This window comes from Agrobacterium radiobacter, assembly GCF_040801995.1.
Taxonomy (GTDB): Bacteria; Pseudomonadota; Alphaproteobacteria; order Rhizobiales; family Rhizobiaceae; genus Agrobacterium; species Agrobacterium radiobacter.
In genome coordinates, this window is record NZ_JBEGHX010000001.1 from 772846 (window position 1) to 882305 (window position 109460).

114 protein-coding genes, 2 tRNA genes and 1 other annotated feature (2 of these 117 only partly in view) are annotated in these 109460 nt (G+C 59.4%); of the genes, 60 read left to right on the top strand and 56 right to left on the bottom strand.

The window, feature by feature from the left end; all coding sequences use genetic code 11:
- From MRBLRC7O_RS03835 to MRBLRC7O_RS03850, 4 genes are all read left to right on the top strand, one after another.
- Positions 1-654, top strand: the 3' end of a protein-coding gene (locus tag MRBLRC7O_RS03835) for an EAL domain-containing protein (protein ID WP_031234577.1). The gene continues 1287 nt to the left of window position 1, outside the view; the window shows 654 of its 1941 coding nt (coding positions 1288-1941); the start codon falls outside the window, past its left edge; the stop codon is at positions 652-654.
- A gap of 119 nt (positions 655-773) precedes the next feature.
- Entirely contained in the window at positions 774-2480 is a 1707-nt protein-coding gene (locus MRBLRC7O_RS03840) for a sensor histidine kinase (protein ID WP_003502107.1), read from the top strand.
- Entirely contained in the window at positions 2477-3085 is a 609-nt protein-coding gene (locus MRBLRC7O_RS03845) for a response regulator transcription factor (protein ID WP_003502108.1), read from the top strand. The genes MRBLRC7O_RS03840 and MRBLRC7O_RS03845 overlap by 4 nt, the downstream gene beginning before the upstream one ends.
- Before the next feature lie 88 nt (positions 3086-3173).
- Positions 3174-3656 (top strand): GlcG/HbpS family heme-binding protein, encoded by a 483-nt coding sequence (locus MRBLRC7O_RS03850; protein WP_003502109.1) that lies wholly within the window; start codon positions 3174-3176, stop codon positions 3654-3656.
- Between the two features lie 59 nt (positions 3657-3715).
- On the opposite strand, the gene MRBLRC7O_RS03855 is transcribed toward MRBLRC7O_RS03850, so the two are convergent.
- Complete coding sequence (locus MRBLRC7O_RS03855; RefSeq protein WP_003502110.1) at positions 3716-5599, bottom strand: ABC-F family ATP-binding cassette domain-containing protein; 1884 nt, start codon at positions 5597-5599, stop codon at positions 3716-3718.
- A gap of 69 nt (positions 5600-5668) precedes the next feature.
- Positions 5669-6715: a GGDEF domain-containing protein gene (locus tag MRBLRC7O_RS03860; protein WP_003502111.1), complete on the bottom strand. Its 1047-nt coding sequence runs from the start codon at positions 6713-6715 to the stop codon at positions 5669-5671.
- Between the two features lie 237 nt (positions 6716-6952).
- Between MRBLRC7O_RS03860 and MRBLRC7O_RS03865 the strand changes: the two genes are divergently transcribed.
- Both MRBLRC7O_RS03865 and ndk read left to right on the top strand, forming a co-directional pair.
- Positions 6953-7648, top strand: coding sequence for a glutathione S-transferase family protein (locus MRBLRC7O_RS03865; RefSeq protein WP_026363455.1), 696 nt, complete (start codon positions 6953-6955; stop codon positions 7646-7648).
- Positions 7649-7751: 103 nt separating this feature from the next.
- On the top strand, positions 7752-8174 hold the full coding sequence (gene ndk / locus MRBLRC7O_RS03870; protein ID WP_003502118.1) for a nucleoside-diphosphate kinase: 423 nt from the start codon (positions 7752-7754) through the stop codon (positions 8172-8174).
- Between the two features lie 206 nt (positions 8175-8380).
- Here the strand turns inward: ndk and MRBLRC7O_RS03875 are convergent, their stop codons facing one another.
- Positions 8381-8893 (bottom strand): hypothetical protein, encoded by a 513-nt coding sequence (locus MRBLRC7O_RS03875; RefSeq protein ID WP_003502119.1) that lies wholly within the window; start codon positions 8891-8893, stop codon positions 8381-8383.
- A complete protein-coding gene (locus tag MRBLRC7O_RS03880; RefSeq protein ID WP_003502120.1) occupies positions 8890-9450 on the bottom strand; it encodes a CGNR zinc finger domain-containing protein in 561 nt (186 codons plus the stop codon). Before MRBLRC7O_RS03880 ends, MRBLRC7O_RS03875 begins: the two co-directional genes overlap by 4 nt.
- Before the next feature lie 52 nt (positions 9451-9502).
- Between MRBLRC7O_RS03880 and MRBLRC7O_RS03885 the strand changes: the two genes are divergently transcribed.
- Positions 9503-10399, top strand: coding sequence for a branched-chain amino acid ABC transporter permease (locus MRBLRC7O_RS03885; RefSeq protein WP_111820534.1), 897 nt, complete (start codon positions 9503-9505; stop codon positions 10397-10399).
- A 60-nt stretch (positions 10400-10459) separates the two neighbouring features.
- On the opposite strand, the gene MRBLRC7O_RS03890 is transcribed toward MRBLRC7O_RS03885, so the two are convergent.
- The 5 genes from MRBLRC7O_RS03890 to MRBLRC7O_RS03910 all read right to left on the bottom strand — a co-directional run bounded on the left by MRBLRC7O_RS03890 (position 10460) and on the right by MRBLRC7O_RS03910 (position 14695).
- The gene (locus MRBLRC7O_RS03890) at positions 10460-10915 is read right to left on the bottom strand and encodes a molybdenum cofactor biosynthesis protein MoaE (RefSeq protein WP_003502122.1); all 456 of its coding nucleotides are present in this window, start codon (positions 10913-10915) and stop codon (positions 10460-10462) included.
- Between the two features lie 4 nt (positions 10916-10919).
- A complete protein-coding gene (gene moaD, locus MRBLRC7O_RS03895; RefSeq protein WP_003502123.1) occupies positions 10920-11174 on the bottom strand; it encodes a molybdopterin converting factor subunit 1 in 255 nt (84 codons plus the stop codon).
- Positions 11174-11761: a CDP-diacylglycerol--glycerol-3-phosphate 3-phosphatidyltransferase gene (gene pgsA / locus MRBLRC7O_RS03900; protein ID WP_003502124.1), complete on the bottom strand. Its 588-nt coding sequence runs from the start codon at positions 11759-11761 to the stop codon at positions 11174-11176. Before pgsA ends, moaD begins: the two co-directional genes overlap by 1 nt.
- Before the next feature lie 103 nt (positions 11762-11864).
- Entirely contained in the window at positions 11865-13910 is a 2046-nt protein-coding gene (gene uvrC, locus MRBLRC7O_RS03905; RefSeq protein WP_003502125.1) for an excinuclease ABC subunit UvrC, read from the bottom strand.
- Positions 13907-14695, bottom strand: a complete 789-nt coding sequence (locus MRBLRC7O_RS03910; protein WP_112540135.1) for an SDR family oxidoreductase — start codon at positions 14693-14695, stop codon at positions 13907-13909. Before MRBLRC7O_RS03910 ends, uvrC begins: the two co-directional genes overlap by 4 nt.
- 348 nt (positions 14696-15043) lie before the next feature.
- Here MRBLRC7O_RS03910 and MRBLRC7O_RS03915 point away from each other — a divergent pair, with 348 nt between their 5' ends.
- Entirely contained in the window at positions 15044-15700 is a 657-nt protein-coding gene (locus MRBLRC7O_RS03915) for an outer membrane protein (protein WP_003502127.1), read from the top strand.
- 115 nt (positions 15701-15815) lie between these two features.
- Here the strand turns inward: MRBLRC7O_RS03915 and MRBLRC7O_RS03920 are convergent, their stop codons facing one another.
- Together MRBLRC7O_RS03920 and MRBLRC7O_RS03925 are read right to left on the bottom strand one after the other, a co-directional pair.
- Positions 15816-16412 (bottom strand): glutathione S-transferase, encoded by a 597-nt coding sequence (locus tag MRBLRC7O_RS03920; protein ID WP_003502128.1) that lies wholly within the window; start codon positions 16410-16412, stop codon positions 15816-15818.
- 112 nt (positions 16413-16524) lie between these two features.
- Positions 16525-17283 carry a ribonuclease T2 family protein gene (locus tag MRBLRC7O_RS03925; RefSeq protein WP_003502129.1) on the bottom strand — a complete coding sequence of 253 codons (759 nt, stop codon included), beginning with the start codon at positions 17281-17283 and terminating at the stop codon, positions 16525-16527.
- A 187-nt stretch (positions 17284-17470) separates the two neighbouring features.
- Here MRBLRC7O_RS03925 and MRBLRC7O_RS03930 point away from each other — a divergent pair, with 187 nt between their 5' ends.
- Positions 17471-18418 carry a lysylphosphatidylglycerol synthase domain-containing protein gene (locus tag MRBLRC7O_RS03930; RefSeq protein ID WP_080866056.1) on the top strand — a complete coding sequence of 316 codons (948 nt, stop codon included), beginning with the start codon at positions 17471-17473 and terminating at the stop codon, positions 18416-18418.
- Positions 18419-18421: 3 nt separating this feature from the next.
- On the opposite strand, the gene MRBLRC7O_RS03935 is transcribed toward MRBLRC7O_RS03930, so the two are convergent.
- The gene (locus tag MRBLRC7O_RS03935; RefSeq protein WP_003502135.1) at positions 18422-19285 is read right to left on the bottom strand and encodes a 23S rRNA (adenine(2030)-N(6))-methyltransferase RlmJ; all 864 of its coding nucleotides are present in this window, start codon (positions 19283-19285) and stop codon (positions 18422-18424) included.
- A gap of 41 nt (positions 19286-19326) precedes the next feature.
- On the opposite strand from MRBLRC7O_RS03935, the gene MRBLRC7O_RS03940 reads away from it, so the two are divergent.
- Together MRBLRC7O_RS03940 and MRBLRC7O_RS03945 are read left to right on the top strand one after the other, a co-directional pair.
- On the top strand, positions 19327-21549 hold the full coding sequence (locus MRBLRC7O_RS03940) for a molybdopterin-containing oxidoreductase family protein (RefSeq protein WP_161974056.1): 2223 nt from the start codon (positions 19327-19329) through the stop codon (positions 21547-21549).
- A gap of 55 nt (positions 21550-21604) precedes the next feature.
- On the top strand, positions 21605-22222 hold the full coding sequence (locus MRBLRC7O_RS03945) for an NUDIX domain-containing protein (protein ID WP_003502139.1): 618 nt from the start codon (positions 21605-21607) through the stop codon (positions 22220-22222).
- Positions 22223-22229: 7 nt separating this feature from the next.
- On the opposite strand, the gene MRBLRC7O_RS03950 is transcribed toward MRBLRC7O_RS03945, so the two are convergent.
- The 6 genes from MRBLRC7O_RS03950 to MRBLRC7O_RS03975 form a co-directional block, all read right to left on the bottom strand.
- Positions 22230-22628 carry a type II toxin-antitoxin system VapC family toxin gene (locus MRBLRC7O_RS03950; RefSeq protein WP_020809926.1) on the bottom strand — a complete coding sequence of 133 codons (399 nt, stop codon included), beginning with the start codon at positions 22626-22628 and terminating at the stop codon, positions 22230-22232.
- Positions 22628-22867 carry a type II toxin-antitoxin system Phd/YefM family antitoxin gene (locus MRBLRC7O_RS03955; protein WP_031233798.1) on the bottom strand — a complete coding sequence of 80 codons (240 nt, stop codon included), beginning with the start codon at positions 22865-22867 and terminating at the stop codon, positions 22628-22630. Before MRBLRC7O_RS03955 ends, MRBLRC7O_RS03950 begins: the two co-directional genes overlap by 1 nt.
- Positions 22868-22979: 112 nt before the next feature.
- A complete protein-coding gene (locus MRBLRC7O_RS03960) occupies positions 22980-23915 on the bottom strand; it encodes an omptin family outer membrane protease (protein WP_060724049.1) in 936 nt (311 codons plus the stop codon).
- A gap of 131 nt (positions 23916-24046) precedes the next feature.
- A complete protein-coding gene (purN, locus tag MRBLRC7O_RS03965; protein ID WP_020809928.1) occupies positions 24047-24721 on the bottom strand; it encodes a phosphoribosylglycinamide formyltransferase in 675 nt (224 codons plus the stop codon).
- On the bottom strand, positions 24718-25791 hold the full coding sequence (gene purM, locus MRBLRC7O_RS03970) for a phosphoribosylformylglycinamidine cyclo-ligase (RefSeq protein ID WP_003502155.1): 1074 nt from the start codon (positions 25789-25791) through the stop codon (positions 24718-24720). Before purM ends, purN begins: the two co-directional genes overlap by 4 nt.
- A gap of 123 nt (positions 25792-25914) precedes the next feature.
- A complete protein-coding gene (locus MRBLRC7O_RS03975) occupies positions 25915-26709 on the bottom strand; it encodes a class I SAM-dependent DNA methyltransferase (RefSeq protein ID WP_060726135.1) in 795 nt (264 codons plus the stop codon).
- Positions 26710-26951: 242 nt separating this feature from the next.
- Between MRBLRC7O_RS03975 and MRBLRC7O_RS03980 the strand changes: the two genes are divergently transcribed.
- Genes MRBLRC7O_RS03980 through ppx form a run of 4 tightly spaced genes read left to right on the top strand, consistent with a single transcriptional unit; the run spans position 26952 to position 32660 of the window.
- The gene (locus MRBLRC7O_RS03980) at positions 26952-28109 is read left to right on the top strand and encodes an AI-2E family transporter (RefSeq protein ID WP_035212361.1); all 1158 of its coding nucleotides are present in this window, start codon (positions 26952-26954) and stop codon (positions 28107-28109) included.
- 2 nt (positions 28110-28111) lie between these two features.
- Positions 28112-28840, top strand: coding sequence for a DnaA regulatory inactivator HdaA (hdaA, locus tag MRBLRC7O_RS03985; protein WP_003502161.1), 729 nt, complete (start codon positions 28112-28114; stop codon positions 28838-28840).
- On the top strand, positions 28837-31140 hold the full coding sequence (locus tag MRBLRC7O_RS03990; RefSeq protein WP_371412705.1) for an RNA degradosome polyphosphate kinase: 2304 nt from the start codon (positions 28837-28839) through the stop codon (positions 31138-31140). Before hdaA ends, MRBLRC7O_RS03990 begins: the two co-directional genes overlap by 4 nt.
- A complete protein-coding gene (gene ppx, locus MRBLRC7O_RS03995; protein WP_003502164.1) occupies positions 31137-32660 on the top strand; it encodes an exopolyphosphatase in 1524 nt (507 codons plus the stop codon). The genes MRBLRC7O_RS03990 and ppx overlap by 4 nt, the downstream gene beginning before the upstream one ends.
- Before the next feature lie 31 nt (positions 32661-32691).
- On the opposite strand, the gene MRBLRC7O_RS04000 is transcribed toward ppx, so the two are convergent.
- The 8 genes from MRBLRC7O_RS04000 to MRBLRC7O_RS04035 form a co-directional block, all read right to left on the bottom strand.
- Positions 32692-33324, bottom strand: coding sequence for a DapH/DapD/GlmU-related protein (locus MRBLRC7O_RS04000; RefSeq protein WP_020810434.1), 633 nt, complete (start codon positions 33322-33324; stop codon positions 32692-32694).
- 153 nt (positions 33325-33477) lie between these two features.
- Entirely contained in the window at positions 33478-33825 is a 348-nt protein-coding gene (locus tag MRBLRC7O_RS04005) for a hypothetical protein (RefSeq protein ID WP_003502168.1), read from the bottom strand.
- A gap of 171 nt (positions 33826-33996) precedes the next feature.
- Positions 33997-34344, bottom strand: coding sequence for a YunG family protein (locus tag MRBLRC7O_RS04010; protein WP_003502169.1), 348 nt, complete (start codon positions 34342-34344; stop codon positions 33997-33999).
- Between the two features lie 138 nt (positions 34345-34482).
- The gene (locus MRBLRC7O_RS04015; RefSeq protein ID WP_080864281.1) at positions 34483-35841 is read right to left on the bottom strand and encodes an esterase-like activity of phytase family protein; all 1359 of its coding nucleotides are present in this window, start codon (positions 35839-35841) and stop codon (positions 34483-34485) included.
- 154 nt (positions 35842-35995) lie between these two features.
- Positions 35996-37024, bottom strand: a complete 1029-nt coding sequence (locus MRBLRC7O_RS04020) for an adenylate/guanylate cyclase domain-containing protein (protein WP_003502174.1) — start codon at positions 37022-37024, stop codon at positions 35996-35998.
- A gap of 184 nt (positions 37025-37208) precedes the next feature.
- The gene (locus MRBLRC7O_RS04025; RefSeq protein WP_003502175.1) at positions 37209-37814 is read right to left on the bottom strand and encodes a hypothetical protein; all 606 of its coding nucleotides are present in this window, start codon (positions 37812-37814) and stop codon (positions 37209-37211) included.
- A gap of 81 nt (positions 37815-37895) precedes the next feature.
- Complete coding sequence (gene rnd / locus MRBLRC7O_RS04030; protein WP_080866057.1) at positions 37896-39056, bottom strand: ribonuclease D; 1161 nt, start codon at positions 39054-39056, stop codon at positions 37896-37898.
- An 82-nt stretch (positions 39057-39138) separates the two neighbouring features.
- Positions 39139-40410 (bottom strand): MFS transporter, encoded by a 1272-nt coding sequence (locus MRBLRC7O_RS04035; protein ID WP_020810429.1) that lies wholly within the window; start codon positions 40408-40410, stop codon positions 39139-39141.
- Positions 40411-40600: 190 nt separating this feature from the next.
- Here MRBLRC7O_RS04035 and aspS point away from each other — a divergent pair, with 190 nt between their 5' ends.
- The 4 genes from aspS to MRBLRC7O_RS04055 all read left to right on the top strand — a co-directional run bounded on the left by aspS (position 40601) and on the right by MRBLRC7O_RS04055 (position 46764).
- On the top strand, positions 40601-42388 hold the full coding sequence (gene aspS / locus MRBLRC7O_RS04040) for an aspartate--tRNA ligase (protein ID WP_111820535.1): 1788 nt from the start codon (positions 40601-40603) through the stop codon (positions 42386-42388).
- 1 nt (position 42389) lies between these two features.
- Positions 42390-42866 (top strand): FUSC family protein, encoded by a 477-nt coding sequence (locus MRBLRC7O_RS04045; RefSeq protein WP_003502188.1) that lies wholly within the window; start codon positions 42390-42392, stop codon positions 42864-42866.
- 103 nt (positions 42867-42969) lie between these two features.
- Positions 42970-45075 carry a methyl-accepting chemotaxis protein gene (locus tag MRBLRC7O_RS04050; RefSeq protein WP_080866060.1) on the top strand — a complete coding sequence of 702 codons (2106 nt, stop codon included), beginning with the start codon at positions 42970-42972 and terminating at the stop codon, positions 45073-45075.
- A gap of 77 nt (positions 45076-45152) precedes the next feature.
- Positions 45153-45208, top strand: a sequence feature (sul1 is cis-regulatory element that is thought to sense ions involved in sulfur or methionine metabolism; They are found in Alphaproteobacteria).
- A gap of 74 nt (positions 45209-45282) precedes the next feature.
- Complete coding sequence (locus MRBLRC7O_RS04055) at positions 45283-46764, top strand: SulP family inorganic anion transporter (protein WP_080866061.1); 1482 nt, start codon at positions 45283-45285, stop codon at positions 46762-46764.
- Between the two features lie 41 nt (positions 46765-46805).
- Here the strand turns inward: MRBLRC7O_RS04055 and MRBLRC7O_RS04060 are convergent, their stop codons facing one another.
- Positions 46806-47996 (bottom strand): aq_1923 C-terminal domain, encoded by a 1191-nt coding sequence (locus MRBLRC7O_RS04060; protein ID WP_060724060.1) that lies wholly within the window; start codon positions 47994-47996, stop codon positions 46806-46808.
- A 229-nt stretch (positions 47997-48225) separates the two neighbouring features.
- Here MRBLRC7O_RS04060 and parC point away from each other — a divergent pair, with 229 nt between their 5' ends.
- Positions 48226-50478, top strand: a complete 2253-nt coding sequence (gene parC, locus MRBLRC7O_RS04065; protein ID WP_111820536.1) for a DNA topoisomerase IV subunit A — start codon at positions 48226-48228, stop codon at positions 50476-50478.
- Positions 50479-50575: 97 nt separating this feature from the next.
- Here the strand turns inward: parC and MRBLRC7O_RS04070 are convergent, their stop codons facing one another.
- The 3 genes from MRBLRC7O_RS04070 to hemB all read right to left on the bottom strand — a co-directional run bounded on the left by MRBLRC7O_RS04070 (position 50576) and on the right by hemB (position 53081).
- The gene (locus MRBLRC7O_RS04070) at positions 50576-51334 is read right to left on the bottom strand and encodes an arginyltransferase (protein WP_003502198.1); all 759 of its coding nucleotides are present in this window, start codon (positions 51332-51334) and stop codon (positions 50576-50578) included.
- A gap of 177 nt (positions 51335-51511) precedes the next feature.
- Positions 51512-51970, bottom strand: a complete 459-nt coding sequence (locus MRBLRC7O_RS04075) for an RDD family protein (protein WP_003502200.1) — start codon at positions 51968-51970, stop codon at positions 51512-51514.
- 97 nt (positions 51971-52067) lie between these two features.
- Positions 52068-53081, bottom strand: a complete 1014-nt coding sequence (gene hemB, locus MRBLRC7O_RS04080; protein WP_080866063.1) for a porphobilinogen synthase — start codon at positions 53079-53081, stop codon at positions 52068-52070.
- Between the two features lie 174 nt (positions 53082-53255).
- On the opposite strand from hemB, the gene MRBLRC7O_RS04085 reads away from it, so the two are divergent.
- The 12 genes from MRBLRC7O_RS04085 to MRBLRC7O_RS04140 all read left to right on the top strand — a co-directional run bounded on the left by MRBLRC7O_RS04085 (position 53256) and on the right by MRBLRC7O_RS04140 (position 65557).
- Positions 53256-53693 carry a DUF6163 family protein gene (locus MRBLRC7O_RS04085; protein WP_003502204.1) on the top strand — a complete coding sequence of 146 codons (438 nt, stop codon included), beginning with the start codon at positions 53256-53258 and terminating at the stop codon, positions 53691-53693.
- 234 nt (positions 53694-53927) lie between these two features.
- Positions 53928-54437 carry a transcriptional regulator LdtR gene (gene ldtR / locus MRBLRC7O_RS04090; RefSeq protein ID WP_026363448.1) on the top strand — a complete coding sequence of 170 codons (510 nt, stop codon included), beginning with the start codon at positions 53928-53930 and terminating at the stop codon, positions 54435-54437.
- Between the two features lie 374 nt (positions 54438-54811).
- Complete coding sequence (locus tag MRBLRC7O_RS04095) at positions 54812-56143, top strand: L,D-transpeptidase family protein (RefSeq protein WP_003502206.1); 1332 nt, start codon at positions 54812-54814, stop codon at positions 56141-56143.
- A gap of 210 nt (positions 56144-56353) precedes the next feature.
- Entirely contained in the window at positions 56354-57643 is a 1290-nt protein-coding gene (glyA, locus tag MRBLRC7O_RS04100) for a serine hydroxymethyltransferase (RefSeq protein ID WP_003512506.1), read from the top strand.
- Positions 57644-57655: 12 nt separating this feature from the next.
- Positions 57656-58135: a transcriptional regulator NrdR gene (nrdR, locus tag MRBLRC7O_RS04105; protein ID WP_003502218.1), complete on the top strand. Its 480-nt coding sequence runs from the start codon at positions 57656-57658 to the stop codon at positions 58133-58135.
- 2 nt (positions 58136-58137) lie between these two features.
- Positions 58138-59382 (top strand): bifunctional diaminohydroxyphosphoribosylaminopyrimidine deaminase/5-amino-6-(5-phosphoribosylamino)uracil reductase RibD, encoded by a 1245-nt coding sequence (gene ribD, locus MRBLRC7O_RS04110; RefSeq protein ID WP_060724064.1) that lies wholly within the window; start codon positions 58138-58140, stop codon positions 59380-59382.
- Positions 59382-59993, top strand: a complete 612-nt coding sequence (locus MRBLRC7O_RS04115; protein WP_003502222.1) for a riboflavin synthase — start codon at positions 59382-59384, stop codon at positions 59991-59993. Before ribD ends, MRBLRC7O_RS04115 begins: the two co-directional genes overlap by 1 nt.
- A 203-nt stretch (positions 59994-60196) precedes the next feature.
- Complete coding sequence (locus MRBLRC7O_RS04120; RefSeq protein ID WP_080866064.1) at positions 60197-60829, top strand: LysE family translocator; 633 nt, start codon at positions 60197-60199, stop codon at positions 60827-60829.
- Between the two features lie 177 nt (positions 60830-61006).
- On the top strand, positions 61007-61453 hold the full coding sequence (gene ribH, locus MRBLRC7O_RS04125; protein WP_020009433.1) for a 6,7-dimethyl-8-ribityllumazine synthase: 447 nt from the start codon (positions 61007-61009) through the stop codon (positions 61451-61453).
- Between the two features lie 4 nt (positions 61454-61457).
- The gene (nusB, locus tag MRBLRC7O_RS04130; protein WP_031233928.1) at positions 61458-61955 is read left to right on the top strand and encodes a transcription antitermination factor NusB; all 498 of its coding nucleotides are present in this window, start codon (positions 61458-61460) and stop codon (positions 61953-61955) included.
- A 21-nt stretch (positions 61956-61976) separates the two neighbouring features.
- Entirely contained in the window at positions 61977-63200 is a 1224-nt protein-coding gene (locus MRBLRC7O_RS04135) for an MFS transporter (RefSeq protein WP_080866065.1), read from the top strand.
- 218 nt (positions 63201-63418) lie between these two features.
- Entirely contained in the window at positions 63419-65557 is a 2139-nt protein-coding gene (locus tag MRBLRC7O_RS04140; protein WP_080866066.1) for a sodium-translocating pyrophosphatase, read from the top strand.
- Between the two features lie 75 nt (positions 65558-65632).
- Here MRBLRC7O_RS04140 and MRBLRC7O_RS04145 read toward each other — a convergent pair whose 3' ends face one another.
- Positions 65633-66163 (bottom strand): outer membrane protein assembly factor BamE, encoded by a 531-nt coding sequence (locus MRBLRC7O_RS04145; protein ID WP_080866067.1) that lies wholly within the window; start codon positions 66161-66163, stop codon positions 65633-65635.
- A 270-nt stretch (positions 66164-66433) separates the two neighbouring features.
- Between MRBLRC7O_RS04145 and MRBLRC7O_RS04150 the strand changes: the two genes are divergently transcribed.
- From MRBLRC7O_RS04150 to MRBLRC7O_RS04225, 16 genes are all read left to right on the top strand, one after another.
- Entirely contained in the window at positions 66434-66973 is a 540-nt protein-coding gene (locus MRBLRC7O_RS04150; protein WP_060724066.1) for a ubiquinol-cytochrome C chaperone family protein, read from the top strand.
- Positions 66974-66981: 8 nt separating this feature from the next.
- Positions 66982-67545 carry a YceD family protein gene (locus MRBLRC7O_RS04155; RefSeq protein ID WP_003502233.1) on the top strand — a complete coding sequence of 188 codons (564 nt, stop codon included), beginning with the start codon at positions 66982-66984 and terminating at the stop codon, positions 67543-67545.
- A gap of 101 nt (positions 67546-67646) precedes the next feature.
- Complete coding sequence (gene plsX, locus MRBLRC7O_RS04160) at positions 67647-68708, top strand: phosphate acyltransferase PlsX (RefSeq protein WP_026363445.1); 1062 nt, start codon at positions 67647-67649, stop codon at positions 68706-68708.
- 4 nt (positions 68709-68712) lie between these two features.
- On the top strand, positions 68713-69684 hold the full coding sequence (locus tag MRBLRC7O_RS04165) for a beta-ketoacyl-ACP synthase III (protein ID WP_080866068.1): 972 nt from the start codon (positions 68713-68715) through the stop codon (positions 69682-69684).
- Between the two features lie 244 nt (positions 69685-69928).
- Positions 69929-70267 (top strand): integration host factor subunit alpha, encoded by a 339-nt coding sequence (locus MRBLRC7O_RS04170; protein WP_003502236.1) that lies wholly within the window; start codon positions 69929-69931, stop codon positions 70265-70267.
- A 274-nt stretch (positions 70268-70541) separates the two neighbouring features.
- Positions 70542-71075, top strand: coding sequence for a MerR family transcriptional regulator (locus MRBLRC7O_RS04175; RefSeq protein WP_003502237.1), 534 nt, complete (start codon positions 70542-70544; stop codon positions 71073-71075).
- Positions 71076-71238: 163 nt separating this feature from the next.
- On the top strand, positions 71239-71967 hold the full coding sequence (locus MRBLRC7O_RS04180) for a thermonuclease family protein (RefSeq protein WP_020810782.1): 729 nt from the start codon (positions 71239-71241) through the stop codon (positions 71965-71967).
- Positions 71968-72102: 135 nt separating this feature from the next.
- Positions 72103-72188 (top strand) — tRNA-Leu (locus MRBLRC7O_RS04185).
- 233 nt (positions 72189-72421) lie between these two features.
- The gene (locus tag MRBLRC7O_RS04190; protein WP_080866069.1) at positions 72422-74926 is read left to right on the top strand and encodes a heavy metal translocating P-type ATPase; all 2505 of its coding nucleotides are present in this window, start codon (positions 72422-72424) and stop codon (positions 74924-74926) included.
- Positions 74927-74938: 12 nt separating this feature from the next.
- Positions 74939-75949, top strand: coding sequence for a 2Fe-2S iron-sulfur cluster-binding protein (locus MRBLRC7O_RS04195; protein WP_080866070.1), 1011 nt, complete (start codon positions 74939-74941; stop codon positions 75947-75949).
- Between the two features lie 11 nt (positions 75950-75960).
- Positions 75961-76449 (top strand): Cu(I)-responsive transcriptional regulator, encoded by a 489-nt coding sequence (cueR, locus tag MRBLRC7O_RS04200; RefSeq protein WP_003502249.1) that lies wholly within the window; start codon positions 75961-75963, stop codon positions 76447-76449.
- Between the two features lie 70 nt (positions 76450-76519).
- Positions 76520-77464: an ABC transporter permease gene (locus MRBLRC7O_RS04205; RefSeq protein ID WP_367727305.1), complete on the top strand. Its 945-nt coding sequence runs from the start codon at positions 76520-76522 to the stop codon at positions 77462-77464.
- Positions 77454-78359 (top strand): ABC transporter permease, encoded by a 906-nt coding sequence (locus tag MRBLRC7O_RS04210; protein ID WP_080866071.1) that lies wholly within the window; start codon positions 77454-77456, stop codon positions 78357-78359. Before MRBLRC7O_RS04205 ends, MRBLRC7O_RS04210 begins: the two co-directional genes overlap by 11 nt.
- Positions 78360-78498: 139 nt before the next feature.
- Positions 78499-79566 (top strand): ABC transporter ATP-binding protein, encoded by a 1068-nt coding sequence (locus tag MRBLRC7O_RS04215; protein WP_020810786.1) that lies wholly within the window; start codon positions 78499-78501, stop codon positions 79564-79566.
- Positions 79567-79578: 12 nt separating this feature from the next.
- Positions 79579-80589 carry an ABC transporter ATP-binding protein gene (locus MRBLRC7O_RS04220; RefSeq protein ID WP_035212373.1) on the top strand — a complete coding sequence of 337 codons (1011 nt, stop codon included), beginning with the start codon at positions 79579-79581 and terminating at the stop codon, positions 80587-80589.
- 230 nt (positions 80590-80819) lie between these two features.
- Complete coding sequence (locus tag MRBLRC7O_RS04225; protein ID WP_080866072.1) at positions 80820-82313, top strand: ABC transporter substrate-binding protein; 1494 nt, start codon at positions 80820-80822, stop codon at positions 82311-82313.
- Positions 82314-82693: 380 nt separating this feature from the next.
- Here MRBLRC7O_RS04225 and MRBLRC7O_RS04230 read toward each other — a convergent pair whose 3' ends face one another.
- Positions 82694-82948, bottom strand: a complete 255-nt coding sequence (locus MRBLRC7O_RS04230) for a heavy-metal-associated domain-containing protein (RefSeq protein WP_003502257.1) — start codon at positions 82946-82948, stop codon at positions 82694-82696.
- 106 nt (positions 82949-83054) lie between these two features.
- A complete protein-coding gene (locus MRBLRC7O_RS04235) occupies positions 83055-84512 on the bottom strand; it encodes a TrkH family potassium uptake protein (protein ID WP_162690813.1) in 1458 nt (485 codons plus the stop codon).
- An 80-nt stretch (positions 84513-84592) separates the two neighbouring features.
- Here MRBLRC7O_RS04235 and ilvA point away from each other — a divergent pair, with 80 nt between their 5' ends.
- From ilvA to MRBLRC7O_RS04250, 3 genes are all read left to right on the top strand, one after another.
- The gene (gene ilvA, locus MRBLRC7O_RS04240; RefSeq protein ID WP_020810789.1) at positions 84593-85867 is read left to right on the top strand and encodes a threonine ammonia-lyase; all 1275 of its coding nucleotides are present in this window, start codon (positions 84593-84595) and stop codon (positions 85865-85867) included.
- A gap of 75 nt (positions 85868-85942) precedes the next feature.
- Positions 85943-86254: an HlyU family transcriptional regulator gene (locus tag MRBLRC7O_RS04245; RefSeq protein WP_080866073.1), complete on the top strand. Its 312-nt coding sequence runs from the start codon at positions 85943-85945 to the stop codon at positions 86252-86254.
- 117 nt (positions 86255-86371) lie between these two features.
- On the top strand, positions 86372-87637 hold the full coding sequence (locus MRBLRC7O_RS04250) for a GGDEF domain-containing protein (protein WP_080866074.1): 1266 nt from the start codon (positions 86372-86374) through the stop codon (positions 87635-87637).
- A 33-nt stretch (positions 87638-87670) separates the two neighbouring features.
- Here MRBLRC7O_RS04250 and MRBLRC7O_RS04255 read toward each other — a convergent pair whose 3' ends face one another.
- Positions 87671-88288, bottom strand: a complete 618-nt coding sequence (locus MRBLRC7O_RS04255) for an FMN-dependent NADH-azoreductase (protein ID WP_026363437.1) — start codon at positions 88286-88288, stop codon at positions 87671-87673.
- Between the two features lie 149 nt (positions 88289-88437).
- Here MRBLRC7O_RS04255 and MRBLRC7O_RS04260 point away from each other — a divergent pair, with 149 nt between their 5' ends.
- Entirely contained in the window at positions 88438-89406 is a 969-nt protein-coding gene (locus MRBLRC7O_RS04260) for a LysR family transcriptional regulator (protein ID WP_080866075.1), read from the top strand.
- A 44-nt stretch (positions 89407-89450) separates the two neighbouring features.
- Here MRBLRC7O_RS04260 and MRBLRC7O_RS04265 read toward each other — a convergent pair whose 3' ends face one another.
- From MRBLRC7O_RS04265 to MRBLRC7O_RS04275, 3 genes are all read right to left on the bottom strand, one after another.
- Positions 89451-91439 (bottom strand): bifunctional 2',3'-cyclic-nucleotide 2'-phosphodiesterase/3'-nucleotidase, encoded by a 1989-nt coding sequence (locus MRBLRC7O_RS04265; protein ID WP_060724196.1) that lies wholly within the window; start codon positions 91437-91439, stop codon positions 89451-89453.
- 215 nt (positions 91440-91654) lie between these two features.
- Positions 91655-91990 carry a PilZ domain-containing protein gene (locus MRBLRC7O_RS04270; RefSeq protein WP_004441225.1) on the bottom strand — a complete coding sequence of 112 codons (336 nt, stop codon included), beginning with the start codon at positions 91988-91990 and terminating at the stop codon, positions 91655-91657.
- Between the two features lie 98 nt (positions 91991-92088).
- Positions 92089-92556, bottom strand: coding sequence for a DUF1203 domain-containing protein (locus tag MRBLRC7O_RS04275; protein ID WP_080866076.1), 468 nt, complete (start codon positions 92554-92556; stop codon positions 92089-92091).
- 163 nt (positions 92557-92719) lie between these two features.
- Here MRBLRC7O_RS04275 and MRBLRC7O_RS04280 point away from each other — a divergent pair, with 163 nt between their 5' ends.
- Positions 92720-93604 carry a DUF4344 domain-containing metallopeptidase gene (locus tag MRBLRC7O_RS04280; protein ID WP_111784511.1) on the top strand — a complete coding sequence of 295 codons (885 nt, stop codon included), beginning with the start codon at positions 92720-92722 and terminating at the stop codon, positions 93602-93604.
- A 59-nt stretch (positions 93605-93663) separates the two neighbouring features.
- Here the strand turns inward: MRBLRC7O_RS04280 and sseA are convergent, their stop codons facing one another.
- From sseA to MRBLRC7O_RS04300, 4 genes are all read right to left on the bottom strand, one after another.
- Complete coding sequence (gene sseA / locus MRBLRC7O_RS04285; RefSeq protein ID WP_020810798.1) at positions 93664-95085, bottom strand: 3-mercaptopyruvate sulfurtransferase; 1422 nt, start codon at positions 95083-95085, stop codon at positions 93664-93666.
- A 16-nt stretch (positions 95086-95101) separates the two neighbouring features.
- Positions 95102-95839 (bottom strand): alanyl-tRNA editing protein, encoded by a 738-nt coding sequence (locus MRBLRC7O_RS04290; protein WP_020810799.1) that lies wholly within the window; start codon positions 95837-95839, stop codon positions 95102-95104.
- A 12-nt stretch (positions 95840-95851) separates the two neighbouring features.
- Positions 95852-96889, bottom strand: coding sequence for a cysteine synthase A (locus MRBLRC7O_RS04295; protein WP_003502282.1), 1038 nt, complete (start codon positions 96887-96889; stop codon positions 95852-95854).
- A gap of 122 nt (positions 96890-97011) precedes the next feature.
- Complete coding sequence (locus MRBLRC7O_RS04300; protein ID WP_080866077.1) at positions 97012-98451, bottom strand: cryptochrome/photolyase family protein; 1440 nt, start codon at positions 98449-98451, stop codon at positions 97012-97014.
- A gap of 189 nt (positions 98452-98640) precedes the next feature.
- On the opposite strand from MRBLRC7O_RS04300, the gene MRBLRC7O_RS04305 reads away from it, so the two are divergent.
- From MRBLRC7O_RS04305 to MRBLRC7O_RS04315, 3 genes are all read left to right on the top strand, one after another.
- Positions 98641-98910 carry a DUF982 domain-containing protein gene (locus tag MRBLRC7O_RS04305; protein WP_003502285.1) on the top strand — a complete coding sequence of 90 codons (270 nt, stop codon included), beginning with the start codon at positions 98641-98643 and terminating at the stop codon, positions 98908-98910.
- A 135-nt stretch (positions 98911-99045) separates the two neighbouring features.
- A complete protein-coding gene (locus MRBLRC7O_RS04310) occupies positions 99046-99603 on the top strand; it encodes a methylated-DNA--[protein]-cysteine S-methyltransferase (RefSeq protein WP_003502287.1) in 558 nt (185 codons plus the stop codon).
- A 113-nt stretch (positions 99604-99716) separates the two neighbouring features.
- Positions 99717-100160, top strand: a complete 444-nt coding sequence (locus MRBLRC7O_RS04315; RefSeq protein WP_020810805.1) for a TIGR02594 family protein — start codon at positions 99717-99719, stop codon at positions 100158-100160.
- A gap of 58 nt (positions 100161-100218) precedes the next feature.
- Here MRBLRC7O_RS04315 and MRBLRC7O_RS04320 read toward each other — a convergent pair whose 3' ends face one another.
- A complete protein-coding gene (locus MRBLRC7O_RS04320) occupies positions 100219-100458 on the bottom strand; it encodes a hypothetical protein (RefSeq protein WP_003502291.1) in 240 nt (79 codons plus the stop codon).
- 170 nt (positions 100459-100628) lie between these two features.
- On the opposite strand from MRBLRC7O_RS04320, the gene MRBLRC7O_RS04325 reads away from it, so the two are divergent.
- Complete coding sequence (locus MRBLRC7O_RS04325) at positions 100629-101033, top strand: DUF2934 domain-containing protein (protein WP_080866078.1); 405 nt, start codon at positions 100629-100631, stop codon at positions 101031-101033.
- 101 nt (positions 101034-101134) lie between these two features.
- Here MRBLRC7O_RS04325 and MRBLRC7O_RS04330 read toward each other — a convergent pair.
- A tRNA-Asn gene (locus tag MRBLRC7O_RS04330) sits at positions 101135-101209 on the bottom strand.
- 176 nt (positions 101210-101385) lie between these two features.
- On the opposite strand from MRBLRC7O_RS04330, the gene MRBLRC7O_RS04335 reads away from it, so the two are divergent.
- Positions 101386-101664, top strand: a complete 279-nt coding sequence (locus tag MRBLRC7O_RS04335; protein ID WP_020810808.1) for a hypothetical protein — start codon at positions 101386-101388, stop codon at positions 101662-101664.
- Between the two features lie 3 nt (positions 101665-101667).
- Here the strand turns inward: MRBLRC7O_RS04335 and MRBLRC7O_RS04340 are convergent, their stop codons facing one another.
- Positions 101668-102312 (bottom strand): exopolysaccharide biosynthesis protein, encoded by a 645-nt coding sequence (locus MRBLRC7O_RS04340; protein ID WP_080866079.1) that lies wholly within the window; start codon positions 102310-102312, stop codon positions 101668-101670.
- Between the two features lie 513 nt (positions 102313-102825).
- Here MRBLRC7O_RS04340 and MRBLRC7O_RS04345 point away from each other — a divergent pair.
- On the top strand, positions 102826-103413 hold the full coding sequence (locus tag MRBLRC7O_RS04345) for a YqaA family protein (protein WP_080866080.1): 588 nt from the start codon (positions 102826-102828) through the stop codon (positions 103411-103413).
- Positions 103414-103551: 138 nt separating this feature from the next.
- The gene (locus tag MRBLRC7O_RS04350) at positions 103552-104106 is read left to right on the top strand and encodes a dual specificity protein phosphatase family protein (RefSeq protein WP_020810810.1); all 555 of its coding nucleotides are present in this window, start codon (positions 103552-103554) and stop codon (positions 104104-104106) included.
- A gap of 218 nt (positions 104107-104324) precedes the next feature.
- On the opposite strand, the gene MRBLRC7O_RS04355 is transcribed toward MRBLRC7O_RS04350, so the two are convergent.
- The 12 genes from MRBLRC7O_RS04355 to MRBLRC7O_RS04410 all read right to left on the bottom strand — a co-directional run.
- On the bottom strand, positions 104325-104528 hold the full coding sequence (locus MRBLRC7O_RS04355; RefSeq protein ID WP_080866081.1) for a hypothetical protein: 204 nt from the start codon (positions 104526-104528) through the stop codon (positions 104325-104327).
- A 224-nt stretch (positions 104529-104752) separates the two neighbouring features.
- Positions 104753-105013, bottom strand: a complete 261-nt coding sequence (locus tag MRBLRC7O_RS04360; RefSeq protein ID WP_003502300.1) for a hypothetical protein — start codon at positions 105011-105013, stop codon at positions 104753-104755.
- A gap of 276 nt (positions 105014-105289) precedes the next feature.
- Positions 105290-106279 (bottom strand): tyrosine-type recombinase/integrase, encoded by a 990-nt coding sequence (locus MRBLRC7O_RS04365; protein WP_174068226.1) that lies wholly within the window; start codon positions 106277-106279, stop codon positions 105290-105292.
- Between the two features lie 46 nt (positions 106280-106325).
- On the bottom strand, positions 106326-106577 hold the full coding sequence (locus tag MRBLRC7O_RS04370; RefSeq protein ID WP_367727306.1) for a hypothetical protein: 252 nt from the start codon (positions 106575-106577) through the stop codon (positions 106326-106328).
- A 28-nt stretch (positions 106578-106605) separates the two neighbouring features.
- On the bottom strand, positions 106606-107133 hold the full coding sequence (locus MRBLRC7O_RS04375) for an MmcB family DNA repair protein (protein WP_367727307.1): 528 nt from the start codon (positions 107131-107133) through the stop codon (positions 106606-106608).
- A gap of 3 nt (positions 107134-107136) precedes the next feature.
- Positions 107137-107664, bottom strand: coding sequence for a hypothetical protein (locus MRBLRC7O_RS04380; protein ID WP_367727308.1), 528 nt, complete (start codon positions 107662-107664; stop codon positions 107137-107139).
- Entirely contained in the window at positions 107654-108160 is a 507-nt protein-coding gene (locus MRBLRC7O_RS04385; protein WP_367727309.1) for a hypothetical protein, read from the bottom strand. The genes MRBLRC7O_RS04380 and MRBLRC7O_RS04385 overlap by 11 nt, the downstream gene beginning before the upstream one ends.
- The gene (locus MRBLRC7O_RS04390; RefSeq protein WP_367727310.1) at positions 108157-108336 is read right to left on the bottom strand and encodes a hypothetical protein; all 180 of its coding nucleotides are present in this window, start codon (positions 108334-108336) and stop codon (positions 108157-108159) included. The genes MRBLRC7O_RS04385 and MRBLRC7O_RS04390 overlap by 4 nt, the downstream gene beginning before the upstream one ends.
- Positions 108333-108731, bottom strand: coding sequence for an HNH endonuclease (locus MRBLRC7O_RS04395; RefSeq protein WP_367727311.1), 399 nt, complete (start codon positions 108729-108731; stop codon positions 108333-108335). Before MRBLRC7O_RS04395 ends, MRBLRC7O_RS04390 begins: the two co-directional genes overlap by 4 nt.
- Positions 108715-108975: a hypothetical protein gene (locus tag MRBLRC7O_RS04400; RefSeq protein ID WP_367727312.1), complete on the bottom strand. Its 261-nt coding sequence runs from the start codon at positions 108973-108975 to the stop codon at positions 108715-108717. Before MRBLRC7O_RS04400 ends, MRBLRC7O_RS04395 begins: the two co-directional genes overlap by 17 nt.
- 172 nt (positions 108976-109147) lie before the next feature.
- Positions 109148-109288: a hypothetical protein gene (locus MRBLRC7O_RS04405; protein WP_364652593.1), complete on the bottom strand. Its 141-nt coding sequence runs from the start codon at positions 109286-109288 to the stop codon at positions 109148-109150.
- Positions 109285-109460, bottom strand: partial view of a recombination protein NinB gene (locus MRBLRC7O_RS04410; protein WP_367727313.1) — the 3' end only. Its footprint extends 268 nt past the window's final position; the window shows 176 of its 444 coding nt (coding positions 269-444); the start codon falls outside the window, past its right edge; the stop codon is at positions 109285-109287. The genes MRBLRC7O_RS04405 and MRBLRC7O_RS04410 overlap by 4 nt, the downstream gene beginning before the upstream one ends.

Below are 109460 nucleotides of genomic sequence, written 5' to 3' on the forward strand. Positions count from 1 at the left end.
GAAGCGCTGCTGCGCGCGGTCGATGCACACGGACAGGCGCTTTCGCCTTATTATGTACTGGAGATCGCCGAACGCCATCGGCTGCTGGTGGAATTCGAATGGTCGACGATCGAAGCCGTCGTGCGCGACCTTCGTGACCTGCACGGCCTTGACGCGGATTTTCATCTGGCCGTGAATATTTCCGCGTCGTCTTTTGCGACTGCGCGTTTCGGAGACCGGGTCGTGACGCTTCTACGCGAAATGGCAGTGCCGACGCATCGCCTCTCGATCGAAGTGACGGAGATGAGCAGGATACCGACCACTGATGTCGTGCAGCAGAATTTCGATGCGCTGGTCGCCGCAGGCGTCCGGCTGGCGCTCGATGATTTCGGCACCGGTTATGCCGCGCTTACTTTGCTGGCGCGGTTCCCTTTCGAAGAGGTCAAGATCGATCACTGGATGACGTCGAGGCTCGACCAATCGCGGTTCAGGGAGGCCATCGCACTCGCTTTCGAGAGCGCCGAGCGCTACGGCGCAAAGCTGGTAACGGAAGGCATCGAAACGGAGGAGCAGAGCCGGCTTCTCATGCAGATGGGCATACGCTTCGGACAGGGTTATCTTTACTCCCCCGCCGTGCCGCTCGCCCGGCTGCAGCCTCGCAGGGCGTGCGCCTGACGCGTGGAGACCGATCGGGGCCCTTGCTGCGGCCAATGGCCATCAAAGGGAATTCGGCGACTGCTGCATTGAATGTTTTCCCGGTCTGTGCTGAGAAACTCCTTTGATGAACGAATGTCATGATCCTTTTTAAAGGTCATGCGGGCGAGCCGATGCTTGAAAACAATGACGCATGGAACGACATGCCCGGAAAGCCGGCTCAGCACTTGCCGAATGAATCGGCCAAGGGCGAGGGTGGCGCCGGCCGCTCGCTTCGCGCGGCCGCCCATGCCGTATCAGGCGACCGGCCTACGGCGGACAATCCGCAGCCGCTTTTAGGATGGCCTTTTCTCAGGTTGTTTCTGGTCTGGGCACTGTTCATGGCGGCCGTTATTTCCGCTTTGGCGGCTTATCAATATGTCAGCCTGCTCGGCGAGCTGGGGCGAGAGAGCGACGCGTTGCAGGCAGAGGCATCCCGCCGGGCCGATCAGCATGATGCCCATGTGACGGCGCTTTCGGCGGTGGCGCAGGCGGAGCAGGGGGCGGATTACGGCCTGCTGCTCGATGTCGCCGCGCCCATTCTGCAATTTTACCCGCGCATCGATGAGGTTCAGCTGGTTTCCCTCAGTGAGGCGGGGCCTGTCATAGGCACCCGATCGCTGGAAAACGAGCTGGCAGCGGCGATCCGCAAGGCGGCATCGGTCTTTACCGGCCGGCCCGCCCTGGTGGCGAGCGGTCTCAGGCCCGGCCATTACATGATCGTCAAGCGCAGCCCCAATAACGAGACCGCCTCGAAAGCGCTGGTGCTTGCCGTCGATGCCGCGCGGCTGCTGGCGTCCGATGCTCCGTTCTGGTCGGCGAAACAGGCGGTGATCCGCCTCAAAATGCCTGACGGTACAGTCCTGTTCGGCCCGCCCTCGCTACCGGAAGCACCGCAATATGTCCGGCAACTGAGCAGCGCTACCCAGCCGCTTATGCTCGAAGTCGCGCTCTCGATCACCTGGCGCGATCTTTTACCCGGCCGCGCCCTGTTGGCGGGCATGGCCGGCGCGAGCATCGTTTTCCTGCTCGGCACTGTCATGGCAAGACAGAGGACGCGCATGCGCGCCGCCGAAAGACGGGCCGAACTGAGCGGCATGGAGGCGAGGCTCACCCATGCTTCGCGGGTCAATGCACTCGGAGAAATGGCAAGCGGTCTTGCCCATGAGCTGACCCAGCCTCTGACGGCGATATTGGCACAGGCGCAGGCCGGACGGCGGCTGCTTGCCCGTCAGGATGTCACGGCCCTTTCCGGTGCTCTCGACGATATGATCGATCAGGCGCGATGCGCCGCCAATATGCTCGACCGGTTTCGCAACTGGTCGCTGCCGCACCGCAAGCCGGTGGCGGCGCATGATCTGCGCGCGGCTCTGCGCAATGTCGATGCGCTGCTTGCCGGCGAAGCGGCCCGCCATGAGGCCAGCATCGACATCGCGATGCCCGATGCTCCGCTTTTGGTGCGGGTCGATCCCGTTGAAATAGAACAGGTCATGTTCAATCTGCTGCGCAACGCGCTTGATGCGCTCACTGCCATTGAAGGCAGGCGCGCCATCACCGCCAGATTGAGCCGGAGCGGTGATTTCGCCGTTCTCGAGGTTGCCGATAACGGCCCCGGCGTCGCACCGGGCCTGCGCGACCGGCTGTTTACGCCTTTCGCCACCACGAAAACGAACGGCATGGGTCTGGGACTTGCTCTCAGCCAGCGGCTGGTGGAGCGCGCCGGCGGTGAAATCCTTTATGTCGAGAGTGAGAATGGCGCGCTTTTCCGCGTTGTCCTCCCGGTCACAGCGGAGGCACAGAACCCATGACGCTGCCCGTCTATCTCGTCGATGACGATGACGCCGTGCGCAAGGCGCTGATATTGCTCCTGTCCACCGTCGGCATCAAGGCGAAGGGCTTTGCCGATCCGGTGGTATTTCTCGGCCAGCTATCCGGGCTCGAACCGGGCTGCCTCATCTTCGATATCCGCATGCCTGCTATCACCGGATTGAAGCTGCAGGAGAAGCTGACGGAAGAGGGGATCGACTGGCCTGTCATCATCATTTCCGGTCACGGCAATATCGAAGCCTGCCGCCGGGCCTTTCACAACGGCGCGGTGGATTTTCTCTCCAAGCCCGTGGATGAGCAGGATCTCATCGACGCGATCCAGAAGGCGCATCGGATATTGACCCGCACGCTCGATGCAAAGGCACTGCAGGCGGAGAATATGGCGCTTTTATCGCTGCTGACCGCGCGGGAGCGGGAAATACTCGAACGCATCGCACTTGGGTTTACCACACGCCAGATCGCCGACGGGCTTGGCCTGTCGCCGCGCACGGTGGACAGCCATCGTGCCGCCATCGGCCTCAAGCTCGGCACCACCTCGCAGGCGGAAATGACAAGGCTCTGGCTGGAAGCCGGTGCGGATCGGTAGAACTACCGAGCAGCCGGCAAGTCTTACGGATTCGCGGCCGAGCGCCATCCGCTTAAGCTGCAGTCCTCATCAAGCAAGAGGACTTTCCATGATCCGCACCCTTCTCATCGCTTCCGCCCTGATCGCTCCTTCGGCCGCATTGGCGCAGACGCTGCCGACCGCGCCCTATCTGCCGCTCGAAATGGCGGAAAAGGCAGCCAAGGCAGCGCTTCAGGCTTGCTCCGCCAAGGGCAGCGCCGTCACCGTTGCCATCGTCGCCCGCGATGGTGCTACCAAGATTGTGCTGAAGGCGGATGGCTCCGGTCCACACACGGTCTCCAGCGCAACCGGCAAGGCCTTTGCCGCCGCATCGCTCGGCCGTGATATTGGCGAGATCGCGGAATTCATCGCCTCCAAGCCCGCCAATGATGGCCTTCGCAACATGGATGAGCGCATGGTCATCCAGGCCGGCGGCCTGCCGATCAAGATCGGCGACGCCCTGGTCGGCGGTATCGGTGTCGGCGGCGCGCCATCGGGCGCGATCGATGCCGAATGCGCCCGTGAAGGTCTCAACACGATCGGCGCGAAGTAAACTGCGTCAATGCGATACGGCGGCTTCGCAAGAGGCCGCCGGCTCTGCGCTGTCGCGCATCAACCCGCCATCGCATCCTCGTATTCACTGGAAAGCATCAGCCATTGCTCCTCCGCATCCGAAAGCCTGGAAGCGGCTTCGCCACGCTCTTTGACTTTCTGCGCGGCCTTGGCAGGGGCTTTTTCGTATAGCGCCGGGTCAGCCAGTTCGGTGTCGAGCGACTGAATCAGTTTCTCAAGCTTTGCCGTCAGGGACTCGATTTCGTTAATCTTTTTCTTGAGCGGCGCAAGCTGGGCGCGCTTTTCTGCGTTGGCCTTGCGCTGATCCGCCTTCGACGCCTGATCGGCAGCGGCCTCGGTCTTGTCTTCCTTCTTCCTGCCGGAGGAAACGACGAGATCGCGATATTCCTCCATGTCGCCTTCGAAGGTCTTGACCGTGCCGTCGGCGACCAGCCACAGCCTGTCCACCGTCGCCTCGATGAGGTGGCGGTCGTGCGAAATGAGGATGACCGCACCGCTATAATCATTCAGCGCCTCGATCAGCGCGCGGCGGCTGTCGATGTCGAGGTGGTTGGTCGGTTCGTCGAGGATCAGCAGGTTCGGCGCATGGAAGGCCGCAAGCCCCATCAGCAGGCGAGCTTTCTCGCCACCGGACAGATCCTTCGCCGCCGTCGCCATCTTTTCCGTCGCAAGTCCCATCTGGGCCACGCGGGAGCGCACCTGCGCTTCGGGCGCCAGCGGCATCAACTTGCGCACATGCTCGACCGGGGTTTCATCCGGCACGAGGTCATCGAGCTGGTGCTGCGCGAAGAAGCCGATCTTCATGCCGGGCGCGACACGAAGATCGCCCGCCTGCGGCGCAAGACGGCCGGAGATGAATTTCGCAAAGGTCGATTTGCCGTTGCCGTTCGAGCCGAGCAGCGCGATGCGATCGTCATTGTCGATCCGCAGATTGAGCTGCTTCAGGATGGATTTTCCCGGCTCGTAACCCACAGCACCACCATTGATGGCGACGATGGGCGAGGCCGGCTGCTTTTCCGGCTCGGGGAAGGTGATCGGCTGGACGTGATCCTCGATCACGGCGGCGACGGTGCCCATGCGCTCCAGCGCCTTGATGCGGCTCTGCGCCTGCCGTGCTTTTGTCGCCTTGGCGCGGAAACGGTCGATGAAGCTTTGCAGGTGCTTGCGTGCGGCGTCGTTCTTTACCTTCGCCTTCATCTGCAATTCGTCGGCCTCGGCCTTCTGCCGCTCGAACTGGTCGTAACCGCCGCGATAGAAGGTCAGCTTCTTCTGGTCCAGATGCACGATGGAATTGACGGCATTGTTCAGGAGATCGCGGTCATGGCTGATGATGATGACGGTATGCGGATAACGCCTGATGTAATCTTCCAGCCAGAGCGTGCCTTCGAGGTCGAGATAGTTGGTCGGCTCGTCGAGCAGCAGCAGGTCGGGTTCGGCAAACAGTACCGACGCAAGCGCCACGCGCATGCGCCAGCCGCCGGAGAAGGAGGAGGCGGGGCGAAGCTGCGCCTCGTGATCGAAACCGAGACCGGCAAGAATGCTGGAGGCGCGCGCTTCCGCCGAATGGGCGTCGATGTCGACAAGCCGCATCTGGATTTCCGCGATACGATGCGGATCGGTTGCGGTTTCCGCCTCGGCCAGAAGTGCGCTGCGTTCCTTGTCGGCGGAAAGCACGATGGAAATCAGCGATTCTTCCGTTCCCGGCGCTTCCTGCGCGACCTGGCCGATGCGCGCCATCTTCGGGATCGTCACCGAACCGCTTTCCGCGGAGAAATCGCCGGTGATGACCCGAAACAGGGTGGATTTGCCGGCGCCGTTGCGGCCAACAAGGCCCGCCTTCACGCCGGCGGGAAGCGTCACGCTGGCGTGGTCAAGAAGCAGACGCCCGGCGATGCGGGCGGAAAGATCGGTAATCGTAATCATGGCGCCGTTTTGGCCGAACTGTCTGGCCAAGGCAAGAGCGCCCGCGCCACACAATGGGAGAATGCTGTCTCAAGAGCCGAGTTGCGCCAGATAGCTGCTGCGGCTGTGCTGCGACACCTCCCGCGAATAGCCGACGACGCAGTTGCGCGCGCCGCAGCGGGCCGAGAGAAGGGCGAGTTCCGCATGGCCGAAAAACTCGGCCGGCGTGGCGGTGCCATCCACTTCCGCGACGCCGATCGAAACCGTCAGATGTTCGCCGTCGCCGCCAGTGGTCGCGAAGCGCAATGCCTCCACGCTCTGCCGCAGCCGCTCGGCAATGGCCTCGGCCGTGTTCTGCGGCACGCCGGCAAACAGAAAGGCAAATTCATCGCCACCAATACGGGCGACGAAATCGTCCTTCTTGATGGTCTTGCGAAACAGGGCGGCGAGACGTCGCAACGCCTTGTTGCCGGCGGCGGAGCCATATTTTCCGTTGATTTCCCGGAAATGGTCGATATCCAGCAGCACCAGCGAGGTGGCGGATGCAGCCCGGTCCTTCGCGAAAAGAGCGCCAAGCTTTTCGAGAAAGGCGGCTCGGTTTGGCAATGCCGTCAGCGCATCGCGCAGCGAGGCGGCCTGAAGCTCTGCGCGGTTCCTTTCAACCTCGCGGATTTTCACCAGCCCCATGGCGATGAAATGCCGAAGGCTCGTCTGTTCCTCGCGAATATCACCCAGCAACTCGACGAAACGCTCCATTGCGGGCGGCTCGCCATCCTCGTCCTGCTCAAGGCTGCTCATGAAGGTTTCAGTGCGGTGAAGGCTCGCATCCAGTCGCACGGAAATCTGCGTCAGTGTCTCGAAGGCTTCGCTTGCCATCTGTTCCGCCTCGATCCGCGAAAAACCGGGCAGATTGTGCCGCTGGCCGATGAGGTCGATTTCATGCTGCTGCGGCGCGTTGCCGAGCGCGAGAATGTCGCGGCCCATGGCCGGGTTGTGTCCAGACAATATTTCATAGATCAATTCGTAATTGCGCGGCAAAGGCGCAATGTTCATCTTGGCGATGAACTGCGTGATTTTGGTAACGACAAGTGCACTTCTTGCATGCTCGCGTTTTTTATCGCCCGCCGATGTCGTCACTGACAGCCCCAATACCAATGGATTATTATGAGTAGACCGGCGATAACCGATTGTTGAACGGCGCTATTCTTACAAGCAACGGTTTAAAATAGAATAAATCCAGAAGGGAATTTTGCCGTCACGAGGTATGATTCCGCGTTGGCGCGCCTTGATCGATAATATGACAAATCCTGATTTGATTTCGGGCAGAGACCGTTTTTATATCGCTTCATCGATGTTGCAGAAGAGGGGCAGCCCATGACGACTTCCAGAACGCTCTATTCGCTATGCGGAAGCGACACTTCCCGGCCATTTTCTCCCCATTGCTGGAAAACCGTGCTTTCGCTGGCGCATAAGGGTCTGGATTTCGAGGAGCGGCCTTTACCCTTCACGGTGATCCCCACGGTAGAGGATGGTTTTTCGAAGACCGTGCCCATCCTGCGCGATGGTGACGAACTGGTGAGCGACAGTTTCGAAATTGCCCTTTACCTTGACGAGACTTACCCGGAGCGCCCGTCGCTGTTTAACGGCGAGGGTGGCAAGGCCATGGCCCGTTTCGTCGAAAGCTGGTCGCAGACGGTGCTTCACCCCGCCATCGTCCGCATTGCCGTGCTCGATATCCACAATATGCTGGATGAGCCGGATCGCCATTATTTCCGCGATAGCCGCACGAAAGCGCTCGGCCGTCCGCTCGAGGACGTGGTGGCGAACCGCGAGGCGGAGATCGCAGCATTTCCGGCATTGCTCGCACCGATCCGGCGTATGCTGAGCTTCCAGCCTTTCATCGGCGGTACGTCGCCGCTCTTTGCGGATTACATCGTGTTCGGCGCGCTGCAATGGGCGCGGATCACCACTGGGCTGGATCTGTTTGCCGATAACGATCCGGTGCGGGACTGGTTCGAAGGCTGCCTCGATCTCTATGATGCGAGAGGCCGCAGTGTGACAGCGGCGTGAAATGTCTGCGGTGACAGTCGCAATCTCGTTGATCCCCCTTGTTTTCGGGCCTTTGGGCGGGTAAAGACCGCCCACTTTCTCTGAAGGAAAAGGAAACGGACACATGGCGATTGAACGCACATTTTCGATGATCAAGCCGGACGCAACCAAGCGTAACCTCACGGGCGCGATCACCAAGGTATTTGAAGACAACGGTCTGCGCATCGTCGCCTCCAAGCGCGTCTGGATGAGCAAGCGCGAAGCCGAAGGCTTCTACGCCGTTCACAAAGAGCGTCCCTTCTTCGGCGAACTCGTTGAAGGCATGACCTCCGGCCCGACCATCGTTCAGGTTCTGGAAGGCGAAAACGCCATCCTCAAGAACCGCGAAATCATGGGCGCCACCAACCCGGCCCAGGCTGCGGAAGGCACCATCCGCAAGAGCTTCGCGCTCTCCATCGGTGAAAACTCCGTTCACGGTTCCGATGCTCCGGAAACCGCTGCACAGGAAATCGCCTACTGGTTCGCCGAAACCGAAATCGTCGGCTGATTCAAAATCTCAACGGCTTGAATCGCTGTTGCAGGCGATTGCGTGAAGCTGCTGAAAAGACTCGAGGAAACGGAGCCGAAAGGCTCCGTTTTTTTGTTTTGATAGGGGTAAAGGGTTAGGCTGCAGCCATTCCCACCTTCCTCATTCCTGTGACGAGCACAGGAATGAGGGATGGGACGCCTTCACGTCATTCATTCCGTCAGTCCCTACGACGCCGGACAATCCTGAACCGGCCGCATATCCGTCGTGCCATCCGGTTTGAACACCTCGGGATTGGGCGTATAAAGCGGGCCGACCACCAGCGGCTTGGCGGGCAGAAGTGACTGGTCGGTGTCGGAACGGATCGTGGTTTCGATGCTCTGGAGAATGTCGCCTTCCGGCCCTTTGATATGGATGGTGACCTTATAGGGCCGGTCCTGCTTCACGCACTCCACCGGTGGGCTCTGAACCGTGATCTTTTCGTCTTTCGGAAAAATCTTCTCGCGGCTGGTGAGGTCTGGACCACCGCGAGGGTTTTCGAACGTCGCCTCGATGGTGCTGCCGTCACGAATGGGGGCGATACGCTGAAGGGTCACCAGATAGGTGGCGATGGCCACGCGGTAGTTAAACACAAACATCCGGCCGGAGATCTTCGCCACCTCACGCGGTTCGTCCCGCTGGCAGCCGGAAAGGGCGAGCATCCCTGCAATCGCCAGCAATGGAAGGGCGATTCCTTTCATGTCTGCGCCTCCTTTTTCCGGTGATAGTGCCGGCTGGCTTTCTGCCGGTTGCCGCACACAGCCATATCGCACCAGATGCGGCTTCTGTTCTTGCTGCGGTCGATAAACAGCCAGCCGCAATTGCCGCAGATGCGCAGCCGTTCCTGTGTCTCGTCCGCAAGTAGCGAGAGGGCGGAATGGGCGGTGGCATTGCCGAGGCTTTCGGCAAGCGGAAACGTCCGCAGCGCCGTGCCGCAGGCGAAGAGAAGCCCGGCCAGTTTGCCGTCGCCATCATCGCCGCCAGTGACGAACGTGCGGAAGTAATCATCGGCAGCTTCACGAAGCTCGAGAAAAATCGGCCGCCTTTCCGCTTCGGGCGCGATGAGCGTGGGAAACCTGTGGCGCTCCGCACCGAGCCTTGTCGCCGCTTCGGCAAAGGCAGCGATCTGCGCCGGCACAGCAAAACGGTCGACTGATTTTGCCGCCTCCGAGCGCAGGATCACGCTATTGGCGACATCCAGTGCCAATGCGCCGCCTGCGAAACGATGTTCTGTCCAGCGAAAGGTCATATCGCACATTATAACTGTCAAAACAGGTTTTAACAGTTATAATAATGGCGGGAGGACGCGCTTGGCCTATTTCCTGCAACAATTGCTGAATGCCGTGCCGGTCGCCTCGCTTTATGCGGTTCTGGCCTTTGGCTATGCCATCGCCTTTTCGGTCACCAGACGCGCCGATGTCACCTATGGCGCCATATTCGCCTTTGCCGGTCAGACCTGCCTGCTGTTTGCCGATTTCGGCTGGAACCGGCTGTGGCTGGTTCTGCCGGCAACACTTGCGCTCGGGGCAGGCGCGGGTCTGTTCGGTGGGTTATGGGCGGCGGGTTTTGTCGGCAGGGCGGTGATGCGGCCGCTGGCGAAAGCCTCTCCCAATGCGGTGACCGTCGCCTCAGTCGGTGTGTTGATAGCGTTGACCGAAAGCGCGAGGCTGGTCGCCGACACAAGGCAATTATGGCTGCCGCCGCTTCTGTCTGAACCGGTGCGTTTCTGGGCCGACGGGGGATTTGCCGTAACCCTGACACCGATGCAGATGCTGAACACGGCGGCGTTCTGCCTGCTCATTCTCGCGGGGTCGTTTTATCTCAGCCTTTCCGCTTTCGGCAGGCGTTGGAAGGCGGTGTCGGACGATGCTTTTGCCGCCGCTTTATGCGGGGTGAATGCGGGCAGGATATTTCTGCTGTCCTATTGCGCGGCGGGCCTCGTCGCCGCCATCGCCGGTGTGCTGGCCACTTTTTATTACGGCACTATGGATTTCGGGGCCGGTCTGGTCTTTGGACTGAAGGTGGTGCTGATTTCAGCGGCGGGCGGTTATGCCAGCCCGCTCATCTGCGGCCTTGGGGCCGCCGCCGTTGGTTTTGCGGAAACTTTCTGGGTCGGTTACGGCCCGGCCGCCTGGCGCGATGCAGCGGTTCTGGCGATGCTGGTCGGCTGGCTGATCATCATGCGCAGCAGGGTTGAAGCGCCCTAGAGCATCTCCGGAAAAGTGGACGTCGGTTGTCCATCCGGAAATGCGAGAAAAGAACAAGCACTATCGCCACTTGTCCTTGGCCGTATCGTCGGTTGTCTTTGCTGCAACCCAGTCGCCCGTCGAGCCATCCTTGCCATGTTCCTTTTTCCAGAACGGAGCGGATGTCTTGAGATAGTCCATCACGAAATTGGCGCCGTCGAAGGCCGCCTGTCGATGAGACGAGGTTGCAATGACGAGGACGATATTTTCGCCGGTGGCGATCTTGCCGTGGCGATGGATGGCGGTGAGGCCAAGCAGGCCGAAACGCTCCATGGCAAGTTTGGCAATGCGGGTTATTTCCGCTTCCGCCATGCCGGGATAATGTTCTAGCTCCAGCGCCGCGAGTGTGCCGCCATCATCCCGGCAGAGCCCGGTGAAGGCCACCACCGCGCCGATGCTCCTGTCACTTTCCGTCAGCCGGCGGGTTTCTTCCGCAGCATCGAAATCCTGTGCCTGGACGCGGACTGTCGGCTGCATCCGCTCATCCCCCCGTCATCGGTGGGAAAATGCCGATCTCGCGTGCGCCGACAATGCTTTCGTCATGCTCGACATGTTCCTGATTGACGGCAACACGGATCACATTGAGAAACTCGAAGGCGGCTTCGTAATTTTCGCCGCGTGTCGCAAGCCAGGCGATCAGCTCGCCGGCCGTGGTGACGGAGGAGGGGATATCCAGCTCTTCTTCATCCGTGCCGATCTTCTCGCGCACCCAGGCGAAATAAACGATCCGTGCCATCATTCTTCGTCCACGATGTGCTTGAGGCCGGCCTTGAAATAATCATAACCGGTATACATGGTGAGTGCCGCGGCGAGCCAGAGAAGCGTAATTCCCATCTCGGTCGTGTAGGGCAGAACCTTGTCGCCCGCAGGACCCGCAAGCAGAAAGGCGATGGCCACCATCTGGATGGTGGTCTTCCATTTGGCGATGCGGGTAACGGGAACACTGACCTTCAGCGCTGCCAGATATTCGCGCAGGCCGGAGACCAGAATTTCACGGCAGAGAATGGTGATGGCCGCCCAGAGCGACCAGCCGGCAATGGTGCCATCAGCCGCCATCAGGAGCAGCACGGAGGCGACCAGCAGCTTGTCGGCAATCGGATCCAGCATGCGGCCGATATTCGACGTCTGGTTCCAGATACGCGCCAGATAACCATCGAGGAAATCGGTCAGCGAGGCGATGATGAACAGCCACAGAGCCGTCCAGCGCGCGAAATCCGAGCTTTCCAGCTTTCCTTCGATGAAAAAGCAAAGAACAATGACAGGAACCGCGAGGATGCGGCCATAGGTGAGAAGGTTGGGAATGCTGTATGCGCGCGAAGCCATGGGAAACCTGTCAGTCTAAGATCAGCTGCCTTGATGCCGCCGCTAGGGCATAGCGTCAACATGTGATTATGTTTTTTTAGCAGTTCGCCACGACGTCGCGGTATCAATCACTGCCGCTCTCGTGGAAGTGATTATAGATTTGTCGCGCCACCGTCTCGGAAATACCACTGACAGCCATCAAATCGTTGAGACCGGCGCGGGAAACGGCCTTGGCCGTGCCGAAATGCTGCAGCAGGGAGCGTTTGCGGCCCGGCCCGATTCCCGAAATTTCATCCAGCGGATTGCGCACCATTTCCTTCTTGCGCCGCGCCCGGTGCGAGCCGATGGCAAAACGGTGCGCCTCGTCGCGCATGCGCTGGATGAAATAAAGCACGGGATCGCGCGGCGGCAGCGAGAAGTCGCTGCGCCCGTCCGCGAAGAAGCGTTCGCGGCCCGCTTCGCGATCGACACCCTTGGCGACGCCGATGGCCGCCACACAGTCGCGAATGCCGAGTTCGTCGAGAATGGCGCGCACCGCCGTCATCTGGCCTTGGCCGCCGTCGATCAGGATCACATCCGGCCAGGCGGGAAAGGGCATGTCGGCCGCTTCCTCCGGTGTCGGTGTCCGTTCGCGGTCAGGCTTGCCTTCTTCCTTCAGGAGACGGGAAAAACGGCGGGTCATCACCTCGCGCATCATGCCGAAGTCATCGCCGGGGGTGATGTCGGTCGATTTGATGTTGAACTTGCGGTACTGGTTCTTCACGAAACCTTCCGGCCCCGCCACCACCATGCCGCCCACGGCATTGGTGCCCATGATATGCGAGTTGTCGTAAATCTCGATCCGTCGCGGCACATAGGAAAGGCCGAAGGTTTCCGCAAAACCCTTCAGCAGCCGCGCCTGGGACGAGGTTTCCGCCAGCTTGCGGCCATGCGCCTCGCGGGCATTGGCAAGCACGTGGTCGGTAATGTCCTTCTTCTCACCGCGTTGCGGCACGCTGATCGTGACCTTGTGTCCCGCCTTTTCACCGAGAGCGGCGGCCAGCAGTTCCTGCTCCTCCACCGTTTCGGAAAGCAGGATCTGTTTCGGCACGGGCTTGTCGTCGTAAAACTGCGCCAGAAACGCGTTGAGAATTTCCGAGCCGGGCAGGGAAGGATCGGCCTTCGGGAAATAGGCGCGGTTGCCCCAGTTCTGCCCGGTGCGGAAAAAGAATACCTGAATGCAGGAGATGCCGCCCTCATGGTGGATGGCGAAAACATCTGCTTCCTCGATGCCAGCCGGGTTGATGCCCTGATGGCTCTGGACATGGGAAAGTGCGGCCAGCCGGTCGCGATAGACGGCGGCGCGTTCGAAATCGAGATCCTCGGCCGCCTCGTTCATCTGCCGCGCAATCGCGGTCTTGACGCTCTGGCTCTTGCCGGACAGGAAATCCTTGGCTTCCTTGACGAGTTCCGCATAGCCCTGATCGCTCACCTCATGTGTGCAGGGCCCGGAACAGCGTTTGATCTGGTAAAGAAGACAGGGGCGCGTGCGGGTTTCGAACACGCTGTCGGTGCAGGTGCGGATCAAAAAGGCGCGCTGCAGCGAATTGATCGTGCGGCCGACCGCGCCAGCCGACGCAAAGGGGCCGAAATAGTCGCCCTTGCGCGCCCGGGCGCCACGGTGTTTGAAAATCGCCGGTGCGCGGTTGTCGGCAGTGATGAGAATATAGGGAAACGATTTGTCGTCGCGCAAAAGCACATTAAAGCGCGGCCGCAAGCGCTTGATCAGATTCGCTTCGAGCAGAAGCGCTTCCGTCTCCGTGCGGGTGGTGACGAACTCCATATGGGTGGTGAAACGCACCATCTGGGCGATGCGGTTGGAATGCACGCGGCCCTGCGCGTAATTGCCGACGCGCTTCTTCAGCGAGCGCGCCTTGCCGACGTAAAGCACGTCGCCCGCATCGTTGAACATGCGATAGACACCCGGCGAGTTCGGCAGGTGTTTGACGAATTCGCCGATCAGATCCATGCCCTTCAGGCCGGATTCGTTTTTCCAGCCTGCGTTCCAGTCCATGCCGGCAACGTCGCGCGGAGCCTCTGTCGCTTCGGTTGCGGCAAGGCTTGCATCGTCGTCTTCGTCGTCGGTTTCATCGAAGAGAATACCGCCATCAGGCAGCTTCTTTCCGTTCATTCATTTATCTCCGCCACGTCAGGGGTTTCCCAGCCGAGGTGCTGGCCGCCGTCGAGCGCGATCATTTGTCCGGTGACCGACGGCGTGTCGAAAAGAAAGCGAATCGTCCGCCCGAACTCATCCGGTGCGGGACCTCGCTTTAATATAAGGCCGTCGATCTGCGCCTGAAAGTCCTCCGGCGTCTGTCTTTCGCTTTTGAAGGTAGGACCCGGCCCGATGGCATTGACCCGCACGCGCTGTGCGAAGCTCTGCGCCATCGTCCGCGTGGCCGTCCACAGCGCGGATTTAGAAAGTGTGTAGGAATAAAAACGCGGTGTGAGGGCAAGCACGCGCTGGTCGATGATATTGACGATCAGCCCGGAATTGTCGGCAGGCAATTGTTCGACAAAGGCGGCGGCGATGAGAGAAGGGGCCCGCACATGCACGGCGAAATGCGCGTCGAAGATCGCGGGATCGGGTTTATCCGCCGAGTCGTCCAGAAAAACCGATGCATTATTGATAACGACGCCGATAGGTCCCAGCGCCGAAGAAGCCTGTTCGATGAGCCCAGAAGTGGGCCCGGATTGTGTCAGATCCGCCTGGACGGCAACGGCTTTGCCGCCTTTTTGCCTTATTTCGTTAGCGAATTCCTCGGCCTGCGCCATCGATTCATTGGCATGGACGGCGATCGCGAAGCCATGGGCGGCCAGATCGGTGGCGATTGCCCGCCCGAGCCGGCGGGCGGCCCCCGTTATCAAGACTGTCTTCGGTATATTTTCTTTCACGGCGGACCTGCATTTGCTCATCTCAGCCCTATTTGCTGGATATAAATGCAAATCGCAAGCTGTCCGTCAGCCCCAAAAGAATTGGGCGATTTTTTATTCACAATGCAATTTCGGTTTAATTTGAATATAACTAAGTTTAAAGGCGATCTATTGCTGGTTAGGCTTCTGTTAGGGTTAATAAAACCCTTGTGGCAATTAGGCAACGTCTAATTCTAGTCACGCCTCTGCCCCAAACAATTCACATTTTGGCTCTTTGATCTCCGCATTCTCCCATCAAGTTCAGTTTCCAGAGGGGCGATTAACCCGACGAATTATGCCGCGTCTGAAAACAATGTTTTGAGTGCAGAGCGGTCCTGAAAGGAGAATAGCATGCGTATTTTCGTAGCAACCCTTATGGCTTCGACCATGGCAGCCGCCGGCTTTTCGGCTGCTCACGCCGCTGACGCCGTAAATGAAGTGCCGCAGGCACCGGTGTCCTACGACCAGCCCGCACCGGTCAAGGATTGGTCCGGCGCTTACCTCGGTGGTACGGTCAACTATGACTGGGGCCGTTTCAGCTCCAGCAATGACGGCCGTGACGCCAAGGGCTTCGGCGGCGGTCTGTACGGTGGTTACAACATGCAGAGCGGCCAGATCGTTTACGGCGCCGAAGCAGACGTCAACCTCGGCGACGAGAAGGGTTCTGCCGGTACGGTTGCCGGCAACGCCATCGAAGGCAAGCAGGGCGTCAACGGCTCGCTGCGCGGCCGCGTTGGTTACGACATGAACCCGTTCCTGCTTTACGGTACGGCTGGTCTTGCTGTCTCCGACAACAAGGTACGTGACGCGACCTCCAAGGACAGCGCCACCGCCCTCGGTTACACTGTCGGTGCCGGTGTAGAAGCCATGGTGACCGATAACATCACCGCCCGTCTGGAATATCGCTACAGCGACTACCAGAAGAAGGACTACGGTCTCGACTCCGGCGCGTTCTCGCGTGGTTTCGACGATCACTCGGTCAAGGCCGGTATCGGCGTCAAGTTCTGATCCTTTTCGGATCGGTTAAAGAAAAGCCGGGGTTTATGCCCCGGCTTTTTGTTTTGTGGCATACCGCCGAAATAAATGCCCGGCGATCAGGCCGGGCATTGTTCTTTCGCTAACCTCAGGCGGCGGCCTTCATTTCCGTGTAGGCTTCGAAACGCTTGCCGAAGGTTTCAGGCCAAGCGGCCAGCGCATCGCGCCCTTCGGCCCATTCGCCGGCAAAACGCAGGTCGAGATAACCGATCATCGCCGCAAGGGCGAAATGGCCGCCATGCAGCTTCTTGCCGGTTTTGGGCAGGTTGGCGTTGAGGTAATCAAGTCCACGGGCCACCTTGCTCCACTGCTTGTCGATCCAGGGCTGATGGATCTTGTCTTCCGGGCGAAAACGGCGCTCGTAAACGATGGCAAGCAGGCAATCCATGATGCCGTCGCACAGCGCCTCCAGAATTTCCACATCCGTGCGCTTGCCGTTCTTTTTCGGGTAGAGCTTGCCGCCTGAAAGACGGTCGAGATAGTGCATGATCGCCACGCTGTCATAGACCGAGCCGCCTCCATCCAGAAGCAGGACGGGAATCTTGCCGAGCGGATTGTTGTCCATCAGCGTTGCGGGCTCGGCATTGGTGTCGACGCGTACCGAGGTAATGTCGATGCCGAGATGGCGGGCGGCCATGCGCACCTTGGCGGAGTAGGGGGAGGCGGGCGAGTAAAGCAGTTCCATGGTCAGGTCCTATGGGTTGTCGTCTGGGGACTGGAGTATTCAGTAAAACTGGATAGCGGTTTTATGTCTGGAAAATGTGTACAGACGAGAAATAGAGCGCATTCGATGCGCTCTAGCGAATGGGGATGATTTCTGCGGCGTTGGCGCGGCAGCCCTTGCGGTCAAGCTCGGGGCAATCGCGGAACGTCATGTCCCGGTTGAGGCAGATGCGCACTTCCTCAAGGCGTTTGCCGTCGCAGCTGATGGAGATGCCACGTTTCGACAGGCCCGGATTGGCGTCGGTGAAAGCGTTTTCTATGGCGTCGGCGGACAGTGTGGAGGCCGCGGCGCCCGAGGCGATCTTTTCCGGCAGCCGGACGGCCTCGAAGGCGGCCCGCGTTGCCGAGAAATAATCCCTCTGCGACAGGCCGGAGCAGGAGCCGTGCTTGCGCCACTGGTGGCCGATCAGGCCCATGGACGGCATGATATCGAACATACTGCGGCCGATCGCGTCAGGAACACGCTCAGGCTCGCTGCTTTGGCAGAATTCGGGATAGCCGTTTTCGTTCTGCGGCCAAAGCCCGTGCACGACGAAACCGTAACGCCTGTCGCTGCCGCATTGCTGACGGTTACCCGAGCCTTCGGAACTGGCGCAGAAGGCCGGAGACCAGGACAAGGAAAGCACGTAGAAATCGAAACCCGTTCCGCGAGGTGCCGGATTATTGCCCGTATTTCTCCGTGGTGTCTCTTGCTGCGGGCGTCCCGCGGATTGCGGTGAGGCTTGCGCCTGCTGATCGTTCACGGGTCCTTTCGGGGCGGGTTTTTCCTGTGCAAACCACAGCGCCGCAAGCGATAGAAGACCCAAGGCGATGAAACCTGCGTAACGTTTCATTCCGTGCACGTTCCCCGGAAACTGGACCAGTTCATACCGCCGTCGGGCGACGATCCGGTCTTACATAAATTTGTGAACGAGGCAAACGGGCAAAAAGGTTGAAAGCTTCGCCGCATAACGAATAGAGTCGAACGAATCTTCCGCAAAAGACGGAAACAGGGCTGGGGGTAATAGGCGGCATGACCGCATGAAATTCAAGAAATACATCTGGCCCGTCGTTGGTTTTGCGACGATCGGTTTTTCCGCCTGGTTGCTCTTTCACGAATTGCGTGGCCTGTCGCTCGATGATCTCTGGGACAGCCTGAAAGCCATTCGCGTGCGGGACTGGCTGTGTTCGGGTCTTGCAACCCTGCTGGCCTATGCCGCGCTTGCCGGTTACGACCGCATCGCCCTGCAGCATCTTGGCCGCAAGGTGAACTGGTTCTTCATCACGCTCACCTCTTTCACCACCTATGCGTTGTCCCACAATGTAGGGGCCTCGGTGTTTTCGGGAGCGGTGGTGCGATACAGGGCTTATACGTCCAAGGGACTGAGTGTCGCGGAAGTGGGCGTCCTCGTGGGGCTCTGCTCCTTCACCTTCCTCATCGGCACGATCATGCTCATCGGCATGGTGCTGCTTTACGAGCCCGACATCACCGAACGGTTTACCGGAATCCTGCCCGTCGAAGCCTCCACGACCACGGGCGTCCTGCTGCTCCTCGTTGTCGGGCTTTATGTTCTCGGCAGCCTGCTCAGGCTGAAGCCCCTGAAAATCGGCTCTTTCGTGCTGCCTTACCCCGCGCCGAAGCTTGTTGCGCAACAACTCGTCATCGGCCCAATCGAGCTGATCGGCGCGGCGGGCATCATCTATTTCGCGCTGCCGGAAGCCGGAAATCCCGGTTATATGGTTATTCTCGGCATATTTCTGGTTTCCTTCTCGGCGGCGCTCATCTCGCACGCGCCGGGCGGACTGGGGGTGCTGGAGCTGGTCTTCGTCACCGGCCTGCCGGATATGAACCCGGCGGATGTGATCGCGGCGCTGCTGGTCTTCCGGCTGTTCTATCTCATCATCCCCTTCATCATGGCGCTGTTCGTGATCCTGTTCTTCGAACGATCACAGCTTGCGGCGGCGCAGAAAAGGGAAGGGTTGAGATAGCCCTCAGCTTTCTTCCGGCTTTTCCTCGCCGCGCAGCCAGAACGCGCGCTGCGAGGCGAACCTGTCCTGCGCCAGCGTTGTCTTCAGGTAAGGCAGCAGCGTGTGCAACTCGTCCTTCAGCGTATAGGGCGGATTGACGATGATGAGGCCGGAGCCGCTCAGGCCGTCCAGCCGGTCGCTTCTGACTGACAGTTCCGCGCACAGCATCTTCGGAATGTCGAAGGATTGCAGCCGCTCATGGAAGTCCTTGATCGGCGCGCCTTTCTTCAGGGGATACCACAGGCAATAGGTGCCGGTGGAAAAACGCCGATAGGCCTTGTTCAGGCCATCGGCCAGACGCTGATATTCATTCTCAAGCTCGAACGGCGGATCAACGAGGATGAGGCCGCGCTTTTCCTTCGGCGGCAGATGCGCGCCGAGCGACAGCCAGCCATCCAGCTCGGTGACGCGAACCTGATAATCGCCCTCGAAGAGCCGTGCCAGAGCGCGGCTGTCATCCGGGTGCAGTTCCATTGCCGAAAGCCGGTCCTGCGGGCGAAACAGCATGCGTGCGAGTTTCGGCGAACCGGGATAGAATTTCACGCCGCCTTCCGGGTTGAGTTCCTTCACGGCGTCAAGATAGGGCTCCAGCAATTCGGCAATGGGGGCGGGCAGATCACCCTCCATCAGCTTGCCGATGCCGGTCTGCCATTCGCCGGTCTTCTGCGCTTCTTCCGAGGTCAGGTCGTAAAGACCGATGCCGGCATGAGTGTCCAGCACCCGAAATGCCTTGTCCTTGTTCTGCAGGTAGCGCACGAGGCGGGCAAGAACGGCATGTTTGAGGACATCCGCGAAATTGCCGGCGTGATAGATGTGGCGGTAGTTCATGGATATGTCTCGCTTGCGGCTTATCGGGGTGAATGGTCAGGATGAATATTCTTGATGGACGTCACTTCGGCCTTTTTGCCGCATCGTTGATGCAATATACAAAAGACATGAACGTTGCGACCCCGATTTCCGCTGAAAAAGCCGCCCCGAAGCCCGAAGTCCGTATCGGACACACGGTCTGCCCGCATGACTGTCCGAGCGCCTGCGCGCTGGAGGTCGACATCAATGCCGATGGCCGGATCGGCCGCGTGCGCGGGGCCAACGCCAATACTTACACCGCCGGCGTGATCTGCGCCAAGGTGGCGCGTTATTCCGAGCGCATCTATCATCCCGGCCGATTGCTGACCCCGAAGCGCCGCAAGGGCGCGAAGGGGGCGGGCGACTGGCAGGAAATTTCCTGGGAAGCTGCTCTGGACGAGGTGGCGGATGCTTTCGTCAAGGCTGAGGCGCGGCACGGCGCCGAAGCCATCTGGCCTTATTTCTACGCCGGCACCATGGGGCAGGTGCAGCGCGATTCCATCGAACGGCTGCGCCACGCCAAGAAATATTCCGGCTTCTTCGGATCGATCTGCACCAACATGGCCTGGACCGGCTACGTGATGGGCACGGGCGCACTGCGTGGCCCCGATCCACGCGAAATCGCCAAGGCCGATGTCGTCGTCATCTGGGGCACCAACGCGGTCGCCACGCAGGTTAATGTCATGACCCATGCGGTGAAAGCCCGCAAGGAGCGCGGCGCGAAGATCGTCGTGGTCGATATCTACGACAATCCGACCATGAAACAGGCGGATATGCGCCTCGTTGTCCGCCCCGGCACCGACGCTGCGCTCGCCTGCGCCGTGATGCACATCGCCTTCCGTGACGGGTATGCGGATCGTGATTACATGGCGCGCTTCGCCGATGATCCGGCCGGGCTTGAGGCGCATCTGAAGACGAAGACGCCGCAATGGGCCTCGGAAATCACCGGTCTTTCCGTCGACGAGATCGAGGATTTCGCCCGGCTGGTCGGCACCACGAAAAAGACCTTCTTCCGGCTTGGATATGGTTTTGCCCGCCAGCGCAACGGCGCTGTCGCCATGCATGCGGCCCTTTCCATCGCCACCGTCCTCGGCTCCTGGCAATATGAGGGCGGCGGCGCTTTCCACAATAATGGCGATATCTTCCGGCTCAACAAGTCGGAGCTGATGGGCAGCTCTTACGCCGACCCCGAGGTACGCCAGCTCGACCAGTCACAGATCGGCCGCGTGCTGACCGGAGACGCTGAAGCGCTGCGCCACGGCGGCCCGGTGACGGCGCTGCTGATCCAGAATACCAATCCCGTCAATGTCGCGCCCGAACAGCGGCTGGTGAAACAGGGTTTCCTGCGCGACGATCTCTTCGTCGCCGTGCATGAGCAATTCATGACCGAAACGGCTGAGGTGGCCGATATCGTGCTGCCTGCCACCATGTTCCTTGAACATGACGACATCTACCGCGCCGGCGGCCAGAACCACATTCTGCTTGGTCCGAAACTGGTGGAGCCGCCCGAAACGGTGCGCACCAACCTCTTCGTCATCGAAGAACTGGCGAAACGTCTCGGTGTCGACCATATGCCGGGCTTTGGCCTTTCGGCCCGTGATCATGTCGACCGTATGCTCAAAGTCAGCGGCTGGGGCGATTTCGACACGCTAGCGGAAGAAAAATGGATCGATGCGCAGCCCTCCTTCGAGGTGGCGCACTATCTCGAAGGTTTCGGTTACGGTGACGGCAAATTCCGTTTTAGCCCCGAATGGGCGACCGGGCCATCTCCGAACAAGCCGCCGAAAAACATCGGCGTCATGGGGCCGGTCTCGCAATTCCCGAAATTCCCGGATCAGGTCGACGTCATCGAAACCGTGGATGGCGATCATCCGTTCCGGCTGGCGACATCGCCGGCGCGGAATTTCCTGAACTCCACCTTCGCGGAAACGAAGACCTCCGTGCAGAAGGAAGGCCGCCCGGAATTGATGATCTGTCCCGAGGATGCCGCCGGTAACGGTATCGCCGATGGCGACGTCGTCCGCATCGGCAATGGCCGTGGTGAAGTGCGGCTCCACGCGAAAATCGTGGAGGGAGCAAGACCGGGCGTGCTGATTGCCGAAGGGCTGTGGCCCAACAAGGCGCATCTGGATGGCGAGGGCATCAATGTGCTGACCGGCGCCGATGCCGTTGCGCCTTATGGCGGCGCGGCATTCCACGACAACAAGGTGTGGCTCCGCCGCGACGATGAGAGCCGCGAGGCTTGATATCGCGCCGCAACACGGGCAGGCTGAAATCCCACGACAGGCAAGGACATATCCGGTGACACAGACGCAGGCGAAAAACGTTCCGGCCGACACGGACGCGGGCAGAATCCGGCTGGTGGAAAAGGAAACGGTGTGGAAGGGCTTCGTGCATATGCAGAAGCTCGTTTTCGACCAGCGCATGCCTGATGGTAAAACGATCCGCATTGTCCGGGAAGTCCACGACCACGGCAGCGCGGCCGCCATTCTCCTTTACGACCCGAAGCGCGACAGCGTGGTGCTGGTGCGCCAGTTTCGCCCCGCCGCCTTCGTGAACGGCGATCCAAGCTTCATGGTCGAAGTGCCGGCAGGGCTTCTCGATGATGACGATGCGGCGCATGCCATCCGCCGTGAGGCAATGGAAGAATCCGGCTACGCGGTCGAAAAGGTCGATTACCTCTTCGATATGTATGCCAGCCCCGGCACGCTGACGGAAAAGGTCAGCCTCTTCGTTGCCCGCATCGATCTCGACGTGCAGGCCGGCAGCGGCGGCGGGCTGGAGGACGAAGGCGAGGATCTGGAGGTTCTGACCTACGGACTGGACGAGGCCTTCGCGATGATCGCATCGGGTGAAATTACCGATTCCAAGACGATCATTCTCCTGCAATGGGCGATGTTAAATCGCGCCCGGCTTTGACCAAATCCTAGAAGAACTCGACGTTTTCCAGCTTTGCGGCAGCCGCGAGCTTCCTGTCCTGAGTTGCCAAAGGCGCGTTGCGCGAAATCGCGAGCGACAGATAGGCGGCGTCATAAGCGGAAAGGGCGTGTTTCTGCGCCAGGCGAATGATCGACACATGATCGGCGCTTGATGAAAGCGTAATCGGCAGGCTGGCAAAACGCATTAGAATTGCAAAGATGTCATCCGCTGAAATACGCTTTCGGCGTTCGGCCGAAAGTAGTATGTTGCGCAGCTCGTGCGATAGAAGATCGGGTGCGAAAGCGTCCTGTGTTTCCAGCCGCGCAAGAGCCTCTTCGGCAACTGCGCCGTCCTCGTCAGGCAGGAACCACGCCGCTACAACCGAGGCGTCCACAACGACGGCCATTACCTGCGGCCTTCCTCTTTCCACGTTCTGATTTCATCTGCCGTTGTCTTGGTTCTTTGCGACCGCTCTGCGCGTATCGCGGCGATGAGCCTTTGGCGGGATTGGGTATCTATCGCCTTGACGAGGCGCGCCACAGGCTCATTTCCACGCGCAATAACGACCTCTTCTCCCGCCTCGACCTTGGCCAGAAGCTCCGAAAGGTGTGTTTTTGCTTCACCGACTTTGATCGTAATCGTCATGGCAGCCATGGCCTCGCTCATATCCCTGATCATATTAAGAGCGCCACGGAAGTTGGTCAAGTGGTTGGCCAAGAGCGTCGGATCGATCTCTTTTCGACGGTCGCCCTCGAAATCAGAAGCGCCCTTTGACGCCCATCCCCACGAAAATCGACTGCAAGTCACCGCCGCCGGCATTCTTTTCCGATGACAGGTTGCCAGCGCCCGCACCGCTATAGTGGGTGTCTCCGCGTCCGAGGCTGGTATAGTCATACGCGCCGTCGAGATAGATCGAGGCGTTCTCGGTCAGGTCATAGGCGACGCCCGCCTTCACCCCGAACATGCCGGCAACGTCGAATTTGTCGGTGAAGCGCATGTCGCGCAGCCAGTGATCGTCCGTCGCCTTGCCGTAGACCATGGCGCCACCTTCGAGGCCCAGATTGAGCGACCAGTTGCCGAACCTCTGGCCGCCCGTCAGGTTGCCGTAGAAGACAGGGATTTGCTGGCGATAGGTGATTCCCTTGAGGCCATCCTTGAATTTGCCCGAGAGATCACGGGGGGAGAAAACGCTGTAAACGGCGTTGCCGCCATAGGCCGACCATTGCACATCCGTATAACGAAAGCCGACGCCGGCGCTGAGATATTGCTGCGGATCGTCCAGCAACATGCGATTGAGTTCGAGGTTTCCCGAAAAATAATGGTCGAGCCGCGTGTCGTCATGCTGAGAACGGTGGCTCCAATTGTCCTTGGAGCTGTCTCTGGAAAAAGGCCAGACCCAGTCATAGTCGGTCATGTAGCCATCGCCTTCAAAGCCGACGCGGCCTTCCGCCTTGACGCGCCAGCCGGGCGCAAGTTCAAGCCCGAGCGAGCCGCGCAATGCCACGGCGTTTTTGGTTTCCCATTCGAGTTCGCTCAGCTTGCGGCCACCGATATGGACGGTTTCGGTCGCTCGAAGATTGAGAACGCCGGCATCCACCGAGGCCGTAATGCCGCTTTGCTCAGCCGCAACAGGCAGGCTGGCGCCCGCCAGCAGAACAACCGAAAGCGGCAGGGAAAATCTCGAAAATGGCATAATCGCTCCTGAATGGCCGGAGAGCCCGAAATAAGGGCCGTTGCGGGCATTAAAGGTGATTATGGTAAATGATCGGTTTATTTTTCCAAAAATACCATTTCAGGTATTTTTGTACTTTAGGAATAACTCTATCAGGAAGCGGAAATGAGGTTGGAATACTCGGCTTTACTTTCTCTTTCCGTGAAGACGGCCTTACCGTCTTCCATTCGTACCTTGCCTTCGGCAAGCCGCTTCAGGGTCAGCGGATAGAGCTGGTGCTCTACGGTCAGTATCCGTGCCGCGAGGGTGTCGGCCGTATCGCCGGAAATGACCGGCACCGCGCCCTGCGCGATGGTCGGGCCTTCATCCATGCCTTCGGTGACGAAATGCACGGTGCAGCCGGAAATCTTCATGCCGCTGTCGATGGCGCGCTGATGAGTGTGCAGGCCGGGGAAAAGCGGCAGCAGGGAAGGGTGGATATTGATGATGCGGCCTTCATAGGGGGCAATGAAATCCCCCGATATCAGTCGCATGTAACCGGCAAGGCAGATGATATCAGGCGCAATCTCGCCAAGTGCGGCCAGTATGGCGCCCTCATGCTCCGCCTTGCTGGGATAAGTCTTGCGTTCGAAAACGAGCGTCGGAATACCGAGATCCCGTGCCTTTTCCAGTCCGCCCGCAGATGCCTTGTCCGAAATCACGCAGACGATTTCCGCCGGAAAATCCACCGCCTGGCAGGCCTTGGCCAGCGACACCATGTTGGAGCCGCTGCCGGAAATGAAAACGACGACGCGTTTGCGGCCGGACGAGAAGGCGGCGCTCATCATAGGCCGAGAGTGCCCTTGTAGATCGTACCGTGTGCACCTTCTTCACGGGCGACCATGCGGCCGAGCGGGAAGACGGTTTCACCTTCCGCCGTCAGGGCGTCGGTGACCTTCTCGGCATTTTCAGCCGAAACGACCACAATCATGCCGACGCCGCAATTGAAGGTACGCAACATTTCCTTCGCTTCAACGCCGCCGGTTTTTGCGAGCCACGAGAAGACGGCCGGAACCTTGATCGCGTCGAGATCAATCTCGGCGGCGAGATGCTTGGGCAGAACGCGCGGAATGTTTTCGGGGAAACCGCCGCCGGTGATGTGCGCCAGCGCCTTCAGTGCGCCGGTCTCGCGGATCGCCTTCAAAAGCGGCTTCACATAGATGCGGGTCGGCGTCAGCAGCGCTTCGCCAAGCTTCTTGCCATCCGCGAAGGGGGCAGGGGCGTCCCAGCCAAGACCGGAAACCGATACGATCTTGCGTACCAGCGAAAAGCCGTTCGAATGAACACCGGAGGAAGAGAGCCCGAGAATGACGTCGCCTTCGGAAATATCGCCAGCGGGCAGAAGCTGTCCGCGTTCGGCAGCACCTACGGCAAAACCCGCGAGATCGTAGTCGCCATCGGAATACATGCCCGGCATTTCAGCGGTTTCTCCGCCGATCAGCGCGCAGCCGGATTCGCGGCAACCGGCGGCAATGCCGGAAACGATGGCGGCGCCCTGATCCGGGTCCAGCTTGCCGGTTGCGAAATAATCGAGGAAGAACAGCGGTTCTGCGCCCTGGACAACGAGATCGTTGACGCACATGGCGACGAGATCAATGCCGACGGTGTCGTGGTAGTCAGCGTCGATGGCGATCTTCAGCTTGGTGCCGACGCCGTCATTGGCGGCCACCAGAACCGGATCGGTGAAGCCTGCGGCCTTCAGATCGAACAGGCCGCCGAAGCCGCCGATTTCGCCATCCGCGCCGGGACGCCGCGTCGAACGCACCGCCGGTTTGATCTTTTCGACCATCAGGTTGCCGGCGTCGATATCCACACCTGCATCACTATAGGTAAGACCGTTCTTGCCCGACTGGCTCATGGCTCTCGTCTCCGCTGGTTCCTTTGGCGTCGCCATTCGCACGGGACGGGGCCTGATGCAAGGGTTTGAGTGGCAAAAGCTCCGGTTTTTAACGGCTTTGGCGGGGCTTGCCGGATTGAGTGCTCACGATGGCTGCGGAGCGGCGCGACAGACGAGATTGAGCAGGCCGTCATTGGAGGTATCGGAATTTTCCTCTATCGGCCGACCGTTTTCGCCGTAACGCGCGACGATCTCAAAGCCTGCCGCTTCCAGTTGCCGGGTCTGGGCGGCAAGGTCGATGAAATAAAACAGGCCGCTCCAGCGGTGCGCCTGATCCGCGAGAATTGCATATTCCGGCGTCCGCCTTGTCTGAGGCTGCAGGCGCAGATAGTTGATCCAGCTTTGCGGATGCAGCGAATTCACCACCTCGCGCGGGTGCCAGGAACGCCGATGCAGCGGCATGCCGCCAGCCCGCTTCCATTGCCGGTTATGAAACGAAAAGATGAAGTAACCGCCCGGTGACAGAATGCTTCGGACGGCATTGATGATGGCAAGCCGGTCCTCATGGCCGAAGGCGCTTAAGATGGCGAGCGCGCCGAGCACGCAATCGAAACGCTCCGCGCCGAATTGGTCGATCGCCCGCACATCCATGTCCAGAAACGTGGCAGCGGGAAAATTGCGCCGCGCAAGCGCAAGCATGGGCTGCGAGCGGTCGATACCGATATATTCACCCACCAGCGGCAGAAGCGGCTTCGTCGTTCGGCCGGTGCCGACGCCGAGATCCAGCAGCCGCTTGCCCGCATAGGCATGGCGGAACTGATCGAGAATGATGCGTTCGGCGGGGTAAAGCTGCTGGTTGTCGTACCATTCGGCAACTTCGGGATTATCGAAGAGACCGGCATTATAGTCCGCGATGCCATTTTCACTGGTACTCTGCATCGTGCCTCCGGCCACCGGGCGTGAAGGGGCGACGCTGGCCCGCCCGGCAATATTTGATAGTTGTCTAATATTTTCCGCCGGTCAACCTGCCGTTGCGAGGGGTTGACCGGAAATGAGGGATTTTATCGCTGTGCGGGCAGTCTCCTTCTGCGGTCGCGCCAAAGCGCCGGTCTTGACCATGTGCACATGCCCATCCTATCTCCATCATGGGCAGTGACGGTACGGCGACAAAGGATGAACGGATGCAACCCCATGTGAGTGGTATGAACCTGCGTCGGCAGGTGTTTTTCTGGATCGGCGTGCTTGCCGTCTTTATCCTTTTCCTGATGGTCTTCAGCTCCATTCTCCTGCCTTTCGTGGCGGGCATGGCGCTTGCCTATTTTCTCGATCCGGTGGCCGACTGGCTGGAGCGGCGCGGTTTGAGCCGGTTGATGGCGACCGTCGTCATCCTCGTCTCCTTCGTGCTGATCTTCGCGCTGTCGCTCATCATCATCATTCCGCTGATTGCCGCTCAGGCCTCGGAATTCATCACGCGCATTCCGCAATATATTTCGTCGCTGCAGCAGCTGATCGCCGGCGCGGATACCAACCTCCTGCCGGATTGGGTGAGCAGCCAGATCAACTCGGTAAAGGAGAACTTTTCAAAGCTCCTGACAGAGGGCGCAGGCTTCATCGGCACGCTTTTGACGCAGATATGGAATTCCGGCAAATCGCTGGTCGATGTCATGTCGCTGCTGGTCGTCACGCCCGTCGTCGCCTTCTACCTCCTGCTCGACTGGGACCGGATGATCGACAAGGTCGACAGCTGGATACCGCGCGACTATGTCCATACCGTCCGCCAGATCGCCCGCGACATGGACAAGACCATTGCCGGTTTCGTGCGCGGTCAGGGGTCGCTCTGCATCATTCTGGGGGTTTATTACGCCGTCGGCCTGTCGCTGGTGGGCTTGAATTTCGGTCTGCTGATCGGCCTTTTTTCGGGTCTCATCAGCTTCGTTCCCTATATCGGATCCATGGTCGGCCTCATCCTCGCCGTCGGCGTCGCCATCGTGCAATTCTGGCCGGACTATATTTATGTCTTTCTGACGCTCGTCGTGTTCTTTTCCGGCCAGTTCATCGAAGGCAACATCCTGCAGCCGAAGCTTGTCGGCAAAAGCGTCGGCCTGCATCCGGTCTGGCTGATGTTCGCCCTCTTCGCTTTCGGTGCGCTTTTCGGTTTCGTCGGGCTTCTCGTGGCGGTGCCGGCTGCGGCGGCGGTCGGCGTGCTTGTCCGCTTCGCCTTGTCGCGGTATCTTGAAAGCGATCTTTACCATGGGCATGCCGCCAACCTTCCCTGGGACACAAATACTGCCCCGGAAGAAGGGGAAACATCCTCCGGCAAGGTTGACTCTCAGAGCTGACGATGACTGACCAAATCAAAACCGACAATGCCCGGTCGAAGGCCGAGCAGCTGCCGCTCGCATTCTCGCACCAGTCCGCTTCCGGCAGGGACGATCTCCTCGTCTCCGCCTCGCTTGCGGCTGCCGTCAGCCTCATCGATGAGTGGCCGAACTGGCGCTCGCCCGTCGTCGTGCTCGCCGGGCCGCCGGGCTCGGGAAAATCGCATCTCGCCAATATCTGGAAAAATATCAGCGACGCGCGAGACATTCACCCCGAAGCCGGCGCGGATGCCGCGCGCGCGGCCGAAACGGGACCGGTTCTTTTCGAAGATGCCGACCGGCGCGGTTTCGACGAGACCGAGCTCTTCCATGTCATCAACAGCGTGCGCCAGCATGGCACGACGCTTTTGATGACCAGCCGGCAATGGCCGGCGGCATGGCCGGTGACGCTGCCGGACCTGCGCTCTCGCCTGAAAGCCGTGACGGTGGTGGAAACCGGTGAACCGGACGAAGGGCTGCTCGCGCAGGTGCTGGTGAAACTCTTCGCCGACCGGCAGCTTTACATGGATGACAAACTCATAGGTTACATCGTCAATAGAATGGAGCGTTCGCTCGATACGGCGCAGACGATCGTGGACCGGATCGACCGGCTGGCGCTTGCGCGTGGAACGAGAATTACACGTCCGCTGGTAGCTGAGGTCCTCAATGCGATGGACAATGCGAGAGCGGATAGCGGACTGGACGTCGATTGACTGTCACAGTTCCGTCGTCAAACTGTTATACGGGCAAGAAGGACGATCGCGCGATGCAGCAGGATCACGGGACGGAAATAGGTCAGGGGATGGAACAGGGAATGGACGCTATCGCGCAGGACGACTTCAACAAGGTTCAGCCGGTGACTGAGGGCGAGAGCCTTTGGGACAGCCCGGCGCGTTTCATCAACCGCGAATTTTCCTGGCTCCAGTTCAATCGCCGCGTTCTCGAGGAAACGCTGAACACGGATCACCCGCTTCTGGAGCGTCTGCGTTTCCTTTCCATCTCGGCCGCCAATCTCGATGAATTCTTCATGGTCCGCGTCGCCGGTCTTGAAGGCCAGGTACGTCAGAAGATCACCGTCAAGACGCCCGACGGCAAGACGCCGGCCGAGCAGCTCGAAGATATTCTGAAGGAAATCGATAATCTGCAGATGGAGCAGCAGGCTTCGCTTGCCGTTCTGCAGCAATATCTCGCCAAGGAAGAAATCTTCATCGTCCGGCCTGCCGCACTCTCCGAAGCGGATCGGACCTGGCTGGGCACGGAATTCGAAGAACGTATCTTCCCGGTGCTGACGCCGCTGTCCATCGACCCTGCGCACCCATTCCCCTTCATTCCGAACCTCGGCTTCTCGATGGGCCTGCAGCTCGACAGCGTCAACGGCCGTGAGCCGATGACGGCGTTGTTGCGTCTTCCGACCGCGCTCGACCGCTTCGTTCGTTTGCCTGATGAGAAAAACGCCATCCGCTACATCACGCTTGAAGATGTGGTCGGCCTGTTCATTCACCGGCTTTATCCGGGCTATACCGTCCGGGGATTCGGCACGTTCCGCATTATCCGTGACAGCGATATCGAGGTGGAGGAAGAGGCGGAAGATCTGGTCCGTTTCTTCGAAAGCGCGCTGAAGCGCCGCCGCCGTGGTTCGGTGATCCGTATCGAGACCGACAGCGAAATGCCGCAGTCGCTGCGCCAGTTCGTGGTGCACGAACTTGGCGTGCCTGATAATCGCGTCGCCGTTCTGCCCGGCCTTCTCGCGCTCAACACCATTTCGGAAATCGTCCGCGCGCCGCGCGACGACCTGAAATTCGAGCCTTACAACGCCCGTTTCCCCGAGCGCGTGCGTGAACATGCCGGCGATTGCCTTGCCGCGATCCGCGAAAAGGACATGGTGGTTCACCACCCCTATGAAAGCTTCGACGTGGTCGTGCAGTTCCTGCTGCAGGCCGCGCGCGATCCCGAAGTGCTCGCCATCAAGCAGACGCTTTACCGCACCTCCAATGACAGCCCGATCGTTCGCGCGCTGATCGATGCGGCGGAAGCCGGTAAATCCGTCACCGCGCTGGTGGAGTTGAAGGCGCGTTTCGACGAAGAGGCGAACATCCGCTGGGCGCGCGACCTCGAACGCGCCGGCGTGCAGGTCGTCTTCGGCTTCATCGAACTCAAGACCCATGCCAAGATGTCGATGGTGGTGCGTCGCGAGGACGGCAAGCTCAGAACCTATTGCCACCTCGGCACCGGCAACTATCACCCGATCACGGCCAAGATTTACACCGATCTGTCCTTCTTCACCTGCAACCCGAAGATCGCCCACGACATGGCGAATATCTTTAACTTCATCACGGGTTACGGTGAGCCGGAAGAGGGCATGAAGCTGGCGATTTCGCCCTATACGCTGCGCGCACGTATCGTAAAGCACATCAATGAAGAGATCGAGCACGCCAAGCGCGGTGCGCCGGCGGCGATCTGGATGAAGATGAATTCGCTGGTCGACCCTGAAATCATCGATTCCCTTTACCGCGCAAGTGCTGCGGGCGTGGAGGTCGATCTCGTTGTACGCGGCATCTGCTGCCTGCGCCCGCAGGTGCCCGGCCTGTCGGATAATATCCGCGTCAAATCCATCGTCGGCCGCTTCCTCGAACACAGCCGCATCTTCTGCTTCGGCAATGGTTTCGGCCTGCCGTCGGACAAGGCGCTGGTCTATATCGGCTCGGCCGACATGATGCCGCGCAACCTTGATCGGCGCGTGGAAACGCTTGTCCCGCTCACCAATCCCACGGTGCACGAGCAGGTTCTTTCACAGATTATGCTGGGCAATCTCATTGACAACCAGCAGAGCTACGAGATACTTGCGGACGGAACGTCGAGGCGCATCGAGGTGCGTAAAGGCGAAGAACCGTTCAACGCGCAGCACTATTTCATGACCAATCCCAGCCTTTCCGGACGTGGTGAAGCCCTGAAATCCAGTGCGCCCAAATTGATTGCCGGGTTGATTTCGTCCCGCAAGAAACAGGCTGAATGACTCGATCAGAAGCACAGGGGCGGCTGACCGGCCTTGCCCCCGTTTCCGTCATAGATATTGGTTCGAACTCCGTTCGTCTTGTTGTATATGAAGGTCTTTCCCGCGCGCCCGCGGTGCTGTTCAACGAAAAGGTCCTGTGCGGCCTTGGCAAGGGACTGGCGCTGACGGGCCGCATGCATGAGGAAGGCGTCAGCCGGGCGCTGATGGCGCTCAGGCGTTTTCATGTACTTTCCGAGCAGGCGCAGGCGCAGAAGCTTTATGTGCTGGCGACGGCGGCGGCGCGTGAAGCGGAAAACGGCCCGGATTTCATCCGTGAGGCCGAAGCCATTCTCGGCTGCGAGATCGAGGTGTTGTCAGGCGAAAAGGAAGCGCTTTATTCCGCCTATGGCGTGATCAGCGGTTTCCATGATCCAGACGGCATCGCGGGTGACCTCGGTGGCGGTTCGCTCGAACTCATCGACATAAAGGGCAAGAGCTGCGGCCAGGGCATCACCCTGCCGCTCGGCGGCCTGCGGCTGTCGGAACAGTCGGATGGCTCGCTGGAAAAGGCGACGACCATCGCCAGAAAACATGTCAAATCCTTTGCGAAGCTGTTGGCGGCGGGCGAGGGGCGCACCTTCTATGCAGTCGGCGGCACCTGGCGAAACATTGCCAAGCTGCACATGGAAATATCAGGCTATCCGCTGCACATGATGCAGGGTTATGAATTGCCGCTCGAGGAAATGCTGAATTTTCTCGAGGAGGTCATCGTCTCCCGGGACAGCAAGGACCCGGCCTGGCAGGCGGTTTCCAAGAACCGCCGTTCGCTTCTGCCGTTTGGCGCCATCGCCATGCGCGAAGTTCTGAAGGCGATGAAACCGGCAAAGATCGCCTTCTCTGCGCAGGGTGTGCGCGAAGGTTATCTCTATTCGCTGTTGACGGAAGCCGAGCGTGAATCCGATCCGCTGCTGGTCGCGGCTGATGAACTTGCCATTCTGCGCGCCCGCTCGCCGGAACATGCGCGCGAATTGGCGGACTGGAGCGGCCGCACCTTTCCGGTTTTCGGCGTCGACGAGACGGAAGAGGAAAGCCGTTACCGGCAGGCGGCCTGCCTTCTCGCCGATATCAGCTGGCGCGCCCATCCGGATTATCGTGGCCTGCAGGCGCTCAACATCATCGCCCATTCCTCCTTCGTGGCGATCACCCATCCCGGCCGCGCCTATATTGCGCTCGCCAATTATTATCGCTTCGAGGGTCTGAACGACAACGGCACCACCGAGCCGCTCGCGGCGATGGCGGGCGACCGGTTGCAGGAACTTGGCAAGTTGCTCGGCGGCCTGCTGCGCGTGGTTTATCTTTTCTCGGCCTCGATGCCCGGTGTCGTTGACCACCTGAAATTCCGCAAGTCCGACAATCCGGATCTTGATCTCGAATTCGTGGTGCCGCACGATTATTGCGATTTCGCCGGCGAGCGGCTGGACGGGCGTTTGCAGCAGCTGGCGAAGCTGACCGGCAAGCGGCTGGCATTCGTGTTCGAGTAAAGAACGGGAACGATCTGTTTTGCGGCGCAGGCTAGGACCAGCGCTCGCAAAAGGCTTCGATATCGTTCGACTGAAAGTCGGAAAGCCGCGCCATGATCGTTTCGAATGGCCAGTCCCACCAGGCGATGGACGTAAGCTTTTCCGCGATGGATCGCGAAAACCGCTCGCGGATGATTTTCGCGGGCACACCGCCGACAATGGTGTAGGGCGGCACATCCTTGGTGACGACGGCGCCGGCGGCAAGCACTGCCCCGTCCCCGACCGTTACGCCTGGCAGGACGATAACCCCGTGACCGATCCAGACATCGTGACCGATAATGGCGCGGTCCTGCTTGCGCTGGTCGAAAAAGGCGTCGTCGCGCACCGCATCGGCAGAGTAATATTCCGGGCAGTAGCTGAAACGATGCATGGATGGCCGGTCCATCGGATGGTTCGGCGCGCCTATCCGGACCTCCGCAGCGATGGCGCAGAATTTTCCGACGATCGCGTCACCGACCATGCAGCGGGGTCCAAGGTAGGAATAATTCCCGAGTTCGACATTGTGCAGGGATGTATCCGCCAGAATTTCGCAGCACTCGCCGACGTTTGAATCTCTTATGCTCGCCGTCGCATGGATGACGGTTTCTGCGATTTTCGGGCGCTTGATTTGCAAAGACGAATCCATTCCAGCCTCCAGATTTGCGCTTGCTTAACCGGGGATGATGAAAGACCTGTGACGTGGATAGACAAAGCGGTTCAATAAAACCGGCTGCTCACTCGTCAATGCGCATCATGCGGTTTGCCCGGGAGAGCGAAATCATGTTTTTACGGGCGTATGTCACTCATTGGAGATATTGGCGGCGGGATCTCGTTTCTTCCAGTAGTGTTCGGTGATGTTTTGAGCGTTTCGAATGATGTGACCAGCGATTTCAGGGTCTCCGCCCTCGAATGTTTCCGGATCGGCGCCGCATAACAGCAGGAAGAGCTGCTGATGAGCGACAGCGACAAAATAATCGCTGGGCGGTGGCTGCATGTCTGAATCGACAGCCTGGAATGCCTCGGCGACCTCTTTGCTGGCGCGCTCAAGCGCTGCGTGAATGGTGGCCATCATTGCCGCTTCCTTGCGCTGCAATATGTCCTGAACCTGCCGCTCCGCCGGTGTCAGAACCGGGCAACTCTCGCTCATCGAATGTCTCTCCTGTCGGTGCAACCATTTCGCTGAGCGATATTATCGCATGGATTGTGTCCGCTTTACGGGAAAGATTGAAATGATGGTGCTGAAGCATGGCGCAATGATTGACCACATACCGGGTTCGCGGGCGAAACGGCAATGGGCTGGCACTGCTTTGCAAACGGCTCAGCCGTGCCCCAGTGCTTTCCGGATGCAGGCGCTGAGATAGGCATATTGCAGGGGCGTTATCGTCGCCATGGCTTCCGTGCGGCTGGCAAGTCTGTCCTGGTAACCGACAGGAATATCGAACTGGCTGAAGGTGAAATCCCAGCGGGTGCCTTCAAGGATATTGTAAAAATGGTCGGCGCCGCTGACGGCGGTTTTGGCAAGCTCGCCGCCGAAAATATCCTGCACCACCAGCGCGGTGACGCTGCCTTGTCCTCTGGCGGGGTTTTCGCGTGACCAGAGGCTGCTGGTCTCACCCGACCAGCTTTTCTTCAGGGCGTAATAAAGTCTCTCTGCATGGTCCTGCATCAAACGTCTTCTTTTCCGCAAGCATGTTTCGGTTGGAATACGAGAATCGGAACGGAGCGCCATGCAGACCATCTGGTCTACCGGGCGCTCCGTCCGGATCATTTGCAGCTGCCAGGGCGATTGGCAGCGGCCGTGGTCTTACTTCGCGTCGAGCAGGTCCTTGACCTCAAGCAGGACGAACTCGTTGTCGTCAGCCTTGTCCAGAGCGCGGCCGGCCGAGAAGGGCAGGTTGTTGTCGTTGCCGACGATGATATGTGTGGCATCGACGCGATCGACATTCTCGATGGTGACGAAAGGCATGTCGTAATAGCCATTGCCGCCACCCTGACGCTTCTTGTTATCAGGATCGGAGATTTTCAGAAGATCGATATAGCCGATCTTGCGCGCGGCCTTGCCGACATTGGCGTCATTGAATTCGATCTTGTAGATGCGCTTCACCTTGGAAGGCACGGCAAAGCAGTTTGCTTCCGGCTTCTTCGGGTCGGCGCAGGCCTTGTCGGCGGTGCCGGCGCCATTGTCACGCTCGATGACCAGCGCGGTGCTGTCATCCAGCATGTTGAAGTCACCGATGGCTTCGCCGCCCTGCGCCAGCGGATAGAGCCACGTGCGGCCGGTCCATTCCTTCTTGGCGGTATCGAGCTCGATGATGCGCAGTGCGGTCGCGCCGTCTTCGGTCTTCTCCACCTGGCCGTCAGCCATGTAAAGCGGGCCTTCCAGCAGGCCGTAGAGCTTGGAGCCGTCCTTGGAGAGCGCCATGCCTTCATAACCGCCCGAGCGCTTCAGGTTGAAGGCCGCCATCTTCTGCGTGGGGTTGCCGGGCAGGGCAAGGGTGGGGTGATCGGGAGACTTCACCTCGATGTCGCCGGCCTTGGTGGAGATCACGTCGGTCAGCTTGCCGTCACGGGTGAATTTCAGGATGTAAGGACCGAATTCCTCGCCGACCCAGAAACCATCGGCAACGGGCTGAATGGATTCGACGTCGAAATCGGCGCCCGTCAGGTAACGCTTGCTCGAACCTTCGAGAACGATGGGGAAAGGCGCCTTCATGTCGGGATCGGAGAGGAACACGGTTTCAAGCGCGTTGACCTTGCCGGCGTCCCAGTCGAACTTCAGATGGTGAAGCATCAGCATGGCGTCGCTGGAATTGAGCTTGGAGCCAAAGCCATTGTCGGAAAGGCTCCAGAAGCTGCCGTCGGGCATGGCCTTGATGCCGGAAAAACCCTGCATCGGCTGGCCGTTGAACGGCATGGAAAGGCCGGTCAGGCGCACGCCATCCTTGCCGGGCACGGTGCCGAGACCTTCGGCGCGCTTGCGATCAGCGGTCGTGAACTTGGCGGAGGTCTTGAGATGTTCAGGCGCGTCTGCAGGTGCTGCGATGATGGTATTGGCCGGCAGGATGGCGTGGGAGACCAGCTTTGCCGGAAACTCCTGTTCCGCCGCATGCGACGCGGAGGCGAGCGCAAGAATGGCGCAGGATGCAAAAAGAATGTGCTTCATGATGGAGACCCCTCTCAATACCTGTTGAAGATAGGATTGAGGCGATAGGGTCGTCGCATGACAGGCAGGTGATTGCCGTTTGAAGCTTTGATGAATTTTGATGACGGCCGTAGCGGTAAATGGAACGGCGCGGCATTTTGCAGCCGTTTACCCCTTAAACCACAGGGGGCTGGTATTGGCTGAGTGTGCAGACGCCCAGCGTCTGGCCACGGCCTTTCACGGCATGTTCGCCCAGATATTCGCTGCGAACGCCTTTCGGAAGCACCAGCTGATGAGCGAGGTCTGCGGATATGAGCACCGGATGACCAAGCATCTTGCTGAGCGATTCGAGACGCGATGTGGTGTTCACGGTATCGCCGAAATAGGTGATCTTGTGATGATCGACGCCTATTTCCGCCGTGATGACCGGCCCGCCATGGATGGCGAAGCGCAGGCGCGGCACTTCGCCAAAGCGGGAGAGCCACATGTCCCGGTTGCTTTCAACCGTCGCCTGAATATCGAATACGCAGCGCACGCAGGCCGCCCGCCTTATCGCCATATGATAAGGCCAGGTGATGATGGCGGCGTCGCCAATATAATCGTCGATGACGCCGCCGTGTTTTCTGACCGGCGCGGCATAACTTGCGAAAATTTCGCCGAGAAATTCCTGGGCTTTCAGGTCTCCATGGGTTTCGGCAAAGGAGGTGGAGCCGACGAGATCGATGAAGATGAAGACGCGGTCTTCGCTGACGGGGCGACGATAGCGACCGAGAATGAGATCGATGAAGATATCGCGGCCGAGAAGCTCGCGTACGCGCATGATGAAGACGATGATGCCGCAGACGATGAGGGTAAAGATCAGCGTCTGCACTTCGGCATGCACCGCCCGTTTCCAGGTGCCGGGAAATATCCCGCTCAACCACAGGATGGTGCCGCCAAGCCCGAATCCGCAAAAGACGAGGATGGCGTATATGATGAGACCAACGGCGATATAGGCGGGTGTGGGCAGAGCGCTGACCTGCCGCGACAGGCCGGGCATGATGTAACCGCGTTCAAAAGCGAGAATCGGCGCGCAGGCGAAGAGCGCATAGGTCGCGCCGATCAGCGCGCCGCCGCCATATTCCAGAAAGGCGTAGGCCACGCCGCTGCCGGCCACGGCAACGAACAGCACCACGTAATCCAGAATGGGCAGCAATTTTTTCATGTCGGTTCTTGATCTCGGGAAGGGGAGGCCCCGCGCTCCCTTCGGGCGAAGCTTCTGTTCAGGTCATATGCGACATTAGTGTGGAAAAAGCGCTGCAAAAAGTGAGCAATCGGTAAGGTTGCATGAAGGATTGGTAAGGCTGTTGCGCCGTTGCCGCAAAATCGGCACCGCCGCCGCTCTACGTCTAATAGGATGTTCTGTAATAGACGGTTTCAAGCGGGGATTGCGGCCGGTCGTCCGGCGAGCGGTTCGACCATTTGAGGGGAAAGGCGGCAAAACGCAGCTTGTTACCGTCGATCCATGCCCGGTCGAACAGGGTTTCGCCCTTGCGGGCGAAGGCGATGGCGGCGCAGGTGCGGCCGTCGACATCGAAGGGAATGTTTTCCTTCCAGCCGCTCAAGCCGCAGCCCATGCCTTTCGGGTCGCGATTATAGTGGTCAACGACGTCGCCGTCATTCGGCGTCATGGTGATGGCGGTGACGGTATGGGCAAAGAGCAGGCTGTCCTGATCTTTCAGGCCGCCATCCAGCGTGCCTTCATAACGCACCTGAACCGTGGGCTGCTGGCAGCCGCTGCGGGCATAGATCTGCGAGACCGCGTGCATGCGATTGTCGCGAATGGTGATGCGGGTGACGATGCCATGACGGTCGTTCTTGCCGATCTTAAGGCAGTCGGTCGTCCATTCGCCCTGAAGATCGACCTTCTCTTCGGCGGCCCGGGCGGGAAGAGAGGGAAGAATGCCGGCCGCCGTAAAAAGGGCGGCGAGCAGCAGAGTGTGGGCAGGTTTCATGGCAATACCCTCAAATCGCGCGACCATCGGTTAAGAGATGGGACGCGATGCGGGCAAAATTGGGGAGAAAGCAGCGGGCGATTACGCCTCGCTTGCCGCAACCTCCACCGCCTCGACCTTCTTGCCGGCGAAACGCAATGCCACTTCGCCATTGATGAGCTTCAAGGCGACATCGCCGAAGAGTTCTCGCCGCCAGCCGGTCAGCGCCGCAACGGTCGCCTTCTCGCCTTCTGAGGCGATCTTGTCCAGATCTTCGCTGTTGGCGATGACCTTGGCGGCGACGCCGTGCTTGTCCGCCGTCAGCTTCAGGAGAACCTTCAGTAGCTCCACGGCAGCGCCCGAGCCTTCCGGCGCATGGCTGTGGCGCGGCGCCTTCGGCATTTCCTCTTTCGGAAGCGCCAGCGCCGCATTCACGGTCTCGATGATGGCGGTGCCGGAGGCGGATCGTTCCCAGCCCTTGGGGATGGTGCGCAGACGCGACAGCGCCTCGGCATCCTTCGGCTGCTGCTGGGCGATTTCGAAGATCGCATCGTCTTTCAGGACGCGCGAACGCGGCACGTTGCGCGAACGCGCTTCACGCTCGCGCCAGGCGGCGACGAATTTGAGGATGGCGAGTTCCGTCGGCTTGCGCAGGCGCGATTTCAACCGCAGCCATGCATCGTCGGGATGCATGTCATAGGTGTCGCGCGATTCCAGAATGTCCATCTCTTCGGTCAGCCACAGCGAGCGGCCTTCGCGCTCCAGCTGCGCCTTCAGCGCCAGATAGACATCACGCAGATGGGTTACGTCGGCCAGCGCGTAATCCAGCTGCTTTTCGGTCAGCGGACGGCGGCTCCAATCGGTGAAACGCGAGGATTTGTCGATCTGCACGTTTTTGATCTTCTGAACCAGCTGGTCGTAGGAGATCGAATCGCCGAAACCGCACACCATGGCGGCGACCTGGGTGTCGAAGATCGGATGGGGAATAAGCCCGCCGAGATGGTAGATGATTTCGATGTCCTGCCGTGCGGCGTGGAAAACCTTCACGACATTGGGATTGGCCATCAGTTCGAACAGCGGCGCAAGGTCCAGACCCTTGGCGAGCGGATCGACCAGCACCTCAAGCGTCGGGCTTGCCATCTGCACGAGGCAGAGTTCCGGCCAGAAGGTCGTTTCGCGCAGAAACTCGGTGTCGATGGTAATGAATTCCGATTTCGCCAGTTCCGTGCAGGCTTCGGCGAGGGCGGCAGTCGTTTCAATCATTGCAAATGGCCACTCGTGAAAATTATCCGTCTTACTTTCCCTTTGCCGGGCGCATGTCAATACAAAGCCCGCTTTTGAAGGCTCAAGGATCGTTTTTCTCGGGCGGATTTGGCTCCGGCCCATCGTTTTTGGGCGGCGGGGGGGCGGCGAGCTTCTGGAAATAGGCCGAGGTGCGCAAAAGCGAGCGGAACCGCCAGTTCCTCTCCTCAACCGGAACGCCCTCGCGCACCTGCAGCCGGTAGATGGTGTAGGCGATGAAAACGATCTGGATCGCGGCCGTATAGCTGAACAACGCCTTCGGCCCGAACTGGTCGATCAGCACGGAAGCGAGCAGCGGCCCGACGGTTGCGCCCACCGACCAGAAGAACAAAAGCCCGGCGGAAACCATCGCATGTTCGCCCTCTTTCGCATGGTCGTTGCCGTGCGCGGAGCTGAGGGAATAGAGCGGCAGCGCAAAGGCGCCGAAGATGAAGACGCCGATGATGTTGCTCCATTCGTCCGTGCCGGCGAAGAAGGCGAGGAACAGGCCGACGATAACAGAACCGGCGGTAGTGGCGAGAATGATGATGCGGCGATCATAACGGTCGGAATAGACGCCGAGCGGATATTGCAGCACCACGCCGCCGATGATGCCCGCACTCATAAAGGTGGCGATGGCGGTAACGGACAAGCCGATCTGTTCGGCATAGATCGGGCCGATATTACGGAACGCCGCCATGCTGAGGCCGACGGCCACGCAGCCGACGACGGCGAGCGGCGAGATACGCCAGACGGCGAAAAGATTGAAGGGAATCTGTTTCGGCGGCGCGGGATTGGATTTGTCTGCAATCGAGATCGGCACCAGTGACAGGGTGAGCGCCATGGCGATCAGTGAGAATACGATGGGCCCGTCGATGCCGGCGACGGGAATGATATATTGGGCGAGCGTCACGGAGCCGAGATCAACGAAACGATAGATGGAGAGCGTGCGGGCGCGATTGGAATTCGTCACCTGCGCGTTGATCCAGCTTTCGATGGCGGCGAAAAGACAGGCGACCGCGATGCCGATCACAAAACGCATCGCCAGCCAGAAGAGCGGATGGGTGATGAGCGGCATGGCGATCGATGCGGCTGATGCAACGGCCGCCATGGTGGCGAAAGTGCGGATGTGGCCGATCTTGCGCAGCAGGCGCGTCACCGAAATGCAGCCAAGCGCGAAACCGAGGCTGTAGGCCGCGCTGATGAGGCCGATGGTGCTGGCCGAGAACCCTTCGGAGAGGCCGCGCAGCGCGATATAGGTTCCCTGCAGGCCGTTGCCGCCGATCAGAATGCCGGCGGTGACGAGAAGCGGGATAAGAGGTCTGATCTGGCTCATTGCGGGCCGACTCGGTTTGGCGGGCTGATTAGGACTATCTAAAGCCAAGGAGGGGGAAAGGACAGGCTGAAGGCGACATTGTTGCGCTTTGCCTTGACAAATCAGGCTGGCCATGCGCTTTTCCGGCAAATTTCGACAGTGCCGCCCATCTGGCCTCCAACGGGCCCACGACACGTTCCAGGATATAAAAATGCATCGTTACCGCAGCCACACCTGTGCCGCTCTCCGCAAGTCCGACGTCGGCGAAACCGTTCGCCTTTCCGGTTGGGTTCATCGCGTGCGAGATCATGGCGGCGTTCTCTTTATCGACCTTCGCGACCACTACGGCATTACCCAGGTTGTGGCGGACCCCGATAGCCCGGCCTTCAAGGTTGCCGAGACGGTGCGCGGTGAATGGGTGATCCGCATTGACGGTCTCGTCAAGGCGCGGTCCGAAGACACCATCAACAAGGGCATGGCCACTGGCGAGATCGAGCTTTATGCGCAGGAGATCGAGGTTCTTGGTGTTGCCAAGGAACTGCCGCTGCCGGTCTTCGGTGAGCCGGAATATCCGGAAGATGTTCGCCTGAAGTACCGCTTCCTCGACCTGCGCCGCGAAACCCTGCACAGGAACATCGTCAAGCGCACGCAGATCATCTCCGCCATGCGTACCGGCATGGGCGATATGGGCTTTGCCGAATATACGACGCCGATCCTCACCGCATCCTCGCCGGAAGGCGCGCGCGATTTCCTCGTTCCCTCGCGCATCCACGAAGGCAAGTTCTTCGCGCTGCCGCAGGCGCCGCAGCAGTACAAGCAGCTTCTGATGGTGGCCGGTTTCGACCGCTACTTCCAGATCGCGCCGTGCTTCCGCGATGAAGACCCGCGTGCCGACCGTCTCCCGGGCGAATTCTACCAGCTCGACGTCGAAATGAGCTTCGTGACCCAGGAAGATGTCTGGACCACGATGGAACCGATGATGACGGCCGTGTTCGAGAAGTTTGCCGAAGGCAAGCCTGTCACCGAGCAGTGGCCGCGCATTCCCTATGACGAGGCGATCCGCAAATACGGTTCCGACAAGCCCGACCTGCGCAACCCGATCGTCATGGAAGCTGTGACCGAACATTTCGACGGTTCAGGCTTCAAGGTCTTCGCCAACATGATCGCCTCCAACCCCAAGGTTCAGGTCTGGGCGATCCCGGCCAAAACCGGTGGTTCGCGCGCTTTCTGCGACCGCATGAACGCCTGGGCGCAGAGCCAGGGCCAGCCTGGCCTCGGCTACATCTTCTGGAAGGAAGAAGACGGCAAGATTGCCGGCTCCGGTCCGCTTGCCAAGAACATCGGCGAGGAACGCACCGAGGCGCTGCGCCAGCAGCTCGGCCTTGAGGCGGGCGACGCCTGCTTCTTCGTCGCGGGCGATCCCGCCAAGTTCTACAAGTTTGCCGGCGAGGCGCGCACCCGTGCCGCCGACGAGCTGAATCTGATTGACCGCGACCGTTTCGAAATGTGCTGGATCGTCGATTTCCCCTTCTTCGAATACAACGACGAAGAAAAGAAGATCGATTTCGCCCACAACCCATTCTCCATGCCGCAGGGTGGCATGGAAGCGCTGGAAGGACAGGATCCGCTCTCCATCAAGGCTTTCCAGTATGACGCGGTCTGCAACGGCTTCGAAATCGCCTCCGGCTCTATCCGTAACCAGTCGCCCGAGCTGATGGTCAAGGCTTTCGAAAAGGTCGGCCTGTCGCAGAGCGACGTGGAAGAGCGCTTCGGCGGTCTCTACCGCGCCTTCCAGTACGGTGCGCCTCCGCATGGCGGTTGTGCCTTCGGTATCGACCGTGTGGTCATGCTTCTGGTTGGTGCGAAGAACCTGCGCGAAATCACGCTGTTCCCGATGAACCAGCAGGCGCAGGACCTGCTGATGAACGCGCCGTCGCCGGCAACGCCGACCCAGCTTCGCGAGCTGGCGCTGCGCGTGGTTCCGTCTAAGAAGGACTGATATGTTGAAGACGCTGCTCGACCGGGTTCGTGCAGCCTTCACCCGTGCATTGGCGGCCGCGCTTGCGGCCGCTTTTGCGTTCTGGGTCGCTCATCGCTGGCTCGGGCACCCACAGCCCGTCTTTGCCGCAATAAGCGCGCTGATCTGCCTTTCCCCCGGCATTCCAAGCCATGTCCGTCAGGGGCTTGGGCTGATGGTCGGCGTCACCATCGGCATCCTCGTCGGGGAGGTCGCTCTTCTCGTCCCGCATGACTTCGCCGAAATCCGGCTCGCCTCGGCGACCTTCATCGCCATGATCCTCGCCACCATGTTCGGCCTGCCGGCGGTGGTGCCGATACAGGCCGGGGCTTCGGCCATGCTCGTTCTTTTGATGGGACCGCAGGTTGCCGGTTTTGTCCGTTTTGTCGATGTGATCGTGGGCGTGGCGACGGGTGTGGTCGTTGCGCTGGTATTCTTTCGCGAGCGGCTGAAGCTCTAGCGATCTTGTCATAAAACCTTAATTAAACTGACAAATCCGGTAGAGGAGTTCTTAAGCCTTCTCGATCATTCATCCCATCGTGAAATCTGCAAACGAGGGTTGAATGTTTTCGCTGGTCTCGACGTTCAAAATTGCGCATCGCGTATCCATGCTGGCCCTGGCTGCTCTGTGCGGGATCGCCGTCATCGCGGGCATGCTGCTCTGGCAAGGACACATGGAGGCGCGTTATCGCGTCGCTGAAGAGACGCTGATCGAGCGAGACGGAGTGCTGGCGGCGCTGGAGGACGGTTTGCATGAAAGCCGTGTTCACCAGAGAGACTTCCTGCTGACCCGCGATATGAAATCCGTCGGGCAGTTTGACCAGACGATGGACCAGATCCGGCAGTCATTGAGCCATCTCGAAGGCAGCGCGACATCGCAGGCCCGTACGCGGCTCGAAGCGCTCGCTGAGGGCGCGGTGGTCTATTCCGATAGCATGAAGGCCCTTGTCGCCAAGAACAGGGAACTGGGCCTAACCCCCGCGGAAGGTCTCGAAGGCGCCATGCGCAATGGCGTGCATTCCATCGAGAAACTCGTCGACGTCGTCGCCAATGCCGAAATCCGCGCCAGCATGCTGATGATGCGACGGCACGAGAAGGATTTCATCCTGCGGCGCGAAGCGGCCTATGTGACGAAACATGCGGCGGAAGTGGAAACCTTCAAGGCGCTGGTGAAGCTGGAATACCGGCCAGGCGCTGAGCGTCAGCGCATCATGGATGCACTGGAAATATATACCGCCTCGTTCCGCTTTTACGCCGCCGCCGTGCTGGAGGAGGAGAAGGCGCGCGAAACTGTCGCCTCCGCCTATAGTGCCCTGTTGCCTGTCGTCGCCGAAATCTCCACCAATTACCGGCAGGAGCGGGACGCAAGCGCTCTCGCGAACAGCGCTGCGGCGGAAAGAACGGTTTCGATCGTCGTCGCTCTTATCGCCCTGACCGTGGTAAGTCTTTTTGCCGGGGTCTACCTCATCGGCCGCTCGATCACCCGCCCGGCGACCGCGATCACGGGGGCTATGCGTCGTCTGGCCGACGGTGAAACCGAATTTGCCGTTCCCGGTCTCCAGCGTGGAGATGAGTTCGGCGCCATGGCGCATGCGCTGGAAATCTTCCGACAGGCCGCCATCGCAAAGATCGAACTGGAGGCGCAGGCGCTCGTAGCCCGGCAGCAGGCCGAAGCCGAAAAGGTGCGGTTCCAGCTTGAGGCGGAATCCGAAGCGCAGGCGCGGCTGATGCAGGCGACCACCGGGCTTGCGGCAGCGCTTCGCCGCCTCGCAGGCGGCGATCTCTCTTTCGAGCTGATCGAGCCTTTTGCCCCGGATTTCGAGGCGCTGCGCCATGATCTCAACCAGACAATCCGCCAGCTCGATGCCGCCATGTCCGGCGTCGTGCAGTCGAGCGTGGCCATCGACGGCGGCAGCCAGGAAATCAGTCAGAGCGCTGCCGATCTTGCCCGCCGTACCGAGCAGCAGGCCGCCTCACTGGAGGAAACCGCTGCCGCGCTGGATGAATTGACGGCGAATATCCGCATCTCAGCGGATCGCGCCGTGGAAGCCCGCGCAGTCGCCCATTCGGCCGATGAGGATGCCAACCGCACGGCCAATCTCGTCGTTGACACAGTAAGCGCGATGGAAAAGATCGAGCAATCCTCCGGCAAGATCGGCAATATCATTGGCGTTATCGACGAGATCGCCTTCCAGACCAACCTTCTTGCCCTCAATGCCGGGGTGGAGGCTGCGCGCGCGGGTGAGGCGGGACGCGGTTTCGCCGTCGTTGCGCAGGAGGTGCGGGAACTCGCACAGCGCTCGGCAAGGGCCGCTGCCGAAATCAAGGCGCTTATCCAGACCTCCGGTACAGAGGTGAAGGAGGGCGCGCGTTTCGTGCGGGAAACGGGTGCTGCCCTGTCGCGCATCGGCGGCTCGGTGAAGACGATCAACGGCCATATCGAAGCCATTGCCGCTGCCACGCACGAGCAGTCACTGGGACTTGCCGAAATCAACACCACCGTCAACCATCTGGATCAGGGCACACAGCAGAACGCCGCCATGGTCGAGGAAAACAATGCCGCGAGCGCCATGCTGGCGGGCGAGACCGCGCGTCTCAAGGAACTGGTTCATCAGTTCCGGCTGAGCGACGTGGAGGCGAGGGGCTATGGCGGGCGCGAAGCGGCCTGAGACGTGACAGCAGTCATCGAAAAGCGGGCGCGCAACTTGCGGCCCGCTTTTTTGCCGTTTATAGCTGGGCCACTCACCACGGACCCGGTGAAATTCCGGGTGGCTCTTCTGGCCGCCGATCCGCCAGATAACGCAAAGCACCGACATTCGTTTTCAATCTACCGGACACGGTTCCGGCCGGTGCGTCATTCTTTGCGAAAAAATCAGATGAACAGATTTCAGACTTACAGACGTGAGTGGTTTTCCAATATTCGCGGCGATGTTCTTTCCGGCATTGTCGTGGCGCTTGCCCTCATTCCCGAAGCCATCGGCTTTTCCGTCATCGCCGGTGTCGACCCCAAAGTGGGGCTGTTCGCCTCCTTCGCCATTGCCTGCGTTTCTGCTTTCACCGGTGGCCGTCCGGGCATGATCTCAGCGGCAACCGCCGCGACAGCCGTCCTGATGGTTACGCTCGTCAAGGAACACGGGCTGCAATATCTCTTCGCCGCCACCATCCTCATGGGCGCGCTGCAAATCCTGGCGGGTCTTGTGAAACTCGGCCGGGTGATGCGCTTCGTCTCGCGCTCGGTCATGACCGGCTTCGTCAATGCGCTGGCGATCCTGATTTTCATGGCGCAATTGCCTGAGCTGATCGGCGTGCCGGTCGAAACCTACGTCATGATCGCCGCCGGCCTTGCGATCATCTATCTTTTCCCCCTGGTCACGAAGATCATTCCGTCACCGCTGGTCGCCATCGTCGTTCTCACCTGTGTTGCCGTCTTCTCTGGCATGGATATCCGCACGGTCGGCGATCTCGGTGAGTTGCCCTCGACGCTGCCGATATTCGCCCTGCCGCAGGTGCCGCTGACCTTCGAGACGTTGCAGATCATCTTTCCCTATTCCGTGGCGCTCGCCGCCGTCGGTCTCCTGGAATCGCTGCTGACGGCGCAGATCGTCGACGACATGACGGATACGGGCAGCAACAAGAGCCGCGAATGCATCGGGCAGGGGACAGGCAATATCGCATCCGCCCTCATCGGCGGCATGGGCGGCTGCGCCATGATCGGCCAGTCCGTCATCAATGTCAGCTCCGGCGGGCGTGGCAGGCTCTCCACCTTCGTGGCGGGCGCTTTCCTGCTGTTCCTCATTCTGGTGCTTGATGATCTCGTGCGCATCATCCCGATGGCAGCCCTGGTGGCGGTGATGATCATGGTCTCCATCAGCACGTTCTCGTGGCGCTCCATCCTTGATCTTAGCCGCAACCCGCCATCATCGAGCATCGTCATGCTGGTGACGGTCGGCACGGTGCTCGCCACCCACGACCTTGCAAAAGGCGTGCTGGCCGGCGTGCTTCTCTCCGGCGTGTTTTTTGCGGGCAAGGTGTCGAAACTCTTCCACGTCCGGCCGGAGCTTTCTGCCGATGGCCGCGAGCGGATTTATCGCGTCGATGGCCAGATTTTCTTCGCCTCGACCGAAAGCTTCATCGCCGCCTTCGATTTCGCCGATGAGGTGGATGCCGTGACGATTGATGTCACCGAGGCGCATCTGTGGGATATTTCGGCAGTTGGTGCGCTGGACAAGGTGGTTCTGAAATTCCGCAAGACCGGCAAGAAGGTCGAGGTGATCGGTGTCAACGAGGCTAGCGCCCACATGATCGACCGCTTTGCCCTGCACGATAAACAGGACGGCGCTGCCGCACCGCTGCACTGAGCGCAAAAAAAAGCCCCGGCAAGACCGGGGCTTTTTTGGTTTTATTCGTTTGCCGTCACCGTGACGCCGAGCATTTTCGGCAGGGTGTTCGGCGCGCCCATTGCGGCGCCCATGATCATCGGGAAAGGAACCGGCTTTTCCGGCTCTGCCGTGATCGAGAGGTTCTTCGGATTGTCGATATAGGCGTTGATGGCCGCCGACACCATGTTCTGCAGCTCTGGAACGTTGAGCGAAGCCATCATGATCGGCGCCATGCCCTTGATGGTCTGGGCAAGCTGGTCGCTCGTCATGCCCTGCTGGCTTGCCGCATAGTCGATGGCGCGCTTGGTGATGCTGGCGTCTTCGAAGCTGATTTCGGCGTTGATGAAGGAAAGCTGCTGCATCAGGCCGAGCATGGCGAGGCTTGCTGCCTGGTCCGCCTGTTCCTTGTTCGGATTGGCGGCCTGCGCCTTTACCGTCTCCTGCATCGACTTGATGAAGTCGAGCGTGTAGCCGGAGAAACCGAACGACATGTTGAGACGGCCGACATTGTCGAGGTCGATGGCGTATTCCTCGACGTCGACGGTGCCGGAGGCAACTTCCCAGCTGCCGCTCATGGTCATGTTGCCGGAAAGCGCCTGCAGATTGAGCTTTTCAATTGCGTCCTTGGTGGCCGGATCGGTGGCTTCGCTGAGATCGGCCTTGAAGCCGGAGGCGTCGAGTTCGAAACCGATCGAGTTCTTGTCGTCGCTGACGGACATCGTCGCGCTGCTTTCCTCAAGCGAGAAAGCCGGCTTGCCGTCGACGGAAACGGAAATCGGACCGCTATGGGCTTCATCGTAGAACATCAGGGCGTCGACGGTGCCGGTGGTCGCATCGCCCGGAATGACGAGGCCGGACATGTAGATGTCGCTCGCCTTGATCTCAACCTTGTCCTGCTTGTAGTCGATATTATCGAAACGGGCGTTCTTGATCTTGTAGCCGCCGTTGTTTTCCTCGACGCCTTCGAGCGACACATTGCCAACGGGGATCTTCTTGGCAGGATCGGCGACGGAGTTGAAGGTCACGCTGTTCAGCGTCACCGTCGTGCCGTTGACGGCGACGGAACCGGCGGCGATCTCGCCTCCCTGCGCGGCATAGGCTGCGTTGATTTTCTTCAGCACATCCCCGCCATCCAGCGCGAAAGCCGGTGCCGAAAGCGTAAGAAGCGCGGCGCTCGCGAAAAGAACCTGCCGGGTGGATTTCAGTCTCATGATGTTTCTTCCCTCAACGTACGGCTGTGCACCGTGTCCGAATTCGAATGGTGATACTTATATTCGCGATTATTCAAAGGTCTATAGGATTTAGATCGATTCCCATGACGGCGGCATTGCGGCATTTGCAACGCGGTTAACAAAAAAACGCATGAAAGGGGTGCTTTCATCCACAGGGCACACCCCTGAATTTCTTGCCGGGAATCGGCATTTCCGCTAGTCAAGCACCATGGGAAAAAATCTTGTACCTCCGTCCGGCGGAGACGATAACATTCATCCGGTCGATTTGAAGGCGGCGCTTGAAGAGCGCTACCTCGCTTACGCCCTGTCCACGATCATGCATCGTGCGCTGCCGGATGTGCGCGACGGCCTGAAGCCGGTTCACCGCCGCATCATCCACGCCATGAGCGAAATGGGCATCCGCCCCAACTCGGCCTTCAAGAAATGCGCCCGTATCGTCGGCGACGTGATCGGTAAATTCCACCCGCATGGCGACCAGTCGGTCTACGATGCGCTGGTGCGCCTCGCGCAGGATTTCTCGCAGCGTTATCCGATTGTCGACGGGCAGGGCAATTTCGGCAATATCGATGGCGACGGCGCCGCCGCCTATCGTTATACCGAAGCGCGTATGACCGATGTGGCGGCGCTGCTGCTGGAAGGCATCGGCGAGGATGCGGTGGATTTCCGCGCCACCTATAATGAGGAAGACGAAGAGCCGGTTGTCCTGCCGGGCGCCTTCCCCAATCTGCTTGCCAACGGTGCCTCAGGCATCGCCGTCGGCATGGCGACATCGATCCCGCCGCACAACGCCCATGAACTTTGCGATGCGGCGCTCCATCTCATCAAGCATCCCGATGCGACGGTTGAAAAGCTGGTGGAATTCATTCCCGGCCCTGACCTGCCGACCGGTGGCGTGATCATCGAAAGCCGCGAGAATATTCTCGATGCCTATAAGACCGGGCGCGGTGGTTTCCGCGTGCGCGCAAAATGGGAAACGGAAGACCTCGGACGTGGCGGCTATCAGATCGTCATCACCGAAATACCGTTCCAGGTGCAGAAATCGCGGCTGATCGAAAAGATCGCCGAGCTGCTGCTCGCACGCAAACTGCCGCTGCTCGAGGATGTCAGAGACGAATCCGCCGAAGACGTGCGCATCGTGCTGGTGCCGAAGAGCCGCACCGTCGATGCGACGCTGTTGATGGAATCGCTGTTCCGCCTCTCCGACCTTGAAAGCCGCCTGCCGCTCAACATGAACGTGCTGTCGCTCGGCAAGGTGCCGAAGGTGATGGCGTTGAACGAGGTGCTGAGCGAATGGCTGGCGCACCGCAAGGACGTGCTGGTCCGCCGTTCCCGCCACCGTCTTGCCGCCATCGACCGCAGGCTCGAGATTCTCGGCGGCCTGCTGGTCGCCTATCTCAATCTCGACGAGGTGATCCGCATCATCCGTGAGGAGGATGAGCCGAAACAGGTGATGATGGCGAAGTGGTCGCTCACCGACAATCAGGCCGAAGCCATCCTCAACATGCGGCTGCGTAATCTGCGCAAGCTCGAGGAATTCGAAATCCGCAAGGAATTCGATGAACTCAGCAGCGAGAAGGCCGAAATCGAGTCGCTGCTCGCCTCCGATGAAAAGCAGTGGCAGACCGTCGCCTGGGAAATCGGCGAGGTCAAAAAGAAATATGCCAAGGCTACCGAGATCGGCCGTCGCCGCACGCAGTTCGCGGATGCCCCGGATGCCGATATCGAGGCCATCCAGCAGGCGATGATCGAGAAGGAACCGGTCACCATCGTCATCTCGCAGAAGGGTTGGATCAGGGCGCTGAAGGGTCACATGTCCGATACGTCGGCCCTGACCTTCAAGGAAGGCGACGGACCCAAGATCGCCTTCCCGGCGCAGACGACCGACAAGCTGCTGCTGCTTACGACGGGCGGCAAGGCCTATACGCTCGGCGCTGACAAGCTGCCGGGGGGGCGCGGTCATGGCGAGCCGATCCGCATCATGGTCGATATGGAGAACGATCAGGACATCCTGACCGCCTTCGTGCATGATCCGTCGCGCAAGCTGCTGCTCGTCTCCACCGCCGGTAATGGCTTCATCGTGCCCGAGGGCGAAATGGTCGCCAATACCCGCAAGGGCAAGCAGATCATGAATGTCTCCATGCCTGATGAAGCGAAGCTCGCGGTTCCGGTAACGGGCGATCATGTCGCCGTGGTCGGCGAGAACCGCAAGCTTCTGGCCTTCCCGCTGTCGCAGGTGCCGGAAATGTCACGCGGTAAGGGCGTGCGCCTGCAGCGCTACAAGGATGGCGGCGTTGTCGATGTGAAATGCTTCGCGCTCGCCGAGGGTCTGAGCTGGTCCGACACGGCCGGGCGTCTGTTCACCAAGGTCGGTGAGGAACTGCGCGAATGGCTGGCCGACCGCGCCACCGTTGGCCGCACCGTGCCGAAGGGCTTTCCGCGCAGCGGGAAATTTGGTGGGTAATATCTGAAAGACGTCCTCGGAGATTGTCTGGGGGCGTCTTTCCCGCCTTTGTTTTGCTGTCCAAGCCGAACATGTGCTTCAGGACTTGGCGAACCCATTATTCTCCTTCGGGATGGTAAACCTCCCACCCACGCGGCGTCAGATGCTCCTGCGGATGATAGCGGGTCTTGTACCCCATCTTTTCCGAACCATCGACCCAGTAGCCGAGATAGACATGCGGCAGGCCGAGCGCGCGCGTGCGGGTGATGTGATCGATGATCATGAAAGTGCCGAGCGAGCGTTTTTCGAGATCGGGATTGAAGAAGGAATAGACCATCGACAGACCGTCGCTCATCACGTCGCTGAGCGCCACCGCCAGAAGTTCGCCGCGCTTGCTGGAATCGATGCCGGAGCCGGGTTCGCGCACGCGGTATTCGATGATGCGGGTGTTGACATGCGTGTCTTCCACCATGATCGCGTAGTCTAGCGCCGACATGTCGGACATGCCGCCGGACTGGTGGCGGTGGTCGAGATAACGGCGAAATAGCGCGAATTGTTCGGTGGAGGGCTCGGCGGCGTGCACCGTGGCCACGACATCCCGATTGGCGGCAAGTACACGCCGCATCGATTTCGTCGGCTGGAACTGTTCGGTGAGGATGCGTACGGAGACGCAGGCGCGGCAGTTTTCGCAGGCCGGGCGATAGGCGATGTTCTGCGAGCGCCTGAAACCGCCCTGGGTCAGAAGATCGTTCATTTCCGAAGCGCGCGGGCCGACCAGATGGGTGAAGACCTTCCGCTCCATCTGGTTCGGCAGATAGGGGCAGGTGGCCGGCGCCGTAAGATAGAATTGAGGAGAGGGCGTCGCCTGCGTGTTCATCGAACCGTGATCGCCTCCTGCGTCTGTTATGAAAGCGCGCCGCGATTTCACGGGGTTGGCGGCGGCGCTTCAAGCGACATGCATAATGTCACAGAATGGCAAAATGACGGAAAACGTCAACTGCGGGATGAGGTATTTGACGCGATGAAAGCCACGTTTCCGTGGCTTTCATCGATATCAGCGCGTTCTGACGATAACGGTGCCGAGCAGGAAGTCATGAACGAGGCGCGAGCGCTCGGTAAACAGGCCTGCAAGCAGGATCAGCGGCGTCAAAACCGAGTTGATGACCCAGAAAAGCACGATATGCACCGTCGACAGCAGGAAATCGATTCGCCGCCCGTCCATGCGCGCCATCGCGATCCCCATCGCCCGCATGCCGGGAGTGGCCTGCGACGGGCCGCCAAGCGTCATGCCGAAATAAAGCACCGCAACGATGACGAACAGCGCCGGGTAAAGGAAGAATCCCAGGCCAAGCGTGATCACGCCGAGAAAGAAGACGATGACCGCGGCCGGGATGCACAGAAGCAGAACGATCGCGTAATCGATCACGAACGCGAAGACGCGCCGGCTCAGGACGCCGCTATAGGCGCGCCAGTCATCCGGTGCGGCATAGGTGGGGTTCTGGTCGAGGCTCATCGGTCGTTTTCTCCTGAGAGGGTATGACAGCGCGGCATGAGTGCCGTGTCAGCAGACAATATGGGAAGAAAACGACCGAATACAATAAGCGCCGGCCTCAGCCCTTTGCCAGTTTGCGTGCGGCCTCCATGGCGAAATAGGTGAGAACGCCATCGCAGCCCGCGCGCTTGAAACAGAGAAGCGTTTCCATCATCACCCGCTCGCCGTCGATCCAGCCATTCATGGCCGCAGCCTTGATCTGGGTATATTCGCCGGACACCTGATAGGCGAAGGTCGGCAGGCCGAAATTCTCCTTCAGCCGCCAGCAGATGTCGAGATAGGGCAGGCCGGGTTTGACCATCAGCATGTCGGCGCCTTCCTCAACGTCGAGTGCTGCGTCGCGGATCGCCTCCATGCCGTTGGCTGGGCTGATGTAATAGCTCGCCTTGTCACCCTTCAGCAGGCCGGCGGTGGAGATGGCCTCGCGATAGGGGCCATAATAGCCGGAGGAAAATTTCGTCGCATAGGACATGATGCCGACATTCTGGTGTCCGGCGGCGTCGAGCCCCCGGCGGATGGCGCCGATGCGCCCATCCATCATCTCCGACGGTGAGATAATGTCCGAACCGGCATCCGCCTGCAGGATGGCCGCCTTGACAACCTGTTCGACCGTTTCGTCATTGACGATCTCGTCGCCGCGCAGAATGCCGTCATGCCCGTGGCTGGTGAAGGGATCGAGCGCGACATCAGTAATCATGCCGATATTTGGCACGGCTTTTTTGACCGCGATAGTTGCCTGATTGATGAGATTGTTTGCTTCGAGCGCGTTCGAGCCGGTCTGGTCCCGCAACTCTATCTCGATATTCGGGAAGGTCGCGATGGCGGGAATGCCAAGATCGGCGGCTTCCTTTGCCGCTTCCACCAGCCGGTCGACGCTCATGCGGTTGACGCCGGGCATGGCGGGAATGGGCTCGAGAATATTGCTGCCCGGCACGATGAAGACCGGCCAGATGAGGTCGTCAACGGTCAGGCGGTTTTCCTGAACCAGACGGCGCGTCCAATCCGCCTTGCGATTGCGCCGCATGCGGCGATGGCCGGTGATCTCGTCGACCAGATGCGTTTTGTCCTGCATGTCAGAATGTCCTTCGGTCAAATTTCGAAAGCTGCATATCATGAAGCGTGGGCCATGCGAATGCGACAATCTTCCCTCATTGAGGCACAGCGCCGGCGATCATGCTTTGACAAGGCAGATGGCGGAATTCAATATGGACTGGTCGCCCGCCCATCGAGACCGTATCTTCCGGCCATGGAACCTGATTCTCAACCTCTGCCGAAGCGTCCGCTTGCCGAAATCCTCTTTCTGGTCTTCATGAGACTGGTTGCGGTTTCCTGTTTCTGGTTCGGCCTGCAATATTGGGCGATGCTGACGGGCTATTCGCTTGGCGGCCATGGGCGCTTCGATATGCTGAACCTGCCCTGGCGCGTGGCGGGCAGTGCGCTGGCGGTCATTTTCCCGGTTGCGGCGCTGGGTCTCTGGCTCGGCGCCTCCTGGGGTGCCGTCATGTGGGTCATGGGCGCGGGCGCGCAGATCGCCATGTATAAGGTTTGGCCGCATATCTTCGGTGCCAACACGCTTGTGCCCGTGATGCACGGTCTCGTGGCAACCATTTATATACTATTCCTGGTCGCTTTCTGGCTGGATCAGCGCCAGAATGAAGAGCGCGCAAGAATTGATTTACCATAATAATAAAGCAATTCGCCCCGTTTTCCGGCCGAATTTTATCGTTAAGTCATTGAATTATAACGGATGACTAAGACCCATTCCCGCTTCGCCACAGATTCGGCCCGCTGGGGAAAATGCAGGTAACCATTTGTTAATCGTAGCTTTTAAGTAGAATTTTATGCGCATTGATTAGGTTCTCACTCAAGGCGGGAGACAAACAAACACACCGCCAAACAAAACAGTGAGGCAGTCATGATCAATAGCAAAGTTAAGCCCCAGGCCGTTGTTGCCGATGCACATGAAGATACCATCCGCTCGCTCTACATGGAGTCGCTGCACCTGGTGGAACGTCTCCACCGCCGCCTCCTCGATGTCATCAAGGACGAATTTGACCGCCAGGGTCGTGATGACGTCAACGCCGTTCAGGCACTGCTGCTGTTCAACATCGGCAATTCCGAACTGACGGCCGGCGAGCTTCGTTCGCGTGGTTATTACCTCGGCTCGAACGTCTCCTATAACGTCAAGAAGCTGGTCGACCTCGGTCTCATCAACCACCAGCGCTCGCGTGTCGACCGCCGCTCGGTCCGCATCAGCCTGACGGAAAAGGGCCAGGAAATCGCCGAAACGGTTGCCCGCCTTTATGAACGCCACGTCGGTTCGATCGAAAAGGTCGGCGGCATCGGCACCGGCGAGTTCTCCGAAATGAACAAGCTGCTGCAGCGCCTTGATCGCTTCTGGAACGACTCGATCGCTTACCGTCTGTAATACCGCGACGGTTTCACTGTTTAAGCCGGGGGCATCCTTTGCTCCCGGCTTGCGGATTCCGCAGGTCACCCGCCACGCATTTTACCTGTCAAGTCCGCCCCTTCATCCGGCCTTCGCCCTGTTTTGCAGGCGAACACAGCTTCGTGAGAAGAGGGCCGTGACACGAATCGGCCATATTGATATGGGAGGCGCAAAGGCATAGGAGCCGGCGGTTTCTCCTGCTGTCGTGGCAAGCCTCGACTGCTGTGCCAGACACCAGCGCCAAGATCATGGCGTATCGAGCATTACCGGCCGGCAGACACGTTGTACGTGTTTGTTAATCATATTGATTTAGGCATCGTTGAGGATGCCGAAGAGAGTGGCTGGTAGGTAGAATGACAAAGAAATCCGTTTCCGATTCCGTATCGCGCCGCGCGCTTCTGCGTTCGGCCGTTTCCGTTGGTGCTGCAGCACTTGCCGCGCCGGCCTTTGCGCAGAACGCGCTTAACGATCTCATGGGCTCTTCGCGCCGCGGCAACTGGGATGACCAGTTCGACGCCAATTCATCGCGTTCGGCCGTGGGTGTCGTTTCAAACAATCCGGTTCTCGGACGCGAAGCACCTGTCTATATGCAGCAGGCGATCATGCAATATCAGCAGATCGTGCAGAATGGCGGCTGGCCGGAAGTGCCTGCGTCCCAGCAGCGCCTCCAGATCGGCGTCTCCGATCCTTCCGTACAGGCGCTGCGCCAGCGACTGATGGTATCCGGCGATCTGCCGCGCGAAGCCGGCATTTCCAGTGCCTTTGACTCTTACGTTGATGGCGCACTGAAGCGTTTCCAGGCCCGTCATGGCCTTCCGGCTGACGGTGTCAGCGGCGAATATACCACGAAGGCGCTCAATGTTTCCGCGCAGATCCGTCTGGCGCAACTGCAGACCAACCTCGTGCGCATCCAGTCCATGTCGGGTGATCTCGGCCAGCGTCACCTGATGGTGAATATCCCGGCCGCCGCCATCGAAGCAGTGGAGAATGAACGCGTCGTGCTGCGCAACACGGCCGTCGTCGGCCGCGCCAGCCGCCCGACGCACGTCATCAATTCCAAGATTTACGAAGTCATCCTCAACCCTTACTGGACAGCGCCGCGCTCGATCGTCGAAAAGGACATCGTGCCGCTGATGCAGAAGGACCCGACCTATCTGGAGCGGAACAACATCCGCCTCATCGACGGCAAGGGACAGGAAGTTTCGCCGACGGCGGTCGACTGGTTTGCGCCAAAGGCACCGAACCTGATGTTCCGCCAAGACCCCGGCAAGATCAACGCCATGTCCTCGACGAAGATCAACTTCCACAATCCGAACAACGAATATATGCACGACACGCCGCAGCAGGGTCTGTTCAACAAGCTGATGCGGTTCGAATCGTCCGGCTGCGTGCGCGTACAGAACGTGCGCGACCTCACAAGCTGGCTGCTGCGCGACACGCCCGGCTGGTCGCGTCAGGAAATGGAACGCGTCATCGCCACCCGCGTCAACACACCGATCAAGCTGGCGCAGGAAGTGCCTGTCTATTTCGTCTACATCACCGCATGGTCGGCGAAGGACGGCGTGGTGCAGTTCCGCGACGACATCTATGAAAAGGACGGCAACGCCGAACTGGCGCTCAACACCACCACCGGCATCGAACAGCCGGCTGGACCTGTCGACGACGACCTGTTGCCGCGCAACTGATCCGGCGCTGCCGTCAGGTTTTTATATTTAAGTGAAAGGCCGCACCCCGTCGGGTGCGGCTTTTTTCATTTTCGCTGCTGGTTTTGAAAAAACAGCTGCCGTTTTTTGTCGCAACGTCGCAGTTTGACGGGCAAATCTCGCTGCCCGTATTGCTCTTGTTCGGGCAGGGCGCTAAGACGCCATCGCATTACTGTTTCAGGAGCCTTCACCATGTCGAACACAGATGCTTTCTTCTCCCGTCCGCTTGCCGAAGTCGATCCGGATATTTTCGGCGCGATCGAGAAGGAACTGGGTCGCCAGCGCCACGAGATCGAACTGATCGCCTCGGAAAACATCGTTTCCCGCGCTGTGCTTGAAGCGCAGGGTTCGATCATGACCAACAAATATGCCGAAGGTTATCCGGGCAAGCGTTATTACGGCGGCTGCCAGTTCGTAGACATTGCTGAAGAGCTTGCCATCGAGCGCGCCAAGAAGCTGTTCGGCGTCAACTTCGCCAACGTCCAGCCAAATTCCGGTTCGCAGATGAACCAGGCCGTGTTCCTCGCGCTGCTCCAGCCGGGCGACACCTTCATGGGTCTCGACCTGAACTCCGGAGGCCATCTGACACACGGTTCGCCGGTCAACATGTCCGGCAAGTGGTTCAACGTCGTGTCTTACGGTGTGCGCGAAGGCGACAACCTGCTCGACATGGACGAGGTGGAGCGCAAGGCCAAGGAAACCCGGCCGAAGCTTATCCTTGCCGGCGGCACCGCCTATTCCCGTATCTGGGACTGGAAGCGCTTCCGCGAGATCGCTGATGAAGTCGGCGCTTATCTGATGGTCGACATGGCCCACATCGCCGGTCTGGTTGCCGGTGGCCAGCATCCGTCGCCGTTCCCGCATTGCCACGTTGCCACCACGACAACGCACAAGTCGTTGCGCGGCCCGCGTGGCGGCATGATCCTCACCAATGACGAGGATCTGGCCAAGAAGTTCAACTCCGCCGTCTTCCCCGGCCTTCAGGGCGGTCCGCTGATGCACGTCATCGCCGCCAAGGCCGTTGCCTTCGGTGAAGCATTGCAGCCGGAATTCAAGGATTACGCCGCACAGGTCGTCAAGAACGCCAAGGCGCTTGCCGAAACGCTGATCGAAGGTGGTCTTGATGTCGTCTCCGGCGGCACCGACAACCACCTGATGCTGGTTGACCTTCGCAAGAAGAACGCCACCGGCAAGCGTGCTGAAGCAGCTCTCGGTCGTGCCTACGTCACCTGCAACAAGAACGGCATTCCTTTCGATCCGGAAAAGCCTTTCGTCACCTCGGGTGTGCGTCTCGGCACGCCGGCCGGCACGACGCGCGGTTTCAAGGAAGCGGAATTCCGCGAAATCGGCAAGCTGATCGTCGAGGTTCTCGATGGCCTGAAGGTTGCCAATTCGGATGAAGGCAACGCTGCTGTTGAAGCTGCGGTGCGTGAAAAGGTCGTCGGCCTGACGGACCGTTTCCCGATGTATCCGTACATGTAAGGAAAAGAGACGATGCGCTGCCCATTCTGCGGTTCCGAAGACACACAGGTCAAGGACTCGCGTCCGGCGGAGGACAATACCTCCATCCGTCGGCGGCGCATCTGCCCGGATTGCGGCGGCCGCTTCACGACCTATGAGCGCGTGCAATTGCGCGAGCTGATGGTCATCAAGAAAAGCGGCCGCAAGCTGCCTTTCGACCGGGAAAAGCTGGTGCGGTCCTTCGAGATCGCGCTGCGCAAGCGCCCGGTTGACCGCGACCGGATCGAGCGGGCCGTCTCCGGCATCGCCCGCCGTCTGGAAAGTTCCGGCGAGACGGAAATTCCCTCGGAAGAAATCGGCCTGCAGGTTCTGGAAGCGCTGAAAAGCCTTGATGATGTGGCCTTCGTGCGTTACGCCTCGGTTTATCGCGATTTCAGCCACGCCGAGGATTTCGAGAACGTGATCGCCGAAATCAACGCCAAGATCGCCCGTGATACGGACGGTGGAGCATAGACGTGACGAGCCGTGCCGATGACGAAAGATTCATGGCGCGGGCCATCGAGGTTTCGCTTCGCCACCAGGGGCAGACGCTGACCAACCCCTCGGTCGGCTGCGTTCTCGTAAAAGACGGAAAAATCATCGCTGAAGCGGTCACCGCCGTGGGCGGTCGTCCCCATGCCGAACGGCAGGCGCTGGAAATCGCCGGCGAGGCGGCCCGTGGCGCCACCGCCTATGTAACGCTCGAACCCTGTTCCCATTGGGGCAAGACCCCGCCCTGCGCCAATGCGCTGGTTGAATACGGCGTTGCCCGTGTCGTGGTGGCGGTGGATGATCCGGATGAGCGCGTTTCCGGCCGTGGTTATACGATATTGCGCGACGCCGGTATCGTGGTGGAAACCGGACTGCTGCGCGCCGAGGGCCAGCGCGCGCTTGCCGGTTACCTCACACGCCAGATGAAAAAACGCCCGCATGTGATTCTGAAGCTTGCAATTTCCGCCGACGGCATGATTGGCAGAGAAGGCGAGGGGCAGATTGCGATTACCGGTCGCGAGTCGCGCCATGCCGTGCATGAACTCCGCGCGCGCTGCGATTGCATTCTCGTTGGTATTCGTACCGCTATTGCGGATGATCCGGAACTGACGGTGCGCATTGCCGGTTTGGAGCAGCGTTCGCCGGTGCGGATCGTGCTGGATCGGCAGTTTGAGTTGCCTTTGACGTCGAAGCTGGTGAAGACGGCGCGGGAGGTTCCGGTGATTGTCGCGGCGATACCCCCCTCTGCCCTGCCGGGCATCTCCCCCTCAAGGTGGGAGATCGATGGAGCGCCGCTTCCCCCTGCATCGACGGGCAGAGAGGGTGAACCGAAGGCGCGATTTGAGCGAGCGGACAGCCCCTTGCCGATCTCCCCCCTTGAGGGGGAGATGCCCGGCAGGGCAGAGGGGGGTAACCCCGATCGCCGACGCCAACAACTCACCGACGCCGGCGTCCAGATCCTCGAAGCCTCCACGCTCGAAAACCTCCTCCACATCCTCGCCGAAAGCGGCATGTCGGAACTTCTGGTCGAAGGCGGCGCCTTTGCCGCAAAATCATTCCTTGAAGCCGGGCTGGTGGACCGTATCATGCTGTTCGAAAGCCCGGTTGTGATCGGTGAAGGCGGGATTGAAACGCCGCTCAACCGTGCCGATATCACGGGCGATTATGCGCTGATCAGCGAAACCGCCTATGGGCCGGATCGCTGCTTCGATTATGAAAGGCCGATTTGATGTTTACCGGAATTGTCACCGACGTCGGAACCGTTTCCGAGCTGGAAGCCCTGGCTGAAGGCATTCGTCTGCGGGTGGCGACGAATTACGATCCCAAGACCATCGATATGGGTGCGTCCATCTCCCATGGCGGCGTGTGCCTGACGGTGACGAGGCTGCCTGATGATGGCAGCAACGAGCGCTGGTACGAAGTCGAGGCCTGGGAAGAGGCGCTGCGCCTGACGACGATCGCCAGCTGGCAGAAGGGTACTCACGTCAATCTCGAGCGGGCGCTCAAGATCGGCGACGAGCTTGGCGGCCACATCGTCTCCGGCCATGTCGACGGCAAGGCGGAAATATTGGCTGTCGAACCGGAAGGTGAGGCGGTGCGTATCCGCCTGCGCGCCCCGGAGCATCTGGCGAAATTTGTGGCGCCTAAGGGTTCCATTGCGCTCGATGGCACCTCGCTGACCGTCAACGCCGTCGAAGGCACGGATTTTGACGTTCTGCTGATCCGCCATACGCTCACCGTCACCACCTGGGGCGAACGTCAGCCGGGCGATTTCGTCAATTTCGAGGTCGACACCATGGCGCGTTATGCCGCAAGGCTTGCGGAATTTCCGTCGGCGTAAACCGAAAAGGTGACTCGGCGGGTTATTGTGCCCGCTGACGCCTCCTCCTCCCGTCATTCCGACTCAAAGCCGGCATGACGGAACGGAAGCGACGAGTACGCCAAATCGCATAATGGTCGCTGCCTTGCTTCCGATGAAGCTCAAAACACTATAAGACGTCTCTTCAGCCGTTTTCATCCAAACGGGGGTAGGGGACATACATCATGCCGTCTTTTGAACTGCTGACAGCCTTTTTTGTAACCACCGCTTTGTTCGCCTATATCCCCGGTCCGGCCATGCTTTATGCGGCGGCGCAGACCATGGCGCGCGGCCGGTTTGCCGGGCTGATGGCGGTGCTTGGCATCCATGTCGGCTGCTATGTCCACATTTTTGCCTCTGCGGCGGGGCTTTCGGTGCTGTTTCAGGCCGTTCCCTGGCTCTATCTCGCCGTGAAGCTCTGCGGCGCGCTTTATCTCGTATGGCTCGGTTTTTCGATGCTGCGCAGCAAGCTTGAAGGTGAGGCGGTCAATCTGACCATCGAGCCGAAGTCGGCGCGCCGCGCCTTTATCGACAGCATCATCGTCGATGTGCTCAATCCGAAGACCGCGCTGTTCTTTCTGGCCTTTCTGCCGCAATTCGTCGATCCGGCAGCAGCCTTTCCGGTCTGGCTGCAATTGCTGATCCTCGGCATCGCCGTCAATTTCATCTTTTCCTCGGCAGATCTGGTCGGCGTGCTTCTGGCAGGGGCGATGGTCGGGCGTTTGAAGCGTTCCAGCGCGGTGCAGGTGCTTGTCCGCCGCGCTGCCGGAACGGTGCTGATGGGGCTCGGCGTCCATCTGGCCTTCCAGAAAACCTGATTCTCGGGAAGCCGCGCCGAGAGGTGCAAAACCCGGCCAAATGCCCTGCAGAAGCGGCCCCTTGCGCCACTGACATATGAAATTACTTGCCAAAAACAGTCAGCCGTGGTTTGACCGCCGCAAAAGCCGGTATGATCCGGCGTTAAGCTTTTCGGGAAAATCCCCAGGAACCCTCACATGTCCAAACCTCATCTTCTTATCGTGGAAGCACGTTTTTACGACGATATGGCCGATGCTCTTCTCGAAGGCGCGAAGTTTGCGCTTGATGAAGCCGGCGCCACCTATGACGTCATCACCGTTCCCGGCGCGCTGGAAATCCCTGCCGCCATCGCCATGGCGCTTGACGGTGCAGACAATGACGGCACGGAATATGACGGTTTTGTCGCGCTTGGCATGGTCATTCGCGGGGAGACCTACCACTTCGACATCGTTTCCAACGAATCCTCCCGCGCGCTGATGGACCTCGCGGTCAGCGAATCGCTGCCGATCGGCAACGGCATCCTCACCGTCGAGAATGACGAGCAGGCCTGGGCGCGTGTACGCCGCTCCGACAAGGACAAGGGCGGTTTCGCCGCCCGCGCGGCGCTGACCATGATCAAGCTGAAGAAAAAACTGGGTGGCTGAACGCATGTCGAATGTTGATAATGGCGGCGAACCGCGCCAGCCTTCGGTAAAGCCCGCCAACCAGCGCGGCGCGGCCCGCCTTGCGGCCGTGCAGGCGCTTTACCAGATGGATGTCGGCGGAACCGGCGTGATGGAAGTCGTCGCCGAATATGAGGCGCATCGTCTCGGCCAGGAAGTCGATGGCGATACCTACCTGAAGGCTGACCCTTCGTGGTTCCGTTCGATCGTCGCCGGCGTGGTGCGCGATCAGACGAAGATCGACCCGCTGGTGCGCTCCGCCCTTCTGGAAGACTGGCCGCTGTCGCGTCTCGATGCCACCGTGCGCGCCATCCTGCGTGCCGGCGCTTTCGAGATTCTCGAGCGCAAGGACGTGCCGGTCGCCGTCATCGTCACGGAATATGTTGAAATCGCCCGTGCTTTCTTCGAGCATGACGAGCCCAAGCTGGTGAATGCGGTTCTGGACCGCATTGCCAAGCAGGTGCGCGGCGAGGCAAAACGCTGAAGTAAAACAGGTGAGGAAGAGATGAGCGCAGTTTCCGTCCCCGGACTTGAAGTTCAACTGGACGAGGCGAAGCGCAACGTCTTCCTTCTCACCATGGCGCAGGCGATCATGGGATCGGCCGCGCCCTTGAGCTTTTCGGTCGGCGCGCTTGCCGGTTATCAGCTGCTCGGTGCGGACAAGTCACTGGCAACCGCGCCGCTCACCGGCTTTAATATCGGTGTCGCGCTCGGCGCGATCTGCGTGGCGGCCGCCTCCCGCTTTCTTGGCCGCAAGGCAGGCTTCATGGTCGGCGCGCTGATGTGCTCCATCGGCGGCGGCATTGCTGCGGTGGCGCTCTTCCGGTCGGATTTCTGGCTGTTTGCCGTCGGCCTGCTGCTGATTGGCATTTCCGGCGGTTTCACGCAAAAAATTCGCTTCGCCGCAGCCGATGCCTCGCCATCCTTCTACAAGCCGAAGGCGATCTCCTGGATTCTGGCTGGCGGCATCATTTCCGCCATCGTCGGGCCGCAACTCGCCATCTTCGGCAAGGATTTGCTTGCGCCGGTTACCTTTGCCGGCGCTTTTCTGGCCCTCGTTCCGCTCGGCCTCGTTTCGATTGCCATTCTGGCGTTTCTGAAATTGCCCGACCCCAAGGCTGCCACCGCCCATGTCGAATCGGTAAGGCCGCTTTCGGAGATTGTCCGCACGCAACGTTTCGTCACCGGCATGATCTGCGGTATCGGCTCTTATGCGTTGATGACCTTCATGATGACGGGCGCACCGCTTGCCATGGTGATCGGCTGCGGTTTCCCGACCGAACTCGCCACGCTCGGCATCCAGTGGCATGTGCTGGCCATGTTCGGCCCGAGCTTCTTCACCGGCATGCTGATTTCCCGATTCGGCGCGGAAAAAATCGTTGCTTGCGGCCTCATCGTGCTGATGGCCTGCGCCATTGTCGCCCATATGGGCATAGAGCTGTGGAATTTCTGGGCGGCGCTCATTCTGCTTGGCCTCGGCTGGAATTTCGGTTTCATCGGTGCAACCGCCATCATCACGTCAAGCTACCGCCCGCATGAGGCGGACAAGGTGCAGGGCTTCCATGATATCGTGCTCTTCGGCACGGTGGCGTTGTCGTCCTTCTCTTCCGGCAAGGTGTTTACGGCCTGGGGCTGGTCGGTGATGAACCTCGTCATCTGGCCGGTTGCCGGGCTTTGCCTCCTGCTCGTCCTGTCGCTCATCCTCACGAAGCAAAAAAAAGCCGCCTGAGTTCTGCGCCGCTCTCTACGCCTTTCAAGTTTCAGGCAAATTTGTGGGCTTGACGCGGCACCTTGCGCCAACGCAATCTCCGCTCCGAGGACATTTTTCCTTGGGAGGGGAACAAATGCCCAAGACGGGATTTGGGACGGGCCGTCCGCATCTCCCTGCACAAGGTTTCGCCGCGCCGGGGAGGGAGTGAGACCCGGCCTTTTGGGAGGTAAGTGCGCATGACCGTAATACCCATAGTAATTTTATGCGGTGTCCTGTCCGTGGTTTACGCGGTATGGGCCACCAAAAGCGTTCTCGATGCCGATCAGGGTAACGAGCGTATGCGTGAAATAGCAGGTTTTATCCGTGAAGGTGCGCAGGCTTATCTCACCCGTCAATATCTCACCATCGCCGTCGTCGGACTGATCGTCGCTGTTCTTGCCTGGTATCTGCTGTCATCCATGGCGGCCATCGGCTTCCTCATCGGCGCGGTGCTTTCGGGTGCGGCCGGTTTTGTCGGCATGCATGTCTCGGTGCGCGCCAATCTGCGCACCGCGCAGGCGGCGTCCCACAGCCTTTCCGCCGGTCTCGATATCGCCTTCAAGTCGGGCGCCATCACCGGCATGCTGGTCGCAGGCCTCGCGCTGCTCGGCGTCTCCATCTATTATTTCGTCCTGACCTCGGTGATGGGTCATCCGGCCGGATCGCGTGAGGTGATCGATGCTTTGGTGTCGCTCGGCTTCGGTGCATCGCTGATCTCCATCTTTGCCCGTCTCGGCGGCGGCATCTTCACCAAAGGTGCGGATGTCGGCGGCGATCTCGTCGGCAAGGTCGAGGCCGGCATTCCCGAGGACGATCCACGCAACCCGGCAACCATCGCCGACAATGTCGGCGACAACGTCGGCGATTGCGCCGGCATGGCGGCCGACCTCTTCGAGACCTATGCCGTCTCCGTGGTCGCGACCATGGTTCTGGCCGCGATCTTCTTTGCGGGAACGCCGATACTGGAAAGCGCCATGGTCTATCCGCTGGCGATTTGCGGCGCCTGCATCCTGACCTCGATTGCCGGAACCTTCTTCGTCAAGCTCGGCACCAACAATTCCATCATGGGCGCGCTCTACAAAGGGCTCATCGCCACCGGCGTTTTCTCGGTTGCCGGTCTTGCGGTCGCTACTCATGCGACGGTCGGCTGGGGAGTGGTGGGCACGGTGGCCGGAATGGAGATCACCGGCACCAACCTCTTCTTCTGCGGATTGGTCGGCCTCGTCGTGACGGCGCTTATCGTCGTCATCACCGAATATTATACCGGCACCAACAAGCGGCCGGTCAACTCCATCGCCCAGGCGTCGGTCACCGGTCACGGTACCAACGTCATCCAGGGCCTTGCGGTCTCGCTGGAATCGACGGCGCTGCCGGCTCTCGTCATCGTTGGCGGCATTATCGGAACCTATCAGTTGGCCGGCCTGTTCGGTACGGGCATCGCGGTCACCGCCATGCTTGGTCTCGCGGGCATGATCGTGGCGCTCGACGCCTTCGGCCCGGTGACTGATAATGCCGGTGGTATCGCTGAAATGGCCGGTCTCGATCCTGACGTGCGCAAGGCGACGGATGCGCTGGATGCCGTCGGCAACACCACCAAGGCCGTCACCAAGGGTTACGCCATCGGTTCGGCCGGTCTCGGCGCGCTGGTGCTGTTTGCGGCCTATTCCAACGACCTGTCCTATTTCGCCGCCAATGGCGATACTTATCCCTACTTCAAGGACATTGGCGAAATATCGTTCAGCCTCGCCAATCCTTACGTCGTTGCCGGTCTGCTGTTCGGCGGTCTCATTCCGTATCTCTTTGGCGGCATCGCCATGACGGCGGTGGGCAAGGCGGCAAGCTCGATTGTCGAGGAAGTGCGCCGCCAGTTCCGCGAAAAACCGGGCATCATGGCTGGGACGGAAAAGCCTGATTATGGCAGGGCCGTGGACCTGCTGACACGCGCGGCGATCAAGGAAATGGTCATCCCGTCGCTCCTGCCGGTTCTGGCGCCGCTCGTCGTTTATTTCGGCGTGCTGCTGATTTCGGGCTCCAAGGCGTCGGCCTTCGCGGCACTTGGCGCATCGCTGCTCGGCGTCATCATCAACGGCCTCTTCGTGGCGATTTCCATGACCTCAGGTGGCGGTGCATGGGACAACGCCAAAAAGAGCTTCGAAGACGGCTTCATCGACAAGGACGGCGTGCGCCACGTCAAGGGTTCGGACGCCCACAAGGCGTCGGTGACGGGTGATACGGTCGGCGATCCCTACAAGGATACCGCCGGTCCCGCCGTCAACCCGGCGATCAAGATCACCAATATCGTGGCGCTGTTGCTGCTTGCTGTTCTTGCCCACTGAGGGCTGAGGTTCCGACGAATGAAAAAGGCCCGGGGAGTGATCCCCGGGCCTTTGATTTTTCCGTTCCTGCTGAGGTCAGGGGGTGTTGTTGCCCTGACCGAGAATGCTCTTGGCGATGTTGGCGCCGGAGGTGCCGCCGGAGAGCAGCTGCTGCAGGAAGGTGAGGTCCTTGCCGCCGGTCGGCGTTGTGCGCGAAATCGTGTCGAAGACCTTGCCGTCCTGCAGCGTGTAGTTGGCCTTGCGCTCGATGACGCCGTCCTTGTTGAAATAGATCGCAAGAATGTTCTGTTCGACCAGCGCCGGCTTCATGAAGGCCGCGCGGCGCACGCGCTTCTGCGAGATGTAATAGAAAACCTCGTTGCCGAAGGTCGCCGTCGTGGAGGGCGTGCCCATGGTCAGCAGAACCTGCTCACGGCTGGAACCCTCAGGGATCAGCTGGAGCGACTGCTCGTCCATGACATAGCCGTTATGGAACACATCGGTTGTGCTGCTGCAGGCGGAAAGCAGGCCGGATGCGAGCAAGATTGCGATGGCGGTCTTGCTCAGAATTTTGCCGTGACTTGCGGATTTCTGCTTGCTCAACTGCTTTTCCCCGACTGCGATCATGAATGGCACCTTCCGGCATTGCGTGGTGCACAGTGTCTGTGCACATGATTGTGTCAATCCGGGGACGGAAAATCCCGATCACCCCCCAAATCCAATGCTTTCCCGGCCGTTTGGAACTCCTCCGGTTCTCTTCGACTGTTTCAGCCCAAAGACGAACGTGACCGTGACAGCATTGCAATTCGTGGATGCTTCGGTAAACCAGCTTTGACAATCATGCAACAAGTGCGATGGACGGTAAGCGAATTCACCCGTCCGGTTCGGAAAAAAAAGATGATATTCGGGCTGTTCAAGAAGAAAAACAACAATCGCGCCATAGTTGACCGGCAATATGCGACCTTGACGGCTGCCGCCCGCACGCCCGGATTTTATCTTGACCTCGGTGTGCCCGACACGGTCATGGGCCGTTTCGAGATGCTCTCGGCGATCATGATTCTCTATTTCCGCCGCACCAAATCATCAGGTGTCAGCGGGCAGGAAATCGCCCAGGAGATCGTCGACGCCTTTTTTCAAGATATCGATCATTCCATCCGTGAGCTGGGAATCGGTGACCAGGGCGTGCCGAAACGCATGAAGAAATTCGCCGGTATGTTTTATGGGCGGCTCGAATCCTACGCGGCGGCGCTGGATGCTTCCGACCGCCCCGCTCTTGCCGCAGCGCTCCGGCGCAATATATATCCGCAGGTAGACGACAAGGCCCCTGATATGGAGGGGTTGGCGGGCTGGATGATGGAAGCATCCGCAGCCCTTGCCGCCCAGTCCGAAGAGACAATAGCAACCGGAAGCCTGACGCTGCCCTTGCCTTTACGATGAGGTTCACGATGAACGCGCGACACGCCGCAAATGACGACCTGCCTTTTTCCTATCCCGTAAAGGTAGGCCATATTTCCGCCAATCCCGTCAGGATTGGTCTCGAAGCCAGTGCCGAGGAACTGAAGGCGCTGGCGAAATTCTGGGATGTGGTTTCCGTCGAATATCTGAAGGCGGAGCTGCAGGTTTCCCGCTGGAAGAAGGATGGCGTGAAGATCAAGGGTGAGGTGCATGCGGCTGTGACCCAATCCTGCATCGTCACGCTGGAGCCGGTCTCGAGCAAGATCGACGAGACGGTAGAGCAGATTTTCGTCCCGGAAGGATCGAAACTGGCGCGGATGGTGACCAATGAGGAAGGCGAGATCGTGCTTGATCCTGATGGCCCCGATATTCCCGATCAGTTCACCGGCGACAGCATCGATGTCGGCGCCGTGGTTGCCGAATTTGCCGCGCTTGCGATTGATCCTTATCCGCGCAAAGCGGATGCGGAATTTGCCGAAGCGGCTGAAAAAGAGCCCGAAGAAGAAAAGCGCCCATCGCCCTTTGCCGTGCTGAAAGATTGGAAAAAAGACTGAATGGCCCAGCCGGGCTGAAATAATTTTATTGTAACAAGAGCCGGAAAAGGTATTTTCGCGCAAAATCCGCTTGATTGGCGGCAAGTAAGGATAAGGGACGAGTGATCAGAATTGCAATTGACGTCATGGGTGGCGATTTCGGCCCAGATGTTGCCATACCCGGTGCCGCCAAGGCGCTTGAACGGCACAACGATGTAACTTTTCTGCTCTACGGGCAGAAGAGCAAATGCGACCCCATTCTGGCACAATATCCCGCACTTCGGGAAAAGTCGGTCTTTCACGATTGTGAAGTCTCGGTCAGCATGGACGAGAAACCGAGCCAGGCGCTGCGCCGTGGCCGCTATGTTTCCAGCATGTGGCGCGCCATCGAGGCGGTAAAGCTCGGCGAGGCGGATGTCGCCGTTTCCGCCGGCAATACCGGCGCGCTGATGGCCATGGCCAAATTCTGTTTGCGCACCATGGCGCGGGTGGAACGACCGGCGATTGCCGGCATCTGGCCGACGCTGAAGGGCGAAAGCATCGTGCTCGACATCGGTGCGACGATCGGCGCCGATTCCCAGCAGCTTCTGGATTTTGCCCTGATGGGCGGCGCCATGGCGCGCGCGCTTTTCGATATCGACCGCCCTACCGTCGGCCTGCTCAATGTCGGTGTCGAGGAAGTCAAGGGCCAGGAAGAGGTACGTGAGGCCGGACGGCTTATCCGTGAGGCCGATCTCGGCACCATCGACTATCGCGGTTTCGTCGAAGGCGATGATATCGGCAAGGGTACGGTGGATGTGGTGGTGACGGAAGGTTTCACCGGCAACATTGCGCTCAAAGCCGCAGAAGGCACGGCGCGCCAGATCACCACGCTTCTGCGTGAGGCGATCTCGCGCAGCTTCTTCGCCAAGATCGGTTATGTCCTGGCGAAAAGCGCCTTTGATGTACTTCGCGAAAAAATGGACCCGCGCAAGGTCAATGGCGGCGTATTTCTGGGTCTGAACGGCATTGTCATCAAGAGCCACGGGGGTACGGACGCCGTTGGTTTTGCGTCGGCTGTCGATGTCGGCTACGACATGGTTCACAACGGCCTGACGGCCAAGATTGAAAATGATCTGAAGATTTACCACGCAAGACGGCTTCCGCCCCCGGCGCCCGAAGCTCTCGTGGCTGACGAGGAATAAGGGAATGATCCGCTCTATAGTTCGTGGTTTCGGGGCAGCGCTTCCGAAGCGTGTCATGACCAACAGCGAAATCGAAGGTGTCGTCGAGACATCAGACGAATGGATCGTGCAGCGCACGGGCATCAAGCAGCGCTATATCGCCGGCGAAGGTGAAACCACCGCGTCCCTCGGCGAAGCTGCTGCGCGTGCCGCGCTCGACAATGCCGGCCTGACACCTGATGATATCGACCTCATCATTCTGGCCACCTCGACCCCTGATAACACTTTTCCGGCAACGGCGGTGAACATCCAGAACCGTCTTGGCATGACCCACGGCTTCGCCTTCGACATGCAGGCCGTCTGTTCCGGCTTCGTTTATGCCGTATCGACCGCCGACCTCTATATTCGCGGCGGCATGGCCAAGCGCGTCCTGGTGATCGGTTCCGAAACCTTCTCGCGCATTCTCGACTGGAAGGACCGCACCACCTGCGTTCTCTTCGGCGATGGCGCCGGCGCGCTGATTCTTGAAGCCGGCGAAGGCGAGGGTACCTCCGCCGATCGCGGCGTTCTGACCGCGCAGCTGCGTTCCGACGGTTCGCACAAGGAAAAGCTCTATGTCGATGGCGGACCTTCCACGACAGGTACCGTTGGTCATCTGCGCATGGAAGGCCGGGAAGTGTTCAAGCACGCCGTCGGCATGATCACCGACGTGATCGAACAGGCCTTTGAGGCGACGGGCACGACGTCTGATGACCTCGACTGGCTGGTTCCGCACCAGGCCAACAAGCGCATCATCGACGGATCGGCGAAGAAGCTTAACATCGACCCGGAAAAGGTCGTCATCACCGTCGATCAGCACGGCAATACCTCGGCCGCCTCCATTCCGCTGGCGCTTGCCGTTGGGGCCGGCGACGGACGCATCAAGAAGGGCGATCTTGTCATGCTGGAGGCCATGGGCGGCGGCTTCACCTGGGGTGCGGTGCTGCTGCGCTGGTAAGGGCGTGATTTGCGCGTTTGCCGGGGCGCCGGGGCGAAATCGGTTGTGATTTTCGCGCTCACGCCCCGGTCAGAAGCGCCCGGGCGACCCGAGCCTGTGTCAAAACCGTATCAGTCAGTCTAAGCCCTTGCACTGATTGCCGAAAGCCTCAAATGAATCTGGAACAATCCCTTGACCGGTCGCCACAAGGGAAATAATCTCGGCGGCTCCTAGAGAAAAATTCAGACACGGTTTGTGGGGAAAAATGGCCGGGAAGACAGTGACACGCGCAGATCTTGCAGAATCTGTGTTTCGTAAAGTCGGGCTGTCCCGCACCGAATCCGCCGAACTGGTCGAGACGATCATCGACGAGATATGCAACGCGATCACCCGCGGCGAGGTCGTCAAGCTTTCGTCCTTCGCAACTTTCCAGATCAGGGAAAAGAACGAGCGCATCGGCCGCAACCCGAAAACGGGTGAGGAAGTTCCGATTTCGCCGCGCCGCGTCATGACCTTCAAGGCCTCCAATGTGCTGAAGCAGCGCATTTTGAAGGCCCATACGGCCCGCAAGGCCAAGCAGAAGGGCCAGAAGGCGGGGGCGTAATCCCTCACTCAAGGTCGCAGCGACACGCCTTTTTTGCCATATCGCAAGCCCTTTTCCCCATTCTTCTTGTGAACATACTTGAATTTCAACGTGCAAGCCGTTGAAATCCGGTCGACTCACATCATAATCAATTTTAGTGATTTGTATCTCGCCGCAACGGCGTCGGCGCGGGGTCGTAACCGACTTAGCGTGGTGTTTGACCGGCGGGTGAAAAGCGTTCTCGTTCAGTGTCCGGCCGGATGCATGTTGCTCCGGTTCGGATGGGAGTGGAAATTTGGATAAAAGCCCCGACGCGTTTCGGACGATCAGTGAAGTGGCGGATGAGCTGAACCTGCCGCAGCATGTGCTGCGTTTCTGGGAAACGCGCTTTCCGCAGATCAAGCCGATGAAACGGGGCGGGGGCCGCCGTTATTACCGCCCTGACGATATCGATCTTCTGAAGGGCATCCGTCACCTTCTTTATGACCATGGCTACACCATCAAGGGCGTGCAGAAGCTCCTGAAAGCCAATGGTAACCGCTTCGTGGCGGCAATCGCCTCCGGTGATCTCGCGACCATGGAAGCCATCATGGCGGCGAGCGGGGAAAAGGAAGTCGCCGAGCCGCGTGTCATCGATACCGATGGGGACGAGGTCGTCGGCCGTCCGAAGGCCAAGCCGAGCGGCCGGTTTTTCGGCTTCGGCGGCGGCAACAGCGATGCCGAAATATCGGTCGGCAAGTCGAGCATCGGCAAGGACGATCAGGCGCTTTTGCAGGAAGCCCTGTTCGATCTCCTCGAATGCAAGCGCCTTCTCGATCAGGTTCGCTGACAATTTATCCACAGCTCTTTTAAGCGTTTCCCATGCAGGAATTCGAGAAAACAAAGAGTTAGGGCGTTTCCCCGTTTCTCTGAAAAACGAAAACGCTCGCGAATGCCAACTTTTCGGAAACTCCTTTGGCCGATAATGCGGCTCCGTTGAAAGGAGTCCGATCGTGAGCAACCGAAAACCGACAGCACGACGCCGCACGGCGAAGAAATCGAGCGGCGGCAGCGTTTGGCCATGGGTGTTGATGCTGGGCGTCGTTGCCGGCGGCATTCAGGCTTACGAACATCGAGACAGCCTTCTGCCGCAGCGCCATGTTGCGAAGGCGACATCCTCAGCCGCGAATTCCCCGAAAGTCGCGACAACCGCCAAGCGCGATGCGGTCACGACCGAGAAAGTCGCATCCATCCGCCCCGCATCGCCGGCTCTGCCCGGCAATGGACCGGTGCCGCCGCGCCCGATCGCCATGCCATCCGTCTCGCAGCCGAGCCAGGTTGCAGCTATCCTGCCGGAAACGCGTCCTTCGGTCGAAAAAATCTCGCTCGGTGAAAAAAGCGGCGCCTTTGCCTTCTGCGGCCGTTCGGGCCTCAATAATTGCGTGGCCGATGGCAACACCTTCTGGATGAAGGGCGTGAAGACGCAGCTCGCCGGCATCGAGGTTCCGCAGATCGACCGGGCGCGCTGCATGGAAGAGCGCCAGCGCGGTTTCGTTGCAAAGGTCAGGCTTCGCGACATGCTGAATGCCGGCGCCTTCGATGTGACCTCTTCCGGGACTGCGGGCGGGCAAGCCACGGAACGCAAACGGCTTTCGCGTTCGGGCGTCTCCTTCGCCGATCAACTCGTGCGAGAAGGGCTCGCCCATCCGGTATCGGCAAAAAATCAGTCCTGGTGTGGCTAGGGCCCAATTGACCGAAACGGTCCGGCCTGTGTAGATGAGGCTCAGTCGCGTTTGGGATCGAGGCCTCGTGCCGGACACCCGAAGGATGACGACTTTTTGCAGCGACTTGACCGCAATGGTGCAAGGCGCGGCAATGCGGACGTGGCGAAATCGGTAGACGCAGCAGACTTAAAATCTGCCGACCATTGGTCTTGCGGGTTCAAGTCCCGCCGTCCGCACCACCTTCACCCACAAACAAAGTGCGCCCCTGCAGCGCAGATTCGGCAAGGATAGATTGCCAATTCGCGTTGATATTCAGGCGTTGGTTGCTTTTGTTCCTAGTGGTGCGCCCAAAAAATAATCCTGCTCAAGCAAGCGGCATATTTCTTCGAAAATCACCCAAAAGAACCTATTGACCTTGCCACGATGGGAAGCCCTATCTTTTTTTTAACACAAGAAAAGAGGGGTCGTACGCATGTCACAAATGGAGATCCGGGCGAGTCACCAGATTGCGATCGATGGCATGACATGCGCCTCCTGTGTCGGCCGCGTGGAAAAGGCGATTGCCAAGGTGCCGGGCGTTCTGAAGGCCTCGGTCAATCTCGCGACGGAACGCGCTGATATCTCCTTTTCCGGATCGCCCGACGTGCCGGCCGTGATCGCGGCGGTCCGGAATGCTGGGTATGGCGTCGAAGAAAAAACCATCGAACTCGATATCGAGGGTATGACCTGCGCCTCCTGCGTCGGTCGTGTTGAAAAGGCGCTGAAGGCTGTTTCCGGTGTTTCCGATGCGACCGTCAATCTGGCGACCGAGCGTGCCACCATTCGCGTTGCCGGCAATGCCGCCTCTGCCGCCACCCTGGCGGAGGCGATGAAGCGGGCGGGCTATACGGCGAGCGAAATCATCGCCGACAAGGCCGGTGATGTGGAGCAGGATAGACGCGCTACGGAACTGCGCGGCCTGAAAATCAGCCTTGCCGTGGCCGCTGCACTGACGTTGCCAGTCTTCGTGCTGGAGATGGGTTCGCATCTGGTGCCCGCCATCCATGAATTCGTGATGGAAACGGTTGGCATGCAGGAAAGCTGGTATCTGCAATTCGTGTTGACGACACTGGTCCTGTTCGGGCCCGGCCTTCGCTTTTTCAAAAAGGGCATACCTGCACTGCTGCGGCTGGCGCCGGATATGAATTCGCTCGTCGTACTTGGCACCGCAGCCGCCTGGGGATTTTCGGTGGTGGCAACCTTCCTGCCCGAAATCCTGCCGCGTGGCACGGCCAATGTCTATTATGAGGCGGCGGCGGTTATCGTCACGCTCATCCTTCTCGGCCGATTCCTCGAAGCGCGCGCCAAAGGCCGCACCAGCGAGGCGATAAAGCGGCTTGTCGGCCTGCAGGCGAAGTCCGCCCGCGTGCTGCGCGATGGCGAAACCGTTGATGTGCCGTTGCAGGATGTGCGCACCGGCGATGTGATCGTCGTTCGCCCCGGCGAGAAAGTGCCGGTCGATGGGCTGGTTCTCAGCGGTTCTTCTTATGTCGATGAATCGATGATCACTGGCGAGCCGGTCCCGGTCACCAAGGCGACGGGTTCCGAGGTTGTCGGCGGTACGGTGAACCGCAATGGCTCCTTCACCTTCCGCGCCACCAAGGTGGGCGCCGATACGCTGATCGCCCAGATCATCCGCATGGTGGAGGAGGCGCAGGCCGACAAGCTGCCCATTCAGGCGCTGGTCGACAAGGTCACCAACTGGTTCGTACCGGCCGTCATGCTGGCCGCACTCGCCACCTTCACCGTCTGGTTCATCTTTGGGCCTGATCCGGCCTTGACCTTCGCGCTCGTCAACGCGGTTGCGGTTCTTATCATCGCCTGTCCCTGCGCCATGGGTCTTGCCACGCCGACCTCGATCATGGTCGGCACCGGCCGCGCCGCCGAGATGGGCGTGCTGTTCCGCCGCGGCGATGCGCTTCAGACGCTGCGCGATGCCGACGTGATTGCCGTTGACAAGACCGGCACCCTGACGCTCGGCAAGCCGAAGCTGGTGCATTTCACCACGACGCAGGGCTTCGATGCGGATGAGGTGCTTCGCCTCGTCGCCTCGCTGGAGAACCATTCCGAACATCCGATTGCCGAAGCGATCGTCGAGGCGGCGAAACATGGCGGCCTGACGCTTGCCAATGCGGAAGGTTTCGAAGCGACCCCCGGTTTTGGTGTTGCAGCCATGGTTGACGGCCGCAGGGTCGAAGCGGGCGCAGACCGGTTCATGACGAAGCTCGGCTATGACGTCGCGATGTTTGCCGATGATGCCGAAAGGCTGGGCAGGGAAGGGCAGTCGCCGCTTTATGCCGCCGTCGATGGCAGGCTGGCCGCGATCATCGCCGTTGCCGATCCGATCAAGCAGACGACCCCGGAGGCGATTGCGGCGCTGCATGCGCTGGGCCTCAAGGTCACGATGATCACCGGTGACAATCGCCGCACTGCCGAAGCTATAGCCCGCCGTCTCGGTATTGATGAGGTGGTGGCGGAAGTGCTGCCCGACGGCAAGGTCGAGGCCGTCAAAAGGCTTGCTGCCGGCGGGCGACGTGTCGCCTTTGTCGGGGATGGGATCAATGATGCACCGGCGCTTGCTGCGGCCGATGTCGGGCTTGCCATCGGCACGGGTACGGATGTCGCGATTGAAAGTGCCGATGTGGTCTTGATGTCTGGCGATCTGCGCGGCGTTGCCAACGCCATCGCGCTCTCCAAGGCGACCATCCGCAATATCGGCCAGAATCTGTTCTGGGCCTTCGCTTACAACGCTGCACTCGTTCCGGTGGCGGCTGGAATATTGTATCCTGTCAACGGCGTTCTGCTGTCGCCTGTCCTTGCTGCCGGAGCCATGGCGCTTTCCAGCGTCTTCGTATTGACGAACGCGCTGCGCCTGAAAAGCTTCCGTGCACCGCTGGTGGACAGACCGGCGGGCATGCAGCTCGCAGCGGCCGAATAGGAGGCGGATGTGATGACGCCTGGCAACACAATCTATCTGCCGCAGATCGGGCGCAGCATCATGGCGGCGCAGGGTGAAACCGTGCTTCAGGCCGCGTTGGCCGCTGGCGTCACCTATCCGCATGGCTGTCGCATGGGCCGCTGCGGGGCCTGCAAATCGCATCTCATTTCCGGCAAGATCGATCTTCTCAAGCATACGCCCTTCTCCTTGACCGAAGAGGAAAAGGCGGATGGTCTGACGCTCGCCTGCCGGGCCATGCCGTTAAGCGACATGACGATCAGCTGGCTCGATGGGGCGGATGAGATCGCCGATATTCCGACCGGCCGCTTTGAGGGCGTGGTGGCGGAAGTGGTGGATGCGACACATGATATCAAGCTCATCCGTATCCGGCTCGACGAGCGCGGGCAGTTTGCCTTCAAGCCCGGACAATATGTGCGCCTGCTTTATACGGACTGTTCGCCGCGTGATTATTCCATCGCCAGTCGGGTGGATGAGGAATTGATCGAATTTCACATCCGGCACGTTCCCGGCGGCATGACGAGCGGCCGCATCTTTTCGCTCGCCAGGGCTGGTGACCCCGTGACGATCGTGGGGCCTTTCGGTTCTTCGTTCCTGCGGGAAAAACATTGTGGGCCCATCCTCGGCATTGCCGGCGGGTCGGGGCTTGCCCCCGTCAAGGCGGTTGTCGAGGCAGCACTTGCAACGGGCCGTGAACGCCCGGTTCATGTCTATTTCGGCGCGCGCGCTCAGCGTGATCTCTATATGCTCGACCGCTTCGGAGATCTTGCCGCGCGGCATGGCAATCTGAGCTTCGTTCCGGTTCTCTCGCATGAAGACCATGCCGATATCAGGTGCGGTTATGTCGGTGCGGCGGTGGCGGATGATTTCGACGATCTCGATGGCTGGAAAGCCTATATTGCCGGACCGCCGGCCATGATCGAGGCGACGGTGCCGCAGCTTCTGGCGCGCGGCATGCGCACCGCCGACATTCATGCAGACGTATTTTTCACCCCGGAAAGATAGGAGCAGGATCGATGAACATTGGCACAGCCGCCACCGCCTCCGGTGTTTCTGCAAAGATGATCAGGCATTACGAGATGATCGGCCTGATCAAATCGGCAAACCGCACGGATTCCGGATACCGGGTCTATACGGCCAATGATCTGGAAACGCTGCGCTTCATCCGCCGCGGACGCGATCTCGGTTTTTCCATCGAAAAGATCAGGCAGCTCATGACCCTGTGGCGCGATCCGGGTGGCGCCTCCTGCGATGTCAAACGCATCGTCATGGAACATGTCGTCGATCTGGAAGCGAAGATGCACACGCTTCGGGAGATGGCAGACACGCTTCGAAACCTTGCAACCTATTGCCCCGACAATGGTGAGCCGGAGTGCCCGATCATTCAGGATCTGGCCCATTCCGAAAATGTCGATTTTGCACCGGTGGCTGTCGTGCCCAAGCGGTCCGGCATGCTGAAGGGTACGTCCGGGCCGGTGATGGATTTACATCGCCTGGCGAAATAAGCGGCTTTTCCCTTTGGGGGCGAGCGTCGATTGCAGTGGAAATGCCAATTGCTGTGAAGGAGACAGGGCCATGTGGATACAGATAATACAGCGCTTCTTTATTCTGTGCCTGATGCTGGCGATCGTTTCCGTCATCGCGTTTCTTCTGCCCTATATGGCGGGCGGTGATCCGGCCCGCACCATCCTGTTTTCACGCATGCGCGATACGGCACTTGATCCACATGCAGTGGAGGCGCTCCGGGCCAGTCTCAGGCTCGACCGGCCGCTTTACGTGCAATATTTCGCATGGCTGTCGAATGCGTTGCGTGGCGACCTTGGGTTTTCTTTTACCAGCAGCCAGCCTGTGGCTGCCGAGCTTATGCGGTCGCTCTGGGTGTCGGTGACGCTGGCGCTGACGGCGCTGGCGTTCGCGATCGCCGTCGCCCTGCCGCTCGGCACGCTGGCGGCGATGCGTCCGGGTGGGCGGCTGGACAATTTCGCGACGCTGATGATCCAGACCTTCGTCGCAACGCCGGAATACTGGTTCGCGCCCATGTCGGCACTGGTCTTTGCGCTCTATCTCGGCTGGTTGCCGTCGGCGGGATGGGATAGCTGGCGCTCGCTGGTGCTTCCTGCGCTGACCCTGACGCTGCGGCCGCTCGCCTATTTCACGCAGGTGACGCGCGCCGCCATGGCCGAGGTTTTGCGCGCGCCCTATATCACGGCGGCGCGCAGCCGCGGCCTTGGCATGCATGGCACGGTGATGCGCCACGGCATCCGCAACGGTTCGCTGCCGGTGGTTACTTTCTTCGCCCTGTGGCTTGCGGGCCTGCTTGGCGGATCGGTGGTCGTGGAAGTGATCTTCGCCATTCCCGGCATGGGCCGGCTTCTCTACGACGCCGTCGTCAATCGCGACATCCCGATGCTGCAGGGTGGTTTCATCTGCATCGTGGCCCTGTCCATCCTGGTCAATACCCTGGCCGACAGCTTCTATGTCCTGATCAATCCAGCAATGCGAGGTCACCATGACCACTAGCCTCTTTCCGAGCGCGCCAGCCGCTGCCATGCCAATGACCATGCCCAAGCGCCCCTCGATCCTGTCCCGCTTCACGGATTTCATCCGCTGCCGGCACTGGACCTTCTATGCGGGAGCGGCGATTTTTCTCGTCATCATCCTGCTGCTGGTGATCGCGCCGTGGATTTCACCCTATGATCCGGCAAAGCAGAATCTGCGTCTGCGGTTGAATGCGCCAAGCGCCCTCTACTGGCTGGGAACGGACCACCTGGGCCGCGATGTGCTCAGCCGGCTGCTGATCGGCGGCCGCTTCACGGTCACCATTGCCGCCATCACCGTCATTCTTTCTGTCGTGATCGGGACCTTCATCGGCATCATCAGCGGCCGCAGCCGCGGCATCCTCGACGAGGTGCTGATGCGCATCGTGGACCTGCTCATCGCCATACCTGACGTCGTGATCGCGATTTTCCTCGTGGCCATCTTCGGCCCGGGATACGGAACGCTGATCGCGTCGCTGACCATCGTCGGCTGGACACCTTTTGCGCGGCTGGCGCGGGGGCTGACGCTCTCGATCAATTCGCGTGAATATATCCGTGCCGCCGAGGTGCTCGGCTGCACACGGCGCTTCATCATCTTCCGGCATATCATTCCCAACACGATCTGGCCGATTGCGGCCGTGGCGTTCCTGCGCTTTGGCCACAAGCTGATCACGGTGGGCGGATTGTCATTTCTGGGCCTTGGCGTACAGCCGCCGGCCGCAGACTGGGCGCTGATGCTGGCCGACGCGCAGGCCTATGCGGAGCGGATGCCCGTCCTCGTCATCGCACCGGGTCTGGCGATCTTCCTTGCAGCGCTCAGCGTGACGTGGATCGGCCATGGCCTCAATCTGGAAACAAAGAAAACCAACGGTCATTGACGCCTGCGGGCGGGCAATGACGGATTTGACGATTGTCAAACATACGTGACGCAACGGAACAGGAAGGAGAGTAATATCGTCTGAAGCCGCATGAAAATTCGTGAATGCCTCCGATTCAATAAAAATAAGGGGAACTCTTATGAATATCGAAGGACAAACGCTTGCCAAGACGGCCATGTCTCCCGAATGCGCACCGCTTCTGGAGATCGAGGATCTGCACGTTTCTGTGCCGGCGCAAAACGGCCGCAAGTTTGTTATTTCGGGCCTGACGCTTTCCGTCAACGCCGGCGAAGTCGTCGCTCTCGTCGGCGAATCCGGGTCAGGCAAGAGCATGACGGCGCTGTCGCTGATGCGACTTTTGCCGCAGGGCGCGGAAATCAATTCCGGCCGCATTTCCTTTGCCGGGCGCGATATTCTCGCTCTTTCATCCTCAGAACTCGACGCGCTGCGCGGTGCCGATATCAGCATGCTGTTCCAGCAGCCGCAGGCCATGCTCGACCCGACCAGCCGGGTGAGGACGCAGGTTGCCGAGCCGCTCTGGATACACCGTAAAATGAGCCGGCACGCGGCTCTCGACCGGGTCGTCGGCCTCCTGTCCGATGTCGGCATTCCCGATCCCTCAGCACGGGCGCAATGCTTTGCGCACGAGCTTTCCGGCGGCATGGCGCAACGTGTCATGATTGCCGCCGCACTGTCAGGCAATCCGCAGCTTCTGATCGCCGACGAACCGACGACGGCGCTCGATGTCACCGTTCAGGCACAGATACTCCGCCTGCTTGATGACGAACGCCGCAAGCGCCGGCTTGCCACGTTGCTCATCACCCATGACCTCTCGGTCGTCGCCGCTTTCGCGGACCGGATTGCGGTCATGTATGCCGGCCGTATCGTCGAGGAGGGGCCGACCCAGGCGATCCTCAAGGCGCCGCAGCACCCCTATACCAAGGCGCTCATCAGCTGTTCACTCCTGACCACCGACAGCGAGGGGCAATTGCTGACGATCCCCGGTTCGAGCGCGCAGGCCCATGACATGTCCTGCGGCTGCCGGTTTCATCCGCGCTGCACGCTTGCCAACTCGGCAGGCATGGGCGGCCGCTGCATGGCGTCGGAACCGGATCTGAATGCCTTGCCCGAAGGACGCAAGGCGCGGTGCTGGGCGGTCGGTCACGATCATGCCGCTCATGATCATGCCAGCCACACGGTCTGCTGAGGGAGGGCGACAATGTTATCGACAGCGACGACACAGACCCCGTCACCGGCGGAAAACAGGAGCCGGCCCTTTGTGGTCGCGAAGAACCTCTGCAAATATTATCCCATATCGGGCTTTGGTCACCGTGTGGTGAAATCCGTCGACGATGTTTCCCTGACGATCGGCGAGGGGGAAGTGCTGGGCCTCGTTGGTGAATCCGGATGCGGCAAAAGCACGGTTGCCGGGCTGATCACGCGGCTGACCCACGCAACCAAAGGCGAGGTCAGCATCGGGCAGAACGATATGCTGCACATGCAGGGCGAGGCGCTGCGGCGCATGCGCCGGGTGGTGCAGCTGGTGTTTCAGGACCCTTATTCGGCACTCGATCCGCGCATGCGTATCGGCCAGAGCATGGAAGCGCCGCTTGCCCAGCATGGCATCGGCACCCGCGAGGAACGTACGGCGCGGGTTTTCCGGATGCTGGAAGAGGTCGGTCTCGACGGCTCTTTTTATGATCGCTATCCGAGCCAGTGTTCCGGCGGCCAGTTGCAGCGCGTCGTCATCGGCCGTGCGCTGCTTCTCAATCCGAGCTTCCTCGTCTGCGACGAGCCGACATCGGCGCTCGATGCCTCGATGCGGACGCAGATACTGAACCTTCTGATGGACATGAAGCGCCGTCACGGTTTGACGGTTCTGATGATTTCCCACGATCTGCGCGTGGTGCGTTATCTCTGCGATCGCATCGCGGTGATGTATCTCGGGCGCGTTGTTGAAATCGCTGACCGGGAGGAGCTTTTCCGGGCGCCGAAGCATCCCTACACCAAGGCTCTCATAGCATCGTCGATGCTGGACGAGACGGGGTTATATGCACCGGAAATGCTTCTTGACGGCGATTTGCCGAGCCCTCTCAATCCTCCTGATGGATGCAAATTCCATACCCGCTGCAAATATGCGACCGAGATATGCGGCGAGGTGGAACCCGTTCTGGAAGGCGTTTCCGGCGAGCATTTTGCCCGCTGCCATCGCTGGCGGGAATTGGGCTGAAGGACAACGCAGTTACAGTTTTCTGTGGCTGTAAAAACAGATGAATCGTGTGTTTGCGAATTAATATCGGAATAAAATTCCGAGTATAAAACATAAAATAGATAATATTCGAATGGATAATCGAGAGATATCCATAGAGTATTATTGTTGTCTTCGTAATTATTGAGTGAAATTTCGAGAAAATGTACGAATTGTGAGCGTTGTCATCAAAAATAAAAGGGGAATCTTCTATGATGAAGCACGCACTTTTGGCGACGTGCGCCGTTGTGGTCTCGTTTGGGACGCAGGCGGCGACAGCCGGAACGATCACCTATGACGATTATACCGGCGTCAAGACCGGCTGGCAGATGGCTTCCGACGATGCCTATCTCGGTTCGCGCGCGGGGTGTTTCGAAAGCCTGGTCCGCGTCGGCTATGACACCGCACTGGAGCCGGGGCTGGCCGAATCCTGGACACAGACCTCGCCGAAGGTCTGGGAATTCAAGCTGCGCAAGGGCGTGAAGTTCCAGAACGGCGAGCCGCTTAACGCTGCGGCCGCAGTCAATGCACTCACCAATCTTCTCAAGGCGCCCGTTCCGGCTCGGGCCTTTTCGCCCAAGCTGATCGCTGCCGTCGATGCTGGTGGCGACGATATCGTGAAGATCACGACCATCGAGCCATCGGTGCTGCTGCCGGCGCAAATGGCAAGCCCGGCGACTTCGATCCTCGCGCCATCCGCCTATAAGGATGGCAAGGTCGATCCGATCGGAACCTGCACCGGGCCATTCAAGATCACCAAGGTCGATGCCAACCAATATATGGAGCTGACCGCGAACCATGACTATTGGAACGGTATGCCGAAGCTCTCGGGCGGCCGCGTGAACTTTATCCCGGATGCCGATACGCGCGCCACCCAGATAAGAAGCGGTGAAGTGCAGATTTCGCGCGTGATCCCACCCTGGGCGGTAAAGACCATTGAAGCGACGAAGGGTGTGAAGGTTGCGCCGATTACCGTGCCCCGGATTACCGAAATGCTGCTCAATAATTCGAAGCCGCCGTTCAAGGATATCAAGGTTCGGCAGGCGATCCGGGCTGCCATCGACACCGCCGGTATTGCCGACAGCATCTATGAAGGCGTGGTAAAGCCCGCAACGATGCCCTTCGCACCCGGAGAGCCGTGGGCGCCGCAAGACGTCACGCCCGCTTATGACGTAGAGAAGGCAAAGGCTCTGCTGAAAGAGGCGGGAATTGCTCCCGGCAGCCTGAAGCTGACGCTTCTGGCCTACACTGAAAGAACCGAACTCAAGGATGTTGCCGCCGTTATCCAGGCCCAGTTGCAGGAAATCGGCATCAAGGTCGATGTGCGCGTTGCCGATTACACTGCGATCGAGCCAGATCTCCTGGCCGGCAATTTCGACATGGTTCTTCTGTCACGCGGTTATGCCACTGATGTTGCAGAACCGATCGGTTTCCTCAACGCCGACTACACCTGCGGAGGCGGCTACAACATCTCGCATTATTGCAGTGAGGAGACGGACAAGCTGATCAAATCAGCCTATGTGGCGGCTGAGCCGGCCAAGCGTTACGCCATCTATGCCGAGGCGGCGAAGAGGGTTTACGACGAAGCCGTCACCGTCTACCTCATCCACGAGACCGCTTTCGATGCCTATTCGGACAAGGTCGAAAACTTCAAGCCGCATCCGATCAACTACTTCATCATGACCAAGGATCTGGCGGTGAAATAAGCCGACATGACATTGCTGACGAGGTATGGCCCGGCTCGCAAGAGCCGGGCCATATTGCCGATATGGTGCCGCCACGCCGGGGCTGGATGCCGGATCAGGCCCACTGCCGTCCGGGCCAAATTTCTGGACAATGTGCGTGACATTGATTTGGAATGACGAGCTACGCCAAACACTCCGGCGTCATCCTCGGGCTTGTCCCGAGGATGACGCGAGAGGTGTGAAGCCTTCGCCGCCGGCTTCGGTAGAGATATCTGTTCGGGAGGTGTGGAAGGACGAAGCTTGATCTCGTCCGACGGCTGTCACGCAGGTTCAGCGCGAAGCGGGGCAGGCGGGGCGACCCGGCGGCGGCAGGATGGAAGCGCCGCCGGTATCTCTTCGGATCAGGCGCGTGCTTCCGGCGTATAGCCAGCGGCGGTGATGATTTCGGCAATACGCGCTGCATCGGAGACGCCGCCAACCACGACCGTGCGGCTTGCCGGATCGGCATGCACGGCAGCGCCGGGAACGGTCTTTTCGATTGCGCCCTTGATCACACCGGCGCAGTGACCGCAGGTCATGTCTTCAACGTGGAAAGAAAGGTCGGCATCGACGGGTGCGGCAGTGGTTTCGGGGTGATGCTGATGGGCGGTGCACATAGGCGGTTCTCCATGGTTTGGAATTCTAACGGGAGGAGCCTGGACTATTCCAACGTGGGAAGGTCAAGCGCTTTATTCGCGCATGCGCAACATGTGTATCGCCGGATCAGCTGCGCCAGAAGATCGGCATCAGCAGCACCAGAACCGTCAGGATTTCCAGACGCCCGAGCAGCATCAGGACCGACAGGAGATAGAGCGCCGGGTCGCTGATTGTGGAGAAATTGCCGACAGGCCCGATGATCGGGCCGATGCCGGGTCCGACATTGGCAAGCGCCGTCGCAACACCCGATGTGGCGGTGAGGAAATCATAACCCATCAGGCTCATGGCAAGGCTGCCGGCGATCCACAGCGCGATGAAACAGCTGATGAACAGGAAGATAGTGCGGATGGTTTCCGGATCGACCACCTGCTGGCCGTAGCGCACCGAATAGACGGCGTTCGGATAGATCAGCTTCTTGAGGCCCGCGCGCGCCACATTGAAGATGATGAGGAAACGATAGGCCTTGATGCCGCCCGCCGTCGAGCCGGAGCAGCCGCCCATGAAGGTCGCGAAAAAGGCAACGACAACAACGAACGGCCCCCAGAGCGTATAGTCGTCGCTGGCAAAACCGCCGGTCGACAGGATAGAGGTCATGTTGAAGAAGGAATGGCTGAGCGCGTCGTCCAGCGGTACACCGTTTCTAAGGTGATGATAGACGCCCACCGCAATGGAGATCGCGCAGAGATAACCGAGGAAGACGGCGATCTGCGGGTCGCGCAGCGTCTCCAGCCGGCGGCGGACGGCAAGCAGGATCATCACCGAAAAGGGCAGGCTGCCGAATATCAGGAAGATCGTGGCGATCCACAGCAGAGCGGTATTATTGAAATAGGCGAAGGAGGCGTCATGGGTCGAAAACCCGCCGGTCGCGACGGTCGACATGGCGTGGTTCAGCGCATCGAAATGCGACATGCCGGCAAAATCGAAGGCCACCGTGCAGGCGATTGTCATGATGATGTAGATCGCCACGAAAGCCCGTGTGAAGCTCGCCAGACGCGCGAAGGGCCGGTCGTTGCCGGTATCGGAAGATTCCATGCGAAAGAAGGTCATGCCGCCGACGCGGAGCAGGGGCAGGATGAAGAGACCGAGGGCGACGATACCGATGCCGCCGAGCCAGCAGAGCAGGGATCGCCACAGAAGGATGCCCTGCGGCGCGTTGTCGAGGCCGGATATGGCCGTCGATCCTGTCGTGGTGATGGCCGAAACGGATTCGAAGATCGCCTGACCGGGCGTCAGGTCGAGTTCCGACAGATAAAGCGGAACCGCGCCGATGATGGAAAACACCAGCCAGAGCAGGTTGACGAGCAGAAAGCCGAAACGTTTGTTGAAGGAGGTGATCGGTCCGCGGGTCGCGAGCGCGCATGCAAGTGCAAAGCCGCCGCACATGAAACCCGAAAGCGCAAACACCATCCAGTCATCATTGCCGTAATAAAGATCGGTCAGTGCCGGCAGAAACATGGCCGTCGCAAGGTAGAGCCCGAAGATGGACGCCACATATATGACCGAGCGCAGAAGGTTGCTGTTCAAGAAATGAAACCCGGAGTTCGTTGCCGCGCTGAAATGAGTCTTTGTCTCGGACGCCTTCCTATGGCATAGCGGGTGCCATTATGAATTTCAATGGATTGACTATCGTGGACAAGCAGCTTGTGGAAGCAGCGCGGCGGGAAGTGCGGGAGATATTTCCGGAAACGCCGCTGCAGTTGAATGAACATCTCAGCCGTCGGTATGGCGCGTCGATTTGGCTGAAGCGTGAGGATCTGTCCCCGGTTCGTTCCTACAAGATTAGAGGCGCATTCAACTTTCTGCGCAAGGCGGTGGCCAAGGCCGGCAAGGACAAGATTTTCGTCTGCGCCTCGGCCGGCAACCATGCGCAGGGCTTTGCTTTCGCCTGCCGCCATTTCGGCGTTCACGGCGTTGTTTTCATGCCGGTGACGACACCGCAGCAGAAGATCGAGAAGACCCGCATCTTCGGCGGTGAATTCATCAGCATCCGTCTCGTGGGCGATATATTCGACCAGTGTTACGCCGCTGCCCGCCAGCACGTACAGGATAATGACGGCTACATGGTGCCGCCCTTCGATCATGAAGACATCATCGAGGGTCAGGCTACGGTTGCTGCCGAGATCATGGACCAGCTTCCGGAAGGCACGAAGCCTGACATCGTCGTCATGCCTGTTGGTGGCGGCGGTCTTTCGGCTGGCCTCACCGGCTTTCTTGCCGGCACCGTCCGCAAGGAGAACTTCGTATTCTGCGAGCCCGAGGGTGCGCCGAGCCTGAAGAAGAGCCTGGAGCGCGGTGAACCGGTGACACTGAACAAGGTCGACAATTTCGTCGATGGCGCCGCCGTCGCCCGCATCGGCGACCTGAACTTCAAGGCGCTGAAGGATTTCCCTGCCGAGCAGGTCATGCTCATTCCGGAAAACGCCATCTGCGTGACGATCATCGAGATGCTGAACCTCGAAGGCGTGGTGCTGGAGCCTGCGGGTGCGCTCTCCATCGCCGCGCTGGAGAAGCTCGGTCGTGAGAGGCTGGAAGGCAAGACGGTCATCGCCGTGGTCTCCGGCGGCAATTTCGATTTCGAGCGCCTGCCGGATGTGAAGGAACGCGCAATGCGTTACACCGGCGTGAAAAAATATTTCATCCTGCGCCTGCCGCAGCGCCCTGGCGCGCTGCGCGATTTCCTCAACCTGCTCGGTCCGGACGACGATATCGCCCGTTTCGAATATCTGAAGAAATCGGCCCGCAATTTCGGTTCGATCCTGATCGGCATCGAAACCAACGCGCCGGAAAATTTCGCCGGCCTGCTGGAGCGCTTCGAGGCCGCCGGTCTCGGTTATGAAGACATCACCGAAAACGACATCCTGTCGAACCTGATCATCTGATCGGGGAGTTAAAGACAGGGAAGGGCGGATCACCTCCGCCCTTCAAACGTGACATAGATTGAGGGAGTGAAAGCCATGGCATCGTTTTTTTCCAAAATCCTCTCGGCCTTCGGCTCCGGCCAGCCGTCCTCGGACGCGCCGCAGAAGGTGTCGCAGGCTGAGCCGCATGCGCATGGCGACTATCTGATCTATGCGACGCCGATCAAGGAAGGCGGTCAGTTCCGCCTGGCCGGCCGCATTGAGAAAAAGGCCGGCGACGAGGTGCTGGTGCATGAATTCGTGCGCGCCGATGTCTTCAGCAGCCTGGACGATGCGGTGGAGTTCACGATCCGCAAAGCGAAGCTCATCATCGATCAGAACGGCGCATCGCTTTTCCCAGGAAAATGATGACGTTTTCTTGCCCCGCACATTAAGATTCCGTTGTTTGCTTCGGCCTATCGTCTCTGAAGGGCATGGAGTCGCGCCAATCAACCCGCGCGACGTGAATCGATAAGGCATGTGCCGATGCAATGGGCAAATCTGGCCCTCTTTTTGACGGAGGCCATCGTCTATTTTTCGGTAATGACGGCCTTCCTTCATTACCGGCATATTCTCGGCATCGGTGTTTTTCTCACCGCGCTGGGCGTCATGCATTTTCTGGAAACCTATCTGGCGGCCGTCTTTTACGTGCAGCTGCCTTTCGGCGTGGCGTCGCCCGGTTCCTCGATCCTTTTTGCCGGCAAGCTGATGATGATCCTCATGCTCTATATGCGCGAGGATGCTGCGGTGGTGCGCCAGCCGATCTATGGCCTTTTTCTCGGCAACATATTGACCGTCATCATGGCCCAGATCATCCGCTTTCATCAGACGGTGGCGATCGTGCCCGGGCAGTCTGTCAGTACCGGCTTTCTGGACGAGATGGGTGTGCTGATGGTCTGGGGCACCAGTCTGCTTTACATCGACGCCATCGCCATCATCCTGTTTTATGAAAAACTGGGGCGGTATCTGCAGCGCCATATCGTCCTGCGTTTCGGCATCTGCGGTGTCGTCATCCTCAGCCTCGATCAGGCGGGTTTTTACGGTGCGCTGCGACTTCTGTTCAACGCGCCGGTCGATGTGTTTTATGATGGCTGGAAGGCGAAGATGGCGGCCGTCGCGGTCTATTCGCTGCTCTTCGCCATCTATCTGTGGCTGACATCGGCCAAGGGCCGTTTCCTGATACGCCGCAACATTGCGGATGTCTTCAACGATCTGACCTTCCGTGAGCGCTACGAAGAGCTGTTATCTCGCTCCGGACGCGACATGCTGACGGGTGTTTCGGACCGCGCCCGCATGGAGCTCGACGCGCCCTCCATCGTGCTTGACTGCGCCGAGAAGAGGCGGGCGATCAGCGTGCTTATCGTCGATATCGACCATTTCAAGACTGTCAACGATACGTTCGGCCATCTGCGGGGCGATGAAATTCTTCGGGAATTCGCAGCAGTCATGAAGCGGTCGGTTCAACCACATGGCCATCTCTACCGTTTCGGCGGCGAGGAATTTGTGGCCCTGCTTCCGGCGATGACACACGAGGCCGCACTTGCCTTTTCCGAAGGTCTGCGTGCCGCCGTGCTGACGGGTCTGCGCCGGCCCGACGGAACGCCCCTGACTGTCAGTATCGGTGTCGCGACCGGTCTGGAGGATGGGCGAGTATTCCTCGAACTTCTTTCCGAAGCCGACTCGCGGCTCTATGCGGCAAAAAATAACGGCCGGGATCAGGTCCACGGCCGTTACGGAATGTGGGTCGGCTGATACCTTGCCGGTATCAGCCTCCATTCAATTGTCTCAGGCGGCCTGCGCCAGCTCTTCAACCTTGGCTTCGGCGGCGGCCACAGCCTTTTCGACGGCTTCCGGACCAAATGCCAGGCCTTCGACATAGATGACTTCCACATCCGTCATACCCATGAAGCCGAGAACGGTCTTGAGGTAGGGAACGGCATGGTTCATCGATACGGCCGGGCCTTCGGAATAAACGCCGGCGGCGGCCAGCACGATGTAGACCTTCTTGCCGGTGGCAAGGCCAACCGGGCCGGTTTCGGTGTATTTGAAGGTCTGGCCGGCGCGGGCGACGTTGTCGATCCACGACTTCAGGCCGGAATAGATGTTGAAGTTGATGAGGCCGGTGCCGATGACGACCGTGTCGGCTGCAAGAAGCTCTGTAACCAGCTTGTCGGAATAATCGGCGGCAACCGCTTCTTCGGCGGTGCGCTGGTCGGCCGGCTTGCGGATCGCTGCGGTCTTGACGGTGTCGAGGTGCGGGATCGGGTCAGCGGCGAGATCGCGGTGGACAAGGGTGTTGGAAGCCGACTTGGCCTTCAGCTTGTTTGCGAGCTCACCCGAAAACTTGTTGGAAACCGATTCGTCGCCACGCGGGCTGGAGGTGATGAGCAGAATGTTGGACATGGTCTTTCCTTGCATAAGCGATGAATTGACGGGCGCCTTGGGAGGGCGGGAGAGCACGATGCCCTTCCTTTGCGCTCTATATGAAAAATTACTGCCATCAAGAAAACTGTGATAATATGGAAGCAATCTATCGATGAAATGGATGGAACATGGACGCGAACCCGACGCTCGACCAATTGCAGGTGTTTTTGACGGTTGCCGAGACCGGCAGCTTTTCCGCTGCGTCACGGGCGCTCAATCGCGCGCAGTCGGTGGTCAGCTACACGATTGCCAATCTCGAGGCGCAGCTTGAAGTCACGCTGTTTGAGCGCAGCGGCGTGCGCCAGCCGAAACTGACGGATGAGGGCCGCGCCATGCTTGAGGATGCAAGGCGCATCGTCGCCGGCCTGCAGGAGATGCGCGCCCGCGCCAAAGGGTTGAAGCAGGGGCTTGAGGCGGAACTCTCGGTCGCCATCAGTACCATGGTGCCAGCGGAGGCCGTGGTGGCCGTGCTGCGCGATTTTCGCACACAGTTCCCGACCGTCACCCTCAGCCTCAATGTCGGCGAATTGGGCATGGTCATGGATATGGTGCTCTCCCGCAAGGCAGGCATCGGCATCGGCGGGGCGATGCTGCGCCAGGATGATGAGCTCGTTGTCGAAAAGGTGGGCCATTCCTTCATGTTGCCCGTCGTCGCGTCGGATCACCCGCTGGCGCAGATCGAGCGGCCTCTGGTTCTCGCAGACGTGCGCGAGGAGGTCCAGCTTGTTGTCACCGATGCATCGGGCCTCACCAAGGGCCGCGATTTCAATGTTCTCTCTTACAAGACATGGCGGGTCAGCGACATCGCCACGAAATACCAGCTCATCAAGGGTGGTCTTGGCTGGGGCGGTCTGCCCGCATCGATCGTGCGCAATGATCTGACCAATGGCAGCCTGAAAGCGCTTGAGCTGGAGGCCTATGAGCAGGGCGAATATCCGCTCTTTGCGCTGCGGCGGGTGGATTCACCGGCAGGCCCCGCAGGCCAGTGGCTTGCCGAAGCATTTCAGCAGCGCCTGTCTGCCTGCCCGAACCACAAGGGTTTCAACGGGATGCTTGCGGCCAGCAAGCAGAGGACCATTGCTGTCGCCGCTGAGTGACAGTCTCGCCCTCCCGGCCGGTTTCAGCCGGGAGGGCGAAGCTTTTAGAGAACCAGACGGAACTTCGCGAAACCTTCCGCGCCGTCACCGGCATCCTCGATTTTCGCGCCCTTGATATCTGCCGCATAGTGGCGGCCCTTGGGGCCGGTCTCGAAGATCGCCGTGGTATTGGCGACAGGCGCGAAGGACCAGTTGGCATCCGCAGACGGGTTGATGGTGCCCTGATCGATGATATAGCGCACGATCACGTCGCGGTTGGTATCGGGCGCCACGAAGATCACCTTGTCGCCGGCGATATCGGGGAATTTGCCGCCGCCGCTTGCCCGGTAATTATTGGTGGCGACCACGAATTTCTGCTCGGGATCGATCGGCTTGCCTTCAAATTGCAGGTTGACGATGCGGTTGCTATCAGGGTTGACGGCCTTGCCGTCCTTGTCGAATTTCGCCGGTTTGGAAATGTCGATCTGATAGGTCACACCGTCGATGACATCGAAATTATAGGACGGGAAATCCGCGTTCAGCAGCGGCGCATCCTTTGCGCCGGCCTCAACCGTGTTGAACATGCCGGCCGACATTTCCAGCCAGTTCTTCACCTGCGCGCCGTTGATCAGCACCGCCTGCACCGTGTTGGGGTAGAGATAGAGATCGGCGACGTTCTTGATGGCGATGTCACCGGCGGGGACATCGGTGTAATAATCCGCGCCGCCGCGGCCGCCCGACTTGAAGGGTGCTGCTGCCGAAAGCACGGGCAGATCCTTGTATTGTCCTTCCTTCAGCATGTCCTTGATATACCAGGTCTGGGCATTGGAAACGATCTGCACGGATGGATCGTCCGCTACCAGTGCGAAATAGGAATAGAGCGGCGCGGAGGTTTTACCGACCGGACGGCGCACATAGGCAAGTGCCGCCTCATGATCGGCCTTGGCGGCGGCGAGGACTTCCGCTTTATCCGTGAAATCGGCGACGACCTTGCGGTTTTCGTCACGATGATAGATCGGCCGGGCCTCGGAGGTGAAGTCGACGATCTTCCAGCTTTTGCCGTCCTTTTCAAGCAGCAGGTCGATGAGGCCCATATGCGAGCCCCAGAAACCGGCCATCACCGCCGGCTTGCCCATCAGCGTGCCCTTGACCGCATCCGCACCCTCAATGCCGTCCCAGGTCTTCGGACCGGGGAAAACGAGATGCTGGTGGCCGGTGAAGATGGCGTCGACGCCTTCGACGGCAGCCAGATAAAGCGAGGCGTTTTCCATGCGCTCCGTCTGGCCCTTGCCGTCGATGCCGGAATGGGAAAGGGCGATGATGATATCGGCGCCTTCTTCCTTCATGACAGGCACCCAGGCTTTCGCAGCCTCGACGATGTCACGCGTCTGCGCCTTGCCCTCGAGGTTCTTGGAATCCCACATCATGATCTGCGGCGGCACGAAGCCGATGATGCCGACCTTGACCGGGCTCGTCACGCCGCCGCCGTCGCGGATCTGCTTTTCCAGAATGACATAGGGCTTGAAGAACAGCTCGTCGTTTTTCGGATCGGAAGCAAGCTGGCCCTTGGTGAGGTTGGCGCAGACGTAAGGGAAACCCGCGCCGGCCAGCGTGTTCGACATATAGTCGAGGCCGTAATTGAATTCGTGGTTGCCGAGCGTGCCGCAATCATAACCCAGCACATTCATGGCATTGATCACGGGGTGCTTGTCGCCGGCCTTCATGCCGCGCTCATAGGCGATATAGTCGCCGAGCGGATTGCCCTGCAGGAAGTCGCCATTGTCCACCAGCATCGAGTTACCAGCTTCGGCGCGGATGGTGTCGATGATCGAGGCGGTGCGGGCGAGCCCCATCGTGTCGTTCGGCTTGTCGGCGTAATAATCATAGGGAAAGACATGAACATGGATGTCAGTCGTTTCCATGATGCGCAGATGCGCCTGGTTGGTCGCTGCGCGCGCAGCAAAAGGGTGCAGCAGCACCAGCGCCGAGGAGGCCGCGATGCCGCCCAGAAGCGAACGCCGGGTGATGGGGTGGAGAGCGAGAAGCGACGACATGGGAACTCCTTCGAATGAAGCTTGCTCTGTCATGAAAAACGACAGGGTAGAAGCAATCGCAGAGGAGTCCATCACCAAAATGACAGGCCCGTGACGGATGGGCCTGTTTTCAACCGTTTGATAAATTTTTTGTCGCGGCAGCGCGGCGCGGGTGTCGCCGTACCGGAGAATGCACATCGTCCGCCCTGCGCATTCCTCTTCGCTGGACTAACGGATCAGCGGGCGAGGGTCGGTTTCACGTCTTCATGGAAGAAGCGGAAATAGGAGGAGAGCTGCGCCAGCGTGTTGGTGGAAAGCTTGAGCTGCAGGCCGAGGCGGTTCATGTGCTGCCACTGCACGACGCCTTCGATGAAGCCCAGATCCTCACTCTGCACCTTGACCCGGCTGCCCTTGGCGGCGGCGAAAGGCCCGTCCAGTTCGAGCGCCATCCCCGTCGCCGAAAGATCGACCACGCGTCCCCTGGTCGACTGGCTGAAATAATGCACGGTCGCAAAAATTCTGGTTTTGCTGCGGGGCGCAGTCCGGGTCGCCATATTGAGGTTATTTGTCATGTTGCTGCTCAAATCAATTGTTTCCGATACCATGCATCATGGCGCAAAAAGCTTGAGAGCCGTTTAGTTCTTCTCTTAAAATTGCAGGTAATTGCCGATTATGCTGTGTCGATACGGCACTGATAGCAATTATTACGGGCGGATCGCACATGGACATAAGCGACATCCGCGCGCTCCAGAAGGCGCCGTGCGCGCGACACGATCTCGCCCGTCGCCGTCACCGCGCCGGTGCCGTAGACGATGCGGTCATCGGCTCCATAACCCCGCACGATGTAATCCGGGCTGTCCAGCATCGGCGGGACAGCCTGTGTCTGGGGATAGCGCTCACAGGCCTCGGCATGCAGAAAAACCGGTCCCGTTTCCGCATAAGGCTGTAGCGAGGGGAAAGGCCGGTAGGCGAGGATCAGCATCCCGTCGCCTTCGCCGATCTGGCGAAGGCAGTGGCGGCAGGGCATGCCGCCTGGAGAAACGGCTTTTTCCGGCGGATTGCCATAGGCGTCGGCGGCTCCCGCCCGGAAGGCCTCGGCTTCCTTAGCCGGCATTGCGGTAAAAACGAGATCGGTCATGTCGGGGCCTCCTGGGTTGGGATCGGCGTTGCTTCTTTGCAGCTATGGTCCCGAAACGGATCACTATCCACCCGATTCTTGACAGGCGATGCAACTAGCCCATTGCGTGACTCGTTAGCTTCGGGAATCAGTGACGCTCCTCGTTCCCGGAAGGTCTGATTTTATGTTCCGTCGTTTTCTGGCCGCCGTTCCGCTGGCTTTCGTATCGTTGACGGCTCCGATGCAGGCCGAGGCGCAGGTCGCCTCCGGTCTCGACGGCCTGTCCGACGATCAGCTTCAGCAGGCGGTCAATTTCGTTATCGGCAACGCGATCTTCTCGCTTTATCACGAAGGCGCACGCATGCTGATCTCGGATTTCGGGACAGCGGACACGGCAAGTGTTCAGGCCCCGGCCGATCAGCTGGCCGGCACGCTCATCCTTCAGGCCAATGAGGAATGGCTCGACACCGCGCTCGTCAACGCCACCGACAGCTGGTATCTCGCACGTGAGACGGAGACCCTGCCGGAGCACGAGGCTCCGGTCTTTTCCGCGCTGGTGCCCGACAGGAGCCGCGACCGCAACATGGCCTGCCTGATGGTCGGTCGCGACAAGGATGGTTATGGCGATCTGGCTGCCATGATGGGGCTCAACAATGCCGAGTTCGACAAATGCGCCGCCGCCTATCCCGGCGTTGCGTCGGCCTGGGAGAATTTTCTGAGCACCCACCGCAGCCAGACGCCATCCAGATTTGCCGTCAGCTATGTGCCGCCGCGTGATCCAGAACTTGAGCCCTATGCCATCATGGTCAAGGAATCGAAGATTCTCGATCTCATCAGCCGCAGCTTTGGCGGCTATGGCCTGAAGGGAGACGTCAAGCTGACGGCCAGGTCCTGCGGCCGCCCCGATGTCTACTGGTCAGCCGAAAAGCGCGAAATCACCTATTGCTACGAGCTTGGTAAATTCCAGGCGGAGTTGATTGCCGATCATCTGCTGAACACGGTCACGGAAGACAAGGGGGCCGCCGGCGGCCATATTCCGACGGCGGTCAATCTCGAACGGGAAATCTGAGGTAGATTGCCGGACGCTGGTGATCTGGCCTCCTGAACGGGGAGGAGGCCAGCCACCCCTCAATTGCGCATCGAGATTTCCAGAAGTTCCGTATCGGCGAGCGGCTCCACCCAGGCTTCATAGGTGCCGACGGGCGAAAAGCCCATCATCTGGTAAAGCTGCAACGCGCGCGGATGGTCGAGCGTATTGGTGGTCACCGTCACCCGCTGCGGATTGTCCTGCCAGGCGGCATAAAGCGCCTGCAGGAGGAACCACTTGCCGACACCGGCACCGATCGCCTCTTCGAGCAGGCCGAAATAGGACAGCTCTGTCACCTCGTCGCTCGCCTTGTTCAGTTCGAAGAAACCGGCGGGCGCACCGTTCATATAAAGGACCGTGACGCTGTTTTTTGGATCGCGCAGGATGGCGGAAAGCTCCGCATCGCTCATGCGCATGCGCTTTTGCCAGTGCCAGCGTTTCCCCACCCGCCAGTAGAGATAACGGTAGAAATGCAGGGGAATATTGTTGACCCGCATCAGCGCCGTCTGGATGTTGACGGGGATAGGCAGGCTGACCTTCGGCGGCGCGGTCATTTCGAGCTGCGTCACATGCGCCTTCAGCGGCCCATGCGATACCACGGGAACAGGCTCGGCGGGGCCGGTAACAATAGGCGTATCTTCCAGTCCGCCCCATTCCGACCAGGAACCATCATAGAGCGAATTGTCCTGATGGCCGAGCGATTCAAGCGCCAGCGTAATGACGGCGGCGGTGACGCCCGAGCCGCAGCTCGTCACCACCGGCTTCGTAAGGTCGATGCCGGCATCGGTCACCATCTTGCGGATGGCGGTGAGGTCCTTGAAATGACCGTTCTCGGAAAAGGCGGTCGCGGGCAGGCTGCGCGCGCCGGGCATATGGCCGGAACGCATGCCGGCACGCGGCTCGGCCTCGTCGCCGGTGAAGCGGCCTGCGCCGCGAGCATCGGCGATCTGCTTTTCACCGCTGTCGACGATGCCGCGCATCGTTGACAGCGACGTCACGCGCTTTTCGTTGAAATCGGGTGTGAAGGTTGCGGGTTCGATTTCCGGCGTGCCGGTTTCGAGCGGCCGGCCCTCGCGCTTCCAGCCGTCCAGTCCGCCATCCAGCACATAGGCCTTGCGCACGCCCATCACCCGCAGCATCCACCAGACGCGCGGTGCGGAAAAGAAACCGGGGCCGTCATAGACCACGATCGTGTCGGTATCGCTGAGCCCGAGCTCGCCAGCCTGTTCGGCAAAGAACTCCGGCGAGGGCAGGGAATGCGGCAGGCCGGTCGTATGATCGGCGATCTTGTCCTGATCGAAGAACACGGCGCCGGGCAGGTGACCGGCCGCATATTCTTCCGCGCCGTTGCGTTTATGCGCCGGCAGATACCACGAGGCATCAACGAGACGAAACCCGGCCGTGCCGAGTTGTTTTTCCACCCAGTCCGCCGAAACGACGAAACGGCTCTTATCCGTGCTCACGATGTCTCTCCTGATTTCAGGCAGCAGCTTCAGGCGCGCCGAAACGAATGCGGAACCGCCTGTTCTCCTTGCCCTTTTTTTCTATCTTGGCAATGTGAATATCGCCCACTTCCTGCGTTTCGGAAACATGGGTGCCGCCGCAGGGCTGGCTGTCGATGGCAGAATTTTCGCCGATGCAGACAAGGCTGACCCGGCCGAGGCCCATTGGCGGGCGAACATTCTTGGATTTGACGATGCCCGGATTGGCCTGCAGCTCCTCGTCGGTAATCCATTGCAGGAAGACGGGATGGTTGGCTTTCACCAGGTCCATCAGCTTTGCCGTGACCTCATCCTTGTCGATGGTCTCCGACATATCGAAATCGACACGCGATTCGTCCTCGCCGACGGCAGCTCCGGTGATCGGCCATTGGCAGACAACGGACAGAAGGTGGCAGGCGGTATGCATGCGCATCAGCTTGTAACGGCGTGGCCAGTCTACATGCAGGGTCAGCTTTTCGCCGATCTCGGGGGAAGGCTGGCCTTCGAGCGGCACATGGACAATCACGCTTTTGTCGGCACCGTTTTTGGTGATGCCGAGTTCGATGCGCGACCCGTCTGCCCGCTCGAGAAAGCCGCTATCGCCCGGCTGGCCGCCGGAGGTGGCGTAAAAGCAGGTCTGATCCAGCTCTATGCCGCCATCCTCATGCACCGCCGTGACGATCGCTTCTGCGGTGGAAAGATAAAAATCGTCACGGAACAGGGCATTCACAGGCATTTCGGCATGTCCTCAAACGGTTTCGTACGGAACCGCAATCTCGCTTTTCGTCGCCAGCCACTGTGGAACCGGAAGTCCCTTGGAACGCAGGAAATCCGGATTGAAGAGCTTCGACTGGTAACGATTGCCGTAGTCGCACAATATCGTCACGATTGTATGCCCCGGACCGAGCTCGCGGGCAAGGCGGATTGCGCCGGCAATGTTGATGCCGGAGGAGCCGCCGAGGCACAGACCCTCTTTGGTGACCAGATCGAACAGCACCGGCAGGGCTTCCGCATCCGAAATGCGATAGGAGAAATCCGGCGTGAAACCTTCCAGATTGGCGGTGATGCGCCCCTGTCCGATGCCCTCGGTGATGGAGGAACCTTCCGACTTCAGCACGCCGTGCTTGTAAAATTCGTAAAGGGCGGCGCCTTCGGGATCGGCAAGGCCGATCTTGATGTCAGGATTGAAATCGCGCAGGCCATCGGCAACGCCCGCAAGTGTTCCGCCGGAACCGACCGAGCATATGAAACCATCGACCTTGCCATCCGTCTGGTCCCAGATTTCAGGAGCGGTCGTTTCGATATGGGCCTGACGGTTGGCGATATTGTCGAACTGGTTGGCCCAGATCGCGCCGTTCTCGTCGGTCGCGGCAAGCTGTTTTGCCAGCCGCCCGGAGACCTTTACGTAATTGTTCGGGTTGGAATAGGGGGCTGCCGGAACCTCGACCAGCTTCGCGCCAAGAAGTTTCAGCGCGTCCTTCTTTTCCTGGCTCTGCGTCTCGGGAATGACGATGACCGTCTTGTAGCCGAGCGCATTGGCGACCAGCGACAGGCCGATGCCGGTATTGCCCGCCGTGCCTTCCACAATAGTGCCACCCGGCCGCAACTGCCCGCGCCGTTCGGCGTCGCGGATGATGTAGAGCGCGGCGCGATCCTTCACCGACTGGCCGGGATTGAGGAACTCCGCCTTGCCGAGGATTTCACACCCCGTCGCTTCAGAGGCGGCTTTCAGACGGATGAGCGGCGTATTGCCGATGGCACTGAGCGCAGAGGAGTGAATGGTCATGATTGAGCCTTCTTGTCTGAGCGGAAATTAGGTGCCGTTATGTCCCGTTACAACCGCTTCAAGGCAAGAAATTATCTTCCCGGCTTTGGCTTAGCCACGCAAAATTTTGCCGATACCCAATTTTATGCGTTTTTCTTGACTTCGGCATAGGCGGCAAGCGCTCTTTCCCGCGCCTTTCCATGGTCGACGATCGGCAGCGGATAGGTCTTGCCAAGCTCGATGCCCGCCTTCTTCAAGACCTCTTTGGGCGCCTCGAACGGCTTGTGGATGTATTTCCGGTCGAGCTTTTCAAGCTCCGGCACGAAGCGGCGCACATAGTTGCCATCGGCGTCGAATTTCTCGCCCTGCAGGATGGGGTTGAAAATGCGGAAAAACGGCGAGGCGTCCGCGCCTGAACCCGCCACCCATTGCCAGTTGGCGGCATTTGAGGCCGGGTCGGCATCAACAAGCGTATCGCGGAACCATTTCTCGCCCTTCCGCCAATCGATCAGCAGATGTTTGATGAGGAAGGAGGCAACGATCATGCGCACCCGGTTATGCATGGTGCCGTGTTTCCACAATTGCCGCATGCCGGCATCCACGATCGGATAACCGGTCATGCCGCGCGTCCAGGCCTTGAAGGATGTCTCGTCGTCCCGCCAGCCGAAGGCGTCGAAACTCTCGTTCCAGTTCTTCTCGTCCAACTCAGGGAAATGAAACAGCAGGTGATAGCAGAACTCCCGCCAGACGATTTCCTTGCGGAAACGGCTGATATCGTTTGAGGCGATATGCCGGGAAAGTCCCTTCGTCGCGTGCCAGACGGTGGCGGGTGATATTTCACCCAGGGCCAGATGCGGCGAGAGCATGGAGGTTGCGTCCTTTGCCGGAAAATCGCGACCTTCTTCATAGCCTTTCAGGGCGCCATCGATGAAATCATCGAGTTTCTCCTGCGCGCCGCCCTCGCCGGGAGCCCAGATGTCGCTGAAGTGTTTCGCCCAGTCTGGTTTAGTGGGCAAGAGCTTCCAATCGGAGAGCTTCTCAGATTCCAGCCATGCCTTCGGCGCTTTCAGGCTCTTCGGCGCGTCCGCCGGCGCATGCGGCTCCTCGCCGCCCTCCAGCGCCCGCCAGAAGGGCGTATAGACCCGGTAGGGACCGCCGGATTTCGTCTGCAGCCGGGATGGCTCGTGCAGCAGGTGCCCGGAAAAACTGCGAACCGTCAGGCCATCGTCGCGCAGCTTCTGCTTCAGCGCCTTGTCTGTCGCCATGCCTGCCGGATCGTAACGGCGGTTCCAGAATACTGCGTCAGCGCCGGTTTCGGATATCAGCTGGCGCAGCGTCTCGCCGGCGTCGCCGCTTGCAAGAACAAGGCGACCGCCGATTTTTTCCAGCGCGGCGGAAAGGCAGGCGAGGGAGTGGTGAAGCCACCATTCCTGCGCGCCGCCGAGCGGGCCGCAGGATTTTTCCCTGACATAGACGGGGATGACGGGGCCGCCATGCTCCACGGCGGCAAGCAGGGCAAGATTGTCCGAAAGGCGCAGGTCCTTGCGGAACCAGACGATGGCGGGGGAGGCTGTTGTCGGCATGAAAGGACCCGGTTCACTTCCGCTTGAACGAGTGTTGAGACGCTTTGTTCCGCAAATCGGCTAGAATGGAAAGATGGAGGTACATGGTTTCTCGAGGGTTATTTTTTCGCCCTTGAAACCGCTGATGAAGGGAACCAACTGGAGGGGCCGGCGTTTGTCGCGGGTTAATAGAGCATGGAAGTGCAATCAATGTTGCTGAACGACGTTAAGTGGGAAAAGCCGGTTACCATCTCCCTTGAAAACGGTGCTCCCCGGATTTTCAATGGCGTTTACGAAGCCTTCGATTTTCTTCAGCACGAATGGCCCGAACGTGGCGACAAGGCGCATGAACAGGCGCTGCGTCTGTGCCGCGCCTCGCTGATGGGCGATGTGGCGGGAGAAATCGCCCGCACGGCCTTCGTTGCCGCCAGCCGGCAGGCGCAATGCCTTGTCGAAGAGCAGGGCAAAATCGCATCCTGAGCGGATTTTCAGGACTGACGTGTAAAAGGCCACCCGCCAAAAACGGGTGGCCTTGTTTGTTGAGAGGCAGGAAACGGGTTGTTTCGAATGCGGGATATGGCATCGTGCATGCGAAAAGGCGAATGAGTGACGGCAATGAGCAACAACTACGGCTATATTGTTTTTCCGACGGCCCTCGGCCATTGCGGCCTTGCCTGGGCGGGGCGCGGTATCGCGCGTCTGCAATTGCCCAGCCCTGACGCCGGTGAGACCGAAAAACTTCTCCAGAAGCGCCTGCCATCCGCCTGCATTGCCGTTCCGGAAACACGCACGCGTGAGGTGATTGCAATGATCACCCGTTATTTCGGCGGCGAGCAGATCGATTTTACGACCGTCGAACTCGATCTCGCCGGACAGGAGCGATTTTTCCTCGATGTTTACGCCGTTGCGCGGCAGATCGGCTGGGGCGACACCACGACCTATGGCGGCATCGTAAAGACGCTTGGCCTTGGCATGGAAAAGGCCCGCGATGTTGGTCAGGCCATGGCGAAAAATCCGGTACCGCTGATCATTCCCTGCCACCGGGTTCTCGCTGCCGGCGGCAGGCTTGGCGGCTTCTCCGCACCGGGCGGAACCACCACCAAATTGCGCATGCTGGATCTCGAAAATGCCGGCCGCAGCCGCGCCGATGAGGCGCAGGGCAGCCTGTTCTGAAGCAATGACAGATCAGCGCACATGAATAGGTGTCTGATTTCTGCCCATTTCTCGTCAAATTGTCGCTAAATTGTCACAATACACGGGCGCCCTCTAACATAAGGGCGAGACGTTTGAGAGTATCCGCGTTAATTCTATCCGTTGCCTTGTCTTTTACAGTCGTTGCATCGGCCTCGGCCGGCATGCTGAACCAGGCGGAAAAATACACCGGGCTGCACGAGTCCAAGAACAACAAGAGCCTCAAGAATATTCTTGGCGCAAATCCCCGCAGCACCCCATGGTGCGGCCTTTTCCTGCATGCTGTCGCCAGCAAGGCCGGCCGGCAGTCTCCCAAATCCTATGGATTTGCAAAGTCCTGGACATCCTTCGGTTATGCCGTTCCGGTGGGCCAGGCCAAGCCGGGCGATGTCGTTGTCATTCGCAACGGCCGCGGTTATCACGCCGGCATTTTGAAAAGCATGAGCGGCAAGACCGCCCAGATCCTCGGCGGCAATCAGTCCGGCCGGGTGCAGGTGTCGAACTTCAATCGCAAGGCCATCGTGTCGGTCCGTCGATAAAATCTCCAGACATTCCTTTGATAAAGGCGGGCTTTGACCCGCCTTTTCCATTTTCGGCCTATGGCTGCTCTCTGGTGCCCGGCGCCGCCTCGCGCTGATCGTCGTCCTCAAGGTCCGTAGCGACGATGAAGGCATCCTCATGCTGCCTTGCCGCCTGCCGGCGGGCACGCAGGCTCATGCTCTCGTCCGGGTAAATCTCGCCATCCTTTGCTTTCAGCTCGCTGTCGGTTTCGAAACGCGCGACATCCTCGTCGCGAATATCAAGCGGTTCGGTTTTCGGCTTTTGCGGGGTGTTCATGAAATGGTCTCCTGCGGGTTTCTGCAGGGCAAACGATCCGCGGTCGACAACGGTTCCCTTTCACGCGGAAATGCTCACCCGCGACGAAACCGCGCGGAACAAACTCTGGCTTTTTTTGTTTTTTCAGTGGCACAATCAAAACCGGTGCAACACGAAGAGGGAGGTCCGTTATGAGCCATGACCGCGAAGCCGTAATCCGTGAAAAAGCGCGCGCAATATGGGAGAGGGAAGGAAGACCCGACGGGCATCATGAAAGACACTGGATTGAGGCAGAACGGGAACTTTCCGCAGATGCGGAAGCGGCAAAGTCCAAAAGCGGGAATGGCGTGAAGAAGCCAGGTGCCGCGAAGGCGTCAGCGGAGAAGGGACCTGCGAAGAAGACGCCAGCGAAAAAGGCAGCCTCGGCAAAGGCCAAATCCCCGGCGGTAAAATCGCTTGAGAAGGAGCAGAAATCTGCGGTCAGGAACAAGGACGACGATTTGACCGAGAGCCTTGAGGAGAGTTTTCCGGCAAGTGATCCGCCGGCACTGACCAACGCCACAAGGGCGACGAAACGGGCGATCAAGAAGACCTGACCGTTTGACGGCTGAATAACCGGGAATTCAGGAAAATCCCCGATCCAAATCGAGCGAATTGCAGCGGCACTTCGCTCTTCAAAACATGTTTTTGAGAGAGATGGCTCCCCGGGCCGGATTCGAACCGGCGACCTGTCGATTAACAGTCGAATGCTCTACCGCTGAGCTACCAGGGAACGTGCACCGCTTGGCGCGGTGTGAGCGGGGTAATACAAATGCTTTTCCGATTTGCCAAGCGGTTTTTTCAAAAAAAACGCATTCCTCTTGTTTTATCCCTCCAGAGTCCCGATTTTCCGGGCTTATCGACGGTGAAAAAATTATCCACAGGCCAGATGAAAAAGGGCAGGATGGAATGAAATTCGGTATCGACCACAGAACGCATCGTCTCCATGTCGGAAAATGGAGCCTTGCCATGCCGCGTTCGCGCGTCGGCAGGATCGCGACGGGCTCGGCTCTGGTGGTGGGCGGAACGCTGGGTTTCCTGCCCGTCCTTGGCTTCTGGATGATTCCGCTTGGTCTCATCGTGCTTTCCCACGATCTGCCCGTGGTTCGCCGCCAGCGACGACGGCTGGCGGTCTGGTGGGCGTCGCGGCAGAACGGCCGCGACAGCCGTAATGGCGGCCGGCGATAGGTCTTAAGCGCCGATGGAGCTGCTGATGCCTTGGCCGGCCCAGAAAGCCGCATAGGCGAGCGCTGCGAAATAAATCGTTGTCAGACCCAGGAAAAGATAGCCGCCGAGCACGGTGACGCCATCCCGCTGAATCATCCCGGCCGAAAAAAGCAGGATCGCGACGCCCGGAAGGGTGTTGGAGAAGGGAATGAAGCCGAGCGGCATCATCAGCAATACGCCCGCCGTCATCAGCGCAAGCCCGTTTATCCGGTTGGCGATGATGCCCGTCGTCAGCGTGGGAATGCGCGGACGGATGAAACCATCGAGCTTGGAGACAATGGCGACGCCTTTTTGAAGGGCGGGAACAAGCTTTGCCGTTTCCATCTGCCGGTCAAGAATTTTTGCCGGCAACCATGGCAGGCGATTGAGGGTGATTGCCAGACTGACAAGGATGATCGCTGCGCCAAAGACCGTGCTGACGCCGGGAATGGAAACCGGAATGAGAAAGGGTAGAGAGGCGATCGCGCAGATGAGCAACAGGCCCTGTTCGCCGATTGCTTCCATCAACTCGCGCAACGTGATCGTCTGACCCTGCAGCTTTCCTATTAGCTTCTCAAGCGTCGTGCTGAGCTTTTCAGACGTATCAGTGAATGCGAATTCGTTCGTCATACGGCTTCCCGGGAGTTGTTTTAACTCCGGGCTTGATAACATTCATCCGGCCCAATGCCTATCGTTGATAGAAACGGAGCCTTTCACATTTGGTCGAGTGGTTCCGTCCTGCTCAGTGCGAAACCCAGCTGCTGTAAGCCCCTGCAAGAAGAACCACCAGCAGAATGACAAGTATGACCGGATTGATCGATGTAACGAAGCTTACATATTCCATGATAACTTCCTCCTCTTCCGTCCACCTTCATTCTACAGCAAAAAGGCGAGCTCATCTACCACAGGGTGAAATTTTGCATCGCAGCAACCGGCTCTCGGTATGGGCGGGAAACGCTCGTCATTATGATTTTTTGCGATGCAAAAATAAATTTTCCAACATTTGCCATTCTCTTGCGTTGTCTCTAATTCTCATTCGGGGTCCGGTCTCTCCGGGCCATCGGCAAACCACATGAACCACCGCTGACCTGCCCTGGCTCCTGCCTGTCTTCACTCCGCAACACTCTTCCCCGGGGACATGAAATGCTGAAAAACATCTATGCCTGGACGATGGCGCTCGCTGCGCGCAAAACCGCCGTATGGTGGCTGGCGATCGTGGCTTTCGTGGAAAGCTCCGTCTTCGTCGTGCCTGCGGATGTGCTTTTCCTGCCCATGGTGCTGGCCAAGCCGAAAAAGGCGATGTTTTATGCCCTCGTGGCAACCGTCGCCTCGGTTCTCGGCGGCATCGCTGGCTGGTTCCTCGGTCACTATGCCTTTGAGAGCATCGCGCGGCCCATTCTCGAATTTTACGGCAAACTCGACAGCTTCGAGCATCTGAAGAGCTCGGTGGATTACGAGACCATCGTTCTCCTGCTGGTGACATCGGGCCTCGCGCATCTGCCCCCGATCAAGGTCGTCACGATTCTCTCCGGTGCGGCCAATATCAGCCTTGGCCTCTTCATTCTTTCGGCTGTCGTCACGCGCGGCGCGCGTTTTTTCATCCTTGCCGGGTTGCTGCAGAAATACGGTGAATCGGTACGCCATTTCATCGAAAAACGTCTCGGCGCCATCACCGCTGCGGCCGCCGCCGCACTCATCGCGGTCTATGCCGTCTACGTTTTTGTGCGTTGATCAAGCGCAAATTTTCTACTCTTACAATACTGTCGCAGAACTTTCAGCTTACTGTCAGAATCCACCTGTATCGGTTCTCTCGTCGAATGAGGGAACCGTTTTATTATGCGAAGATTCTGGAAGTGCTCCTTTTGGGGCATGGGTATTGCTGTGCTTGCCACAGGCGGTTATCTCTACGCCATTCAGCTCCTCGGCAATTTTCACGAGGTAGTCGCGGGGCAGCTTTATCGCTCCAACCAGCCGAGCAATGAGCAGCTCGTCCGCTATACCAGGGACCATGGTATCAGGACGGTCATCAATCTGCGCGGTGCGAATGAAGCCAAGGCCTGGTATCGGGATGAGGTCGAGACCTCCCGCGAGCTCGGATTGAATCACATCGATTTCGGCATGTCGGCCAGCCAGGAGCTTGACATGAACAGGGTCAACGAGCTGGTCGCGATCATGCGCGATGCGCCGAAACCCATTCTCATTCATTGCAAGGCCGGTGCGGACAGGACAGGCCTCGCCACCGCTCTCTATCTCAGCCGCGTCGCACGGTTTGATGAGGAACAGGCGGAAAGCCAGCTTTCCTTCCGCTTCGGCCATATCGGCATTCCCTATCTGTCGCAAACCTACGCCATGGACCGGACGTGGGAAAACGCGGAAAAGATGCCTGTCATCGACGATTTCGCGATCGCGTCCAACGAATATTGAACATCGCGTGGGGCAGGCGGTGTAGGCAACAGATGCCGGCACCGCCCTTCGTCGGGACACCTTGCCGGCTACGCCCACACAGCGGACTACCACGCAGCCTTAAACTTATCCCATCACCCCGGCAGCTGATATGGCGGGGGATTTTTGTCTAAGGCTCAATCGACTATCTGGCTTGCCGGCATGCGTCATCGCACCCAAAGACGGTGGCGGAGACGATTCTAATCCCGCCTCGCGTCGGGCTTCCACCCGCGCGTATATCCATTTCCCATGATGGCGACCGCAAGGGAAAGCTGTTCCTGCAAATGCTCGATTTCGCCGAGAAGCGCTTCGACAGCCGCCTTCGCATCGCCGTCATGACACTGGATGACATATCCCGCTATGTCGTCGGGCCGTGCAGGGGTGATTTTTTCAGCGTCGGGCATAGTGGATGACCTCTCTTTTGTTCACTAAATGTTCTAATTTTAGCGGAGAGTCAACAAGGCAATGCGCGCTGTCCTTCTACGGCTAGCGGCTTTACACCTGAGCTTATATTGTCGGGAATTTAACCGGAGAACGCTCTCGATCAAAAATGGGGATCGAGAAGACAACGGTCGGAGCACGGGATTCTGGCCCAAACCCCTACGGCTTGGTGCCGCAGAATCAAACGTTAATGAACTGACGGATCGTCGCCATCAAGGAAGCTGCGAATCCCATCTTTCTCACAAGTGGCCAGGAATTCTTCCCAGGCGTCTTTATCGGTGGCGAAAGGTTCGTCCCAGGTGGTGACATCGTCGTGCTCGCTGATAACCTCGAGCGTCCAATCCTGCTGGGTACCAGCGGGCCGGTAGATATCAACAAGGACGGTGATGCCCTCGTCTTCAAACTCGCCCGAGAATTCTGAGTGTTCTATTTTCGGTTTTTTTGCCATCTCAGCACACTTCGTTCTCAAGGCTTGGATAAATGCACACCCGAACAGGGTCTTTTAAACTCGCGCATAGCGCTCATTACTAGAGAGCTAAAACAAATATAGCCAGCTCTGGGGGAACTGGCTATCTATCTGATTTTAATGGTCGGAGCGGCGGGATTCGAACCCACGACCCCTTGACCCCCAGTCGCGTAGGAAAACGCTATAGCCCTTATTTTGCAGGGCTTCTAGCGATTTCAGTTTACAGACCACCCATTTACCACCCTGTGGATAACAAGGTCATCCGGGCTCGCCTGTAAACCGTTTTTGGCGATTCTCGATGCTCTCAACCGCCGCGCTCGACACCAGATAGTGCTTCCGAATGATTCCCTCGGCGTCCTTTTCGGAATGACCGGACACCTCGGCAATCTCCTTGATTGATGCTCCATTGCGGTAGGCGAGGGTAACGAACGTTCCCCGCAGGTCGTGGAATGTCTTTCCTTCAATGCCTGCTTTCTCTACGGCCTTGCGCCAAGACGATTTGAAGCCGGTCGCCCAAGGCTGGCCTTGACCATTGGTCAAGATCGTGACCGAGTTGCCTCGTGGCACTCCGTCCAGATAGCTCTTTAGCTCCTCCGAGACTTTCATTCTGACGTGCGCTCCCGTCTTCGACTGGCGCAGGTAAATGGAATGGCCGTCGTATGCCTTCCATGTGAGCTTGAGCAAATCCCCCTGTCTCTGCCCTGTCCAGATCGCCAGCATAAGCGCGCGCACCAATGGCTCGGCTGTGGGCTTGATCTTCCATTTATCCTTTTCGCCCGTGGCATCCGGGTTCTTCACCCCATACCGGAATGTCTGGATATCTTCGTCGGTCCAGATCACATCCCGGCGGGTGCCGTCGCTCACCTTCTCGACGCGTTCCAGCGGGTGCCGTTCGATCATCTCGCGATCAAGACCAAACCATAGGATGCGTTTCAGAACGCTCATATAGAGATCGGCTTTGCGCGGGTGCTTCTCGGCAATCTCGTCACGCCATTCAAGGAACGTTGTTCTAGCGCCCGGCGCTGATATTTTTGAGGCTGGCATGTCGAAGAACATCGTCTCAATCGCTTTGATAGCGAAATCGTATCCTTCTCGCGTGCTCGGCTTTAGATTCAGGTAGGTCGGAGATTTGAGATATTGGCGGATTATCTCAGCCAGGCAGCCGTTATAGGGCGCGTCTTTTCTGTCGCGTGTCAGCCGCACATACTCAGCGATGAACTCGTTTTGGTCCTTCGGGTCGGCCTTCATTCTCGGGCCGCCCCGCCATGCGTAGAAATAGAAAGTGCTGGTACCGTCAGCGAGTACCTTTTTGACGCGGTGAATACCCACTAGATTTACCTTCACGGCGCGCCCTCCATTCGGAGAGGCTATTGCCACCATATGCAATGTCGCGGTCAACGGACGATTGCTTGTGATTATCGGGGATATCGGGGGCAACTCGAATTATTTTGCCATCGACTTCGATTTCGACGCGGACGCCTTTCTCCAGGGCGATATCCGCCATCCGCTTTAGGTCCGCGGATTTTACCAGTGCCGGTGCCGTCATCCCTCGCTCCTTTCAAGCGCCGCTCGGCTCAATGGCCGTGAATGCCAAATTGCCATGGCAGCTTTCCTTCCTCTCTGATTTTCTCGGCGGCCTTACGAACCTGATATCGAAGGCTATCCCGCTCTTTCCTGATCAAGTCGGCATCGCGCCGTATCTGGCCGCTGTTTCGCAAGAGCGAAACTATGAGTTCCCAGCTTGGCGCGTCCTTGTCCCGAAGCGGAGCCGGGACAATAATCTTCCTCGTGCCTTCGCTGATTTCGATAAGGCCCGCCCAATCCGGTATTTCGTGCGTCTTCAACATCCCGGCAGGCGTGACGTAATAGAACCGGTCGCTGAACAGCCGGGCTTCACGCTGTTTTTCGTGGGTGTCGCGGCGATAGTCGGCTCGAGAAACCTTGATCTCGTAAGCCGTAGCCAAGTAGCCTTTCGACTGCCAAGGAGCGATAGTCCAGAAGTCACAGCGACGAGCGCCTGTCGATAGGGCGAGTTCAGAGGCCCAGATCATGCTTTCGTCGCAACCGGCTATCAAAACGTCTAGGATTTCGGCTGCCGTCACGTCTCAGCCCTCCTGCTTTGCGGGTGCTGCGGCGAGCATGGCGCGGTACGTTTCTTCCGGCTTCATTGCGGAAAAGCGCTTGGCTTGCTCGCTATGAGCCGCATCTTTCATTTCTTCGGTAGGTTCTTTGGGAACAAGCTGCCAGCCGTTTGCCACATTTTGTTCCGGCCGGTTGGAAACACCTTTCCTTGTTTCGGAAAGGACATTCCCATCTTTCTCGATTTGATCAGCTTGTGTTCCCCTCGCCACGTCCTGCACCTGTGCGGAGAGGGCGGATAAATCGCTGTCGCGCTGTGCGAGCCATTCATTATCCGCCTCGTACTCGGGGAAAACCTCTCCGTTGTAACCCTGCGAGGATGCATCGAAGCCAGCTTTGTACGCATCGGCCAAAGCCTTCACGGCCACGGATGGCGCGGGCTGTGGCTCCGCAGCGGACATGGCGATCTTGAACCTGTCGCACATGATATCGAAAACTTCCTTTGCGGTCCTGCTCTCTATACCGACGATCGGTCGCGTCAGTTCACTCTGCATGGTGTTCGCCTCCTGTGCTGGCGAGGGCTGATGCATCCTCAGGAGGTTCGCCAACTGCGGCTTCCCATCCGTCGTTGAAGCCGATGATGTAAGGGCGATCAGTTTTAAGCCGCTTCACCTCGGCCTCTGCTGCCTCGGCTCGGGCTTCAAGCGTCCGGTTCAATTGCTGATTTTGTAGGTGCAATTTCCGTTCACGCTCAAAAGCGGCGTTGGCTCCGCGGAGTTTCTTTTCAGCGGTGGCCGCACGCCTCAAAAGGCCTTCGTTTTTAGCCTGCAAGCTTTCGAGGGTGGAGAGGAGTTCGGAGATGGCCTCAGGGTTGACGGCGGCGATGTAGCGGGCGTTGGCGTAACCTCTGTCAGCGAGGATATCCCTTGCTGTGAAAACCTTAAAATCGCCAGCAAAGATCGAAAAATAGAATTGAGCATCAATCTTGCTTTCCCAAGGTCCCGGCGTCACGCCTTCCAGCGCCTTCTTGATCTCTTCCAATGCGGTCATTGCACGCTCCGCTTCCAAAGGACGTTGCCTTCCAAGTCTTCGATTGAGGTGAGGTGATCGTTCAGCGCCGCGTGATCCTCGGGCTTGCACTTCTCGCTGGGCTGGATCGGATACCAGCCGTCAGCCGTGCGCATGATCCAGAGCGTGTCGAGCAGTTGATTTTCCTGTTCGGTCATGGCGTATCCTCGCGATAGAACGTGACGGGCCGGTAGACGACTGCCTTCTTGGGCTTTTCGGATTTAGGGAAGGGCTGGGACTTGATCGTCTGCTTCGGGCGAGTGATACCCAGATGCTTTTTGCGGATAGCCGCGACCTTGGCCTTCTCGGCAACATCGAGTGCTGTTTTTTCGACGTGGCATTTGCGATGGGCGGGACGCAGGTTCGTTTCCCTGTTCTCGCCGCCGTTGATCAGCGCCTTGACGTGATCCAAATCCCACTTCTGGCCTACCTGGATTTCACACTGACAGAGATGGCAAATACGCTTGTCGCGAGCCATGATCCTGTCGCGAACCGACCCGGGCGCACGGTGATCATCGGTCTTACCGATCCATTCATCAACCGATCTGGTCATGGCCGATCCTTTCGCCGGTGCGCGGATCGATCCATGCCTGCTTTGGAAGTGGTGTAGACGTCCACATCTCGACCAGAGCTTTGCCCATCGTAGTGGTACGGGCTACCCCGTCTTCGTAGAAAAGCACTCCAAGATCACACAGGTGGCTGATTTCTCCGGAATAGATCGGCGCGTCAGACCGTGGGAACCTGCCCGTGCTGGTGTGGTGGTGTAGGATGATTTCGATCTGGTACGGTGTCCACATCACATCTTCCCTCCCAGCGCACGTGTCAGACGCTTCCACCACGGCAAAGGCTTAGGATTGCGTGATTGAATTTCGCGCTGTAGGATTGCGGTCGTCTCATCCCGCTTGGCGATGTATGCCAGCGTTGACGGGCGAGCATGGGGGTAACGCTTCAAATGATCGTGGATCGTGGTCATTTCGCCTCCAATGCTCTTTGATAGATGAGCGGGTTTGCCAGAGAGACGCGAACCGGTTTGTGGCCGTCATGAAGCTCTAGCCGCTTATTGAACTCGATGATGATTTTCTGAGGGGTTGCGGAGATGACGCGGGTCATGCTGCTCTCCAATCATTGGAACCTTCATGAAAGCCGCCGCGTATCGTCTCGGTCAGGTGAATGCCGTTCTGGTCGCAGAAGGCGATGGCATATGTGATGAGACTGGCGGCGCGGGCAACCGACATCCGCGACGTGCTTTCCCGGACGTTGACAAATTCGCCCTCCAATCCGG

Coding starts and splice junctions, on each gene's coding strand:
- MRBLRC7O_RS03840 (WP_003502107.1), top strand. CDS start 774: ATGATCCTTTTTAAAGGTCATGCGGGCGAGCCGATGCTTGAAAACAAT.
- MRBLRC7O_RS03845 (WP_003502108.1), top strand. CDS start 2,477: ATGACGCTGCCCGTCTATCTCGTCGATGACGATGACGCCGTGCGCAAG.
- MRBLRC7O_RS03850 (WP_003502109.1), top strand. CDS start 3,174: ATGATCCGCACCCTTCTCATCGCTTCCGCCCTGATCGCTCCTTCGGCC.
- MRBLRC7O_RS03855 (WP_003502110.1), bottom strand. CDS start 5,599: ATGATTACGATTACCGATCTTTCCGCCCGCATCGCCGGGCGTCTGCTT.
- MRBLRC7O_RS03865 (WP_026363455.1), top strand. CDS start 6,953: ATGACGACTTCCAGAACGCTCTATTCGCTATGCGGAAGCGACACTTCC.
- ndk (WP_003502118.1), top strand. CDS start 7,752: ATGGCGATTGAACGCACATTTTCGATGATCAAGCCGGACGCAACCAAG.
- MRBLRC7O_RS03875 (WP_003502119.1), bottom strand. CDS start 8,893: ATGAAAGGAATCGCCCTTCCATTGCTGGCGATTGCAGGGATGCTCGCC.
- MRBLRC7O_RS03880 (WP_003502120.1), bottom strand. CDS start 9,450: ATGTGCGATATGACCTTTCGCTGGACAGAACATCGTTTCGCAGGCGGC.
- MRBLRC7O_RS03890 (WP_003502122.1), bottom strand. CDS start 10,915: ATGCAGCCGACAGTCCGCGTCCAGGCACAGGATTTCGATGCTGCGGAA.
- moaD (WP_003502123.1), bottom strand. CDS start 11,174: ATGGCACGGATCGTTTATTTCGCCTGGGTGCGCGAGAAGATCGGCACG.
- pgsA (WP_003502124.1), bottom strand. CDS start 11,761: ATGGCTTCGCGCGCATACAGCATTCCCAACCTTCTCACCTATGGCCGC.
- uvrC (WP_003502125.1), bottom strand. CDS start 13,910: ATGAACGGAAAGAAGCTGCCTGATGGCGGTATTCTCTTCGATGAAACC.
- MRBLRC7O_RS03910 (WP_112540135.1), bottom strand. CDS start 14,695: ATGAGCAAATGCAGGTCCGCCGTGAAAGAAAATATACCGAAGACAGTC.
- MRBLRC7O_RS03915 (WP_003502127.1), top strand. CDS start 15,044: ATGCGTATTTTCGTAGCAACCCTTATGGCTTCGACCATGGCAGCCGCC.
- MRBLRC7O_RS03920 (WP_003502128.1), bottom strand. CDS start 16,412: ATGGAACTGCTTTACTCGCCCGCCTCCCCCTACTCCGCCAAGGTGCGC.
- MRBLRC7O_RS03925 (WP_003502129.1), bottom strand. CDS start 17,283: ATGAAACGTTACGCAGGTTTCATCGCCTTGGGTCTTCTATCGCTTGCG.
- MRBLRC7O_RS03930 (WP_080866056.1), top strand. CDS start 17,471: ATGAAATTCAAGAAATACATCTGGCCCGTCGTTGGTTTTGCGACGATC.
- MRBLRC7O_RS03935 (WP_003502135.1), bottom strand. CDS start 19,285: ATGAACTACCGCCACATCTATCACGCCGGCAATTTCGCGGATGTCCTC.
- MRBLRC7O_RS03940 (WP_161974056.1), top strand. CDS start 19,327: ATGAATATTCTTGATGGACGTCACTTCGGCCTTTTTGCCGCATCGTTG.
- MRBLRC7O_RS03950 (WP_020809926.1), bottom strand. CDS start 22,628: ATGGCCGTCGTTGTGGACGCCTCGGTTGTAGCGGCGTGGTTCCTGCCT.
- MRBLRC7O_RS03955 (WP_031233798.1), bottom strand. CDS start 22,867: ATGACGATTACGATCAAAGTCGGTGAAGCAAAAACACACCTTTCGGAG.
- MRBLRC7O_RS03960 (WP_060724049.1), bottom strand. CDS start 23,915: ATGCCATTTTCGAGATTTTCCCTGCCGCTTTCGGTTGTTCTGCTGGCG.
- purN (WP_020809928.1), bottom strand. CDS start 24,721: ATGATGAGCGCCGCCTTCTCGTCCGGCCGCAAACGCGTCGTCGTTTTC.
- purM (WP_003502155.1), bottom strand. CDS start 25,791: ATGAGCCAGTCGGGCAAGAACGGTCTTACCTATAGTGATGCAGGTGTG.
- MRBLRC7O_RS03975 (WP_060726135.1), bottom strand. CDS start 26,709: ATGCAGAGTACCAGTGAAAATGGCATCGCGGACTATAATGCCGGTCTC.
- MRBLRC7O_RS03980 (WP_035212361.1), top strand. CDS start 26,952: ATGCAACCCCATGTGAGTGGTATGAACCTGCGTCGGCAGGTGTTTTTC.
- hdaA (WP_003502161.1), top strand. CDS start 28,112: ATGACTGACCAAATCAAAACCGACAATGCCCGGTCGAAGGCCGAGCAG.
- ppx (WP_003502164.1), top strand. CDS start 31,137: ATGACTCGATCAGAAGCACAGGGGCGGCTGACCGGCCTTGCCCCCGTT.
- MRBLRC7O_RS04000 (WP_020810434.1), bottom strand. CDS start 33,324: ATGGATTCGTCTTTGCAAATCAAGCGCCCGAAAATCGCAGAAACCGTC.
- MRBLRC7O_RS04005 (WP_003502168.1), bottom strand. CDS start 33,825: ATGAGCGAGAGTTGCCCGGTTCTGACACCGGCGGAGCGGCAGGTTCAG.
- MRBLRC7O_RS04010 (WP_003502169.1), bottom strand. CDS start 34,344: ATGCAGGACCATGCAGAGAGACTTTATTACGCCCTGAAGAAAAGCTGG.
- MRBLRC7O_RS04015 (WP_080864281.1), bottom strand. CDS start 35,841: ATGAAGCACATTCTTTTTGCATCCTGCGCCATTCTTGCGCTCGCCTCC.
- MRBLRC7O_RS04020 (WP_003502174.1), bottom strand. CDS start 37,024: ATGAAAAAATTGCTGCCCATTCTGGATTACGTGGTGCTGTTCGTTGCC.
- MRBLRC7O_RS04025 (WP_003502175.1), bottom strand. CDS start 37,814: ATGAAACCTGCCCACACTCTGCTGCTCGCCGCCCTTTTTACGGCGGCC.
- rnd (WP_080866057.1), bottom strand. CDS start 39,056: ATGATTGAAACGACTGCCGCCCTCGCCGAAGCCTGCACGGAACTGGCG.
- MRBLRC7O_RS04035 (WP_020810429.1), bottom strand. CDS start 40,410: ATGAGCCAGATCAGACCTCTTATCCCGCTTCTCGTCACCGCCGGCATT.
- aspS (WP_111820535.1), top strand. CDS start 40,601: ATGCATCGTTACCGCAGCCACACCTGTGCCGCTCTCCGCAAGTCCGAC.
- MRBLRC7O_RS04045 (WP_003502188.1), top strand. CDS start 42,390: ATGTTGAAGACGCTGCTCGACCGGGTTCGTGCAGCCTTCACCCGTGCA.
- MRBLRC7O_RS04050 (WP_080866060.1), top strand. CDS start 42,970: ATGTTTTCGCTGGTCTCGACGTTCAAAATTGCGCATCGCGTATCCATG.
- MRBLRC7O_RS04055 (WP_080866061.1), top strand. CDS start 45,283: ATGAACAGATTTCAGACTTACAGACGTGAGTGGTTTTCCAATATTCGC.
- MRBLRC7O_RS04060 (WP_060724060.1), bottom strand. CDS start 47,996: ATGAGACTGAAATCCACCCGGCAGGTTCTTTTCGCGAGCGCCGCGCTT.
- parC (WP_111820536.1), top strand. CDS start 48,226: ATGGGAAAAAATCTTGTACCTCCGTCCGGCGGAGACGATAACATTCAT.
- MRBLRC7O_RS04070 (WP_003502198.1), bottom strand. CDS start 51,334: ATGAACACGCAGGCGACGCCCTCTCCTCAATTCTATCTTACGGCGCCG.
- MRBLRC7O_RS04075 (WP_003502200.1), bottom strand. CDS start 51,970: ATGAGCCTCGACCAGAACCCCACCTATGCCGCACCGGATGACTGGCGC.
- hemB (WP_080866063.1), bottom strand. CDS start 53,081: ATGCAGGACAAAACGCATCTGGTCGACGAGATCACCGGCCATCGCCGC.
- MRBLRC7O_RS04085 (WP_003502204.1), top strand. CDS start 53,256: ATGGAACCTGATTCTCAACCTCTGCCGAAGCGTCCGCTTGCCGAAATC.
- MRBLRC7O_RS04095 (WP_003502206.1), top strand. CDS start 54,812: ATGACAAAGAAATCCGTTTCCGATTCCGTATCGCGCCGCGCGCTTCTG.
- glyA (WP_003512506.1), top strand. CDS start 56,354: ATGTCGAACACAGATGCTTTCTTCTCCCGTCCGCTTGCCGAAGTCGAT.
- nrdR (WP_003502218.1), top strand. CDS start 57,656: ATGCGCTGCCCATTCTGCGGTTCCGAAGACACACAGGTCAAGGACTCG.
- MRBLRC7O_RS04115 (WP_003502222.1), top strand. CDS start 59,382: ATGTTTACCGGAATTGTCACCGACGTCGGAACCGTTTCCGAGCTGGAA.
- MRBLRC7O_RS04120 (WP_080866064.1), top strand. CDS start 60,197: ATGCCGTCTTTTGAACTGCTGACAGCCTTTTTTGTAACCACCGCTTTG.
- ribH (WP_020009433.1), top strand. CDS start 61,007: ATGTCCAAACCTCATCTTCTTATCGTGGAAGCACGTTTTTACGACGAT.
- nusB (WP_031233928.1), top strand. CDS start 61,458: ATGTCGAATGTTGATAATGGCGGCGAACCGCGCCAGCCTTCGGTAAAG.
- MRBLRC7O_RS04135 (WP_080866065.1), top strand. CDS start 61,977: ATGAGCGCAGTTTCCGTCCCCGGACTTGAAGTTCAACTGGACGAGGCG.
- MRBLRC7O_RS04140 (WP_080866066.1), top strand. CDS start 63,419: ATGACCGTAATACCCATAGTAATTTTATGCGGTGTCCTGTCCGTGGTT.
- MRBLRC7O_RS04145 (WP_080866067.1), bottom strand. CDS start 66,163: ATGATCGCAGTCGGGGAAAAGCAGTTGAGCAAGCAGAAATCCGCAAGT.
- MRBLRC7O_RS04150 (WP_060724066.1), top strand. CDS start 66,434: ATGATATTCGGGCTGTTCAAGAAGAAAAACAACAATCGCGCCATAGTT.
- MRBLRC7O_RS04155 (WP_003502233.1), top strand. CDS start 66,982: ATGAACGCGCGACACGCCGCAAATGACGACCTGCCTTTTTCCTATCCC.
- MRBLRC7O_RS04165 (WP_080866068.1), top strand. CDS start 68,713: ATGATCCGCTCTATAGTTCGTGGTTTCGGGGCAGCGCTTCCGAAGCGT.
- MRBLRC7O_RS04170 (WP_003502236.1), top strand. CDS start 69,929: ATGGCCGGGAAGACAGTGACACGCGCAGATCTTGCAGAATCTGTGTTT.
- MRBLRC7O_RS04190 (WP_080866069.1), top strand. CDS start 72,422: ATGTCACAAATGGAGATCCGGGCGAGTCACCAGATTGCGATCGATGGC.
- MRBLRC7O_RS04195 (WP_080866070.1), top strand. CDS start 74,939: ATGACGCCTGGCAACACAATCTATCTGCCGCAGATCGGGCGCAGCATC.
- cueR (WP_003502249.1), top strand. CDS start 75,961: ATGAACATTGGCACAGCCGCCACCGCCTCCGGTGTTTCTGCAAAGATG.
- MRBLRC7O_RS04205 (WP_367727305.1), top strand. CDS start 76,520: ATGTGGATACAGATAATACAGCGCTTCTTTATTCTGTGCCTGATGCTG.
- MRBLRC7O_RS04210 (WP_080866071.1), top strand. CDS start 77,454: ATGACCACTAGCCTCTTTCCGAGCGCGCCAGCCGCTGCCATGCCAATG.
- MRBLRC7O_RS04215 (WP_020810786.1), top strand. CDS start 78,499: ATGAATATCGAAGGACAAACGCTTGCCAAGACGGCCATGTCTCCCGAA.
- MRBLRC7O_RS04220 (WP_035212373.1), top strand. CDS start 79,579: ATGTTATCGACAGCGACGACACAGACCCCGTCACCGGCGGAAAACAGG.
- MRBLRC7O_RS04225 (WP_080866072.1), top strand. CDS start 80,820: ATGATGAAGCACGCACTTTTGGCGACGTGCGCCGTTGTGGTCTCGTTT.
- MRBLRC7O_RS04230 (WP_003502257.1), bottom strand. CDS start 82,948: ATGTGCACCGCCCATCAGCATCACCCCGAAACCACTGCCGCACCCGTC.
- ilvA (WP_020810789.1), top strand. CDS start 84,593: ATGAATTTCAATGGATTGACTATCGTGGACAAGCAGCTTGTGGAAGCA.
- MRBLRC7O_RS04245 (WP_080866073.1), top strand. CDS start 85,943: ATGGCATCGTTTTTTTCCAAAATCCTCTCGGCCTTCGGCTCCGGCCAG.
- MRBLRC7O_RS04250 (WP_080866074.1), top strand. CDS start 86,372: ATGCAATGGGCAAATCTGGCCCTCTTTTTGACGGAGGCCATCGTCTAT.
- MRBLRC7O_RS04255 (WP_026363437.1), bottom strand. CDS start 88,288: ATGTCCAACATTCTGCTCATCACCTCCAGCCCGCGTGGCGACGAATCG.
- MRBLRC7O_RS04260 (WP_080866075.1), top strand. CDS start 88,438: ATGGACGCGAACCCGACGCTCGACCAATTGCAGGTGTTTTTGACGGTT.
- MRBLRC7O_RS04265 (WP_060724196.1), bottom strand. CDS start 91,439: ATGTCGTCGCTTCTCGCTCTCCACCCCATCACCCGGCGTTCGCTTCTG.
- MRBLRC7O_RS04270 (WP_004441225.1), bottom strand. CDS start 91,990: ATGACAAATAACCTCAATATGGCGACCCGGACTGCGCCCCGCAGCAAA.
- MRBLRC7O_RS04275 (WP_080866076.1), bottom strand. CDS start 92,556: ATGACCGATCTCGTTTTTACCGCAATGCCGGCTAAGGAAGCCGAGGCC.
- MRBLRC7O_RS04280 (WP_111784511.1), top strand. CDS start 92,720: ATGTTCCGTCGTTTTCTGGCCGCCGTTCCGCTGGCTTTCGTATCGTTG.
- MRBLRC7O_RS04290 (WP_020810799.1), bottom strand. CDS start 95,839: ATGCCTGTGAATGCCCTGTTCCGTGACGATTTTTATCTTTCCACCGCA.
- MRBLRC7O_RS04295 (WP_003502282.1), bottom strand. CDS start 96,889: ATGACCATTCACTCCTCTGCGCTCAGTGCCATCGGCAATACGCCGCTC.
- MRBLRC7O_RS04300 (WP_080866077.1), bottom strand. CDS start 98,451: ATGCCGACAACAGCCTCCCCCGCCATCGTCTGGTTCCGCAAGGACCTG.
- MRBLRC7O_RS04305 (WP_003502285.1), top strand. CDS start 98,641: ATGTTGCTGAACGACGTTAAGTGGGAAAAGCCGGTTACCATCTCCCTT.
- MRBLRC7O_RS04310 (WP_003502287.1), top strand. CDS start 99,046: ATGAGCAACAACTACGGCTATATTGTTTTTCCGACGGCCCTCGGCCAT.
- MRBLRC7O_RS04320 (WP_003502291.1), bottom strand. CDS start 100,458: ATGAACACCCCGCAAAAGCCGAAAACCGAACCGCTTGATATTCGCGAC.
- MRBLRC7O_RS04325 (WP_080866078.1), top strand. CDS start 100,629: ATGAGCCATGACCGCGAAGCCGTAATCCGTGAAAAAGCGCGCGCAATA.
- MRBLRC7O_RS04335 (WP_020810808.1), top strand. CDS start 101,386: ATGAAATTCGGTATCGACCACAGAACGCATCGTCTCCATGTCGGAAAA.
- MRBLRC7O_RS04340 (WP_080866079.1), bottom strand. CDS start 102,312: ATGACGAACGAATTCGCATTCACTGATACGTCTGAAAAGCTCAGCACG.
- MRBLRC7O_RS04345 (WP_080866080.1), top strand. CDS start 102,826: ATGCTGAAAAACATCTATGCCTGGACGATGGCGCTCGCTGCGCGCAAA.
- MRBLRC7O_RS04350 (WP_020810810.1), top strand. CDS start 103,552: ATGGGTATTGCTGTGCTTGCCACAGGCGGTTATCTCTACGCCATTCAG.
- MRBLRC7O_RS04355 (WP_080866081.1), bottom strand. CDS start 104,528: ATGCCCGACGCTGAAAAAATCACCCCTGCACGGCCCGACGACATAGCG.
- MRBLRC7O_RS04360 (WP_003502300.1), bottom strand. CDS start 105,013: ATGGCAAAAAAACCGAAAATAGAACACTCAGAATTCTCGGGCGAGTTT.
- MRBLRC7O_RS04365 (WP_174068226.1), bottom strand. CDS start 106,279: ATGAAGGCCGACCCGAAGGACCAAAACGAGTTCATCGCTGAGTATGTG.
- MRBLRC7O_RS04370 (WP_367727306.1), bottom strand. CDS start 106,577: ATGACGGCACCGGCACTGGTAAAATCCGCGGACCTAAAGCGGATGGCG.
- MRBLRC7O_RS04380 (WP_367727308.1), bottom strand. CDS start 107,664: ATGCAGAGTGAACTGACGCGACCGATCGTCGGTATAGAGAGCAGGACC.
- MRBLRC7O_RS04385 (WP_367727309.1), bottom strand. CDS start 108,160: ATGACCGCATTGGAAGAGATCAAGAAGGCGCTGGAAGGCGTGACGCCG.
- MRBLRC7O_RS04390 (WP_367727310.1), bottom strand. CDS start 108,336: ATGACCGAACAGGAAAATCAACTGCTCGACACGCTCTGGATCATGCGC.
- MRBLRC7O_RS04395 (WP_367727311.1), bottom strand. CDS start 108,731: ATGACCAGATCGGTTGATGAATGGATCGGTAAGACCGATGATCACCGT.
- MRBLRC7O_RS04400 (WP_367727312.1), bottom strand. CDS start 108,975: ATGTGGACACCGTACCAGATCGAAATCATCCTACACCACCACACCAGC.
- MRBLRC7O_RS04405 (WP_364652593.1), bottom strand. CDS start 109,288: ATGACCCGCGTCATCTCCGCAACCCCTCAGAAAATCATCATCGAGTTC.